This is a genomic window from Glycomyces tritici (assembly GCF_030403505.1).
The window spans coordinates 56,997-168,262 of the sequence record NZ_JAUEMJ010000003.1 but is presented as its reverse complement, the minus strand read 5'-3'; the positions used below and the strand labels follow the sequence as shown (position 1 = coordinate 168,262).

At 70.4% G+C, this 111,266-nt stretch carries 105 protein-coding genes, 1 tRNA gene and 4 pseudogenes (2 of these 110 cut by a window edge); 56 read left to right on the top strand and 54 right to left on the bottom strand.

Annotation, left to right across the window (positions count from 1 at the left end):
* Positions 1-1,700, top strand: the 3' portion of a protein-coding gene (locus QWI33_RS11275; protein WP_289957231.1) for a cellulase family glycosylhydrolase. The gene continues 337 nt to the left of window position 1, outside the view; only the last 1,700 of its 2,037 coding nucleotides appear in the window; its start codon lies off the left edge, out of view; it ends in the stop codon at positions 1,698-1,700.
* 46 nt (positions 1,701-1,746) lie between these two features.
* On the opposite strand, the gene QWI33_RS11270 is transcribed toward QWI33_RS11275, so the two are convergent.
* Complete coding sequence (locus QWI33_RS11270; RefSeq protein ID WP_289957230.1) at positions 1,747-2,517, bottom strand: NAD(P)H-dependent oxidoreductase; 771 nt, start codon at positions 2,515-2,517, stop codon at positions 1,747-1,749.
* Between the two features lie 218 nt (positions 2,518-2,735).
* On the opposite strand from QWI33_RS11270, the gene QWI33_RS11265 reads away from it, so the two are divergent.
* Positions 2,736-4,271, top strand: a complete 1,536-nt coding sequence (locus QWI33_RS11265; RefSeq protein WP_289957228.1) for an Hsp70 family protein — start codon at positions 2,736-2,738, stop codon at positions 4,269-4,271.
* A gap of 48 nt (positions 4,272-4,319) precedes the next feature.
* Here QWI33_RS11265 and QWI33_RS11260 read toward each other — a convergent pair whose 3' ends face one another.
* Positions 4,320-5,162, bottom strand: a complete 843-nt coding sequence (locus QWI33_RS11260) for an alpha/beta fold hydrolase (protein WP_289957227.1) — start codon at positions 5,160-5,162, stop codon at positions 4,320-4,322.
* Positions 5,163-5,253: 91 nt separating this feature from the next.
* Here QWI33_RS11260 and QWI33_RS11255 point away from each other — a divergent pair, with 91 nt between their 5' ends.
* Positions 5,254-5,814 carry a TetR/AcrR family transcriptional regulator gene (locus tag QWI33_RS11255; protein ID WP_289957226.1) on the top strand — a complete coding sequence of 187 codons (561 nt, stop codon included), beginning with the start codon at positions 5,254-5,256 and terminating at the stop codon, positions 5,812-5,814.
* Between the two features lie 41 nt (positions 5,815-5,855).
* Positions 5,856-9,122, top strand: a complete 3,267-nt coding sequence (locus QWI33_RS11250; protein ID WP_289957224.1) for a DUF4132 domain-containing protein — start codon at positions 5,856-5,858, stop codon at positions 9,120-9,122.
* Between the two features lie 84 nt (positions 9,123-9,206).
* Here QWI33_RS11250 and QWI33_RS11245 read toward each other — a convergent pair whose 3' ends face one another.
* Both QWI33_RS11245 and QWI33_RS11240 read right to left on the bottom strand, forming a co-directional pair.
* The gene (locus tag QWI33_RS11245; protein ID WP_289957222.1) at positions 9,207-10,136 is read right to left on the bottom strand and encodes an aldo/keto reductase; all 930 of its coding nucleotides are present in this window, start codon (positions 10,134-10,136) and stop codon (positions 9,207-9,209) included.
* A 2-nt stretch (positions 10,137-10,138) separates the two neighbouring features.
* Complete coding sequence (locus QWI33_RS11240) at positions 10,139-11,386, bottom strand: ROK family transcriptional regulator (protein WP_435367572.1); 1,248 nt, start codon at positions 11,384-11,386, stop codon at positions 10,139-10,141.
* A gap of 70 nt (positions 11,387-11,456) precedes the next feature.
* Here QWI33_RS11240 and QWI33_RS11235 point away from each other — a divergent pair, with 70 nt between their 5' ends.
* From QWI33_RS11235 to QWI33_RS11205, 7 genes are read left to right on the top strand one after another with little or no spacing between them, the layout of a single operon-like run.
* Complete coding sequence (locus tag QWI33_RS11235) at positions 11,457-12,551, top strand: Gfo/Idh/MocA family protein (RefSeq protein ID WP_289957219.1); 1,095 nt, start codon at positions 11,457-11,459, stop codon at positions 12,549-12,551.
* A complete protein-coding gene (locus tag QWI33_RS11230; protein WP_289957217.1) occupies positions 12,548-14,056 on the top strand; it encodes a sugar ABC transporter ATP-binding protein in 1,509 nt (502 codons plus the stop codon). Before QWI33_RS11235 ends, QWI33_RS11230 begins: the two co-directional genes overlap by 4 nt.
* Positions 14,053-15,054, top strand: a complete 1,002-nt coding sequence (locus QWI33_RS11225; RefSeq protein WP_289957216.1) for an ABC transporter permease — start codon at positions 14,053-14,055, stop codon at positions 15,052-15,054. Before QWI33_RS11230 ends, QWI33_RS11225 begins: the two co-directional genes overlap by 4 nt.
* Positions 15,051-16,049: an ABC transporter permease gene (locus QWI33_RS11220; protein ID WP_289957214.1), complete on the top strand. Its 999-nt coding sequence runs from the start codon at positions 15,051-15,053 to the stop codon at positions 16,047-16,049. Before QWI33_RS11225 ends, QWI33_RS11220 begins: the two co-directional genes overlap by 4 nt.
* A 16-nt stretch (positions 16,050-16,065) precedes the next feature.
* On the top strand, positions 16,066-17,268 hold the full coding sequence (locus QWI33_RS11215) for a substrate-binding domain-containing protein (protein WP_289957213.1): 1,203 nt from the start codon (positions 16,066-16,068) through the stop codon (positions 17,266-17,268).
* Positions 17,265-18,110, top strand: a complete 846-nt coding sequence (locus QWI33_RS11210) for a sugar phosphate isomerase/epimerase family protein (RefSeq protein ID WP_289957212.1) — start codon at positions 17,265-17,267, stop codon at positions 18,108-18,110. Before QWI33_RS11215 ends, QWI33_RS11210 begins: the two co-directional genes overlap by 4 nt.
* On the top strand, positions 18,103-19,104 hold the full coding sequence (locus QWI33_RS11205) for a sugar phosphate isomerase/epimerase family protein (protein ID WP_289957211.1): 1,002 nt from the start codon (positions 18,103-18,105) through the stop codon (positions 19,102-19,104). The genes QWI33_RS11210 and QWI33_RS11205 overlap by 8 nt, the downstream gene beginning before the upstream one ends.
* 1,975 nt (positions 19,105-21,079) lie before the next feature.
* On the opposite strand, the gene QWI33_RS11200 is transcribed toward QWI33_RS11205, so the two are convergent.
* The 3 genes from QWI33_RS11200 to QWI33_RS11190 form a co-directional block, all read right to left on the bottom strand.
* Positions 21,080-22,441 (bottom strand): permease prefix domain 1-containing protein, encoded by a 1,362-nt coding sequence (locus tag QWI33_RS11200; protein WP_289955618.1) that lies wholly within the window; start codon positions 22,439-22,441, stop codon positions 21,080-21,082.
* Between the two features lies 1 nt (position 22,442).
* Positions 22,443-22,811, bottom strand: a complete 369-nt coding sequence (locus QWI33_RS11195; RefSeq protein WP_289955616.1) for a PadR family transcriptional regulator — start codon at positions 22,809-22,811, stop codon at positions 22,443-22,445.
* A 180-nt stretch (positions 22,812-22,991) separates the two neighbouring features.
* Positions 22,992-24,032 (bottom strand): NAD(P)-dependent alcohol dehydrogenase, encoded by a 1,041-nt coding sequence (locus QWI33_RS11190; protein ID WP_289955615.1) that lies wholly within the window; start codon positions 24,030-24,032, stop codon positions 22,992-22,994.
* A gap of 160 nt (positions 24,033-24,192) precedes the next feature.
* On the opposite strand from QWI33_RS11190, the gene QWI33_RS11185 reads away from it, so the two are divergent.
* Positions 24,193-24,852 (top strand): nucleoside/nucleotide kinase family protein, encoded by a 660-nt coding sequence (locus QWI33_RS11185; protein WP_289955613.1) that lies wholly within the window; start codon positions 24,193-24,195, stop codon positions 24,850-24,852.
* Positions 24,853-24,866: 14 nt separating this feature from the next.
* On the opposite strand, the gene QWI33_RS11180 is transcribed toward QWI33_RS11185, so the two are convergent.
* Positions 24,867-25,715: an MBL fold metallo-hydrolase gene (locus tag QWI33_RS11180; RefSeq protein ID WP_289955611.1), complete on the bottom strand. Its 849-nt coding sequence runs from the start codon at positions 25,713-25,715 to the stop codon at positions 24,867-24,869.
* A 216-nt stretch (positions 25,716-25,931) separates the two neighbouring features.
* On the opposite strand from QWI33_RS11180, the gene QWI33_RS11175 reads away from it, so the two are divergent.
* On the top strand, positions 25,932-26,786 hold the full coding sequence (locus QWI33_RS11175) for an NAD-dependent epimerase/dehydratase family protein (RefSeq protein WP_289955609.1): 855 nt from the start codon (positions 25,932-25,934) through the stop codon (positions 26,784-26,786).
* 56 nt (positions 26,787-26,842) lie between these two features.
* On the opposite strand, the gene QWI33_RS11170 is transcribed toward QWI33_RS11175, so the two are convergent.
* From QWI33_RS11170 to QWI33_RS11160, 3 genes are all read right to left on the bottom strand, one after another.
* Positions 26,843-28,060 (bottom strand): hypothetical protein, encoded by a 1,218-nt coding sequence (locus QWI33_RS11170; RefSeq protein WP_289955607.1) that lies wholly within the window; start codon positions 28,058-28,060, stop codon positions 26,843-26,845.
* 82 nt (positions 28,061-28,142) lie between these two features.
* Entirely contained in the window at positions 28,143-29,057 is a 915-nt protein-coding gene (locus QWI33_RS11165) for a DUF6891 domain-containing protein (protein ID WP_289955604.1), read from the bottom strand.
* Between the two features lie 30 nt (positions 29,058-29,087).
* Positions 29,088-29,999 (bottom strand): MBL fold metallo-hydrolase, encoded by a 912-nt coding sequence (locus QWI33_RS11160; RefSeq protein WP_289955602.1) that lies wholly within the window; start codon positions 29,997-29,999, stop codon positions 29,088-29,090.
* Positions 30,000-30,275: 276 nt separating this feature from the next.
* On the opposite strand from QWI33_RS11160, the gene QWI33_RS11155 reads away from it, so the two are divergent.
* Together QWI33_RS11155 and QWI33_RS11150 are read left to right on the top strand one after the other, a co-directional pair.
* Complete coding sequence (locus QWI33_RS11155) at positions 30,276-31,409, top strand: hypothetical protein (RefSeq protein ID WP_289955600.1); 1,134 nt, start codon at positions 30,276-30,278, stop codon at positions 31,407-31,409.
* Positions 31,410-31,581: 172 nt separating this feature from the next.
* Complete coding sequence (locus QWI33_RS11150) at positions 31,582-32,706, top strand: hypothetical protein (RefSeq protein WP_289955598.1); 1,125 nt, start codon at positions 31,582-31,584, stop codon at positions 32,704-32,706.
* Positions 32,707-32,893: 187 nt separating this feature from the next.
* On the opposite strand, the gene QWI33_RS11145 is transcribed toward QWI33_RS11150, so the two are convergent.
* The 4 genes from QWI33_RS11145 to QWI33_RS11130 form a co-directional block, all read right to left on the bottom strand.
* Positions 32,894-34,084 carry a chymotrypsin family serine protease gene (locus QWI33_RS11145; protein ID WP_289955594.1) on the bottom strand — a complete coding sequence of 397 codons (1,191 nt, stop codon included), beginning with the start codon at positions 34,082-34,084 and terminating at the stop codon, positions 32,894-32,896.
* 229 nt (positions 34,085-34,313) lie between these two features.
* Entirely contained in the window at positions 34,314-34,772 is a 459-nt protein-coding gene (locus QWI33_RS11140) for a hypothetical protein (RefSeq protein ID WP_289955593.1), read from the bottom strand.
* Positions 34,772-35,551: a hypothetical protein gene (locus QWI33_RS11135; protein ID WP_289955589.1), complete on the bottom strand. Its 780-nt coding sequence runs from the start codon at positions 35,549-35,551 to the stop codon at positions 34,772-34,774. Before QWI33_RS11135 ends, QWI33_RS11140 begins: the two co-directional genes overlap by 1 nt.
* A 189-nt stretch (positions 35,552-35,740) precedes the next feature.
* Positions 35,741-36,043: a hypothetical protein gene (locus QWI33_RS11130; protein ID WP_289955588.1), complete on the bottom strand. Its 303-nt coding sequence runs from the start codon at positions 36,041-36,043 to the stop codon at positions 35,741-35,743.
* A gap of 399 nt (positions 36,044-36,442) precedes the next feature.
* Between QWI33_RS11130 and QWI33_RS11125 the strand changes: the two genes are divergently transcribed.
* Both QWI33_RS11125 and QWI33_RS11120 read left to right on the top strand, forming a co-directional pair.
* Entirely contained in the window at positions 36,443-37,090 is a 648-nt protein-coding gene (locus tag QWI33_RS11125; protein ID WP_289955586.1) for a Scr1 family TA system antitoxin-like transcriptional regulator, read from the top strand.
* Positions 37,083-37,271 carry a DUF397 domain-containing protein gene (locus tag QWI33_RS11120; protein WP_289957210.1) on the top strand — a complete coding sequence of 63 codons (189 nt, stop codon included), beginning with the start codon at positions 37,083-37,085 and terminating at the stop codon, positions 37,269-37,271. Before QWI33_RS11125 ends, QWI33_RS11120 begins: the two co-directional genes overlap by 8 nt.
* A gap of 27 nt (positions 37,272-37,298) precedes the next feature.
* Here QWI33_RS11120 and QWI33_RS11115 read toward each other — a convergent pair whose 3' ends face one another.
* The 3 genes from QWI33_RS11115 to QWI33_RS11105 all read right to left on the bottom strand — a co-directional run bounded on the left by QWI33_RS11115 (position 37,299) and on the right by QWI33_RS11105 (position 40,143).
* Positions 37,299-38,324 (bottom strand): hypothetical protein, encoded by a 1,026-nt coding sequence (locus QWI33_RS11115; RefSeq protein WP_289955582.1) that lies wholly within the window; start codon positions 38,322-38,324, stop codon positions 37,299-37,301.
* A 312-nt stretch (positions 38,325-38,636) separates the two neighbouring features.
* Positions 38,637-39,074 carry a hypothetical protein gene (locus QWI33_RS11110; protein ID WP_289955580.1) on the bottom strand — a complete coding sequence of 146 codons (438 nt, stop codon included), beginning with the start codon at positions 39,072-39,074 and terminating at the stop codon, positions 38,637-38,639.
* A 148-nt stretch (positions 39,075-39,222) separates the two neighbouring features.
* Positions 39,223-40,143, bottom strand: coding sequence for an alpha/beta fold hydrolase (locus tag QWI33_RS11105; RefSeq protein WP_289955577.1), 921 nt, complete (start codon positions 40,141-40,143; stop codon positions 39,223-39,225).
* Between the two features lie 77 nt (positions 40,144-40,220).
* Here QWI33_RS11105 and QWI33_RS11100 point away from each other — a divergent pair.
* Positions 40,221-40,706, top strand: a pseudogene (locus QWI33_RS11100) (P-loop nucleotide/nucleoside kinase family protein); the annotation flags it as partial.
* A gap of 13 nt (positions 40,707-40,719) precedes the next feature.
* On the opposite strand, the gene QWI33_RS11095 reads toward QWI33_RS11100, so the two are convergent.
* The 6 genes from QWI33_RS11095 to QWI33_RS11070 all read right to left on the bottom strand — a co-directional run bounded on the left by QWI33_RS11095 (position 40,720) and on the right by QWI33_RS11070 (position 46,205).
* Positions 40,720-40,950 (bottom strand): DUF4287 domain-containing protein, encoded by a 231-nt coding sequence (locus QWI33_RS11095; RefSeq protein WP_289955574.1) that lies wholly within the window; start codon positions 40,948-40,950, stop codon positions 40,720-40,722.
* Between the two features lie 196 nt (positions 40,951-41,146).
* Entirely contained in the window at positions 41,147-41,932 is a 786-nt protein-coding gene (locus tag QWI33_RS11090; RefSeq protein ID WP_289955572.1) for an ABC transporter permease, read from the bottom strand.
* A 45-nt stretch (positions 41,933-41,977) separates the two neighbouring features.
* Positions 41,978-42,934 (bottom strand): ATP-binding cassette domain-containing protein, encoded by a 957-nt coding sequence (locus QWI33_RS11085; RefSeq protein ID WP_289955569.1) that lies wholly within the window; start codon positions 42,932-42,934, stop codon positions 41,978-41,980.
* A 418-nt stretch (positions 42,935-43,352) separates the two neighbouring features.
* Positions 43,353-43,871: an EXLDI protein gene (locus QWI33_RS11080; RefSeq protein WP_289955567.1), complete on the bottom strand. Its 519-nt coding sequence runs from the start codon at positions 43,869-43,871 to the stop codon at positions 43,353-43,355.
* Positions 43,872-44,033: 162 nt separating this feature from the next.
* Positions 44,034-44,810, bottom strand: a complete 777-nt coding sequence (locus QWI33_RS11075; RefSeq protein ID WP_289955565.1) for a sporulation protein — start codon at positions 44,808-44,810, stop codon at positions 44,034-44,036.
* A 99-nt stretch (positions 44,811-44,909) separates the two neighbouring features.
* A complete protein-coding gene (locus tag QWI33_RS11070) occupies positions 44,910-46,205 on the bottom strand; it encodes a nicotinate phosphoribosyltransferase (RefSeq protein ID WP_289955563.1) in 1,296 nt (431 codons plus the stop codon).
* Between the two features lie 157 nt (positions 46,206-46,362).
* Here QWI33_RS11070 and QWI33_RS11065 point away from each other — a divergent pair, with 157 nt between their 5' ends.
* The 8 genes from QWI33_RS11065 (at position 46,363) to QWI33_RS11030 (ending at position 53,753) form a co-directional block, all read left to right on the top strand.
* On the top strand, positions 46,363-46,845 hold the full coding sequence (locus QWI33_RS11065; protein ID WP_270115170.1) for a M67 family metallopeptidase: 483 nt from the start codon (positions 46,363-46,365) through the stop codon (positions 46,843-46,845).
* Positions 46,846-46,949: 104 nt separating this feature from the next.
* Positions 46,950-47,228 (top strand): MoaD/ThiS family protein, encoded by a 279-nt coding sequence (locus QWI33_RS11060; RefSeq protein ID WP_289955559.1) that lies wholly within the window; start codon positions 46,950-46,952, stop codon positions 47,226-47,228.
* 18 nt (positions 47,229-47,246) lie between these two features.
* Positions 47,247-48,197 carry a PLP-dependent cysteine synthase family protein gene (locus QWI33_RS11055; RefSeq protein WP_289955558.1) on the top strand — a complete coding sequence of 317 codons (951 nt, stop codon included), beginning with the start codon at positions 47,247-47,249 and terminating at the stop codon, positions 48,195-48,197.
* A 240-nt stretch (positions 48,198-48,437) separates the two neighbouring features.
* The gene (locus tag QWI33_RS11050; protein WP_289955556.1) at positions 48,438-48,914 is read left to right on the top strand and encodes a hypothetical protein; all 477 of its coding nucleotides are present in this window, start codon (positions 48,438-48,440) and stop codon (positions 48,912-48,914) included.
* 123 nt (positions 48,915-49,037) lie between these two features.
* Positions 49,038-49,841: a glutamate racemase gene (gene murI, locus QWI33_RS11045; RefSeq protein ID WP_270121045.1), complete on the top strand. Its 804-nt coding sequence runs from the start codon at positions 49,038-49,040 to the stop codon at positions 49,839-49,841.
* 6 nt (positions 49,842-49,847) lie between these two features.
* A complete protein-coding gene (locus QWI33_RS11040; RefSeq protein ID WP_289955552.1) occupies positions 49,848-50,606 on the top strand; it encodes an MBL fold metallo-hydrolase in 759 nt (252 codons plus the stop codon).
* A 69-nt stretch (positions 50,607-50,675) separates the two neighbouring features.
* Entirely contained in the window at positions 50,676-52,472 is a 1,797-nt protein-coding gene (locus QWI33_RS11035) for a hypothetical protein (protein WP_289955551.1), read from the top strand.
* A gap of 39 nt (positions 52,473-52,511) precedes the next feature.
* Positions 52,512-53,753: a deoxyguanosinetriphosphate triphosphohydrolase gene (locus QWI33_RS11030; RefSeq protein WP_289955549.1), complete on the top strand. Its 1,242-nt coding sequence runs from the start codon at positions 52,512-52,514 to the stop codon at positions 53,751-53,753.
* A gap of 132 nt (positions 53,754-53,885) precedes the next feature.
* Here QWI33_RS11030 and trmB read toward each other — a convergent pair whose 3' ends face one another.
* Both trmB and QWI33_RS11020 read right to left on the bottom strand, forming a co-directional pair.
* On the bottom strand, positions 53,886-54,575 hold the full coding sequence (gene trmB / locus QWI33_RS11025) for a tRNA (guanosine(46)-N7)-methyltransferase TrmB (RefSeq protein ID WP_289955548.1): 690 nt from the start codon (positions 54,573-54,575) through the stop codon (positions 53,886-53,888).
* Between the two features lie 56 nt (positions 54,576-54,631).
* Positions 54,632-55,462 (bottom strand): hypothetical protein, encoded by an 831-nt coding sequence (locus QWI33_RS11020; protein ID WP_289955545.1) that lies wholly within the window; start codon positions 55,460-55,462, stop codon positions 54,632-54,634.
* A 379-nt stretch (positions 55,463-55,841) separates the two neighbouring features.
* Here QWI33_RS11020 and QWI33_RS11015 point away from each other — a divergent pair, with 379 nt between their 5' ends.
* Complete coding sequence (locus QWI33_RS11015; RefSeq protein ID WP_289955543.1) at positions 55,842-58,511, top strand: sigma-70 family RNA polymerase sigma factor; 2,670 nt, start codon at positions 55,842-55,844, stop codon at positions 58,509-58,511.
* 59 nt (positions 58,512-58,570) lie between these two features.
* On the top strand, positions 58,571-59,098 hold the full coding sequence (locus QWI33_RS11010; protein ID WP_289955542.1) for a GtrA family protein: 528 nt from the start codon (positions 58,571-58,573) through the stop codon (positions 59,096-59,098).
* 67 nt (positions 59,099-59,165) lie between these two features.
* On the opposite strand, the gene QWI33_RS11005 is transcribed toward QWI33_RS11010, so the two are convergent.
* The 3 genes from QWI33_RS11005 to QWI33_RS10995 form a co-directional block, all read right to left on the bottom strand.
* Positions 59,166-59,690 carry a PH domain-containing protein gene (locus tag QWI33_RS11005; RefSeq protein ID WP_289955540.1) on the bottom strand — a complete coding sequence of 175 codons (525 nt, stop codon included), beginning with the start codon at positions 59,688-59,690 and terminating at the stop codon, positions 59,166-59,168.
* Between the two features lie 194 nt (positions 59,691-59,884).
* Entirely contained in the window at positions 59,885-60,877 is a 993-nt protein-coding gene (locus QWI33_RS11000; protein ID WP_289955538.1) for a hypothetical protein, read from the bottom strand.
* 58 nt (positions 60,878-60,935) lie between these two features.
* Positions 60,936-61,733, bottom strand: a complete 798-nt coding sequence (locus QWI33_RS10995) for a biotin--[acetyl-CoA-carboxylase] ligase (RefSeq protein WP_289955536.1) — start codon at positions 61,731-61,733, stop codon at positions 60,936-60,938.
* Positions 61,734-61,766: 33 nt separating this feature from the next.
* Here QWI33_RS10995 and QWI33_RS10990 point away from each other — a divergent pair, with 33 nt between their 5' ends.
* The 4 genes and pseudogenes from QWI33_RS10990 to QWI33_RS10975 form a co-directional block, all read left to right on the top strand.
* Positions 61,767-63,350, top strand: a complete 1,584-nt coding sequence (locus QWI33_RS10990) for an acyl-CoA carboxylase subunit beta (protein WP_353895399.1) — start codon at positions 61,767-61,769, stop codon at positions 63,348-63,350.
* A gap of 271 nt (positions 63,351-63,621) precedes the next feature.
* On the top strand, positions 63,622-64,635 hold the full coding sequence (locus tag QWI33_RS10985) for an NYN domain-containing protein (protein WP_289955532.1): 1,014 nt from the start codon (positions 63,622-63,624) through the stop codon (positions 64,633-64,635).
* Between the two features lie 6 nt (positions 64,636-64,641).
* Positions 64,642-64,851, top strand: coding sequence for an acyl-CoA carboxylase subunit epsilon (locus tag QWI33_RS10980; RefSeq protein WP_289955529.1), 210 nt, complete (start codon positions 64,642-64,644; stop codon positions 64,849-64,851).
* Positions 64,848-65,495: pseudogene (locus tag QWI33_RS10975) on the top strand (Maf family protein); the annotation flags it as partial. The gene QWI33_RS10980 and the pseudogene QWI33_RS10975, both read left to right, overlap by 4 nt.
* A 90-nt stretch (positions 65,496-65,585) precedes the next feature.
* Here QWI33_RS10975 and QWI33_RS10970 read toward each other — a convergent pair.
* Positions 65,586-66,275 (bottom strand): GntR family transcriptional regulator, encoded by a 690-nt coding sequence (locus tag QWI33_RS10970; RefSeq protein WP_289955528.1) that lies wholly within the window; start codon positions 66,273-66,275, stop codon positions 65,586-65,588.
* 112 nt (positions 66,276-66,387) lie between these two features.
* Between QWI33_RS10970 and QWI33_RS10965 the strand changes: the two genes are divergently transcribed.
* Complete coding sequence (locus QWI33_RS10965; RefSeq protein ID WP_289955526.1) at positions 66,388-67,566, top strand: amidohydrolase; 1,179 nt, start codon at positions 66,388-66,390, stop codon at positions 67,564-67,566.
* A gap of 149 nt (positions 67,567-67,715) precedes the next feature.
* Here QWI33_RS10965 and QWI33_RS10960 read toward each other — a convergent pair whose 3' ends face one another.
* Positions 67,716-68,258 carry a thioredoxin family protein gene (locus QWI33_RS10960; protein WP_289955524.1) on the bottom strand — a complete coding sequence of 181 codons (543 nt, stop codon included), beginning with the start codon at positions 68,256-68,258 and terminating at the stop codon, positions 67,716-67,718.
* 124 nt (positions 68,259-68,382) lie between these two features.
* On the opposite strand from QWI33_RS10960, the gene QWI33_RS10955 reads away from it, so the two are divergent.
* Positions 68,383-69,240: a sulfotransferase domain-containing protein gene (locus QWI33_RS10955; RefSeq protein WP_289955522.1), complete on the top strand. Its 858-nt coding sequence runs from the start codon at positions 68,383-68,385 to the stop codon at positions 69,238-69,240.
* 165 nt (positions 69,241-69,405) lie between these two features.
* Here the strand turns inward: QWI33_RS10955 and QWI33_RS10950 are convergent, their stop codons facing one another.
* Positions 69,406-70,188, bottom strand: a complete 783-nt coding sequence (locus tag QWI33_RS10950) for a MerR family transcriptional regulator (protein ID WP_289955520.1) — start codon at positions 70,186-70,188, stop codon at positions 69,406-69,408.
* Between the two features lie 95 nt (positions 70,189-70,283).
* Between QWI33_RS10950 and QWI33_RS10945 the strand changes: the two genes are divergently transcribed.
* From QWI33_RS10945 to QWI33_RS10935, 3 genes are all read left to right on the top strand, one after another.
* Positions 70,284-70,979 carry a DUF2306 domain-containing protein gene (locus QWI33_RS10945; RefSeq protein ID WP_289955518.1) on the top strand — a complete coding sequence of 232 codons (696 nt, stop codon included), beginning with the start codon at positions 70,284-70,286 and terminating at the stop codon, positions 70,977-70,979.
* 22 nt (positions 70,980-71,001) lie between these two features.
* Positions 71,002-71,427 (top strand): GNAT family N-acetyltransferase, encoded by a 426-nt coding sequence (locus tag QWI33_RS10940; RefSeq protein ID WP_289955516.1) that lies wholly within the window; start codon positions 71,002-71,004, stop codon positions 71,425-71,427.
* A 115-nt stretch (positions 71,428-71,542) separates the two neighbouring features.
* A complete protein-coding gene (locus QWI33_RS10935) occupies positions 71,543-73,684 on the top strand; it encodes a HelD family protein (RefSeq protein WP_289955514.1) in 2,142 nt (713 codons plus the stop codon).
* Positions 73,685-73,687: 3 nt separating this feature from the next.
* Here QWI33_RS10935 and QWI33_RS10930 read toward each other — a convergent pair whose 3' ends face one another.
* From QWI33_RS10930 to QWI33_RS10920, 3 genes are all read right to left on the bottom strand, one after another.
* Positions 73,688-73,930 carry a hypothetical protein gene (locus QWI33_RS10930; RefSeq protein WP_289955511.1) on the bottom strand — a complete coding sequence of 81 codons (243 nt, stop codon included), beginning with the start codon at positions 73,928-73,930 and terminating at the stop codon, positions 73,688-73,690.
* The gene (locus tag QWI33_RS10925; RefSeq protein WP_289955510.1) at positions 73,927-74,229 is read right to left on the bottom strand and encodes a hypothetical protein; all 303 of its coding nucleotides are present in this window, start codon (positions 74,227-74,229) and stop codon (positions 73,927-73,929) included. Before QWI33_RS10925 ends, QWI33_RS10930 begins: the two co-directional genes overlap by 4 nt.
* Positions 74,230-74,541: 312 nt before the next feature.
* Positions 74,542-75,228: a lysoplasmalogenase gene (locus tag QWI33_RS10920; protein ID WP_289955508.1), complete on the bottom strand. Its 687-nt coding sequence runs from the start codon at positions 75,226-75,228 to the stop codon at positions 74,542-74,544.
* Positions 75,229-75,450: 222 nt separating this feature from the next.
* Here QWI33_RS10920 and QWI33_RS10915 point away from each other — a divergent pair, with 222 nt between their 5' ends.
* Positions 75,451-76,290 (top strand): class I SAM-dependent methyltransferase, encoded by an 840-nt coding sequence (locus QWI33_RS10915; RefSeq protein ID WP_289955506.1) that lies wholly within the window; start codon positions 75,451-75,453, stop codon positions 76,288-76,290.
* Between the two features lie 50 nt (positions 76,291-76,340).
* Here QWI33_RS10915 and QWI33_RS10910 read toward each other — a convergent pair whose 3' ends face one another.
* From QWI33_RS10910 to QWI33_RS10900, 3 genes are read right to left on the bottom strand one after another with little or no spacing between them, the layout of a single operon-like run.
* Positions 76,341-76,937 carry a histidine phosphatase family protein gene (locus tag QWI33_RS10910; RefSeq protein WP_289955505.1) on the bottom strand — a complete coding sequence of 199 codons (597 nt, stop codon included), beginning with the start codon at positions 76,935-76,937 and terminating at the stop codon, positions 76,341-76,343.
* 36 nt (positions 76,938-76,973) lie between these two features.
* Positions 76,974-77,954 (bottom strand): L-histidine N(alpha)-methyltransferase, encoded by a 981-nt coding sequence (gene egtD / locus QWI33_RS10905; protein ID WP_289955503.1) that lies wholly within the window; start codon positions 77,952-77,954, stop codon positions 76,974-76,976.
* 53 nt (positions 77,955-78,007) lie between these two features.
* Entirely contained in the window at positions 78,008-78,895 is an 888-nt protein-coding gene (locus QWI33_RS10900) for a carbohydrate kinase family protein (RefSeq protein WP_289955646.1), read from the bottom strand.
* A gap of 234 nt (positions 78,896-79,129) precedes the next feature.
* Between QWI33_RS10900 and QWI33_RS10895 the strand changes: the two genes are divergently transcribed.
* The gene (locus QWI33_RS10895) at positions 79,130-79,819 is read left to right on the top strand and encodes a DUF4245 family protein (RefSeq protein ID WP_289955501.1); all 690 of its coding nucleotides are present in this window, start codon (positions 79,130-79,132) and stop codon (positions 79,817-79,819) included.
* 101 nt (positions 79,820-79,920) lie between these two features.
* Here QWI33_RS10895 and QWI33_RS10890 read toward each other — a convergent pair whose 3' ends face one another.
* The gene (locus QWI33_RS10890; protein ID WP_289955499.1) at positions 79,921-80,142 is read right to left on the bottom strand and encodes an exodeoxyribonuclease VII small subunit; all 222 of its coding nucleotides are present in this window, start codon (positions 80,140-80,142) and stop codon (positions 79,921-79,923) included.
* Complete coding sequence (xseA, locus tag QWI33_RS10885; protein WP_353895398.1) at positions 80,139-81,344, bottom strand: exodeoxyribonuclease VII large subunit; 1,206 nt, start codon at positions 81,342-81,344, stop codon at positions 80,139-80,141. The genes QWI33_RS10890 and xseA overlap by 4 nt, the downstream gene beginning before the upstream one ends.
* Before the next feature lie 188 nt (positions 81,345-81,532).
* Between xseA and QWI33_RS10880 the strand changes: the two genes are divergently transcribed.
* On the top strand, positions 81,533-82,495 hold the full coding sequence (locus tag QWI33_RS10880) for a 4-hydroxy-3-methylbut-2-enyl diphosphate reductase (RefSeq protein ID WP_289955496.1): 963 nt from the start codon (positions 81,533-81,535) through the stop codon (positions 82,493-82,495).
* A gap of 137 nt (positions 82,496-82,632) precedes the next feature.
* Here the strand turns inward: QWI33_RS10880 and QWI33_RS10875 are convergent, their stop codons facing one another.
* Positions 82,633-83,772, bottom strand: coding sequence for a DNA recombination protein RmuC (locus QWI33_RS10875; protein ID WP_289955493.1), 1,140 nt, complete (start codon positions 83,770-83,772; stop codon positions 82,633-82,635).
* A 41-nt stretch (positions 83,773-83,813) separates the two neighbouring features.
* Here QWI33_RS10875 and QWI33_RS10870 point away from each other — a divergent pair, with 41 nt between their 5' ends.
* From QWI33_RS10870 to QWI33_RS10860, 3 genes are all read left to right on the top strand, one after another.
* Positions 83,814-84,581, top strand: a complete 768-nt coding sequence (locus QWI33_RS10870; protein WP_289955492.1) for a hypothetical protein — start codon at positions 83,814-83,816, stop codon at positions 84,579-84,581.
* 265 nt (positions 84,582-84,846) lie between these two features.
* The gene (locus QWI33_RS10865) at positions 84,847-87,561 is read left to right on the top strand and encodes a S8 family serine peptidase (RefSeq protein ID WP_289955490.1); all 2,715 of its coding nucleotides are present in this window, start codon (positions 84,847-84,849) and stop codon (positions 87,559-87,561) included.
* A 199-nt stretch (positions 87,562-87,760) separates the two neighbouring features.
* Positions 87,761-88,303: a hypothetical protein gene (locus tag QWI33_RS10860; RefSeq protein WP_289955488.1), complete on the top strand. Its 543-nt coding sequence runs from the start codon at positions 87,761-87,763 to the stop codon at positions 88,301-88,303.
* A gap of 18 nt (positions 88,304-88,321) precedes the next feature.
* Here QWI33_RS10860 and dgoD read toward each other — a convergent pair whose 3' ends face one another.
* From dgoD to QWI33_RS10845, 3 genes are read right to left on the bottom strand one after another with little or no spacing between them, the layout of a single operon-like run.
* Complete coding sequence (dgoD, locus tag QWI33_RS10855) at positions 88,322-89,467, bottom strand: galactonate dehydratase (protein ID WP_289955486.1); 1,146 nt, start codon at positions 89,465-89,467, stop codon at positions 88,322-88,324.
* Between the two features lie 28 nt (positions 89,468-89,495).
* Positions 89,496-90,233 carry an SDR family NAD(P)-dependent oxidoreductase gene (locus QWI33_RS10850; RefSeq protein WP_289955484.1) on the bottom strand — a complete coding sequence of 246 codons (738 nt, stop codon included), beginning with the start codon at positions 90,231-90,233 and terminating at the stop codon, positions 89,496-89,498.
* 10 nt (positions 90,234-90,243) lie between these two features.
* A complete protein-coding gene (locus QWI33_RS10845) occupies positions 90,244-91,479 on the bottom strand; it encodes an ROK family transcriptional regulator (RefSeq protein ID WP_289955482.1) in 1,236 nt (411 codons plus the stop codon).
* Between the two features lie 116 nt (positions 91,480-91,595).
* On the opposite strand from QWI33_RS10845, the gene QWI33_RS10840 reads away from it, so the two are divergent.
* The 4 genes from QWI33_RS10840 (at position 91,596) to QWI33_RS10825 (ending at position 96,052) form a co-directional block, all read left to right on the top strand.
* Positions 91,596-92,960, top strand: coding sequence for an extracellular solute-binding protein (locus QWI33_RS10840; protein ID WP_289955480.1), 1,365 nt, complete (start codon positions 91,596-91,598; stop codon positions 92,958-92,960).
* Entirely contained in the window at positions 92,957-93,946 is a 990-nt protein-coding gene (locus QWI33_RS10835; protein ID WP_289955479.1) for a carbohydrate ABC transporter permease, read from the top strand. Before QWI33_RS10840 ends, QWI33_RS10835 begins: the two co-directional genes overlap by 4 nt.
* Positions 93,946-94,782, top strand: a complete 837-nt coding sequence (locus QWI33_RS10830) for a carbohydrate ABC transporter permease (RefSeq protein WP_289955477.1) — start codon at positions 93,946-93,948, stop codon at positions 94,780-94,782. The genes QWI33_RS10835 and QWI33_RS10830 overlap by 1 nt, the downstream gene beginning before the upstream one ends.
* A gap of 439 nt (positions 94,783-95,221) precedes the next feature.
* On the top strand, positions 95,222-96,052 hold the full coding sequence (locus QWI33_RS10825; RefSeq protein WP_289955476.1) for an SDR family NAD(P)-dependent oxidoreductase: 831 nt from the start codon (positions 95,222-95,224) through the stop codon (positions 96,050-96,052).
* Positions 96,053-96,062: 10 nt separating this feature from the next.
* Here QWI33_RS10825 and QWI33_RS10820 read toward each other — a convergent pair whose 3' ends face one another.
* Complete coding sequence (locus QWI33_RS10820) at positions 96,063-97,706, bottom strand: N-acyl-D-amino-acid deacylase family protein (protein ID WP_289955644.1); 1,644 nt, start codon at positions 97,704-97,706, stop codon at positions 96,063-96,065.
* 39 nt (positions 97,707-97,745) lie between these two features.
* On the bottom strand, positions 97,746-98,153 hold the full coding sequence (locus QWI33_RS10815) for a RidA family protein (protein ID WP_289955474.1): 408 nt from the start codon (positions 98,151-98,153) through the stop codon (positions 97,746-97,748).
* 35 nt (positions 98,154-98,188) lie between these two features.
* Between QWI33_RS10815 and QWI33_RS10810 the strand changes: the two genes are divergently transcribed.
* The gene (locus QWI33_RS10810) at positions 98,189-99,412 is read left to right on the top strand and encodes a type III PLP-dependent enzyme domain-containing protein (protein ID WP_289955472.1); all 1,224 of its coding nucleotides are present in this window, start codon (positions 98,189-98,191) and stop codon (positions 99,410-99,412) included.
* 20 nt (positions 99,413-99,432) lie between these two features.
* On the opposite strand, the gene QWI33_RS10805 is transcribed toward QWI33_RS10810, so the two are convergent.
* Entirely contained in the window at positions 99,433-99,840 is a 408-nt protein-coding gene (locus QWI33_RS10805) for a (deoxy)nucleoside triphosphate pyrophosphohydrolase (RefSeq protein ID WP_289955471.1), read from the bottom strand.
* A 426-nt stretch (positions 99,841-100,266) separates the two neighbouring features.
* Between QWI33_RS10805 and QWI33_RS10800 the strand changes: the two genes are divergently transcribed.
* Positions 100,267-100,623 (top strand): hypothetical protein, encoded by a 357-nt coding sequence (locus QWI33_RS10800; protein ID WP_289955469.1) that lies wholly within the window; start codon positions 100,267-100,269, stop codon positions 100,621-100,623.
* Positions 100,624-100,743: 120 nt separating this feature from the next.
* On the opposite strand, the gene QWI33_RS10795 is transcribed toward QWI33_RS10800, so the two are convergent.
* From QWI33_RS10795 to QWI33_RS10785, 3 genes are all read right to left on the bottom strand, one after another.
* On the bottom strand, positions 100,744-101,541 hold the full coding sequence (locus QWI33_RS10795; protein ID WP_289955467.1) for an SDR family NAD(P)-dependent oxidoreductase: 798 nt from the start codon (positions 101,539-101,541) through the stop codon (positions 100,744-100,746).
* Positions 101,542-101,704: 163 nt separating this feature from the next.
* Positions 101,705-102,778, bottom strand: a complete 1,074-nt coding sequence (gene ychF / locus QWI33_RS10790) for a redox-regulated ATPase YchF (RefSeq protein ID WP_289955465.1) — start codon at positions 102,776-102,778, stop codon at positions 101,705-101,707.
* 126 nt (positions 102,779-102,904) lie between these two features.
* A complete protein-coding gene (locus tag QWI33_RS10785; protein WP_289955463.1) occupies positions 102,905-103,327 on the bottom strand; it encodes a hypothetical protein in 423 nt (140 codons plus the stop codon).
* Between the two features lie 126 nt (positions 103,328-103,453).
* On the opposite strand from QWI33_RS10785, the gene QWI33_RS10780 reads away from it, so the two are divergent.
* The 3 genes and pseudogenes from QWI33_RS10780 to QWI33_RS10770 form a co-directional block, all read left to right on the top strand.
* On the top strand, positions 103,454-104,035 hold the full coding sequence (locus tag QWI33_RS10780) for a TetR/AcrR family transcriptional regulator (protein WP_289955462.1): 582 nt from the start codon (positions 103,454-103,456) through the stop codon (positions 104,033-104,035).
* A 51-nt stretch (positions 104,036-104,086) separates the two neighbouring features.
* Complete coding sequence (locus QWI33_RS10775; protein WP_289955460.1) at positions 104,087-104,536, top strand: MarR family winged helix-turn-helix transcriptional regulator; 450 nt, start codon at positions 104,087-104,089, stop codon at positions 104,534-104,536.
* Between the two features lie 12 nt (positions 104,537-104,548).
* Positions 104,549-104,842, top strand: a pseudogene (locus tag QWI33_RS10770) (Ohr family peroxiredoxin); the annotation flags it as partial.
* A gap of 72 nt (positions 104,843-104,914) precedes the next feature.
* On the opposite strand, the pseudogene QWI33_RS10765 reads toward QWI33_RS10770, so the two are convergent.
* From QWI33_RS10765 to sdhC, 3 genes and pseudogenes are all read right to left on the bottom strand, one after another.
* Positions 104,915-105,673: pseudogene (locus QWI33_RS10765) on the bottom strand (succinate dehydrogenase/fumarate reductase iron-sulfur subunit); the annotation flags it as partial.
* Positions 105,670-107,571 (bottom strand): fumarate reductase/succinate dehydrogenase flavoprotein subunit, encoded by a 1,902-nt coding sequence (locus tag QWI33_RS10760; RefSeq protein WP_289955456.1) that lies wholly within the window; start codon positions 107,569-107,571, stop codon positions 105,670-105,672. The pseudogene QWI33_RS10765 and the gene QWI33_RS10760, both read right to left, overlap by 4 nt.
* Positions 107,572-107,583: 12 nt before the next feature.
* Positions 107,584-108,387 (bottom strand): succinate dehydrogenase subunit SdhC, encoded by an 804-nt coding sequence (gene sdhC, locus QWI33_RS10755; protein ID WP_289955451.1) that lies wholly within the window; start codon positions 108,385-108,387, stop codon positions 107,584-107,586.
* 167 nt (positions 108,388-108,554) lie between these two features.
* Here sdhC and mshB point away from each other — a divergent pair, with 167 nt between their 5' ends.
* The 3 genes from mshB to QWI33_RS10740 all read left to right on the top strand — a co-directional run bounded on the left by mshB (position 108,555) and on the right by QWI33_RS10740 (position 110,657).
* Complete coding sequence (mshB, locus tag QWI33_RS10750) at positions 108,555-109,475, top strand: N-acetyl-1-D-myo-inositol-2-amino-2-deoxy-alpha-D-glucopyranoside deacetylase (protein WP_289955449.1); 921 nt, start codon at positions 108,555-108,557, stop codon at positions 109,473-109,475.
* Positions 109,476-109,517: 42 nt separating this feature from the next.
* Entirely contained in the window at positions 109,518-110,195 is a 678-nt protein-coding gene (locus tag QWI33_RS10745; protein WP_289955448.1) for an MgtC/SapB family protein, read from the top strand.
* 93 nt (positions 110,196-110,288) lie between these two features.
* Entirely contained in the window at positions 110,289-110,657 is a 369-nt protein-coding gene (locus QWI33_RS10740; RefSeq protein WP_289955446.1) for a hypothetical protein, read from the top strand.
* Positions 110,658-110,755: 98 nt separating this feature from the next.
* Here the strand turns inward: QWI33_RS10740 and QWI33_RS10735 are convergent.
* A tRNA-Arg gene (locus QWI33_RS10735) sits at positions 110,756-110,832 on the bottom strand.
* 413 nt (positions 110,833-111,245) lie between these two features.
* On the opposite strand from QWI33_RS10735, the gene QWI33_RS10730 reads away from it, so the two are divergent.
* On the top strand, positions 111,246-111,266 hold the 5' end (the start) of the coding sequence (locus QWI33_RS10730) for a M48 family metallopeptidase (protein WP_289955445.1). 984 nt of this gene lie beyond the right edge of the window; 21 of the gene's 1,005 nt are visible here — the first part of the coding sequence; it begins with the start codon at positions 111,246-111,248; its stop codon lies off the right edge, out of view.

Genomic DNA, 111,266 nt, shown 5'->3' with positions numbered 1-111,266 from the left:
GCTCGACGTCGTTCGGGTTCTCCGGTTCGTGGTCGGGTGCGAACACCGACCCGACCGAGTTCCGCCTCAACGGCCGTCTCTGCGACGGCTCGGTGAGCGAGCCGCTCACCGCGATGCAGCAGGTCGCGGCCATGCAGCCGGGCTGGAACATCGGCAACACCCTGGACGCGCTGGGCGGTGAGACCGGCTGGGGCAACCCGCTGATCACCGAGGAGCTCATCCAGACCGTCAAGGCCGAGGGCTACAAGTCGATCCGCCTGCCCGTCACCTGGGACGAGAACCTCGGCCCCGCACCGGACTACACGATCGACCCGGTCTGGCTCGACCGCGTCGCGGAGGTCGCCGACATGGCCCTCGCGAACGACATGCAGGTCCTGCTCAACATCCACCACGACTCGTGGATGTGGATGAGCGCCATGCCCACCGACCACGACGGCGTGCTCGCCAAGTACGAGGCGATCTGGACGCAGATCGCCGAGCGGTTCAAGGACTACCCGTCCGAGCTGTCCTTCGAGAGCGTCAACGAGCCGCAGTTCACCGGCACCGACGCACCGGCCGGGGATGTGCTGGTCGACGAGCTCAACGTCGCCTTCCACGAGATCGTCCGCGGCTCCGGCGGGAACAACGGCGACCGGCTCCTGGTGATGCCCACGCTGGTCACCAGTGCGGACCAGCCGCAGCTGGACGCGCTCAAGGCCACCATCGACTCCCTCGACGACCCGATGATCGCCGCGACCGTCCACATGTACGGGCCCTGGCCGTTCAGCGTCAACATCGCCGGGGGCACCACCTACAGCGAGCAGGTCGAGCAGGAGATCACGACGACCTTCGAGCGGGTGCACGACACCTTCGTGGCGGACGGCATCCCGGTCATCATCGGGGAGTGGGGCGTCCTCGGGTACGACTGGACCCGGCCCATCGTCCCCTCCCAGCAGTACGGTGAGCTGCTGAAGTTCTTCGAGGGCATGATGTTCCAGGCCCGGGACAAGCAGATGACCCTGATGCTGTGGGACGCCGGCTCGTACCTCAACCGCGAGACCCTGGAGTGGCGCGACCCGTACGTGCACTCGTACCTGGACTCGGGCCTGACGACGCGTTCGGGCACGGCCTCGTTCGACTCGATCTACGTCGAGAAGGCCGGGGCCATCGCGGACGAGTCGCTCACGCTCAACCGCAACGGCCTCGAGTTCGAGGGCCTGTGGCACGGCGACACCGAGCTGGCAGAGGGCGCCGACTACACCGTCACCGGCGACACGCTGACCTTCACCGCCGCCGCGCTGACCCGTCTCGCGGGCGACCGCGCGTACGGCGTCAACGCGACGGTCGAGGCGCGCTTCTCGGACGGTCTGCCCTGGCGGATCCACGTCATCAGCTACGACACGCCGGAGCTCTCGGACGCGTCCGGGGCCGTGAACGCGTTCGCGATCCCGACCGAGTTCAACGGCGACCGGATCGCCACGATGGAGGCGAAGTACGCCGACGGCACCTACGCCGGGCCCCACGACTGGACCTCCTACAAGGAGTTCTGGGCGACCTACCGGCCCGACTACGGGGGCGGCACGATCACGCTCACCGCTGACTTCTTCAACGCGGTCAGGGACGGCGAGCCCGTCACCCTCACGTTCCACTTCTGGGGCGGCGGGACCGTGGAGTACACGGTCGCCAAGTCCGGCACGACCGTGACCGGCACTGCCTCCTAGACGACGGCCCGGAGAGCGGCGCGGGCACCTGAGTGCCCGCGACGCTTCAGCGCTGGTCGGCGAGGTGGAGGCCGAAGCCGCTGGTGCCGGGGGTTTCGAGGCCGGGGGCGAGTTCTGAGGCGTCGGGGCGGGTGAGGGGGGTGTAGTCGCCGCCGGCTTCGGGTCGGTAGGGGAGGGGTTCGGTGGTGAAGGCGGTGGTGAGGCGCCGTTGGAAGCCCTCCTTGATGTCGTCGTAGCCCTCCTGGGTGAGGTGGACGGCGCTGTGCGCGACGAAGGGCGGGAGGACGTCGAAGCCGGTGAAGTAGAGGAGGCCGTGGTTGAGGGGGAAGAGGAGGTCTTCGATGGGGCCGTTGACGCCTCGGGGGGTGTAGTGGCCGGCGCGGCCGCCGGTGAGGGTGGCGAGCATGGCGCGCTTGCCCGCCAGGGGCCCGTCGCCGTAGCGGGGGATCGAGGCGCCGTAGGCGAAGTTGTAGGTGAAGACCCGGTCGATCCATCCTTTGAGGATCGCCGGGACGGTGAACCACCAGAGCGGGAAGAGCAGGACGACGAGGTCGGCGTCGAGCAGCTTCTGCTGCTCCGCCTGGATGTCGGGGGCGAGCCGGCCGGTCTCGTAGGCGGTGCCGGAGGCGTGCATGAAGTCGGGGCCGGTGATCCCGTCGAAGTCGGTGAAGTCGGCCGCCGACTGCCACTTCATCGCGTACAGGTCGGAGACCGCGACCTCGTGGCCGTTCGCCTCCAGCGTGCTCACGGCGAGGTCTTTCAATGCGGCGGTCAGGGAGTTCGCATCGGGGTGCGCGGAGACGATCAGTGCTTTCATGCCGGTAAGCCTCGCCCGGATCGCGGGGGCGCACCAGAGTCCGCTTTTCCTGGGTCTCCCAGGGCCACCTTGGGCGGACCGCTGCGGGAGCGAGGCGCTGCGGCGCATGGGGGACGAGATCCGGGGATTGAGGAAACCACAGGGACGCAAGAGGATACGAAGCTGTGACCGACCCCACCCGTTGAGTGGGTTCGATTCCACCCAATAGACTCACTCGCATGCAACCCTCACCCCGAGCAGTCGCCGTGGGGGTCGACCTCGGATCCTCGACCACGACCGTGTCGACCCGCCGCACCGATCATGGGGCCGAGTCCGAGGAGCCCGAAGCGGGCACGGCCCGCTTCGGGAGCGTGCGGGCCGACGGCGCGCCGCTGCCCGGTCTTCCCGGCGACGAATCCGCACTCGTCGTGCTCGCCGTCCCCGCCACCTGGACCGCGACCCGCCGCCGGGCGCACGCCGAGGCGGCCGCGAACGCCGGCTTCGAACCGTCCTTCCTCGTCTCCGAGCCCGAGGCCGCCGCCCGGCAGTACGCCGAAGACCAAGGGGGCGAAGCGAAGTCGCAGCCGCCGCTGGTGGTCTGCAACATCGGCGCGGGCTCGTGCCACATCGGCGTCGTGAGCCGCGAGAGCGACCACTACACGGTCGAGGCGGCCAAGAGCGCCGACGACATCGGCGGGCGCGAGTTCGACCGGCTCCTGCTCGAGCACCTGGCGGGCCGCCACCGCCAGGCCGACCCCGAGTTCTGGGCCCGCGTGGGCGACCCGGCCGAGACCGCGCTGCGCGCCGAGGCGCTCGACGAGGTCAGGCGCGCCCGCGAGTACTTGACCGACCATCCGTCCGTGGCGGTCTCCCTGCCGGACCTCGGCCGCGACCTGCGCCTGACCCGCGAGGACGCCGACCAGTGCCTCACTCCTGCGATCCTGCGGACCGTGGGACTCGTCGAGGAGGCGATGCGGGACGCAGGCATCGAGGCCGAGCAGGTCGCGGGCGTGCTGCTGGTCGGCGGGGTGAGCCGGATGCCGCTGGTCGCCATGGTCCTCGGGCACCATCTCGGCGTCGAGCCGGTGCGGCCCGACCTGCCGGACCTGGTGATCGCCGAGGGCGCGGCGCTGGCCGGACTCGCCCGGATACGCAGCGAGAGCGGGGAACCGGTCGATGCGCCCGCAGGGCTGGCCCGGCTGCGCGCGAGCCCTGACGTGCTGGTGACCGTGATGGTCGTCGTCATCGCGGTCGCCTCGTTCGCCGGCGTCGCGCTCCTCAACCGCGGCGGGATCGACGACCGCGAGATCGACGGCGACCTCGGCCTCGCGCCCACGGAAGGGGTGGTCGTCGACGAGACCGCGGTCGGCGAGGCCGAGCCCGCCCCGTCTGACGCCGAGGACTCCGCCGAGCCGGTCGCGACCGCACCGGCCGACTCCACAGAGGATGGCAGTTCGCCGGTGAGCGCGACCTCGCCGACGCCTGCGGCTCCCGCGGCGGCGTCGAGCGCGACCCCGTTCGCCCCGTCCGCCTCGGACCAGGCCGACACCTCCGAAGTGCCCGATGTGGTCGGTTCGACCGTGGCCGAGGCGAAGCGGATGCTCGCCGAGGCGGGGTTCACCGATGTCGCGGCCCAAGGCGAAAAGCGCGGATCACAGGGGCCCGGTTACGACCACTGCGAGGTCACGGCCCAGTCGCCGAACGGCGGCTCGCAGGCCGAGGGCGATACGGCGGTCACCTTGCAGTACGTGTACGTGGGCAACGACTCCTGCTGAACGACGCGGCGGCCCCCTCCCGACCGGGAGGGGGCCGCCGCGTTCGGTCTAGGAGCGGACGAACTTCAGCAGCGCCTCGTTCACCTCTTCGGCGTGCGTCCACAGCAGACCGTGGGGCGCGCCCGCGACCTCGACGTACTCGGCTTCGGGGAACGCGGCGTGGAAGCGGCGGGCCGTGGCGTCGATCGGCAGGATGTTGTCCTTGTCCCCGTGGAGGATCAGCGAGGGCTTGCCGGCGGCGCGGACGGCGGCCACGTCCTCGCGGAAGTCCTCGATCCAGGCGGAGACCACGGCGTAGGCGGCGACGGGCGCCGAGGTCGTGGCGGTGTTCCAGTTGGCGGTGACGACCTCTTGGCTGATGCGGCTGCCGAGGTTCTCGTCCAGGTTGTAGAAGTCCTGGTAGAACTGGGTGAACCAGGCGTAGCGGTCTTCGCGGGCGGCCTTGGCGATGCCGTCGAAGACGTCCTGCGGGACGCCTTCGGGGTTGTCGTCGCGCTGGACCAGGAACGGTTCGAGCGAGGCGAGGAAGGCGAGCTTGGCGACCCGCTCGTGGCCGTGGTTCTTGACGTACCGGGCGAGTTCGCCGGTGCCCATGGAGAAGCCGACGAGGATGACGTCGCGCAGGTCGAGGGTCTCCAGGACCTGGTTCAGGTCCGCGGCGAAGGTGTCGTAGTCGTATCCGGCGCCGACCTTGCTCGACTGGCCGAAGCCGCGGCGGTCGTAGGTGATGACGCGGTACCCGGCGGCGAGGAGCTCGCGGGTCTGGCGCTCCCAGCTGTGGCCGTTGAGCGGGTAGCCGTGGATGAGGACGACCGGCTGGCCGGAGCCCTGGTCCTCGTAGTAGAGCTCGACGGGGGTGCTGTTCTCGGTGCCGACGGTGATGGTGCCCATGACGACGATCCTTTCATATTGGAGAACGATCGTTCTCCGCTGTTGTAGACTACGATAGAGAACGATCGTTCTCATGGCAAGGAGAGTTTCTATGATCGACGACACAGCGGCTCGGGCGCAGGTGGTGGAAGCCGCCGACCAGCTGTTCTACGCGCAAGGCGTCCAAGCGGTCGGCATGGACGCGGTCCGTGCGGCCGCCGGCGTCTCCCTCAAGCGCATCTACGCCCTCTTCCCGTCGAAGGACGCGCTCGTCGCGGCGGTGCTCGAGCACCGCCGCGCCCAGTGGAACGCCGGGATCGCCGCCGGCGCGGCGAGGGCCGACACCGCGCGCGGCAAGATCCTCGCCGTCTTCGACTTCCTCGACGCCTGGTTCCGCGAACCCGACTTCAACGGCTGCGCCTTCATCAACGCCTACGGCGAACTGCACGGCGGCAGCCCCGCCGTGAGCCGCACCGTGCGCGAGCAGAAGGACGCCTTCCAGCGGTACATCGCCGGCCTCGTGCGCGAGGCGGGCGGGAATGCGACGCTCGCCGCGCAGATCGCGATCCTCGCCGAAGGCGCGCAGACGACCGCCGCGATCGCGGGCACCCCCGAAGCCGCCGCGCAGGCCCGCGCCGCCGTTGAAGTGCTCCTGGACGCCGCCCTCGCCTGAGCGGGGAGCCGTTGTCGTACCGGTTTCCTATGCTCTTCAGCGTGACTGAAACTGATCCCTCAATCCCGGCGCCCCTCGACGAGGACCGCGTGGACTTCCCCGACGAGTGGCACGAGTTCACCTTGGACTGGCGCGGGCGCGGCACACCCCGCCCCGTCACCGTCGACCCCGATGCCGCACAACGGGTGAAGGCGATCTTCGCCGAGAACGCCGAACGCCTCGAGCACCTCATCGACGCCCTCGACGTCCCCGCCTACGCGCCGACGATCCGGGCCGGGATCGCCGGCGAGGCCGACCCGCTCGGCGCCGCGCTCGCCCTCGCGATGCTCGCCCAGGTCGCCCCTGGTTCCCACCGGGACATCGAGCACCTCGGCAGGGACGCCTGGATCGGCACGCACGGCCTCGCCTTCGCGTGCCGGGCCGTCGTCGAACTGCTCGGATACGAGGTGTACTACTGGAACCGCAGCGGCGGTGTGTACGGGCGCGTCAGCATCCAGGAGCCCAACGCGCACCGGATCTCGCTCATCAACCAGCACCTGCACCGGATTCCCCAGCTGCGGTCCCTCCTCGCCGCCCTTCCCGACGACGAGTACGCGGCCGTGTGCGACGAAGTCGCGGCGCACCGCACCTCCGACGCGAAGAAGTTCGGCGCGGCGATGCTCATGCCCGACCGGGAGGACTGGGTGCGCGAAGCCCTCGATCTCCACAGCGGTTCACGACGGCGGCGGTACGGCGGCCACGACCTGGTCTGGGCCATCGCCTCGACACTCGAGCACGCCGAGCTGGCGGGCGCCACCTCGCTCGGCGTCTACGGCGACGTACCCGAGCGGATCGCCCTGGTCCTCGACGCGCTCGGGGCCGACGCGCTCCCCCTGCTCGTGAACACCATCGAAGGCGAAGACCGGCCGAGCGTCGAAGTGCGCGAACTCCTCTACGACGCCATCGGCCGCCTGCCCTCCACCGCGGCGCTCACGTACCTGCTCACCGACCTCACGAACCCGCACGCGGTCGCCGCCGCCAAGCAGGCGGCGGCCCGATTCCCGGTCCGCGCCCTGCGGACGGTCCTCGCGATCGCGCCGAGCGCCCACGCCGCCACCAAGATCCGCCTCGCCGGGTTCGCCCGCGCGAACGGCCTGCTCGACGCCGCCGCGGCCCTCGGCGACGCCGAACGGGACCGCCTCGCGGAGCTGGTGAGCCGGCGCCACCCCGTCGCCGAGACCGTTCCGGACGTGTTCACCACGCCCCCGTGGACCCCGTACGCGAAGCCCGCCTCCAAGCGGGCCGCCCTTGCGCTCACGCCCCCTGACGTGGACGAACTCCGCTGGGCCCCAGGCCAGCAGGAGGAGTGGCGCAAGATCTCCGGCTACGCGGCCCAGTACTGGGCCGACCCCGCCCGCTGGGACCGGAGGGACGCCGCGGACCCCGACAACTGGGCGTTCAACCACCTCATCGCCTACGCCCCCGACGAGCGCACCCAGCCCCTGCTCCCGAAATGGGACGGCACTTCGGCGTCCCTCACCATCGAGACGCTCAGGCCGATCCTCGCCCGCTACGGCGACGAGGTCAAAGCGCACATCATGGCGCAGCTCAAGCGCAAGACCTCCTTCCGAGAGGGCTTGGCGCCCTTCGTGAGCCTCGACGCCGCACGCCTGGCCGCCGGCTGGCTCTCCCGCTCCCGCAACGAGCGCGCCGCCGCCCGCTCCTGGTTCGACGCGTACCCGGGCGACGCCGCCGCGTTCCTCATCCCGGACGCCGTGGGCAAGGACGCCAAGCTCCGCAAGGCCGCCATGGACGCACTCCGGTACCTCGATCGGTCTGTTGTGGACGAACGTGCGGCGACGTACGGCGAGGAGGCCGCAGCGGCCGTCGCGGCGCTGCTCGACGCCGACCCGTTCGACCCCCAGCTGCCGCGCATCCCCAAGCCCGGCAAGTGGGCCGACCCCGGAGCCCTCCCGCAGGTGCTGCTCGCGGACCGCGCAGAGGCCCTGCCGGACGCGGCCGTCCGCACGCTGATGACCGCCCTGGCGATGGACGAGTCCGAGCGCCCGTACCCGGGCGTCGACTCGCTGGCCGCCGAGTGCGACCCGGAGTCGCTCGCGGCGTTCTCGTGGGGCCTGTTCGAGCTGTGGCTCTCGGCGGGGTCGCCGTCGAAGGACGCGTGGGCGATGGACCAGCTGCAGCGGTTCGCCGACGACTACGCGGTGCGGCACCTGACCGAGCGCATCCGCGAGTGGCCGGGTCAGAGCCAGAACCGCAAGGCCGTGCGCGGCCTCGAGGTGCTGGGCGGGGTCGGGTCGGAGTCGGCCCTGCGCGCCGTGCACGGCATCGCGCAGAAGGCGAAGTTCAAGGCGCTCAAGAAGACCGCGACCGAGCAGATCCAGGTGATCGCCGAGCGGCTGGAGCTCACCCTCGACCAGCTCGGGGACCGGCTCGTGCCGGACTTCGGGCTGGGCGACGACTCCCTGGTGCTGGACTACGGGCCCCGCTCCTTCACGATCAAGTTCGACGAGGCGCTGAAGCCGTACGTGCTGGACGACCAGGGCAAGCGCAAGGCGAGCGCGCCGAAGCCGAACGCGAAGGACGACCCGGAGCTCGCGCAGCCGGCGTACGAGCGGTTCGCGGCGCTGCGCCGCGACCTCAAGGCCACGGCCGCCGAGCAGGTGAAGCGCCTCGAAGCCGCCATGGGCAGCCGCACGTGGTCGCGGGCGGAGTTCCAGGAGTTCCTGGTCGACCACCCGCTCATGTGGCACCTCTCGAGCCGCCTGGTGTGGCAGGCCGGGGACACGGCGTTCAGGCTCGCCGAGGACCGGACCCTCGCCGACGTCGAGGACGAGCCGTTCGAGCTGCCCGACGACGCGGTGGTGCGCTTGGCGCACCCGCTCACCCTCGGCGACGAGGTCGAGGCGTGGGCCTCGGTGTTCGCCGACTACGAGATCCTGCAGCCGTTCGACCAGTTGGCGCGGCCCGTGTTCGAACTGGCCGAGGAGGACCGCGCGAGCGGGCACGTGGCGCGGTTCGAGGGCGCGACGACCGGCGGCGGGCCGCTCATCGGCCTGCTCAACCGGGGCTGGAAGTTCGGCGGGCCGGCGGCCCGCGGCGGCGGCTACGGCCTGTTCCGCGAGTTCGCCGCGGGCGGTTACGTGTTCCTCGATTCGACGCCGGGCGTGCACCCCGGCTACGGGTTCGACAACAGCACCGAGCAGACCCTCACGAACGTCGAACTGGTGCTGCCCGAGGGGGACGCGGTCAGTCCGGTGGCGATCTCGGAGATCCTGCTCGTGATCGCGCGACTGAGCCGCTCCGCCTAGCGGGCGGTGCGAACGGGCCCGGATCGTACCTCCTAAAGGTACGGTCTGGGCCCTTCGCCCGCCTGGTCCCGGAGCCGCATCGGCTCAGATGCGGGCCTGCGGCGCGAGCGCTTCCAGTTCCTCCCACAGGGATTCGGGGATCTCGACGTCGAGCAGCGCAATGGTCTCGGCGGCGCGCTCGGGCCGCGAGACGCCGACCACTGTGGAGTCGACCAGCGGCGAGCGGGTCGAGAACTGGAGGGCCGCCGCGATGAGCGGCACCCCGGCCCGCTCGCACGCCTCGGCCATCGCGAACGCGGCCGCGCCGATCGCCTCGTCGCGCTCGCCGTAGCAGTACTTCGGCTGCTGCGCAGGGCCCTTGGCGAGCATCCCGCCGCCGTACGGGGCGGCGTTGAGGACGCCGAGGCCCCCGGCGCGGGCCTTCGTGAACAGCTCCTCGGCCTCGCGGTTGAGCAGCGTGTACCGGTTGTGGTTGAGCACGATGTCGAACTCGCCGGTGTCGAGGTACCGCTGGCTCAGCTGCACGTCGCCCGAGGCCACCGCGAGGTGGTCGGCCACGCCGGACTCGCGGATCTCGACGAGCGCCTCGAGCGCGCCGCCGGGGGCGAAGCCGTCCTGCTTCATGAACTCGGGGTCGTGGAGGGCGAGGATCGGCAGGTGGTCGACGCCGAGTCGTTCCAGGCTCTCCTCGAGCGAGCGCCGCACCCGGTCGGCGGAGTAGTCGCCCGTCTCCGGGTCCGCGTCCACTTTGGTCTGCAAGACGAAGCCTTCGGGCAGACCGCCGCGGCGGCGGATGGCCTCGCCGATGCGCCGCTCGGACAGGCCGTCCTTGCCGTAGTTGTTGCCGGTGTCGAGGTAGTTGACCTCGCTGTCGAAGACCGCGAGGATCGTCTGGACCGCCCGCTCGTCGTCCACTTCGTACCCGTACACCGAGTCGAACCCGGCGAGCGTGCTGGTGCCGATGCACAGCGGGGTGACTTCGAGTCCGGTCTGGCCGAGAGTGTTGCGCTGCATGATCATCCGTTCGTCTTGATTTCTGTGATGGCGTCGAGTCGGGCGGGGTCGAGCGCGTGCTCGATCACCATGACCCCCGCGCCGATCGCGCCGCTGCTCTCGCCGGTGCGGGCGGCCGCGATGCGCAGGTGCCTGGTGGCCAGGGGGAGTGAGCGCTGGTAGATGACCTCGCGGACGCCCGCGATGAGGTGGTCGCCTGCCAGCGCGAGGGAGCCGCCGATGACGATGATCGACGGGTTGAAGAAGTTGACGGCCCCGGCGAGGACCTCGCCGATGTCCCGGCCGGCCTGGCGGACGAGGCGCAGGGCCGGGACGGAGCCGGCGCGGGCGAGCTCGACGACGTCGAGCGAGCCGCCCGCCTCGATGCCCTGCGCGGTGAGGTTCCGGGCGATGGCGGCGCCGCTGGCGACGGCTTCGAGGCAGCCGGTGTTGCCGCAGCGGCAGTGCACGTCGTCGGCGCCGGCGACGCGGATGTGCCCCATGTCGCCGGCGGCTCCCTGCGCGCCCCGGTAGACCTGGCCGGCGGCGATGATGCCGCAGCCGATGCCGGTGGCGGCCTTGATGAAGAGCAGGTGCTCGTACTCGGGCCAGGCGGTGAAGTGCTCGCCGAGGGCCATGATGTTCACGTCGTTGTCGACCATGACGGGCACGGGGATGCGCTCGCTCACGTACGCGGGGACGTCGAAGCCGTCCCAGCCGGGCATGATCGGCGGGTTGACGGCGCGGCCGGTGTCGTGCTCGACGGGGCCGGGGAGGCCGATCCCGATGCCGAGGAGGTCCGATGCGGGGCGCTCGACCTCGGCGAGGAGCGCGAGGCCGTGTTCGACGGTCCAGTCGAGCACCGCCTTGGGGCCCAAGGCGATGTCGAGGTCGGCGGTGGTGGCGGCGAGGACGTTCCCGGCGAGGTCGGTGACGGCGAGGCGGGCGTGGGTGGCGCCGAGGTCGGCGCCGAGGACGATGCGCGCGGCGGGGTTGAACGCGAAGGTGGCGGGGGGCCGGCCGCCGGTGGAGGCGGTCTCGCCGGTGGGGGCGATGAGCCCGGCGGCGAGGAGGGCGTCGACGCGGCCGGTGACCGTGGAGCGGGCGAGGCCGGTGAGCGCGGAGAGCTCCGAACGGGTTCGCGGGGTGCCGTCGCGCAGCAGCTGGAGCAGCGCTCCGGCGCCGGCTGCGGCGCTGGGAGCCGGGCGGCGGGGCACGGGTGAACCATCTGTCACTCGACTAGTGAACCACACGGGTTTGTACGGAGACATGACGTAACTGTTTCATAACACCGACAACTTTTGCTTGTGCTCTGTCATAAGTCCGTCCTACGGTCGTCATATGGCTCACGTCACGATCACCCGGCAGGACTACCGCGCGGCCGTCATCGGCACCGGCTTCATGGGGCGCGTCCACGCCCGCGCCATCGCCGTGGCCGGTGGCTCGCTCGCCGGGATCGCCGGGTCCACGCCGGAGCGGGCCCGCGAGGCCGCCGCGGACCTGCGCGCCGAGACCGTGTTCGACGACCTCGACGCGGCGCTCGACGCCGCGAACGTCGTGCACGTCTGCGTCCCCAACCACCTCCACGCCCCGATCGCCTTGGCCGCCATCGCGGCCGGCAAGCACGTCGTCTGCGAGAAGCCCCTCGCCACCGACGCCGAGACCGCCCGCGCGATGACCGAGGCCGCGCAGGCCGCGGGCGTGGTCGCCACCGTGCCGTTCGTCTACCGCTTCCACCCGATGGTCCGCGAGGCCCGCGCCCGCGTCGCGAGTGGACGGATCGGGCGCCTCACCCTCGCGCACGGCTCCTACCTCCAGGACTGGCTCCTGCGCCCCGGCGACGACAACTGGCGGGTGGACGCCGAGAAGGGCGGCGCGCTGCGGGCCTTCGGCGACATCGGCTCCCACTGGTGCGACCTCCTCGAGTTCGTCTCGGGCGACCGCATCGCCGCCGTCAACGCCCAGCTCGCCACCGCCAACCGCCGGCGCTCGGGCCGGGACGTCGCCACTGAGGACATCGTGACGCTCCAGTTCGCGACCGCCGGCGGCATGGTCGGCTCGACCGTGATCAGCCAGGTCTCGGCCGGCCGCAAGAACCGGCTCCTGCTGGAGATCTCCGGCACCGAGGCCACGATCGCCTTCGACCAGGAGCAGCCCGAGACGCTCTGGCTCGGCGGGCGCGACCAGAACGCGATCCTCATGCGCGACCCCGAGCACCTGCACCCCGACGCCGCCCGCCTGGCCCGCGTCCCGGCCGGTCACGCCCAGGGCTACCAGGACTGCTTCGACGCCTTCGTGGCCGACACCCGCGCCGCGATCGACGGCCAGGCCCCCGACGGCCTGCCGACGTTCGCCGACGGCCTGCGCGCCGCGCGCATCGCCGAGGCCGTCTTCGCCTCGGGCCGCACCCGCGACTGGGCGGAGGTGCCGGAATGACCGCACTCCTGGCCATGCGCGGCATCGGCAAAGCGTTCCTCGGCGTCCAAGTGCTCTCCGCAGTGGACCTCACCGTGAGCCGGGGCGAGGTCCACGCCCTGGTGGGGGAGAACGGCGCCGGCAAGTCCACCCTGATGAAGATCCTCGCGGGCGTCCACACCGCCGACGCCGGCACCATCGAGCTGGACGGCCGCGCCGTCTCCTTCACCCACCCGGCCGCCGCCCAGAAGGCCGGGGTCGCCTCGGTCTTCCAGGAGTTCAACCTCCTGCCCGAGCTCACCGTCGCCGAGAACGTCCACCTCGGACACGAACCGCGACGCCGCGGCGGCATCGACCGCAAGGCCATGAACGAGGCCACCGCAGCGGCCCTCGCCGACCTCGGCGTGGAGGACCTCGCCCCGACCGCCAAGGTCGGCACCCTCTCGGTCGCCCACCAGCAGATCACCGAGATCGCGAAGGCCCTCTCCCAGGGCGCGGACCTCATCTGCATGGACGAGCCGACCGCCGCCCTGGCCGACGCGGAGGTCGCGCTGCTGTACCGGCTCGTGGCCCGCCTGCGCGAGCGCGGGGTCGCGGTTCTCTACGTCTCCCACCGGCTCCGCGAGATCTTCGACCTGTGCGACCGGATCACCATCCTCAAGGACGGCCGCCTCGTCGACAGCGTCGCGACCGCCGACATCACCCCCGACGAACTCGTGACCCGCATGGTCGGCCGCCGCATCGAGGCCCAGTTCCCGCCGCGGCTGCCCGGCACTGAGACAGGCGAGGTCCGGCTGCGGATCGACGGCGGCGGCAACGACTATGTGGACGGCATCGACCTCGAAGTGCGCGCGGGCGAGATCGTGGGCCTGGCCGGTCTCCAGGGCTCGGGCCGCACCGAGATCGCCGAGGCGGTCTTCGGCATCACCCCGTTCACCCGTGGTTCGGTCGCAGTCGACGGCCGACCGGTGCGGATCTCCCGCCCCCGCAAGGCCATCGCCGCCGGGATCGCGCTCGTCACCGAGGACCGCAAGGCCCAGGGACTCGCACTGCACCAGTCGGTGAAGGCCAACGCGCGCATGGTGCTCGACGCGAACGCCCGGGTCCACTCCCGGCAGCGCCTGGCCCGCATCGAAGGAATCCTCTCCAGCCTCGACCTCGTCGCCCGCGGCGACGACCAGGAGGTCCAGTTCCTCTCGGGCGGCAACCAGCAGAAAGTGGTGGTCGCCAAGTGGCTCGCGGCCGAGCCGGGCGTGATCGTGCTCGACGAGCCGACGCGCGGGATCGACGTGGGCGCCAAGCACAAGCTGTACTCCGTGATCCGCTCCCTCGCGGCCGAAGGCCTCGCGGTGCTGCTCATCGCCTCCGAACTCATCGAGGTCATCGGCCTCGCCGACCGGATCGCGGTCCTCCACGACGGCCGCATCGCCGGGGAGCTGCCCGGCGGCGCGACCGAGCAGGAGGTCATGGCGTACGCGACCGGCCGCCGCGGCCGGCCCGGTCTTGAAGGGAGCGAACCGGAATGACCGCCCTGACCCCTCGCCGCCTCGGCACCACCGCCCTGATCTACCTCGCGCTCGCGGGCGTCCTCGTGCTCGGCGCCGTCGCCGTCGCGATGGACGGCGGGAACCTCTTCGGGACCGCGAACCTCGTCGACATGCTCACCCGCACCAGCCTCACCGGGTTCCTCGCCATTGGGATGACCCTGGTGATCCTGTGCCGGTCCCTGGACCTCTCGGTCGGGTACGTCGCGGCGCTCTCGAGCCTCGTCGCCGCGACCACGATGGACGGACAAGCCGCGAACATCCCGCTGGCGGTCGCCCTGGTACTGCTGGTCTCGGGCCTCATCGGGGCCGCGAACGGCGCGATCGTGGCCTTCCTCAAGGTGAACCCGTTCATCGCCACCCTCGGCACGGGCCTGATCCTCAAGGGCTACCTGGACACCCAGTACAAGGGCCCGGCCGGGGACGTGCCGGCGGTGTTCCAGCAGTTCGGGTACACGCGGATCGCGTTCATCCCGGTCTCGGCGCTGGTGATGCTCGCGGTGGCCGCCGCGGCGGTCTGGTACCTCCGGTCCACCCGCACCGGCCACCACATGTATGCCGTGGGCGGGGACGTCGAAGTCGCCCGCATGTCGGGCATCCGCACCACCCGCGTGCTGCTCACCGCCCACGTCCTGTGCGCCATGTGCGCGGGGCTCGCCGGGCTGCTGCTCGCGGCCCGGTTCGGCACCGGCTCGGCCGAGGCCTACACGAACCTGTACGAGCTGGACGCGATCGCCGCTGTCGTACTCGGCGGCACGCTCCTCCTCGGCGGCAAGGGCGGCGTGGCGGGAACCGTTGCGGGCGTGGCGATCCTGGCCGTGCTCGACACCGTGTTCAACGTGATGCAGATCGACCCGTTCGCGAAGGACGTGCTGCGCGGCGCCGTGATCATCGCCGCCGTCGCCCTGTACGCCCGACGCCAGCTCGACCGCACCGCCCGCAGACCCCGCTTCGCCCAAGCCCAAGGGAGGCAGTCATGACCCGCGCCCGCAGGCTCGGCGCCGCCCTCATAGGCGGCGGCACCGGCACGGTGTTCCTCCTGCTCGTGCTGATCTTCGCCTGGATCCTCGCACTGAACCCGGGGTTCTTCGAGGGCCCCTCGCTCATGGCGTTCCTGAAGCAGGCCGCGCCGCTGGTGATCCTCGCGGCCGGGCAGTACTTCGTGATCGTCTCGGGGAACTTCGACCTCTCCGTGGGCGCCCTGGTGGGCGCGCAGGTGGTGATCGCCGCGCGGCTCATCGACGGCGAGGAGTCCCGCACGGTCCCCGTCATGCTCGTGATGCTGGCCTTCGGCATCGGTGTGGGCCTGGTGAACGGGCTCATCACCACCGTCCTCAAAGTCCAGTCGTTCATCACGACGCTCGGGATGCTCCTGGTCCTGTACGGCGCGATCCGGCTCTGGACCGGCGGCGCCCCCACCGGCAGCCTCTCGGAGGCGTTCCGCACGCCCGGGCGGCTCGGCATCACCGATGTGCCGCTGGTGGGCCAGATCCCGTGGGCGCTGCTCATCATGCTCGCCCTCGGCGCGGGCGCGATCCTGCTGATGCGCACCAGGTTCGGCCGCATCCTCATGGCCTCGGGCGACAACGAGCTCGCCGCGAACCTCTCCGGCGCCCGCGTCGACGCCGCCCGCACCGCCGCATTCGTCCTCTCCGGCGTCTCGGCGACCGTCGCCGGCATCCTCATCGGAGGGTTCGCCGGGGTGAGCGCCCAGGTCGGCGAGGGCCTGGAGTTCACCGTGATCACCGCCGTGGTCCTCGGCGGCGTCGCGCTCGGCGGCGGCCGCGGCACGGCGCTCGCCGCCATGGCCGGGGCGCTCGCGATCGAAGCCCTGTTCACGCTCTTCAACCAGATGGCGCTGCCCGCGACGCTCCGGCCCGCCGTGCAGGGCGTCATCATCATCGCCGCCGTGGCCTACGCCGCCCTCCGGCGGACCCGACCCGCCTTGCAAACCACTACCGCCAGTCCCTCATGAAAAGAAGGTCCGCATCATGCAGACGACACGCCTAGCCTTCGCCGCAGCGGCCGCCCTCGGGCTGCTCCTCGCGACCGGCTGCACCACCGACACACCGGCCGACGACGCCGCCACCGACGAGTCGGCCCCCGCGGCCGACTCCGGCGAGTGGTTCGTCCAGGCCGAGTACGACGAGCAGCTCGCCCAGCGCGACATCGCGCCCGAAGGCGACCCGAACACGCCTTGGCTGCAGGCGATCGAGCCCGAATGGGTCGACACGACCGAGTTCAAGCGCGAAGGCGGGGACGCCACCGTGTGCTTCTCGAACGCCTCGGTCTCCAACCCGTGGCGTGTGACCGGCTGGATCACCATGCAGGAGCAGGTGAAGGTCCTCCAGGAGGCGGGCGCGATCGGCGAGTTCCGCACCTCGGACGCAGGTGACGACGACGACCAGCAGATCTCCGACATCCAGGCGTTCGTCGACTCCGGCGAGTGCGACGCGCTCATCGTCTCGCCCTCGACGACCGCGACCCTGACGCCCGCCGTCGAGACCGCTTGCGCCTCGGGCATTCCGGTGATCGTGTTCGACCGCGGCGTGAACACCGACTGCGCGACCACGTTCATCCACCCGATCGGCGGCTACGCCTACGGCGCGGACGCCGCCGAGTTCCTGGTCGAGAACCTCGAGCCGGGCTCGACGGTGCTGGCGCTGCGCATTCTCCCGGGTGTGGACGTGCTCGAGCACCGCTGGGCGGCGGCGCAGCAGATCTTCGGCGACTCCGAGCTGGAGGTGCTCGGCAACGAGTTCACCGGCGGCGACGCGGCCGAGATCAAGAACATCGTCAGCCAGTACCTGCAGCGCGGCGACGTGGACGGCATCTGGATGGACGCCGGCGACGGCGCGGTGGCCGCGATCGAGGCGTTCGAGGACGCCGGGAAGCCGTACCCGGTCATGGCCGGCGAGGACGAGCTCTCGTTCATGCGCAAGTGGGAGGAGACCGGGATGACCGCGATCGCCCCGGTGTACTCGAACTTCCAGTGGCGCACCCCGGTGCTCGCTGCGACAATGATCTTGAATGGCGAGCAGGTGCCGGCCGAGTGGGTGCTCCCGCAGGAGCCGATCACCGAAGCCGACCGCGACGAGTACCTGGAACGGAACGCCGACATGCCTTCACTGCACTACGCGAAGTTCGGCGGCGAGGACCTGCCGGGCTTCCCCGACGCCTGGCGCGACCGTTGACCCGAAGGATCGGCGTCAACACCTGGGTCTGGGCCTCGCCGCTCGATGACGAGGCCCTGGCCCGGCTCGCCGTGCGCGTGCGCGACTGGGGGTTCGACGTGATCGAGCTCCCGGTCGAGTCGCCCGGCGACTGGGACCCGCAGCGGGCCGACGCACTCCTCAAAGGACTCGGGCTCGACGCGACGGTGGTCCTCGTGATGGGCCCGGGCCGCGAGCTCGTGGACGCCCCGCGGGCCGTCGTCGCCGAGACCCAGGAGTATCTGCGCCGCGTGGTCGACGCCGCGGTCGCGGTGGGCTCCAAGGTGATCGCGGGCCCCGCGTACGCCTCGGTCGGGCGCACCTGGCGCCTCGCGGACCGGCCCGCCGCCTACCGCGAACTGCGCGAACATCTCAAGCCGGTCGCCGACTACGCGGCCGAGCGCGGGGTCACCGTGGCGGTGGAGCCGCTGAACCGCTACGAGACCAGTCTGGTCAACACCGTCGACCAGGCACTGGAGGCATTGGACGGACTGCCCGGCACCGCACTGGCCCTTGACGTCTACCACATGAACATCGAGGAGACCGACATCCCGGCGGCGATCGTGCGTGCCGGGGACCGCATCGGGCACGTCCAGGTGAGCGGTAACGACCGCGGCTCGCCGGGCAGCGACCACCTCCCATGGGCTGAGATCCTGCACGCGCTCGACCTGGCCGGGTATGCCGGACCACTTGTCATCGAGTCGTTCACCGCGCACAATGCCACTATCGCGACGGCCGCTTCCATTTGGCGGCCGCTCGCGCCGACCCAAGACGCCCTCGCCGTCGACGGACTGAACTATCTGAGGAGTCTCACCGATGCCTAGACCGATCACGCTGTTCACCGGCCAGTGGGCCGACCTGCCCTTCGAGGAGGTGTGCCGCCTCGCCGCGGGCTGGGGCTACGACGGGCTCGAAGTGGCCTGCTGGGGCGACCACCTCGACGTGGTGCGGGCCGCCGAGGACGACGACTACGTGGCCGAGCGCAAGGCCATCCTCGAATCCCACGGCCTGGGGCTGTGGACGATCTCCAACCACCTGGTGGGCCAGGCGGTCTGCGACGACCCGATCGACGAGCGGCACAAGGCGATCCTCCCCTCCCGCGTGTGGGGCGACGGCGAGCCCGAAGGGGTCCGCAAGCGCGCGGCCGAGGAGATGAAGGCGACCGCGAGGGCCGCCGCGAAGCTCGGCGTCGACACGGTCGTGGGCTTCACCGGCTCCGCGATCTGGAAGTACGTGGCGATGTTCCCGCCCGTCTCGGATGCGGTGATCGAGGCCGGCTACGACGACTTCGCGGACCGCTGGAACCCGATCCTGGACGTGTTCGACGAGGCGGGCGTCCGCTTCGCACACGAGGTGCACCCCTCCGAGATCGCCTACGACTACTGGTCGACCCACCGCGCGCTCGAGGCGGTCGGGCACCGGACCGCGTTCGGGCTCAACTGGGACCCGAGCCACATGGTGTGGCAGGACATAGACCCGGCCGCATTCCTGTGGGACTTCCGCGAGCGGATCTACCACGTGGACTGCAAGGACACCAGGAAGCGCCTCGACGGCCGCAACGGCCGCCTCGGCTCGCACCTGGCCTGGGGCGACCCGCGGCGCGGCTGGGACTTCGTGTCCACCGGCCACGGCGACGTGCCCTGGGAGGACTGCTTCCGCGTGCTCAACAGCATCGGCTACGCGGGCCCGATCTCGATCGAGTGGGAGGACGCGGGCATGGACCGCCTCCGCGGCGCCCCCGAAGCCCTCGAGTACGTGCGGAACCTGAACTTCGACAAGCCCGCGGCCTCCTTCGACGCGGCGTTCAGCTCCGAATAGGGCGTTGATGCGGGACGAGGGGGCGCCGGTCCACGGTGACTCGTAGACGATCCTCCAGACCGTCCTCCTCGTCCCACTGCCCGCCGATTCGAGGAACCCATACTGCGAGACCGGCGGTGTGAAAGCTCGTTGCCGGGGCTGACGGTCGCTCCCACTTCCCGACCATCGTGACTGAACTGCAGATCCAAGCGAATAGGCATGACCGGACGGGGTGATTGCTCGGGCTCGTTTTGGCTTGGGCTCCAAGCGATCAGCGACGAGGAGGCAGGTGCTGTCCCGGGGCGCGCTGCCGAAGCGGGGCCGGTGTTCGGCCCGGGTTCAGGCTTGCGGCGACGGGAGCGGCTGGACGGTATCTGCGGTTCCGTTCCCGGGTTAGCGCGGGTGATCCGGTCCAGGTTCGCGCGGGTGACTCGGTCCGGGTTCGTGCGGGTGATCCGGTCCGGGTTCGGGTCGGCGGCGATGAGGTGGTGGGTGGGCTCCCGGGGTCGGGTAGACCGTCCCTATCGTCCGGACGCGCTGAGTACGGCCGGATGCTGTTGCGGTGGTCGGGTGGCGTCGTCGTCGCGGGGCATCGCGATGGCTGCCTGGTGCTGTGGCGAGGTGTGGCGATGACCGGTGGGGTGTGGCTGGCGGTCCTGGAGGCCGGTTCGCTGTCGTAGTCGCGGTGGCGGTCGTTGCGCCGGTTCATGGGCAGGATCGTGTTCGTCATGTCGTGTCACCTCCTCTCGTGCTGCTGCTGTGGTCGATCGGTGTCGGTCGCGTCGCTTCGCTTCGCTTCGACACGAGGGCCTTGACCTGGTCGCGCCGTTCCCACCGGGGAGGGTGCTGTTGCCTTCCTCGACTGTGGGAATGGTCGGGCCGTCCTGCCCTGGTAGAGCCCTGGTGGAGCCCTGGTGGGCGGCGGGTGGTGGTGTCGCCTCCTGGTGTGTGCCTCTTGCCCGGGACCTTGGTCCTGGCGGCCGGGCGTTGCCCGCGCGCTATCGCGCCCGGACAGGATCCGGCTCGCCCGCGCACGGTGGCGCGTTCGGGCGGTGGTGGTGCTCGTCCGCGCACTAGGGCGCGTTCGGGCGAGGGTGGTGCTTTGGTGGTGCTGGTCGCCATGGACGTGGTGCCGGTACTGTGCCGGGTCCGAGTCCTCATTGCTCGGCCTGGAGTGCCGGTCACGCTGGCGGGTCTGGCTGGGGTTGAAGACGCCTCCGTGTGAGGTGTTTCCTTCTGGTGAGGGTGATCCGGACCAGGATCGTCCACCCAGTCACGGCCCTTCGGGGGCGCGGACAGCTGCGGGCGATGGCACGGGGATGAGATCGGTCGCCTCCAGTAGCGGAGGGCCACCCCTGGCTTGCGGGGTCGTCGCCTCGAAACAAGTCGGTTTGTCGGTTCGGCCAGAGGCTTGGCTTAGTCTGCTTACACCAGCCCCGACACCTGTACAAATTTCCTGTCCCTGTACGTACCTCAAGTATCCCTCGAACAGCCCCCGACCGTCATCACCCACACGCGTACAACACCCTCACATTCCGCCTCGGAACCGCAGCGCCGCAAGCGAAGACGCCCGCGTTCGCGAGTCCCCGCCCCGGCCCCACCGCACCGCAAGGAAAGACGCCCCCGTTCGCGAGTCGCCACCCCGGCCCCACCGCGCCGCAAGCCAAGACGCCCCCGTTCGCGAGTGCCGCCCCAGACTCACTGCGCCGCCGCGCCACCGCGCCAAGACGCCCGCGATCAGGAACGCCGCCGCCCCGGCCCCACCACGCCACCGCGCCGCAAGCCAACAGGCCCCCGTTCGCGAGTCGCCGCCCGCCCCGGAACGAACCTGCAACCCCGCCACCCGACCCCACCCCACCACCCACCCTTTCGTCGCTGCCCGGTTTGACCGCAACCCACCCCGACCCGAGCTCCGACACCCACCTGATGCGCCGGTCCAGCTGCATCCGAACCCATCCGAGCCGACGACGCTCGCGCAGCAGCCCGGGGGCTCGCGCTACGCGAAGGCGAAGACCGGCGGGAAGACCAGCACCACGATCCACGCCCAGGCGGCGTACACCGGCACGTAGTCGGTCTGCCAGCGCTCCAGCAGCGCGAACCGCTTGCGGCCCTTCACGATTCCCCAGTACAGCCAGGCCGTCCAGGCAAGGTTCACGAAGAGGATCAGGTTCTCGCCGAGCGCCGCCGTCTTGTTCGGGGTGAACCCGAACTCGGTGATCCGGCCCAGGATCGCGATGAGCACGAGCACGTCGATGAGCAGGGCGCTCACCACGAGCGCGAGCTGCATCCAGTCGAAGATCCTCGGCGGGGCGCCCGGGTCGCGCGCCGAGATCGAGTACAGGACCAGGGCGAGCACGACCACCAGCAGCAGGTCGAACAGGATGAGCATGTCCCGCTCGACGTCGATCGCGTTGGTGGTCACTGCGATCGCGACGAGCACGGCCACGAGCGTCACCGCGAACAGCGGTGTGAACACGCGGGTGAGCACCGGCGCCATGTTCTCGATGACGCTCTGCTTCGCCTCTACGAGCCAGGCGGCGACGATCACGGCGGCGGCGACGCCGCAGGGGATGAGCCATTCGCTGATGAAGGTCTCGGCGTCGATCCCGATGGCGCTGAACGTGCCGATGGTGATGCCGGTGAGCACGCCGCCGCCGAGGGCGATGAGCACCATGTAGATGAACCACTCGCCGCTGAAGCGGATGAAGTCCATGCGCCGCCGGCTCGAGCGCCAGTCGCCTTCGGCGTAGGCGACGCCGACGACGAGCCACAGCGCCAGCGGCAGGTGGATCGCGGAGAGCACTATGGACTGCGAGTCGTCGTCGAGCCGGTACGCGTTGGCGCCGACGGCCCCGAGTGCGAAGAGGCCCAGGAGCGCGATCGCGGTGCCTCGGCCGACCTTGCGGCGCCACGCGAAGTAGACGGTGAGCGGCGCGAGGATGAGCAGGCCGATGTTGCGCCCGTAGAACTCCGCGCTCTCGTCGAACCCGAAGCCGAACAGCGCCGGGAGCTTCACGGCCAGCACGCCGAGGGCCGCGCACACGACCATGACGAGCAGGCCTCGTCGCCGCTCGGCCTCGGCGGGCGCGTCCTCGTCGGTGAGCACGAGCTGCTTCCACAGCCGGTCGGAGTGCTCGCGGGCGAACTCGCGGGAGAGTTCGTCCATGCGGCCCATGCGTTTGACGGCGATGAGGAAGGCCTCGTCGGGGTGCAGGCCCGTCTCGGTGAGGTCGGCGACGCGCTCGCGGAGGTGGTCCTCCAGTTCGTCCACGTCGGCGCTGGCGACGGCGCGGCGGCGCAGCATGTAGGAGCGCCATTCGGCGATCTGCGTTTCGAGTTCAGTCTCGTTCTCTGTCATGTCACCCCTCCAGTACGGGGCCAGGGGCCGGGACGATCGACCGCGTGGCCTTCCAGATGTCTTGCAGCGCTTCGGTGACGGCGTCCCACTGTTTGCGCTGCTCGGCCAGTTCCTTCAGGCCCGAGGGGGTGATGGCGTAGTACTTGCGGCGCCGGCCGCCTTCGGGGGTGCGCCAGTGGGCTTCGACGTGGCCGAGCCGTTCGAGGCGGTGGAGGAGTGGGTAGAGCAGGCCTTCGGTCCATTCGAGGCGGCCGCCGGAGCGTTCGCTGATCGCTTTGAGGATCGCGTAGCCGTAGCTCTCCTCTTCGGCGAGGATGCCGAGGACCAGGGGTGTCGCCGAGGCGGCGACGAGGTCTTTGGCGATGTGCATGAGGGGGTGCCTCCTAACCCTAGTAGTTCTATGCCTTGAGGTTCTATGCATCGTAGCGCTAGGGTTCGGATTCGGCAAGGCCCCAGGTCAGCACGCAACAGCGGGGCCGAGCAGGCGCACCCGCTCGGCCCCGCCGCCGCGAACCCGGTCAGCCGTTCGGCACGATCACCGCGAACCCGGTCAGCCGTTCGGCACGATCACCGCGCGCCCGTCGATCGTCCCCGCGTGCAGCCGCTCGTACGCCTCCGGCGCCTCATCGAGCGAGAACCGCTCCACGTGCACGTCCACCAGACCCGCGCTTGCGAGGTCGAACACCTCGACCAGCTCATCGCGCGAACCCCAGTACGGGGCCTTCACCGACACCTCGAACGGCAGCGCCCCGAACCCCACCGGCAGCGTCCCGCCGCCGATGCCCACGATCACCACGTCGGCCTCCACCGCCGCGCACTCGCCCGCCGTCGCGACGGTCGGCGCCGCGCCCACGAAGTCGAACACCGCCTGCGCCCCGATCCCGCCGGTCAGCTCCTTCACCTTCCCGGCCGCCGCCGCATCCGAGAGCACCGTCTCGTGCGCCCCCACCCGGCGCGCGAGCGCGAGCTTCTCCTCGGAGACGTCGAGCGCGACCACCCGCGCGGTCGTGAGCGCCCGCAGCAGCTGCACCGCCACGTGCCCGAGCCCGCCGGTGCCGATCACCACGGCCGTCGATCCGGGCACCAGCTTCGGCAGCGAACCCTTGATCGCGTGGTACGGCGTGAGCCCGGCGTCGGTGAGCGGCACGGTCTGCACCGGGTCCAGGTCCCCGAGCGGCACGAGGTGCCGCGCGTCGTCCACGATCAGGTACTCGGCGATCGCGCCGGGCGCGCCGAGACCGGGCGGGTTGATCCCCAGCTCGGCGGCGCGCTGACAGTAGTTCTCCTTGCCGGCGGCGCATTTGGCGCAGCGCCCGCAGCCCCACGGGCCGTAGACGGCGACGGACTCGCCGATCTCGATCCCGTGCACGCCGTCGCCGAGGGCGGCCACGGTCCCGGCGCCTTCGTGGCCGAGCGTCAGCGGCAGCGCGTACGGGAACGCGTCGGCGGGCCAGGACATGACGGCGATGTCGGAGTGGCACACCCCGGCGGCCGTGACCTTGAGGAGCACCTCGCCGGGTCTCGGCTCGGGCGTGGGGACCTCGACGACTTCCGGGGCCGCGCCGATCTCGCGGTACTGCAGGGCTCTCATGGACTCCTCCGGTTCTCGGGCGAAACGGCCGAACCACCGGCGAAATCGCTGATGGCGGGCCCTGTCGACCCGGTCACCGTAACCCGGGGCGGGACGCCGGAGGCGCGATTCCGGACCGCCGGGGGCCCGCGCACGCGGGCGGTCGGCTAGGTTCGGGCGCGTGGACATCGCAGACGACCCCCAGGCGCTGTTGGACCGCGCGAAGGCCCTCACCGCGCCGGGCCGCGTGCTCATCGGCATCGCCGGCTGCCCCGGCGCGGGCAAATCGACCGCCGCCGCGTGGCTCGCGCACGCGCTCGACCGGGAGGGCCGCCGGGCCGTGCAGGTCCCGATGGACGGCTTCCATCTGGCGAACGCCGAACTCGTGCGCCTCGGCCGCCGGGGCCGCAAGGGCGCGATCGACACGTTCGACGGCCACGGCTACCGGGCTCTGCTGGAACGCGTTGCGGCCGAACGGGAAGCGACCGTGTACGCGCCCGAGTTCGACCGCCGCGTCGGCGAGCCCGTCGCCGGTTCGATCGCGGTCCCGCCCGAGGCCGAGATCGTGGTCACCGAGGGGAACTACCTGCTCGACGAGGACGGCCCCTGGCCCGCCGTGCGGGCCGCGCTGACCGAGGTCTGGTACTGCGAGACGCCCGAACCGCTGCGCCTGGCCCGGCTCGTGGCCCGGCACGAGCGCTTCGGCAAGTCGCCCGAACACGCCCGCTCCTGGGTCGCCGACGTCGACGAACGAAACGCCGAACGAATCCGCGCCGCCAGGCACCGCGCCGACCTCGTGATCGACTTCGAGGCGCTGGGCATCGGCAGGCCGGACGCGTAAGGCGCCGCCTGAGCTCAGGCCGAGGCGGGCGGCAGGGCGACGAACGGTTCGGTCAGGTGCGAGGACGCCACGTGCAGTGTGCCCGCCCGTCCCGCCAGCAGCCGTTCCCTTGAGCGCCTTGCCTCCTCGGGGTCGATCTCGTACACGTAGGCGAGTTCCGGGTAGAGCGCCTGGATCGCGTGGACGAGGAGGTCGCCGGTGATGAGCACCGATTCGCGGCCGTCGGCGACGACCACGCTCTGGTGCCCGGGGGTGTGCCCCGGGGTCGCCACCACGCGGCCCGCGTCGCGGAGCGGCGCGTCGCCGTCGAGCAGCCGGAGCTGGTCGGACGCCCGGAGCGGGTCGATCAGGGTCTCGCGCAACTGCGGGTTGAGGGTGTCGACGGCGTCGAACTCGGCGCGCTGGATCAGGTACGCGGCGTTGGGGAAGAAGGAGCTGAGGCCGGTGCTCGGACCGTCCCCGCTCGTGGTGACGGCCTCCTCGGCCACGACGGCCCAGCCGATGTGGTCGGTGTGGAGGTGCGTGAGCACCACCGTGTCCACTTCAGACGGGTCGATGCCGGCCGCCGCCAGGGACTCCGGAAGCTTCCCGGGCAGCGGCGCCCAGGTCGCGGGGGCGTCGGCCGGGCCGATGCCGGCGTCCACCACGGTGATGCCCTCGGGGCCGCGGATCGCGAACGCCCGGAAGTTGAGGGACCACCGCCCTTCCGCGTCGACCGCGCCGGGGTCGAACCGGTCGACCGCCGCCCACTGCTCGGCGGTGGCGTCCGGGAAGGCGCCCTCCCGCGACGTGAACGGGAAGGGGCCCACGCCGTCGGCGAGGGCGATGATCTCGGTGGCACCGATGCGAATCGAGGGGGTCACGGCCGCGATTCTGCCACGATCGAGTGACACCGCCGCCGCAGCCGGGCGTTTCTGTCGCACCCCCCTGCCATCGTGGTGACAACGGTCCCCGGGGTGGGTGGGGGTTTGGGATGGTACCCCTGCTTTAGCCCCCCGATGAGCAGGCTGTTTGGGTTGGAGTGCACTCCAGGTCGTAGGCTGCGAGCGGTTGTACTGATCGATACATGGGGGAAGAGCATGGCACGCGTGGCGGTGACCGGCGGCAGCGGCAAACTCGGACGAGCCTGCGTCCGCGACCTGGTGGAGCACGGGTACGAGGTGGTCAACCTCGACCGCGTGCCCTCGCCTGACGGCCTCGCGCCGTTCCTGCAGATCGACCTCGCCGATCACGGGCAGGTCGTCTCGGCCCTCACCGGCGTGGACGACCGCTACGACCGCCTCGACGCCGTCGTGCACCTCGCCGCGATCCCGGCCCCTGGCCTGCGGCCGAACTCGGCGATCTTCCAGAACAACATGCTGAGCACCTACAACGTGTTCGCCGCCGCCAAGACCGCCGGCATCGACAACATCGTCTGGGCCTCGAGCGAGACCGTGCTCGGCCTCCCCTTCGAGACCCCGCCGCCCTACCTCCCGGTCGACGAGGAGTACGAGCCCCGCCCCGAGTCCACGTACTCGCTCGTCAAGACCCTCGAAGAGGCCATGGTCGGCCAGCTCTGCCGCTGGAACCCCGCCCTCAAGGCCACCGGCCTGCGCTTCTCGAACGTCATGTACGTCGAGGACTACGCGGCCTTCCCCGCCTTCGAAGCGGACCCGAAGCTCCGCGACTGGAACCTCTGGTCCTACATCGACGCCCGCGACGGCGCGCTCGCGATCCGCCTCGGCCTCGAACGCGAGGGCACCGGCAAGGAGGTCTTCGTGATCGCCTCCCCCGACACGGTGATGAGCACGACGACGCCGGATCTCGTGGCCGCCCACTACCCCGACCTCGAGCTCAAGCGGCCCGTCGCGGGGCACGAGACGCTCCTGTCGATCGACAAGGCCCGCAGGCTCCTCGGCTTCGACCCGAAGCACACCTGGCGCGACCACGTCTGAGACGCAGTGAAGGGCGGGACCGAGGTCCCGCCCTTCACCTTGTCCCGCATGGGCGCTCAGCCTGCGATCAGCTCCTGCGCCTTCACCGTGTACCCGCGGATCTGCTCCTGCCACGCGTACGTGTCCACCTCGATCGCCGCGTACTGCTCGTTGACCGCGGCGTCGAACGTGGCGAGCGCGGTCTCCCGGTAGCCGGTCGCGTCGCCGCACTCGGCGAACGCCACCGCCATGTCGACCTCGTACGCGCGCTTGCCGTCGAAGTCGTCCGGCACGTCCTCAGGGAGGTCCGGGACGGGCGGGCTCGTGTCGACCGGCGCCTCCTCGCCCGGGATCGTGCCCGGGTCGTACGGCTCCCCGGTGTACAGCATCGCGGAGTAGTCCTGCATGTCGAGCCTCCCGAGGTCGTCGATCTCCCAGCCCGGGTACCCGGCCTCGTCGATGCAGCCCAGGAATCCGGCGTGCTCGTCGGCCATCTGCTCCGCGTACCCGGCCTCCATCGCGTCGTAGTCGGCTTCGGGCTGCACCGGACGCCACTGCCAGACGAGGTAGCCGCCGTCGAAGTCGAGTTCCACCTGCTGCGGCTCGCCGTAGAGCGCCTCGATCATCTCCAGTTGGCAGCCGCCCGGTTTCGGCTCGCCTTGGACCTCGCCGTCGCCGAACTCGAGCGAACCGTCCTCAGAGGACCCATCGGGGACCGGCTCGCCGGTGCCCTCCAGCGCCGCCGTGGCCTCCTCGCCCTGGTACGCGACCCTCCAGGCGCGGCGCTCGTCGTCGGGCAGCGACTCGAACTTGGAGTTGTCGAACACCGGTTCATCAGCGAACGGATCGGGGAACGTCGCCTCGTAGTAGTCCTGCGTCTCTTGGGAGTCGAACATCTCCTCGGTCTGGGACCACCAGCCGAAACCCCACTCCGCGGCGATGTTCGCCTCTGGCAGGAAGCCGTCGGTCGGGTAGTAGTCCACAAGGGACTGCATCTCGTACGGCTCGTGCTGCCCCAGTTCCCGCAGATCGTGCACCTCGAAGCCCTGCGCCTCCAGGCAATCGGCGATCACCCGGTCCTCGGCCGCGTCCAGCTCCTTCGAGAGCCGCACGTTCTCGTTGGCCATCTCGAGCAGTCCGGCCGCGTCCACGGCCTCGCCGTCCGCGCCCGTCTCGGCCGCGTCCGTGGGATCGCCGCCCGACGCCGTGCAGGCCGCGGTCGCGGCCAGCGCGACCGCACCGAGCACTCCCGCCGCCCGCCGCCACCGGAACACCGAGCCCTGCCGTTCGCCCACTTCATGCATAAGGCTGATACGCCGCGATGCGCCGCGCCGGTTGCAAGTTCCGCCGCGCAACGGCGCCGCTACCGCCGGTGCGCTACTCCAGGCGCTTGCGCCATTCCAGGTCGGTGATCCTGATCCGGGTGCGTTCCGAACCGTCCCAAGCGGTCTGGAGCCCGTGCGCCTGCAGGGTCTTGACCACGTCGTGCCCCACGGCGACGGTGTCCTCGACCGCGTCCGACCGGGACCCGTAGGCGAGGTAGAGGACGCCGTCGTGGGCGGACTCGGTGTCCTGCATGTGGAAGAACACGTACCCGCGGTGCTCGGGGCCGGCCTCGTCCCAGATCTCGGTGGTGCCGCAGCGCTGGCAGCACGCGAAGTGCTCGCGCGCGACGATCCCGCTCCGGTCGAGCTCCGCGAACGCCTCGGTCAGCCGGTCGCAGTCCGTGACGCCCCATCCGGCCTGCTCGGCGACCTTCTCGCGCCACATGGGGGCGAGGATCTCGCGGGCCTGGGCCTGCGTGATCGGCGGGTCGGTTTCGGACATCTCCTCGAGGTCCTGCACCATCCGGTCGAACGACAGGTACCCCATCTGGAGGTATTTGGCGGCCAGGACGGTGGTCTCGGCGGCGGCTTCGGGGGAGGGCGCGGGCGCCGGCTCCGCGTTCCACCACTCGGCCGGCTCCCACGGGTGCCCGCCCTCCCAGCCGGGTTCATTGCGCGCCCAGGCCGTGAACACCGCGGACGCCGCCTCGACGGTCAGCGACGCCTCCACCCAGGGCTCGTCGCCGACCCGGTACGACACGTCGACGTGCCCGGAACCGGGCTCGCCCGCGGCCTGGATGGTGTCGTGCGGCAGGTCCGGGACCCGCTGGACGACGATCCACTCTGAGGTCCCGTCGTCGAGCCGGTGCACGCGTTCGCCGAGTTCGCCGGCGGTGAGGTGCGCGAACGTCCGGTTCCGGTCGTCGTAGCCGCGGATCGCCAGCGGCTCGTCAGGGGTCTGGCTCATCCGGCCACCCTACGACGCCGCCTCCAGCGGTCAGACCTCGTACCAGATGTGGAAGTCGTCGTACTTGTGGACGCCCGGCGCGCCGCCGATCTCCCGCACGGCCTCCTGCAGCGCCCGGAGCTGGTCTACCCGCATGGGCAGCGCGGCCTCGTCCGGCTGGTAGGTCGATCCGCGCGGGTAGTCGAGGCCCGGTGCGATCGACATCTCGACGTGGCAGCCCAGCACGTGCGACACGGGGTGCTCCTCGCACCACGCCACAAGTCGGTCCACAGTGGCCTCGAAAGCGTTCCAGTCCTGCACGTACAACCGGCCCGGGTAGAACGTGTCCCCGGTGAGGAGCAGGCCGCTCCACCGGTCGTAGAACACCGTCGCCGACGCGTGGTGCCCCGGCCCCGGCACGACGTCGACCACCCGGCCGCCCAGGTCCAGCTCGCGCGGCGTCAGCGGCCAGTCGTCGAAACCGTAGAACGCCCGCACCGCATCGAGGCCGGGACTGACCACAATGGTGTCCGGCCGGTCCGCGAACTGCGCGTCGGCGGCCTTGTGGTCGCCGTGGCCGTGCGTGTGCGCGACGATCAGCCGGTACTCCTCGCGCCGGTGGCGGCCCAGCCAGTCCTCGATGTGCGCGTCCACGACCTCCCGCAGCGGGAAGTACTCCGGCTCGGGCGTCGCGCCGGTGTCGATGAGCAGCGCCGCGTCGTTGCCGAACAGCAGGAACATGAACGGCGCCTCGTAGTTCACCGACTTGTTCTGCCGCATGATGACCGTGTGCTCGTCGGCGGGGTGCGACTGGATCTCCGGGGCCGGGTCGTGCTTCGCGGACGGCCAGCCCGCGTGCCAGTCCACCTCCAGGTCGGGCGTGCACCCGCCGGGACGGAACCGCACCGGGCGGCCCGACCTCCCCGACTCCTCGGCACCGGCCGGTCGCTGTTCGAAAGCCATGGCACCCACGGTAAGGGTGCCCAGTGCACCGGCGGCCAACAGGCTGCGGCGGCGTGTCGAGGTCATGCGGACTCCTTGCGGTCGAAGGGATTGACACCACCAGTCTCACCACCCCCGGCGGTATGCGCCTCGTGTCCGCGGATGAACTGCGCCCCAAGCACTCCCGACCAAAGATGCAACCGCACGCCCTCCTTCGGTCGTACACCTCTCGAACGATTCGCTACAGTGGCGCGGCAGCCCCGCCGCAGCCTGAAACCCCGGAAGGCGGTCGCCGAAATGCGCCGTGCCGCAATCACCCTGTTCGCCGGAGCCTTCGTGCTCACCGGATGCTCGGAACCGGAAACCGAGGTCACCGCCGAGGACATCACCGCCATCGAGGCGAGCATCGTGAACGGCTCCGCGCTGGCCTGGGAGCTCACGCAGGCCGAGACGCGGGTCGCGAGCATGTGCATGCAGGACGAGGGCTTCACCGTCCACGACACGGTCCGCCTCCACGGCAGCATGACCCCGAACCGCTTCGAGGGCTTCAACGCCCCGTACGCGCGCCTCCCCACGGTCGAGCAGGCCGGGAAGTTCGGTTTCGGCTCCTGGGTCTGGGCGTCCGAATCCGAAGAGGCCCTTGCCATGCGCGAGGATCTGGACTTCCTCGCCTTCACCGCCGTGGACCAGGGTTGGCACGATCCGGCCGAGGACGACGCGTACGCGGAGTGGGACGCGATGGACGAGGAGTACAAGGAGTCGTGGACTGTGGCGTTCGTGGGCGCGGAGCGGGCCGCATATGACAAGGCCATGTCGGACGCCTTCGAAGGGGCCGACACCCCCGAGGAGGTCGAAGCGGTCGACACCGAGGCGCTCGGCCCGCAGCCGCCCTTCGGCGGCTGCGAACTGAAGACCATCGAGATCGTCTACGGGGAGCCGTTCCACCGGGAGGTCGACGGCGAGGACTACTGGAGCCGGCCCGACATGGAGAGCCCGCTCACCTGGATCGGCGACGGCGAGCTGTACGCCGAACTCTCGAACGAGTACGCCGACCAGGAAGAGGACTTCCTGATCTGTGTGAGCGAACGCGGCTACGGCGAATGGGAGTTCGACGACTTCGGCGCATTGCCCGTCGCCTGGTACCTCGAGCAGCTTTACGGCGGCGGCGCCTCCTACGAGGGGATGGAGGAGGAGGTCCCGCCGCTCACTGAAGCAGCCGAGGACGCCGCCGACCCTGTGGCGTACGAGTTCGCGATGGCCCTCGACTTCGCCGAGTGCGCCGAGAGCAGCGGCCTGCGCGAGGGGTCGGACGAGGCCTGGGCCCGAATGAGCGTCCAGAGGGTCATCGACCGCGAGTCCGAGGTCTACGCCTGGGAGCAGCAGATCCAGGAGTACCTGAACAACGCGCAGGACTACATCGCGGGAACGTGACCGGGCGGGAACGGGCGACCCGAGGCGCCGGGGCCTCCGGCCCGCGCGGCGGCCCCGGATAGGGGACTGGCACCCCGATCCGCTTGCCGCACTTAAGAAGGAGACGGGATCACCCGTTCGGTACAGTGACCGAAGACAGCCGCACCCCCGTCTCACGGAAGGCGGTCGTCCCATGCGCCGCATCGCGACCGCACTGTTCGCCGGCACGCTGGTCCTCACCGGATGCTCGGAACCGGAAGCCGAGGTCACCGCGGAGGACATCGCGAGCCTGGAGCAGACCCTCGTCCACGGCTCGGCACTGAGCTGGGAACTCACCCAGGTGGAGACCAGGGTCGCGAGCATGTGCATGGCCGACCTGGGCTTCGACGTGCACGACGCGAACACCCTCCACGGCAAGGTCACCCCCGGCCGGTTCGAAGGGTTCGCCTCGCCGTACGCCGAGATCCCCACGGTCGAGCAGGCCGAGAAGTTCGCCTTCGGCGCCTGGGTCGATTTCGTCGGCTCCGACGAGGCCGAAGCGATGCAGGCGGACCCCGACTTCCTCGCCTTCAACGCGGCCGAGGAGGGCTGGTGGGACACGGCCTGGGACGAGGCCCGCGAGGAGTGGGAGGCCACCGACGAGGAGTACCAGCAGGCTTGGAACGAAGCCTTCGTCGGATCGGAACGGGCCGCCTACGACGCGGCGCGGACCGCCGCGTCCGAGGAGGCCGAGGAGGACGAGGAGATCGACCTCGGCACCGAGCCTCCGTTCGGCGGCTGCGAGTTGGAGACGATCGAGATCGTCTACGGCGGACCGGCGAAGACGGAGGACGTCGACGGCGTCTACTGGAGCAGACCCGACACCGAGAACCCCCTCGCCCAGTTCGGCGACACCGGGTATGAGGAGCTCTCAGCCGCCTATGCGGACGAGGAGCAGGCGTTCCTCGACTGCATCGAGGACCGCGGACACGGCGAGTGGGAGTTCGACGAATTCGGCGGCCTGCCCATGTTCGAGTACGTCCGCCGCGCCTACCCGGCGGAGATGACGTTGTACATTCCCGTCGAGGACACGGTGCCCGAGCTGACCGACGAGCACGAGGATCTGGTCGAAGCCGAAGGCCCCCAGGCGTTCGAGTTCAAGGCGGCCACGGATTTCGCGGGTTGCGCGGAGGATGCGGGCCTGCGTGATGGGGCCGAGGACGCCTGGGCCCGCATCAAAGTCGGGCAGATCATCGACCATGAGGTCGAGGTCTACGCCTGGGAGCAGGAGATCGAGGAATACCTGGGCAACGCCCAGGACTACCTCGCCGGCAATTAGCGGTCGTCCTCGAACCGGGCACCCGGGTCCGCTTGCTTGCCGCGCCCGTTCGCCGCACCGGTCGGTGAGGTGTTCCGAGGGCCACCGAATCCGACGTGCTGAGCGGACGCTGCTGACCGAACGGCTCACGCGGACGATCGCCGAACTGCAAGGTGGAGCAGTTCGGTGATCGTCCGCGCTCCCCGAATCAGGCGGTCCTGACCGAGACTCCGAGTGCGTTGGGGAAGTACGCGACCGGTGTGAAGACACTGTCTCCGGCACAGCGCCCCACATGGCCTCCGTACGCCCGGTTGCCGTGGGACCAGCCGCCACCGGAGTCGCCGCCGGTGGTGACGTGCTTGTTCATCTGGACCAGGCGATCGGTGCTGGTGCCGTTGATCGTGCAGGTGAGGCTGGGCCGCAACAACAGCGCCGAGCAGTCACGCTCATTGGTCGACCGGCCGTAGACGCAGATCGATTCGCCGGTGGTGAGTCCGGCGGCCGGTTCGATGGAGGTCGTGGTGCGACGCGTGCTCGCATTGGCGTAGAACCGGGCTGGAGTGGATTGGCCGGGCACGCTGTGCCATTCGACGTCGCCCCACCGGCCGCGATGCTGCGCCCTGTAGTCCATCGCGTGCCAGCCGCTGCCGTTTTCGAGGATGCGGGTCATGCCGTCGCAGTGGCCGGCGGTGGTCACGCCTTGGGCGCCCCTGGGGGTGATGACGGTCCAACCGCTGGTGCACGATGCTCCGCCGCCGTTGACCCTGGCGCCTCCGAAGGCGTACTCGAGCCCGGCTTCCAGCGAGTCGACGAAGTGCAGTTCGACGCCCTCTTCGAACTCCTCGGACAGAGCGGCTCGAACGGTCGTCCTGCTGGACGAGAACTCCTCGGTGGTCTCGATGGCGGCTTCGACGGTGCCGCTGGTGATGTCGACGGCCGTCATGAGGGTGTCGTATCCCATGCCGATGAGCTCGGCGTGCAGCTTGTCGTTGCGCTCTTGCAGCTCGGCGAACGAATAGGGCTGACCGTCGGCGATGTCGACGGCGACCTCGGCCGAGGCGGCGAGTGCGTTGATCGCAGGGGCGGCGGTGCCTTTGATGTAGAGCGTGGGAGTGCCGCCGGGCGTTGTGGACAATGCGGATCCGACGAAGGCGTCAGGGTATGCCTCCGCGACCTGGACTGCCAGGTCCCCGATCGCTTCGGTCGCCTTGTGCTGGGCGAGCGCTTCGGCGTAGGTCCAACCCTGGGCCGCGGCGATGAGGGTGAGGTCTTGGGCGAGGGCTTCGTCGGCGGTCTGGAGGTAGGGATCTGCTTCGAGTTCTTCGGCATTCGCGGCCGCCGCGGGGGCGAGCAGGAGTGCGGATGATGCGAGCGCGATGAGCGCACGGTTCTTCATCATGTTCCGTCCAGTCTCTCGGAGGGGAGTCGTCTCGGCGGCGACCTGTCCGATGGACGAAGGCCGGAAGCCGTGACTGAGACCGTGGCCGCCGAGTCGGGAACCCGAACGCGACCAGGCCTTGACGCCATTCTTTCGGTGGAGGGAGGGGAAAGCGAGGCGGAACACCGGCGGATGACCGGCAGCTGTCGGACACACCGCGGCGGGTTGAGCCTCCGCGGTCGACGGATGCTCAGTGCGCCTCTGGGAGCTGCGGCAGTTCCGGCGCGCCGCTGATGGGCTCGACCGTGCCGATGACCGTGATCGCGCCGTCGTCGAGCCGGTCGTCGTCGAGCACGACCTTGCCGTGGCTGCCGTCGGCGGCGACGAGGGTCCAGCGGTAGTCCTCCGCGGTCTCCGGTCCGAAGACCGCCCGGTGCTTGAGCCTCGTGGCGAGTTCCACGGCCACATCGAGGAGTTCAGGGTCGCCCGCATGCGAGGCGAACGCGTCGAAGCCGACGAACTCGGCATACGCACCCGGCCCCGAACCGGCGGCGACCTGGGCGATGATCGGCTCGACCACGGGAGCGGCGAACGCGCTGCCGTCCCAGACCTCGATCTGCTCGCGGGGGATCGCGAAGGCCGCGGCGGCTTCGGCTGCAAGCACACCGAGGTCCACCGGCTCTATGAACACGATCGTGTAGTCGCGCATCAGGCCCGCTCCTGTCCCTGATTGAACACATTTCGCGCAGTTTCCCACGTTTTATCCGTCATATGACGGCTGAACCGGGCGATTTGCGGATCGCGTTCGGCCGCAGCCCGGTCCCCCTTGTAGACCTTCAGGCCCTTCAACGCGGTGTACTCGAGCTTGTCCAGCTCCACGAAACCCTTGCCTCGCACGGGATACACGGTCCCCGTGGGCTTGACGCCGTAGGTCCGGTCGTTGACCTTGTAGAGGTTGTCGCGCACGTACTCGGCCCGGCCGCCCCGGATCGAGGCGATGTCGGCATCGGTGTCGACCCCGGGCAGCACGACCGTGTTCCGCTCTTTCGCCTGGCTCTTCATCTGGAGCTTCCCGAGGAAGTGCCGCTTGCTGATGCCTTTCGGGGAGACCGAAGCGGCCGGTCCTTTGAGCGGCCGCGACTCTTGCCCGGCGGCGCTTCCCGCCGCGGAAACCGAGCGCGAAGCGCGGCCCCGCATCGGATTCCCCGCGCCGCTCCGGATGGCGCTTGCAAGTAAACCTTTGAGCGCATCGACTTGCTGCCGAAGGGAATCGAGGGCATCGGCCAATGCATTGGCATGGCCGGCGAGTTCTTCGGCCCGGCTCCCGGCGACTTGGGTCTGTCGTGCCGTGGTCTCCACGCCGATGGCGTCGAGTCGCGCCGCCAATCGGTCCAGGAGGTCTTTCGAGGACGTGATGCTTCCGGCGAGTTCCCGCGCGCTATCGGCGTTCGTGGCGACTGAGCCAGAAGCTTCTTCGATACTCGACACCGGAGCTCCTTCCGGGAGGGGGGTCTCATCAGTATGGAGGCGTGAGAGGGTGATCACAACTACGCGAGTCGTTGCGCGGCATGCCAAGTTTCGAAAATGGGGCCGGCCGACCCCCACCAGGTCAGCCGGCCCCCGCCGGGAGAGTCAAGTCTCTAAAATGCTCGCACTTCGCCTACGCGGGAAGGGCGTTCATCCATCGCAGTACCGGCTGTCCCACGGGCGCGTGGTGACCTTGTAGAAGACCTTGAACGCCGTGTCCTCCAGCCAGACCTTCCACTCGGGGGAGTAGGAGCGCCAGACTTCACCCCAGGTCGCGTGCAGGTGTCCCGTGTTGATCCCCGAGACGATCATGACGATGTCCACGCGTTCGCCGGGGACATAGACCTGGAACGAGTCGGGTGCGTCGACACTCGATGCGCGGACGCAGAACTCATTGCGGCCGTCCGTGAATCGTCCGCGCAGCAGCGGATCGGAAGGTTCAGCGATCTTCATTGCACTCACTCCACTTCGGATGTTGTCGGATATCCGACAGATCCCTGGCGTACTGCCGAGCCGGGACCTCTTCAACCTACGGAGCGCGCAAGCCGCTGAACAGGAGATTCCAATCGTGAGTCGAGGGTGCCTTGCTAAGTACCCCTACAAAACAGGCCTTGTTTTGTAGGGATGGATTGGTAAGGCGTGCTTTCGGAGTGCTGATTGTGACAGGTGTCCACCTTGTCGCAACGCAATGTCATCATTGGAGACCAGCATGAATTCCGCTGAGGCAGGAGGCAACCCACCGTGCCATCATCGAAGCTCGCAAAGTGGCTCCCGGGCAGGGAAATCCGAATCCGAGGCGATCAGACCGTCTCCAAGTGGGAGCACTTCGTGAAGTGCCCTGAGGCGACTCAGATGTACGTGCTCGCCGCCAAGCTCGGCATGGACGACGAGTTGCGCGACTACATGGTCCAGATCGCAGAGAACGAGCACGAGCAGAATCTCCGCTCTGACCGCCGCTTCAACGCGCTGTGCTTGAGCATGGCCGAGCGGTCGAACGGCCAGATCCACAAGTGGGAGCCGATCTTCGTGCCGGGCATCGCCCAAACGCGCGACTACCACTTCAATCTGCTGCCGCGTTCGCAGCCGTACACCGCCGAACAACTCAACCGAGGTTGGTCGTTCAAGAAGTCACGCCAAGCAGCCCTGATCAGCCGCACGGACAACCCGACCATGCGCCTGGTCATCGGTGCGCAGGCCCTTCGAGACCTCGGACTCCTCACGGAGGAGGCGCGAGAGGAGCAGGTCGACCGCCTGCGGGAACTCGACGCTCTCCCGAACTGGGAAATCCGCATCGTCAGAGGGCCGCATCCGGAAGGAGCGAGCGCCTTCGACATCTACAAGCCCGCCGGTGCCGAGTTCGGAAGCCCGCCATTCGTCTATACGGAGCTCTTCGACGAGAGCTGGTGCATCGAGGAGACCGAAAGGATCGCGCGTTACGATGGACTGTGGCAGCTCCTCTGGGGCAAATCAATACCATTGAGGGAGTTTCTGAATGACTGACGTGACTGCCTGGCGCAAGAGCAGCCGCAGCGGCGTTGACAACAACTCTGATTGCGTCGAACTGGCCGCCTGCCCTGAGCGCGACGGCTTCCACGTCCGCGACTCCAAGCTCGGCAACGCTTCCCCGGTCTTCGACCTGTCGGCCGGCGACCTGACGAGCCTCCTGAGCCACACCCGCTAAAAGCGTGCGCCGCCGGAGACGGAGGCGCTAGAGGACCCGCTCGGTGGCGCCCACGGCAACCGTGCCCGGTTGGCCGGCGAATCCGGAACTGGAGCCGGAGGTGGTCCCGATGGGCAGCCACGAACCGTCGGTCCGGCGGACGGAATACCTGATGACCTGGTTGTTACTGGCAGTGGTGTCGATGATCCCGACATGGATTTCGCCGCCGACGTTGGCGGCGCAGAACCTGGAGGGCCTCTTGTCGGTGAAGACGCTCAGTGTCGTGAACTGCCGCCAGGAGCCGTCCGCCCGCCGAATGGCATGGAAGATCCCGCCGCGAGTTTGGCTCAGCGCGAAGACATGAAGCTGCCCGCCGACTCCTGCCAGGGCCACATTGTAGAAGCCCCCGATCTCACCTGCGGCGTTCCCGACGTTGCCCCAGCCGCCCCACGTCCCGTCCGAGGCTTGAAAGGAGAGGTGAAGCTTGTCTTCATCGGTCGTGACGGCGGTGGCGATCGCCGAGTCGACTCGGGTGGTGGCCAGATTCGTGACGCCGGTGAAGGATTTCACGGCTGACCAGCGGGGGGACCAGTTCCCGTCCTTGTCGCGGGTGGTGGAGTACAGGGTGGCTGTTCCGTAAGTAGCAGCGAAGACATGAAGCGTGTTGGAGCGTGCGGTCACCGCGATGTTCGGAGTGCCAGCGGGTGCCGATGTCGACGGGATCGGCGTGAAGTCCGACCAGGTGCCATCGGCCGCCCGGATGACGTGGCTCGGAGCCTCATTGATGTTCGCCGCGACGACGTTGAGGCCGTTGAACATTCCGACGCAGGAGACGTTGTAGGCGTGAGCACCGTCGACCGGATTCCAGCTCGGGGTCCACTTGCCGTCTGCTCCGCTTCGTGTGCGGTGCTGCAGCGGCTGCCCGCCGGCACCTGCCACATATTGCGCATCCCAGTCCGCGGGGGCGGCCGAGGCCGCGGCGGGTGCGAGCGCGCCGAGACTCGCGCCGGCCAGGGCGGCGGCGGGGACGGCGAGGAGCGACCGGGTGAACGTCCGACGGTCGAGTGAGGCCATGTCCGACTCCTAGATAGTCAAATGAAGTTGCGAGTCGACGCGTTCTGGTGCGTTTCGATGCGTTTCGCAGTCCTGAAGCGAACTGGGCGCAGGAGGCCGCGTCGATCAGCCCCAGTCTGATGACGGGCGAGGTCGTTTACAAGGCGGGACACCGGCGGGATAGAGGCGGGAATCGGAGTCGCGAGGCGCGGAGGAACCGTCGCAGCGATCAGCAGGTGGGCAACACCCGGAGCTCTGCTTCGCTTGCCCGCCAGGGCAGGCGGTACAGGAGAGGGCCCGGCCGCGGCATGCCGCGGCCGGGCTGTGGCTTTCTTAGAAGCCGTAGTTCGGGGTGTAGATATCGGGTCGGTGTGCCGCGTTCGCGTAGACCTGCATCGACGCGTAGGGCGTCCCGGTGTCGGGGGTCTTCTCGCGGTAGGTGTAGCGCTGCCAGGAGCTGCTCATGGTGCTGAACACGACCTCGTTGAAGTCGCCCTCCTTGTATCGCACCTTCGCGGAGTAGCCGTCAGCGGGGCGCAGGTCGCGAAGCTCGCCGGTGTAGACCCCGTTGCCGTCGCAGGTGCCGGACACCCGGCGCTCCTGCGCGACGGCGACGCCGTTCTCGTAGTGAGTGATCGTGTGCGCGTTGTCGCCCTGGCACGCGGCCTCGGCGGGGGCGGCGGAGATGAGCATGGTGCCGACGACGGCGACAGCCGAAGCGGAGGCCGTGGCGATCACACGTTTGACGTTGGCGCTCTTGAGTAGTCGCATTGCGATCCCCTCGCGGTTCATCCGTGGGAACGGACCCCACGGCTGCCTCCATCCTGTAGCGATTGAGGAGGGTTTGCGAGGCGGTAGACCGGCGGGACACCGGCGGGACCGGCATCGCGGTAGCGCAATCGAGCGGTTCGTCCTCGCCTCAGGCGGAGAGGAGGTCACCGCAGAAGGAAGCGATCGCGCGGTTGACGATCTCGGGCCGTTCCCATGGCATGAAGTGTCCGGCGCCCTTGACCCAGAAGGGCCCGACCGCGGCGGGGAAGGCGATGGCGCACTGCTCCTCGATGTGCTCGCCGAGGGTCACCTGGTCGGCGCCGACGAGGACCAGGGTCCGGTGCGGGACGGGGCGGTCGGTCATCTCGGGAGCGGAGAGCTTCCTGGCGCCCATGACGACCTCGTAGTCGGCGAAGGACGCGCGCAGCCTGGCCGCGTCGCCGTAGGGCTCGGTCAGGAAGGCCAGGTCATCGGCGTCGAACGCGTCGGGCGGGCACCACATCCGGTGGCCGAAGAACTCGCCGATGTACCGGCGGCGGCGCTCGGGCGTGTCCAGTTCGGCGACCAGTTCCTCGGCGTGGAGCCCTTGGCGGCGTTGGTAGTCGTAGACGGCGGGCTTGGGACGTCCGGCCGGGATGCCTGCGGCGGCGAACGCCTCGTCGAGTTCGGGCATGGAGTCGTCCAGGATGACCAGGCGTTCGACCCGGTCGGGGTGGCGGGTCGCCATGTCGATGGCGATCATCGCGCCGAGGTCGTGCCCGGCGACGACGGCCTTGTCCCACCCGAGGGCGTCGAGCAGCCCGGTCAGGTCGGTGTTGAACGCGTTGAAGTCGTAGTACTCGTCGGGCGCGAAGTCGGAGTCGCCGTAGCCGCGCAGGTCCGCCGCGACCACGTCGAATCCCGCTTCGGCCAAGGGGATCAGATTGTGCGACCAGATCCTGCTGGTGCACGGGAACCCGTGGACGAGCAGCAGCGGCACACCGCCGTCCCCGCGGCGGCGCACCGCCAGACGATGCCCCCGGCCCACTTCGACCATCACGGGCGCGACCACTTCAGCAGGAAGAACCATGCCCAAGGTCTACACCACTCCCGCACCAGGCGACACCACCTCCCTGAACCCTGCGATGATCGCCGGAGGATGCGAGGAGAGCGGTGATCGTGAGCGACCGAAGTCCGAGTCTGGTGCTCATGTGCGGCCTGCCCGGGGCCGGGAAGACCACGCTGGCCAGGCGCTTGGAACGCGAGCTGCCCGCGGTGCGCCTGTGCCCCGATGAGCAGCTTGCGGCGGAGGGCGCCGACCTGTTCGATGAGGCGGCGCGCGCGGATCTTGAACAGCGCCAATGGAACCAAGCTCAGAGGCTGCTGGCCGTCGGGACCAGCGTGATCCTGGAGAACGGCTTCTGGGGGCGTTCGGAGCGGGACGAGAAGCGGCTTCGGGCCCGTGAACTGGGCGCGCGCGTCGAACTGCGCTACCTCGCGGTGCCGATGACCGAACTGGAGCGGCGCATCGCCGTCCGGAACCGGGAACCGGGTGCGCCGGTGCTGACCGCCGCGATGCTCCGGGAGTGGCTGCGCCTGTTCGAGGCCCCGGCACCGGCCGAACTCGACCTGTTCGACCGGCCGTCGTCCTAGGCCGGAGGCGTCCTCACCCGCCGGTGTAGACCGGCCACTTGCCCGGGTTGCGCTGGTAGGTCACGAGGGCGTTCGCGTGGCCGTGCCCCATGCCGTGCTCGGTCTTGAGCCATTCGACGAGCGGCTTGTGGCCGTCGAGATCGCTCGCGGCGATGTCGGCGAGCCAGTCGGCGATCGGGCGGCCGTACTTCTTCTCGATCGAGGGGAAGTACGAGTGCGGGCCATTGGGCTGCGGCGCGGTCATGCGGGTCCTCCAAGTGCGGTTGCTACACCCGTGAAGACGAGGGTCCCGGCGCGGATTCATCGCGACGGGGGGACTCCGTGTCGGCCGTCACGCGGCATTGCGGGCGCGCCTCATCGCCGGGGTGCACGGGCATGGCGACAGCCCGGCCCCGCGAGGTGCGGGGCCGGGCTCGGGTGTTGGAGTCGGCTTGCGGCGCTTAGCGCTTGTTGAACTTCTTCTTCGCGATCACGTAGCCCAGCAGAGCGAACGCCAGCGACCAGGCGATCGTCAGGACCAGGTCCTTGCCGTCCACCGCGTTGGCGAACAGGAGGCTGCGGACGACCTCGATGAACGGGGTGAAGGGCTGGTACTCGGCGAAGTACTGGACCACGGTGGGCATCGAGTCGGTGGGCACGAAGGCCGACCCGAGGAAGGGCAGGAGCATCAGCGGCATCGGCGAGTTCGAGGCTTCTTCGACGCTCTTGGCGGCCATGCCCAGACCCACCGTGAGCCAGGTGAGGCCGAAGGAGATCAGGGCCAGGACTCCGGCGAGCCCGAGGTAGCCGAGGGCGTCCGCCTCGGGGCGGAAGCCGATCGCGATGGCGACGCCCAGCGTCACGGCCATGCACAGGAAGGACTGGATCATCGAGCCGATGACATGTCCGGTGAGGACGGAGACCCGGGCGATCGACATGGTGCGGAAGCGGTCGATGATGCCTTCGGTCATGTCCATCGCGACGCTGATCGCGGTGCCCTGCACGGCGGCGACGATCGCCATCAGCAGCATGCCCGGCGTCAGGTAGGTCAGGTACGCCTCGCGGCCGCCGGTCGGGCCGCCGAGTCCGTCGCCGATCGTCCCGCCGAAGACGTAGACGAACAGGAGGAGGAAGACCACCGGCATGCCGACGAGCATGATCGTCAGGGACGGGTAGCGGAGCATGTGCTTGAGCTGGCGGCGCAGCATCGTGGAGGTGTCGGAAACGGTGTAGGCGAGGGTGCTCATCGGAGTTCTCCTTGTGGGCGTAGCGGAAAGGTTCAGGGGGGCGGGTTACGCGGAGGCCGCGGCTTCGAGGTTCGTGGTGTGGCCGGTGAGGGTCAGGAAGACGTCGTCGAGGTCCGGCGTGTGCACCGTGAGCTCGTCGACCTCGATGCCCTCGCGGTCGATCGTGTCGAGGATCTTGCGCAGCGAGTCGACCGAGCCGTCAGAGGCGACCTGGACGCCGAGCGAGTCGGTGTCCGAGACGGTGGCGGAGAGGATCTGCACGGCCTTCGCGACCTGCTCGCCGCGGTGGAGGCGGAGCTTGACGTGGCCGCCGGGGACGAGCCGCTTGAGCTCCTCGGGCGTGCCCTCGGCGACGATCTTGCCGCCGTCGAGGACCGCGATCCTGTCGGCCAGCTCGTCGGCCTCCTCCAGGTATTGCGTGGTCAGGAAGATCGTGGTGCCGCCCTTGACGAGATCGCGGATGATCGACCAGACGACGCGGCGCCCGGCCGGGTCGAGGCCGGTGGTCGGCTCGTCCAGGAAGATCACCTTCGGGTCGCCCATGAGGCACATCGCGATGTCGAGGCGGCGCTTCATGCCGCCCGAGTAGGTGGCCGGGGCGCGCTTCGCCGCCTCGACGAGGTCGAACCGCTCCAGCAGGTCCTCGGTGCGGCGCTTGGTCTCCGCCTTGCCCAGGTGGTGCAGGCGCCCCATGAGGTGGAGGTTCTCGCGGCCGGTGAGCAGGCCGTCGACGGCCGCGAACTGGCCGGTGACGCCGATGCTGCCGCGCACCGCGTCGGCGTCGCCCACGACGTGGTTGCCGTGGATGAACGCGTCGCCGCCGCTGGCGGGGATCAGGGTCGTGAGGATGTTGACCGTCGTCGTCTTGCCGGCGCCGTTGGGGCCGAGCAGGGAGAAGATGGTGCCTTCGGGGACGGAGATGTCGACGCCGCCGAGGACGGACTTCTCGCCGTAGGACTTGGTGAGGTTGCGGGCTTCGATCGCGATCGGCTTGGTGGTCATGATTCCTGCTTTCGGGGGTCTTCGTGGTCTGCGTCGTTGGGAGGATCGGCCGGTTCGGTTTCCCTCGCCGGGCATGTGAGTACTTTGGCCGGGGCTGCTGACACGGCGCTGACATCGACCTGACATGGCGACAGGTCCGGCGACAGGGGGCGCGGCGGCGGGAAGAGCGTGAGCACCATTCCAAGGTCGAACACGGTTTCACCTCGATGTTCAGGCACGACGACCGTGCAATGTGGACTGTCGGTGGACAGGGCTCCGCCCCGGGTCGGTCAGCGGTCTGCGGGTGCGGGCGGCCACCGGGATGCGCCCGGGGCCGCGGATGTCAGTGGGCTCGGCTCGCTGGAGCGGGTCGGCGCGTTCGGGACGTCCGGTCAACTCGACTTGCTTGGGCGCGAGGCGCTCTAGCGGTCGAGGCGGCTCAGATGTCGAGGTCCTGCACCGGCGGGGCCTCGGCCGTCGCGGCGACCATCTGGTACAGCTCGGCCGGGATCTTCGCCTTGAGGTCCTCGAGGGTCTCGACCACTTCGAGGGTGGCGTCCCCGTAGTTCATGGCGAAGCTCTGCTCGCCGAAGCCGAGGAGCTTGCGCCAGCCCGTCTCGCTCGTCTCGTGCACGAAGTCGGGCGTCTTCTCGGTGTGGATCACGAACTTGCCCGAGCGCGAGCGGTAGACCCGGTAGATCTCGGCCTTGTTGCTGTCCGAGCGGACCCACTCGCCGAGCTTGACGCCGGTGAACCGCTGGCGCTGGCGCTTGCGGCCGGTGCCCGGGCCGACGGGGACGGTGATCTCCTCGTAGCCCTCGAGGCGGCCCTCCTCGGCGTCGACGTAGCGCTTGAGCGCCGTCGAGATCGCCTTGGAGAGGTTGCCTCCCGCGAGTTCCTGCGCTCGGGTGTAGAGCGGCAGGTCCTTGTCGGCGACGTAGATCGTCTTGTTGGGCATGACGGCATCTTAACCTCCTTCCAGGGGCTGTCCTTCGTATACGTAGATACTATACGTATACGTAGAACATGCGCAAGTCCGCTCCCTAAGTTTTCCGCCGGCACGCGAGAAGGCGGCCCCGCGATTGCTCGCGGGACCGCCCCTTGGCTCTTCTAGCTGCGCTTATGCGCCCTTCTGGGCCAGCAGCTGCGTCAGCTGCGCCTTCACGGTCTCCGTCACATCGCCCGGCTCGGCCGTCGGCAGCGAGAACCGGATCGTCGAGTTCAGGTCCGGAGCCAGCAGCTCCGCCGAGTTGTCCGCAGCGAACACCACATCGGTGTTCGCCTCGCCGGCCACGAACACGACCTCCAGCTCGCGCACCCGGCCGTGGAACTCGCCCTCGGTCGCCCAGAACTCGACCTCCTGGTAGAACGGCACCGTCGCGCCCTGGATCGTGCCCAGCTCGAGGTCCGTCTCCTGGAACGCGAAGCCCAAGGCCTCCAGCGCCTCCCAGACCGCCCGGTGCACCGGCAGCGCCTCCACCGTCAGCCAGTCCAGGTCGCCCTTGTCCAGGGCCTGGTCCAGCGACAGGTGCGTCGACACGCCCAGCTTCATGCCGCCCACGAGCGGGCGCTCGGCGACATTGTTGAACGGCGTCTCCCAAGGCACCTGCACCTCGAACGCGATCGGGTGGGCAGTGCCTTTCGCGAGGTCGAACTTGCCCGAGATCTCCGCCCGGAAGTAGTCGTGCACGACGCCGGCCGCGTCCTCGCCCTTGCTGTCGTCCTCGACCAGAGCGGTGAACTCGATCTCGACGCTCTCCACCGCGGCGTCCACCTCGGCACCGGAGATCCGCACCTCGCCCTTGATCACGCCGCCGGGGACGACGTGCTTCTCGTGCAGGAGCGTGTCGACTTGGATGCCACTACCGAGAATGGCCTTGAGCTTGCTGAACACCATTGGGGCGGTTCCTTTCGGGGAGGATCGCAGGTACTACGAAGGCACAGGGGGTGGGAACGCGGACAGGGGCGCGTCGATCGTATCCCGAAAGCGCCGCCGCTATTCGCCCCCATGCAGCTGGACCACCGGAATCGCCGGATCGCCGGGGGAGAGTTTCAGCCCCTCCCAAGGGATCGAGATGAGCCGCTGGCGCAGCAGTTCGCGCGACTCCTCAAGCGACGACTGCTGCACGAGTTCGCCTTGGCGGAACAGCGGCGTCTGCAGCAGCTTGTCGCCCGGCATCGACTCCGGCACTCCCTGGGAGACGATCACTTCCTCCGTCGCCGTGCCCGTCGGCTTGTGCCGGCGCACCGCGACTTTGCGACCTCCATTGGTGCCCTTGTGCTCCGAGCGCTTCGCAACCGGGCGACCCTCCACTTCGACCAGTTTGTAGACCAGCTGTGCCGTGGGCGCGCCCGACCCGACCACGACCGCCGTGCCCGCCCCGTAGATGTCCACAGGGGCCGCCGCCAGCGCCGCGATCGAGAACTCGTCCAAGTCACCGGAGACCACGATCTTCGTGTCATGCGCTCCCAGTTCGTCCAGGAGCTCCCTTGCGCCGGTGGCCATCACATCGAGGTCGCCCGAGTCGATGCGGATCGCGCGCAGGCGCGGCCCCGCCACCGCGATCGCGTTGCGGATGCCCTGCGTGATGTCGTACGTGTCCACCAGCAGCGTCGTGTCAGTGCCGAACGCGTCGATCTGCGCCTGGAACGCCTCGACCTCGGACTTGTGCAGCAGCGTGAACGCGTGCGCGCTGGTACCCGAGGTCGGCACGTCGTACCGCCGCCCGGCCTCCAGGTTCGACGTCGCCACGAACCCGGCCAGGTACGCCGCGCGCGACGCCGCGATCGCCGCCGCCTCATGCGTGCGCCGCGAACCCATCTCCAGGATCGGCCGGCCGCGCGCGGCCGTGACCATGCGGGCGGCGGCGCTGGCGATCGCGCTGTCGTGGTTGAGGATCGAGAGGGTCAGCGTCTCCAGGAGCACGCACTCGGCGAACGTCCCGGTGAGGGTGACGATGGGGGAGCCGGGGAAGTACAGCTCGCCCTCGGCGTAGATGTCGATGTCGCCCTTGAAGCGGTAGTCGGCGAGCCACTCGGCCGTGGACTGCTTGACGACCCCGCGCGAAGTGAGGTCCTCGAGGTCGCTGTCCTCGAAGCGGAAGCGCTCGATGGCCTCGGAGAGGCGGCCGATGCCGGCGACGACGCCGTAGCGGCGGCCGGTGGGCAGGCGGCGGCCGAAGACCTCGAAGACGCACGGCGTCTCGGCGGTGCCGTCGCGGAGGGCCGCTTCGAGCATCGTGTACTCGTAGTGGTCGGTGTACAGGGGCGTGCGCGGCAGCGTGACGGACATAGTGGTGAGCGTAATGCACCTGTGGAACGCGCGGGCCCCGTGAGCGAGCGGTGTTCACACCCGTCCGTTTATTCCCTCCCATTGCAGGTGGAGGGCCTTGTCTCACGCTCTGAGCGAGGGCTTCTGGCCCCGTCGCGCCGCGTGTACGCTTGCTTGCGTGTTGCGGATCGCGCATGAACTGGTCGAGGCGATGGTCGCGCACGCCCGGGCTGACCACCCCGACGAGGCGTGCGGTCTCATCGCGGGCCCCGAGGGCACGGGAGCGCCGAAGAGGCACATCCCGATGATCAACGCTGCCCGCTCCGCCACCTTCTACGAGTTCGACTCGGAAGAGTGGAAGCAGGTCTACGACCAGATGTGGGACAACGACGAGGAAGTCGTCGTGGCCTACCACTCCCACACCCACACCGAGGCCTACCCTTCGCGCTCAGACGCGGGGATCGCCTCGCAGCTGGGCCTGCCGGGCGCGCACTACGTGCTGGTGACGACGAAGGACCCGGACATCGCCGAGGTCCGCTCGTTCCGCATCGCCGACGAGGTGATCACCGAGGAGCCCATCGAGGTCACCGGTGCGCCCGAGGCGGTGCAGAGCTACAAGTTCGCCCACACCCCCGACTCGACGGTCTACGACTGTTCCTGAGTTCCCGCCGGGCTCGACCGGCGTTCGTCATGCAGTACCCGCTGCGCGTCAGACACATCGACGGCCCCTGCCGGGCTGTTCAGAGAATCGAAGGAAAATCCATCATGTCCGTTGAAGTCCGCGTTCCCACCATCCTCCGCACCCACACCGGCGGCCAGAAGCTCGTCTCCGGCGAAGGCGACACCCTGGCGAAGCTGTTCGACAGCCTCGACTCCCAGCACGCCGGCCTCAAGGGCCGCATCGTGACCGACGAGGGCACCCTGCACCGCTTCGTGAACGTCTACATCAACGACGAGGACGTGCGGTTCATCGGCGGCCTCGACGCCCCGCTCGCCGACGGCGACCAGGTCACCATCCTCCCCGCCGTCGCGGGCGGCATGTAGTTCGGGAAAGGAATGGCCGTGGCACGCTTCACGGACATCACCGCGACGGTCGGCGACACGCCGCTCGTCGGACTCCCGCGGCTCTCGCCCTCGCCGGACATCCGGCTGTGGGTGAAGCTCGAGGGCGCGAACCCGACCGGCTCGGTCAAGGACCGGGTGGCCGCCAAGATGATCGAGGCGGCCGAAGACGACGGGCTCTTGCAACCCGGTGCGACGATCCTCGAACCGACCTCGGGGAACACCGGCATCGCCGTGGCGATGCTGGCGCGGCGCAAGGGCTACAAGCTGATCGCCGTCATGCCCGAGAACACCTCGCTGGAGCGGCGGCAGCTGCTGACCGCGTTCGGCGCGGAGATCGTGTTCTCGCCGGCTGCGGGCGGCTCGAACGCGGCCGTCGCGAAAGCCCGTCTCATGGCCGCCGAACGTCCTGACCTGGTGATGCTCAACCAGTACGCGAACCCGGCGAACGCCGCCGCGCACTACGAGGGCACCGGGCCCGAACTGCTGCGCGACCTGCCCGAGATCACGCACTTCGTGGCCGGGCTCGGCACCACGGCCACGCTCATGGGCGTGGGCCGGTACCTGCGCGAGCAGGCGCCGGGCGTGCAGATCGTGGCGGCCGAGCCGCGGTACGGCGAGCTCGTGTACGGGCTGCGGAACCTCGACGAGGGGTTCGTGCCCGAGCTGTACGACGAGAAGGTGCTCGACCGGCGGCTCTCGGTGGGCACCGAGGACGCGCTGCGCCGCACTCGCGAGATCCTGAGCGAGGAGGGCCTGTTCGTGGGGCTCTCCACGGGCGCGGTGCTGCACGCGGGGCTCGCGCTGGCGCGCGAGGCCGCGAAGGCGGGCCGGGCCGCGGACATCGCGCTGCTCGTCGCCGACGGCGGTTGGAAGTACCTCTCGACCGGCGCGTACTCGGACGGGATGGACGACGCGGCGAACGCCCTCGACGGTCAAGTCTGGGCCTAGCGAGGCAGAGTGCTGGAGGGCCGGGCCCGCGCGGATGCGCGGCCCGGCTTTCGTTTGCGCTGGTCCGGACCCCGGGGTCGGGTGTGTCGGGCGCGAACGCCCCGAGTACAAGGGTCCCGCGGGGGTACGACATCGCGCGGGCCCGGCCCGCTTGCCCGGCCTTTCGTTCCGCGAGGTCTGCGCCGCACCGCTGCGGTGCGATCCTGAGTCGTCCTCAGTGGCTTTGCTAGCCTGGGCCGTATGAGTCCCGCCGGCAAGCTCAAGCTGCGTTCCGTCTCGCTCCGCAAGCCGAGCGGTCCGCCAAAGCAGGGCACGGCCCCCGAAGGCGCGGCCGCGGAGAACGCCTGGGGGAGCAGCCCGGTGCCGAAAGTGGAGAAATCCGCGCTCGGCAGCATCCAGGGCGGCATCACGGCTGCGAAGGACCCCGCGCCGCTGCGCCCCGAGAAGCCCGCGGTGCGCCTGCGCCGGCTCGCCGGCGTCGCCAGCTGGGCGCTCGTGCTCGTGCTCGCCGGGGTCGCGACCGCGGTCGTGGGCCTCTTCCGCGTCTTCGGTGAAAGCCCCGCCTGGTTCACGCCCGCGTTCATCACCTGCGGCGTGATCGGCATGCTCCTGACGATGATGGCCTTCGCGACACTGCGCTTCAAAGGCGTGCCGTGGATGTTCATGGCCGCCGCCACGATCACCCTCTTCGCCGCGTTCGTGATGCTGCGCGCCTAGCACGCCGGGCCCCGCCGCTCGTTCGAACACCGATCTTGTGGCGATCGCCACCCTGTCATTTTGGCGACATTCCCGTGACGAGCAGGGGCGCTTCAGGCCCGTTTGGACGTACGCTCGTAGCCCATGAACGACGCGCCCATCGGGATCTTCGACTCCGGTGTCGGAGGCCTGACCGTCGCCCGATCGATCAGCGAACTGCTGCCCGCCGAGCAACTGGTCTACGTCGGCGACACCGCCCACGTCCCGTACGGTCCCAGGCCCATCGCCGAGGTCCGCAAGCTTTCACTCGACGTCTGCGACCACCTGGTCGAACAGGAGGTCAAGGCGCTCGTGATCGCCTGCAACTCCGCTTCGGCCGCGAGCCTGGCCGACATCCGAGACCGCTACGACATTCCCGTCGTCGAGGTCATCCGGCCCGCCGTCCGCCGCGCCGTCGCCACGACGCGCACCGGCCGGGTCGGGGTCATCGGGACGGTTTCGACGATCTCCTCGGGTGCGTACCTGGACGCGTTCAACGCCGTCCCGGACGTCAAGGCGACCGCAGTGGCCTGCCCGGCGTTCGTGGATTTCGTGGAACGCGGTGTGACAACCGGCCGACAGCTCCTGGGCCTCGCCCAGGGGTACCTTGAGCCGCTACAGCAGTCGGACGTCGACACTGTCGTGTTGGGCTGCACCCACTATCCGCTGCTGTCGGGACTCATAGGACTGGTGATGGGAGAGGACGTGACACTGGTGAACTCCGCGAGCGAGAGCGCGCGCGAACTCTACCGCGTGCTCACCGACCACGACCTCCTGGCCGCCCGCACCGACACCCCCGAGCACCGGTTCCTCGCGACCGGCGACCCGGAGGCCTTCACCAGGACCGCGCGGCGGTTCCTGGGGAACCTGTTCCCGAACGCGGCGGCGGCCGTACTGGACAAGGTGTGATCTGCCATGAAACTGACGGTTATCGGCTGCGCCGGCTCGTTCCCGGCACCCGACACCCCCTGCTCGGCCTACCTGGTCGAAGCGGGCGGCTACCGACTGCTCATCGACTTCGGCACCGGATCCCTCGGTGAGCTGCAGAAGCACCTCGACCCGCACCTGATCGACGCGGTCATCGTCACCCACCTGCACGCCGACCACTTCTTCGACGCCTGCGCGTACGCCGTCATGCGCCGCTACGCCTCCGACGCGCCGAAGCACCCGCTGCCGCTCTACGGCCCCACCGGCGTCGCCGACCGCATCGTCGCCGCCTACGGCGGCCAGGGCGAGCTGTGCAGCCCGAACATGCGCGACGTCTACGACTTCCGCGAGCTCCAGTCCGGCACGTTCGACCTCGGCCCGCTCACCGTCACCGTCGACCGCGTCGCGCACCCCGTGGAGACCTACGGCCTCCGCGTCGAGCACGCCGGGTCCTCCCTGGCGTACACCTCCGACTCCGGTCCGTGCCAGGCGCTCGAAGCGCTCGCCACCCATTGCGACGTGCTCCTCGCCGAAGCCTCCTACCTGGAGGGCCGCGAGAACCCGAAGGACGTGCACCTCACCGGGAAGGAAGCGGGGGAGTACGCCACGAAGTCCGGGGCCGCCCGCCTGCTCCTCACCCACCTCGTCGAGCCCTGGAACTCCAAGGACCAGACCCTCGCCGAGGCCCGCGCCGCCTACACCGGACCGGTCGAGGTCGTGCGCCCCGGCCAGGTCTACGAGTTCTGACCGCCCACCGAGCCGCATTTGGCACGTTCCCGGGATTCGGTTGTTGCACAAGGGCCGTAGCGTCGAAGGATGTCGAGCGATGCCAGCCCCCAGCCGTACCCCGGCGACCCCAACCAGCCGCCTCCGGGCGCTTACGGGCCGCCGCCGGGCGCGTACCAGCCCCCGCCCGGGGCCTACCAGCCGCAGCAGCCCCAGCCCTATGTGGAGCAGGGCGTGCCGCAGCAGCCGCCCGGGGCCTACGTCCCGCCCGGCGCGTACGCACCGGTCCCGGTGCAGGGCGGGAACCCGCGCGGGCGCGGCCCCAAGGTCGCCGTCGCCGCGATCCTCTCCGTCGTGCTCCTCGCCGCCGTCGGCGCGGTCGTCCTCTTCAAGTTCGTCCTGAACCAGGGCCCCGACCCGGCCGAGAGCTTCCCCGCCACCGCGACCATGTACGTCGAGCTCAACCTCGACCCCTCCTTCGACCAGACCCCGAAGCTCCTCGAGCACCTCCAGAAGTTCGAGGACCTCGAGGAGTACGACGACACGAACGAGCTCATCGACGGCTTCATCGACGAGTCCGGCATCGAAGGCGTCGACGCCGACGAGGACATCAACTCCTGGCTCGGGCGCCGCCACGGCCTCGCCACCTGGGAGCACGACGACCAGACCTTCGCCGTCCTGAGCCTCGCCAGCACCGACGCCGAGGCCGCCGAAGACGGCATGGCCCAGATCCGCACCGCCGCCGGCACCACCGAGGAGCAGTTCGCCTACACCGTCGAGGACGACCACGTCCTCGTCGTCATCGGCGAGACCGGCGCCGCCGACGCGCTCGCCGCCGCCGAGACCGAGGCCTCCGACCAGCCGCTCGCCGAGTCCGACCAGTACAGCGAGGCCCGCGCCTGGCTCGACGAGGACCAGCTCCTCGTCCACTGGGTCGACATGGAGGCCGTCGGCGACCTCGCCGAGATGACCTACGGCACCGAGAGCGAGGCCGTCAAGGACCTCTACTCCGGGCACCTCATCTACGGCTTCTCCGCCTTCGACCAGGGCTTCCAGCTCACCTACCGGATGTTCGGCGACGCCGACCACCTGTGGACCGGCACCGACGGGCTCGTCGAGTCCACGGGCGACCTGCCCGCCTCCGACATCGCCGTCTCCGCCTACGTCCCCGAGAACATCGACGAGGTCACCAAGACCTGGCTCGGCTTCTTCGAGGACTTCTACGGCGTCGACGCCGCCGCGTCGGAACCGGTCGAAGCCCCGCTCACCGCCGAGGAGTACGCCGAGTACCTGGAGCTCGACGCCCAGTTCTGGGCCGACACGCTCGCCCCCGAGGACGAGGCGCGCTACGCCGAGCTCGAGTCCCGCTTCTGGGCCGCCGGCACCGAGGACGACCCCTACGTCGAGGAGTCCTACGGCCCCGACTTCGGCGAGGTCGAATCCACCGTGAACGACCTCACCGGCCTCCTGGCCGGCGCCACCCTCAGCGGCGGCGGGAACTTCAGCAACGACGACGACATCGACCCCGACTCGCTCCACTTCGCCGCCCACCTCGCCGAGGAGCGCGCCCAGGAACTCCAGGAACTCATCACGACCTGGAGCGAGGGCGAGCCCCTCCCCGAAGGCATCGAAGTGGACGGCTCGGAACTGAGCTACGCCGGTCCGGCCACCGCCGAAGGCACGCTCGCCGAAGACGACCGCTTCAGCGACTTCGCCGCGAACACCCCCGGCAAGTGCTCCGTCGTCGCCTGGGTCGACCTCGGCCGCGCCGCCGAGGAGTACCCCGACGACTTCGCCGGCCTCGAACCGCTCTCGGCCTTCGCGTGGGCCCACGGCGCCGAGGACGGCGACGGCACCGGCGTCATGCGCCTCTACCTGAAGGATTAACGACTGTCGAACGGGATCGGCCGCGCTACGCTCGATGGCGTGACCGATCCCGTTCTCCGTACCCACCAGGCGCGCCGGCCCGCCGAGGAGCGGCTGGTCGCAGAGCCCGACTCGGTCCGCACCCCGTTCCAGCGCGACCGCGCCCGCATCCTCCACTCGGCCGGGTTCCGGCGCCTCGCCGACAAGACCCAGGTCCACACGGCCGGCACCGACGACTTCCTGCGCACCCGCCTCACCCACTCCCTCGAAGTCGCCCAGATCTCCCGCGAGATGGGCCAGGACCTCGGCTGCGACTCCGACGTCGTCGACGTCGCCGGGCTCGCCCACGACCTCGGCCACCCGCCCTTCGGGCACAACGGCGAAGACGCCCTCCACGAGGTCGCCGGTCCCTGCGGCGGCTTCGAGGGCAACGCCCAGACCCTCCGCGTCCTCGCCCGCCTGGAGGCGAAGGTGCTCGACGGCGAGGGCCGCTCCGTGGGCCTGAACCTCACGCGCGCTTCGCTCGACGCGACCTGCAAGTACCCGTGGACCGCCCGCGAGGGCGTGCGGAAGTTCGGCGTCTACGAGGACGACCGGCACGTCTTCGAATGGCTCCGCGACGGCGCCCCCGAAGGCGTCAAATGCCTTGAGGCCCAGGTCATGGACTGGTCCGACGACGTCGCCTACTCCGTGCACGACGTCGAGGACGGCCTCCACGGCGGCTACATCAACCTCGCGAAGCTCATGCGCGACACCGACGAGCAGGCCCGGGTCTGCGACGCCGTCGCGGGCCGCTACTCCGACGAGTCGCCCGCGGCCCTCGGCGAAGCGCTCCGCGACCTGCTGGCGGACCCCGTCCTGGCCGGCATCCACGACTACGACGGCTCGTTCGGCGCCATGGTCGCGGTCAAGAACTTCACCTCGACCATGGTGGGCCGCTTCGTGAACGCCGCCGCCAAGGCCACCAGGGAGCGGTTCGGCGACGGCCGGTTCCGCCGCTACGACGCCGACCTCGTCGTCCCCGAACGCGAACGCGTCCAATGCGCCCTGCTCAAAGGCATCGCCTGGTGCTACGTGATGCAGCCCCGCAGCGACGAGACCTGGTACACCCGCCAGCGCGAGATCCTCCAGGACCTCGTCGCCCTGCTCTGCGACCGCGGCGCGGACGCCATGGAACCGATGTTCGCCGAACTCTGGAACCGGGCCTCGGACGACACCGCACGACTCCGCGTCGCCATCGACCAGGTCGCCTCCCTCACCGATGCCTCAGCAGCGGCCTGGCACCAGCGCCTCACGGCCTGAGGCTCAGCCGAGCAAGCGAGCATCCCGTTCGCGCAGCACTGGCATCACCGATGCCGCGGCGCGGAAGTCCTCGCCGACGCGGAGCACCGTGAGGTCATGGCGGACCGCGGTCACGCAGACGAGGTACCCCTCTCAGCGCTTGGTGAAGATCAGGTCGAAGATCTCGCGGTCGGCCTTCACACCGCGGCGCTCGAACTTCGTGACCGGGCGGTGATCGGGGCGCGGGGCGTAGCCCTCGGCGGTGTTCGCGAAGGCCTCGTCCGCCGTGAGGACCTCGAGCATCTGCTCCGCGTAGTCCGCGATGTCCGTCGCGCAGTGGAGGACCCCGCCGGGGCGCAGGAGCCCTGCCATCGTCTTCACGTGCTCGGCCTGGATGATGCGGCGCTTGTGGTGGCGCTTCTTCGGCCACGGGTCGGGGAAGTACACCCGGATCTCGTCGAGCGACCCGGGCGCGATGCCCTTCCACAGCAGCGGCAGGGCGTCGCCCTGGTAGATCCGCAGGTTCGTGAGGCCGCGCGCTTCGGCGCGGTCCATGAGGTCGGCGATGCCCTGCGGGTAGACCTCGACGGCGAGGAGGTCGCGGTCCCGGTCGGCGTCGCCCATCGCGGCGGCGGCCTCGCCGTTGCCCGAGCCGATCTCGAGGATCACGGGCGCGGTGCGGCCGAACAGCTTCGCGAAGTCGATGCGGCCCTCGTCCGGCTCCCAGTCCAGGCCATAGCGCGGCCACAGGCGCGCGAAGGCCTCGTCGTGGCGGGGCTTGTTGCGTCCTTGACGGAAGTTGAACGTCAGGATGTGGCGGTGCTGCGATTCCTCATCAGGCATAACCGGGCAAGTTTAGCGGCAGGCCCGGTGTGCGCTGCTTCATGAGCGGCGCGGCGTCAGCGCTCGAGCTTCGCCGGCGCCTCGTAGGAGCGCCCGCGCACGCCCGCGGGGCCGTCGGGACGGCGCGGGTCGGGGCGCGGCGGCGGCGGGGCCTCCTCGTCGAGCGAGCCGTTCTCGAACAGGAACGACTCGCGGGGGCCGAGCTCCTCGTCGTCGTCCTCGTCCCCGTCGGGCTGCTCGGGCACGTAGGTGGGCGGGCCGACCTCGTCGTGCTCGGGCTCGGCCGTGATCATGGCCTTGGGCCGGCGGCCCGCCCGGCGCCGGCGCTTGGCGCGCTCGCGCAGGAAGTAGACGTAGCCGCCGAGGGCGACCGTGGAGAGGCCCGCGCCGACCCAGAAGCCGGGGCCGGCGATGGCGACGCCGGCGAGTTCGAGCACGGTCAGTGCGATGAGCACGTAGAGAATGCGGCGGTGGCGCCGCCGCCACCATTCGGCGCGCATCCGCCGGAGCCTGGCCTGCTCGTGCATCTCGGGGTCCTCGCCGGTGTACGACTCGTCGGCCTTCAACCGTACCGAGTCGCCGCGGCGCGTGCCGCGCCGCTCCCACCCGCGTGAGTTCGATTGCGCCGGAAGGTCTTGGCCGTCGAGGAGTTCGTCGAGGGAGTCGTCCTGCCCGGACGGGCTCCCGGCGTGCTGGAGTTCGAGCTCGGCGGTGTCGTGGGAGGCGGGCCGGGTGGGGCGGTGGCCTTCGCGGTCGAGGACGCGGGCGTCGGACGAGGCCCGGTCGGCGATCATGCGCTCATCAGGGTCGTAGCGGCGCACCAGGGCCGGGGTGAGGGCCAGCAGGGCGGTGGCGGCGAGGAGTGCGAGTAGGACGGACGCGGGCATCGTTCACCTCCCTTGCGTCGAAGTCGGCCGGGAATGCGTTAGCAAACTGTACGCAATGGCCTGACGTAATTCCGACAGTTGCCTGGAACCAGGACGGGAAGTCCCAATACGATCACACCTGGTCACAATCACATCACAATCCATGGTTATGACGGGTTTTTGCCCTAAACTCACTGCAATGTCCAGTTCGCCGGAAGCCTGCCCGAACGGCTGAACGGGCGCAACTCGAGACGTACTCGATCGTTAAGTCAAGGAAGGCTCGCAAAGGGGGACGGCGAGTACACCTCCCACTCGGCAGTGAAGTCCCCGCCCGCGAGCAGACACCCGAGCCCCCCGATCGTACGAGCTCGGCGCAACCTGGAAGGAGCACCGGCGAACGATGCCCGAGACCGTCCCCGCCGGCGATCCCCGCCACCTGGACCCGGACCCCGGCGACAACCCCGAGACCCGCTCCGATCCCGAACTCATCGCCGCCACCCGCGGCGGCGACACCACGGCCTACGCCGTGCTCTACGAACGCCACGTCCACTCCGCGCGCCGCCTCGCCCGCGTCCTCTCCCGCGACCCCGCCGGCGCCGACGACCTCGTCTCCGAGGCCTTCGCCAAACTCCTCCACACCTTCCGCGAAGGCGGCGGCCCCGACCTCGCCTTCCGGCCCTACATGCTCCAGACCCTCCGCAACACCTTCTACGACCGGGTGCGCCGCGACAAGAAGGTCGAGTTCACCGACGACCTCACCGCGCACGACTCCGGCGAGATCTACGTCGACCCCGCCGTCGAGGGCCAGGAGCGCCGCTACGCCGCGCTCGCCTTCGGGAAGCTCCCCGAGCGCTGGCGGATGGTGCTGTGGCACACCGAGGTCGAGGAGGACTCCCCGGCCAAGATCGCCACCATGCTCGGCATGACCCCGAACGGGGTCTCCGCGCTCGCCTACCGCGCGCGCGAGAAGCTGCGCCAGAACTACCTGAGCGAGCACGCGGCCGACTCCCCGCGCGAGGAGTGCCGCTGGACCGTCGACCGGATCGGCGCGCGCGTGCGCGGCAAGCTCGGCGAGCGCGACGCCACCAAAGTGGACGACCACCTCGACTCGTGCGTCACCTGCAACCTGCTGTTCGCCGAACTCACCGAGTTGAACTCGGGCCTGCGCGGCGTCATCGCCGTGATCTTCCTGGGCGGCGCGGCCTCGCCGTACCTGGCGGCGGGCGCGGTCTCGGCCGCGGGGATCGCGTTCGGCGGCGTGCTCGCGTACCTGTTCACGCCGTTCAAGGCCGTCGCGAACTGGATCCGCCGGATCGTGCAGCAGCTCGGCACCAAGGGCACCGTCGCCACCAGCACCGCCGCGGCGGTGGTCGCCGTCGTCGCGATCGTCGCGCTCAGCGGCGAGGAGGAGCAGCCGCCGCAGGCCGCCCCCGAGGAGCCGGTGGTCCAAGCGGACGACCCGGAGGCCGAGCCCACGGCGCCCGGGCCCCCGCCGCCCGACGACGTGCCCGAGCCCGACCCGGAGGACCCGGCCGATCCGCAGCCCGAACCCGAGGACGAGTCCGAGGCGCCCGCCGAGCCGGCCGCGTACGCGATCGAGCACGGCCTGGGCTCGAGCGGCCTCGTGGCCGGCGGCGAGGCGATCCTCCCGATCCGCCTCGCACCGCCCGGCGGCACCGGCGGCGGCTACGCGCCGGTGACCGAGCGGGCCGAGAGCGAAGACGGTGCGGGCGACGCCGATGCGAATGAACGACCGGCCGAATCGTCTGGGGCGCAAGCGGATACAGAAGCTGCAGAACGACGCGGCGGCGGCTACGCGGCCCCCGTCGGGCGAAACGACGGCGAAGCGGCCCCGTCCCCGCCCAGCGGTGACGGTCAGGCGGCGCTGCTCGAACGCAGTGGTACCGGCGAAGCGGCCCCGGTCGAACGGCACGGGCAGGCCGCCGCTGATCGCGTCACGCTCGACATCACGATGCCCGCGGGCATCACGCTCGCTTCGGAGACCGCCGATCCCGGCTGGACGTGCGACGAGGACGGCGCGGTCGTCCGCTGCACGATCCCGGCGATGCCCGACCCGGCGGAGGCCAACGTGCGCATCCTCATCGGGGAGGAAGTGAGCGGCTACCAGACGTTCGAGGTCGCGGTGGAGGGCCCGGGCATCAGCGGCACCACGTCGCTGCAGGTGCCGATCGCGCCCGCCGGCAGCGAGGTCGGGTACGCGAGCGTGGACGCCACGGGCGTCACCGCGGCCGGGAACACCTGGCTGACCTGCTCCGTCCCCGGCTGCAGGGAAGTGGTGCGCATCGGCGGCGGCGAGCAGTGGCCGATGAAGGCGTACAAGGCCGCGACCGCGCCCGCGGGGCGCGAAGGCGAGGCCGTCTCGGGGGCGGTGCTCGAGGTGCCGGAGGGGGCCGAGATCCAATGGGCGGGCCTGTACTGGGCCGGTGTCGAGGACGGCCTGCCGACGGCGGTCTCGCTCGCGGGGCCGGGCGGGTCCTGGACCGCGCTCAGCGCCGAGGCGATGCGGGACACGAGCCCCGGGAAGCAGGCGTTCGTCGAGGTCACCGACCTCGTGTCGGACGGCGGCGCGTACTGGGTCGCGACCGACAACCACCAGCTGCCGACCAGCGAATGCGACCACTGGCCGATCGACCTCGGCGCCGAGTGCGCCGAGCGGCGCTGGGCGGGCTGGTCGCTCACGGTGGTGTACGCGGAGCCGGGGGCGCCGGCCACGGAGGTCGCGGTCTACGACGGTCCGCGCGCGGCTGACACCGAGATCGAGGTCGAGGACGGCGGCGAGGTCCAGGTCGCGGCGACGCTCTGGGGCGGCTCGGGGTACCGCCGCGGGGACAGCCTGAGCGCGGGCGGGCAGGGGCTCGGCGAGCCGGCGACCTGCCGCGCGCACGGGGCCGTGGAGAACCCGGACTGGTACGCCTTCGGCGTCGACGTGAACGTGTACCGGGTGGCCACGGGCGAGGACGCGGTGATCCGCTTCGAACGCGGCGACGACCCGTTCACCGTGGGCGTGGTGGCGGTGGCGGCCCCGGTCGGCGACGACACCACGAAGTAGGCCCGGCCGCGCATCTCGGCGGTATCGCTCCCGCGCTGCTCCGGGTAGGCTGTGGCTTGATGTCGACCTCCATTGAGACTCCGTCGCCCCCGGCCCGCCGCGGCCTCACGGGTCTGTTCGTGCGCGCCATTGACCTGCTGAAACGCCACGCGGCCGAGCTGATCCGCTTCGCCGGGGTCGGCGGTGTGGCCTACGTGGTCGACATCGGGCTGTTCAACCTGATGTTTCTCGGCCTCGACTGGTCCGAGTGGTACGCCAAGATCATCTCCGCCGTCATCGCGATGACCGTCGCGTTCTTCGGGAACCGCCACTGGACCTGGCGCGAGCGCCGCGGCAGCGCCGCCGCCCACCGCCAGTACGCCCTCTACTTCTTCTTCAACGGCATCGGCCTGCTCATCGCCCTCGCCTGCCTCTGGGCCAACTCCGGTCTCGCCGCGGTCTGGCCGCAGTACTTCGACAACGACCTCGCGGTGAACATCGCAGGCAACATCGTCGGCGTCGGCCTCGGCTCGGTCTTCCGATTCTTCGCCTACCGCACCTGGGTCTTCCGGCACGACCCCGAACTGGCCCGGTCCTCGGTCGGCTGACGCAGCCCCGGTCGACGCAGAAGGCCCGCGCCGCAACGGCACGGGCCTCTCGTCACGCCTCGGGCGGTCAGGTGCCGTCGGCCGCGCCGGCACGACGCGAGCGGTCGTCCTCGGCCAGCTGGTACAGCAGCGCCTTGGTCTTGTCGACCTTCGGGACGTCGATCAGGTTGATCTCGCCGTCGTCAGAGGCCGAGTCGATGTTCATGTCGCCGAACCCGAAGATCCGCTCCCAGACGTTCTGGGTGTACGACACGGTGTTCACGCGCGCCAGCGGGATGTGGCGGCTCTCGCGGGTCACGAGGCCTTCGCGCCACATGATGCGCTGGTCGGTGATCACGTAGTGGGTGGAGCGCCAGCGGATCCACGGCAGCACCGAGAGCCAGATGAGCAGGGCCAGGAAGAGCACGACTTCGGCGAGGATCAGCCACAGGGACCAGCTCTCGTCGATCCGCGCGGTGAACGTGATCGCGATGGCGCCGATGGCGAGGAAGACGACGAACCACAGGACGGGGCCGACACCTTCCTTCCAGTGCGGGCGGGTGTGCAGCTTGACCACTTCACCGCGGGCGAGTTGATCGTCGGGATATCCCACTGCGGACCTCCAGGAGTGAGAACGGGCGGGGGCAGGACGCATTCACGGCCCGCAGGCTTCACCGAGGCTGCCAGTCCGCGGTTCGCAAGTCGTGCCATGGGTACAAATACCAAAAGCACAGTACAACACCCAGGCATCGCGGTTCGTCCCCCGATTCGGGCGAAATCCCTGAACCCGTCGGCCGCTCGCTTTTGCTATGGCACCCAACCGTTCTTCGCGGCGTGCCAGCCCAGCTGGATGCGGGTGTCCACGTCGGCCAGATCCATGAGCTCGCGCACGCGGCGCTGCACGGTCCGCAGGCCGATGCCGAGCTTCGACGCGATCGACTGGTCCGTGAGCCCGGCGATCAAGAGCCCCAGCAGGACCGCGTCGTCCTCGTCGATCCGCTGGGCGCTGCTGGACGCGGTCGTCGCGGGGATGCCCGCCGACCACAACTGGTCGAACAGCGCGCCCGCGAGCTCCACGATGGAGCGGTTGCTGGTGACGATCGCCTTCGGGCGTCCGCCGCCCTCCTCCATGAGCGCGGTCTTGTCGTCCACGATGAGGAGCTTGAGCGGCAGCCGCTTCGCGAACCGCACCTCGTCGCCCGAGGCGAGCGCGTGGCGCAGGTAGTCCGAGTACGGGTCGATGTCGAGCACGCTGCGGTCGAAGAGGATGCGGTGGCAGACCCCGCGGGCCTGCAGGCCCTCGTGCAGTGCGGTTTCGGGGACGGGCAGGACCATGGGCGGGCGCACGAACGTGCGCAGCCGCTTCTCGGCGCTGGCCTTGAGCTGCCGCAGGCGCGAGCGGATCGCGACGGGGCCGGAGACGACCTCCCAGCTGCCCTGCTCGCGGCCGCCCGGGCCGGGGCCGGCGCGGTGGATCTCGAGGAGTTCGCGCAGGGCCTCGTACTCGCCGAGGACGTCGCCGAGCTGAGAGGCGATGCGCCCGCCGAGGACGGTGTCGGGTCCGACGGCGCGGAAGCTGGAGTCGGCGACCATCGTGGCGAAGCCGTCGTCCACCAGGCGCATGAGGACGTCCCTGGTGCGGCCGGGCGGGAGTCCCGAGTCGGCCGCGAGCTGCGAGACGGAACCGTCCGACTTGGACAGCAGGAGCCGGTAGAGCCCTTCGGCCTCGGGGTCGAGGCCGGTCGGCCCCGGAGGCTGCCGGGCCTCGAAGGGTTCGTCGCCGTGCGCCTGGTCGGCCAATGCGCTGCTCCTTCGCTGCTGTGCTTCACGGCGCCGCGCCGCGCGGGATGTCGGGGCGCTAGCCCTGGGGCCGCAGGTGGACGATGTCGCCGGCGGCGACGGTCTCCACGGTGCCGTCAGGGGCGGCGATCCGCAGGCAGCCGTTCTCGTCGATGCCCGCGGCGCGGCCGGTGAGGTTGCGGCCGTTGGGGAACGATACCGCGACGTGGCGTCCCAGAGTCGCCGAATTGCGGCGCCACCGCTCGATCACGGAGCCCGGTCCGCGCTCGTTCCAGGTCTCGTAGACGGCCGCGACGTGGGCGAGGAAACCGGCGGCGATCTCGGTGCGGTCCAGTGTCGAGGCCCCGGCGATCTGCAGCGAGGTGGCCTCGGGGACCGGCAGCTCCTCCTCGGTGAGCGAGACGTTCAGCCCGGCGCCGACGATCACCGCGTTCCCCTCGACCTGGGCGAGGATGCCGCAGACCTTCCGGCCGTCGATGAGGACGTCGTTGGGCCACTTGAGCTTCGCACTGACGCCGCACACGGCCTTGAGCGACTCCTCGAGGGCGACGGCGGTGAGGAGGCTCAGCGTGCCCCACTGCTCGCGCGGCACGGTGGGCCGCAGGAGGAACGACATGGTGAGTCCGGCGCGGGGCGGGCTCACCCACTGGCGGTCGAGGCGGCCGCGGCCGTGCGACTGCTCCTCGGCGATGAGGACCTTCCCCTGGGGAGCGCCGTGCTTGGCGGCCTCGGCCAGGTCCGCGTTCGTCGAACCGGTGACTTGCACCACATCGAGCTCGGTCCAGAAGCCGGACTTCTCCGACAACAGCGACCAGAGCTCGTGCCGGTCCAGTGGCTTTCTCATCGGTGTGCTCACGCACATAGCGTAGCCACAGGGAAGGCCGATACGATCCGAGTCGTGACCGACATCGACTTCCACACGACCGCCGGGCGGCTCACCGACCTGGCCGAGCGCCTCTCCGAATCGGCCACCGGGAACCCCCGGGCGATCGAGAAGCAGCACGAGAAGGGCAAGCGCACCGCCCGCGAACGCCTCGAGCAGCTGCTCGACGAGGGGTCGTTCGTCGAACTGGACGCCTTGCGCAAGCACCACTCGACCAGCTTCGGCATGGAGGCCAACCGGCCGTACGGCGACGGCGTCGTCACCGGCTACGGCACCATCGAAGGCCGCGAGGTCTGCGTGTTCGCGCAGGACTTCACCGTCCTCGGCGGCTCGCTCGGGCAGGTCTCGGGCGAGAAGATCACCAAGATCCAGGACCTCGCGCTGCGCACCGGCCGCCCGATCATCGGCATCTCCGACTCCGGCGGCGCCCGCATCCAGGAAGGCGTGGCCTCCCTCGGCGGCTACTCCGAGATCTTCTTCCGGAACGTGCGCGCCTCCGGCGTCATCCCGCAGATCTCGCTCATCATGGGCCCCTGCGCCGGCGGCGCCGTCTACTCGCCGGCGATCACCGACTTCACCGTGATGGTCGACCAGACCAGCCACATGTTCATCACCGGACCCGACGTCGTCCGCGCCGTCACCGGCGAGGACGTCGGCATGGAGGAGCTCGGCGGCGCCCGCACCCACAACGCGGTCGCGGGCAACGCCCACTACCTGGCCTCGGACGAGACCGACGCGCTCGAGTACGTCAAGCACCTCCTCTCGTACCTGCCGTCGAACAACCTCGACGAGCCGCCCGCCTACGAGTCCAAGGACGTCGAACTCGACCTCACCGCCACGGACCTCGAACTCGACACCGTCATCCCCGACTCGGCGAACCAGCCGTACGACATGCACAAGGTCCTCGAATCGGTGCTCGACGACGGCGAGTTCCTGGAGACCCAGGCGCTGTTCGCGAAGAACATCATCACCGGGTTCGGCCGCCTCGACGGCAAGCCCGTCGGCGTCGTCGCCAACCAGCCCATGCACTTCGCCGGCTGCCTCGACATCGACGCCTCGGAGAAGGCCGCGCGGTTCATCCGCTTCTGCGACGCCTTCAACATCCCGATCATCTCCTTCGTGGACGTCCCGGGCTTCCTGCCGGGCACCTCGCAGGAGCACGACGGCATCATCCGCCGCGGCGCGAAGCTCATCTACGCGTACGCCGAGGCCACCGTCCCCAAGCTCACCGTCGTCACCCGCAAGGACTACGGCGGCGCGTACTGCGTCATGGGCTCCAAGGGCGTCGGCGCCGACCTTAACCTGGCGTGGCCGACCGCGGAGATCGCGGTCATGGGCTCCCAGGGCGCGGTCAACATCCTCTACCGGCGCGAACTCGCCAAGGCCGACGACGAGCAGGCCAAGCGCGCCGAGCTCATGGCCGAGTACGAGGAGAAGCTGAACAACCCGTACGTCGCGGCCGAGCTCGGCTACATCGACGCGGTCATCCAGCCGCGCGAGACCCGGGCGATGCTCGTGCGCGGCCTGCGCATGAACGCCTCCAAGCGCGACGAGCTGCCCGCCAAGAAGCACGGCAACATCCCGCTGTAGCGGGCACCGAGAGGGCGGCGGGGGCCGTCGCGCAAGCACGGTTCGCACGCTTCACCGCGGCCGGCCCCGCCGCCCTTTGCCGTTTCCTCTCACCCGATCCGGTGAGACCCCCACGCGTCCGCCACGCCGCCCGCGCCCGCTACCGGGCGAAACCGCTTTGCCACCCAAAGCGTCGCGCACCACTCCCATCCCTGGAGCCCGATCCGGGTACCGTCTTATACAGCTGGGGGAAGCGGGACAATTCGTCCCGCCCGACGATTGGGAGTGGGCCATGACACCTTTCGGAGGGATGCTGCCAGGATCGCCGTCCCGGCGGTACGCCATATTGATCGACGTCGGCTACCTCTACGCGGCGGCGGCGGAGCTCCTGCTCGACGCCACCTCCCGCCGCGACTACCGCGTCGACGCCGAGAAGCTCATCAAATCCCTCATCGAACGCGCCGCCCACCACCTCTCCGACGGCGAACTGCTCCGCCTGTACTGGTTCGACGCCGCCCGCGACCGCGTGCCCACCGTCGACCAGCGCGTCATCGCCAACATGGAATTCGTCAAAGTCCGCCTCGGAAACCTCAACTCGCGCGGCCAGCAGAAAGGCGTCGACGCCCAGATCCGCTCCGACCTCGAACTGCTCGCCCGCCACCACGCCGTCCACGAGGCCATCCTCCTCGCCGGCGACGAGGACATGGTCCCCGCCGTCGAGGTCGCCCAGGCCTACGGCGTGCGCGTCCACCTCTGGGGCGTCGAGCCGCCCTACGGCACCAACCAGGCCGAGCGCCTGGTGTGGGAGTCCGACACCGTCGCCACCATCGAAGCCGAAGACCTCCGGGCGTACTTCACCAAGAGCGGCACCGCCGCCGCGGCCACGTACAGCATGGTCGGCGCGCCCATGACGCAGCCCGAACCGCGTGTGCCCAGCCCGGCCGCGGTCTTCGGCCAGCGCCAGTCCGTGGCCGTCACCATGAACGCCGCCGAGGCGCTGGCCCAAGCCGAGTCCGCTCGGCCGAAATTCGTCCGCACCACGCAGACCGGTGAGAAGCTCGACCCCGAGACCGTGCGCCAGATCGGGGAGTACGTGGGCCACAAATGGCTCCTGACCAGGGGCGCGGACAACATAGCGGATCTGCTCCCCGGCCCCCAGCTGCCCACGGTCATCGACAAGGAGCTGCTGGTGGAAGCCGAGAAGGAACTCGGATACTCTCTACGCGACCACCCGGAAGCGCGGATCTGGGTCCGCGACGGCTTCTGGGAGCGGGTGCACCGCGAATTCGATATCGACGAGGAGTAGTTCTCGATGAGTCTGGAACTCAAGGTCGTCCGTGGCAACCCCACAGATGAGGAGCTCGCCGCGCTGGTCGGGCTGATCACGGCCCTGCCGCGCCCGGTCGAGGAGTCCGAGGCGCCGAGCCGCCGGGCCGCCTGGTCGAACCCGGGGCTGCAGCTGCGGGTGCGCCGGTCCTGGCGCGACACCGCGGTCCCGGCCCGCAGGGGCATGGACCGTTGAGCCGACCGTTCGTCCTCGCTTCGCAGTCGCCTGCGCGCCGCGAGCTGCTGAAGGCGGCCGGGATCGAGCCGCAGGTGATCGTCTCCGGCGTCGACGAGAGCCAGGTGATGGGCCACGACCCGGCCGAGCTGGCGGCGACGCTCGCGGAGATGAAGGCGAACGCGGTCCTGAACCTGGTGGGCCCTGATTCGCTGGTGCTGGGGTGCGACTCGGTGCTGCACTTCGGGCACGAGATCCTCGGCAAGCCCGGCGGGCCCGAAGAGGCGACGTCGCGGTGGAAGCGGATGCGCGGGAACTCAGGGACGCTCTACACCGGGCACTGCCTGATCGACGTGGCCGCCGACCGGCAGATCGTGCGCTCGGCGGGGACGGTCGTGCACTTCGCGGAGGTCTCCGACGAGGAGATCGCCGCGTACGTGGCGACGGGGGAGCCGCTGCACGTGGCCGGCTCGTTCACGCTCGACGGCTACGGCTCGGCGTTCATCGACCGCATCGACGGCGACCCGGGCACGGTCATCGGCCTCTCGATGCCGCTGCTGCGCAACATGCTCGGTGAGCTGGAGATCGCGCTGCACAGTCTCTGGCGTTACGCGTTACGCGTTACGCGTTACGCGTTACGCGCCGGGGCGACGGCCGCGGCGCGTAGGGCATGCCCCTTCCCACCCGCATCCGCCTCCGACCAACCGAAAAGGACCACACTCCCACAAGGGTCCGACATTCCGCGTATCCGCAGGTCAAGACGCCTGCGGCTTCGCCGTGCGCGCCGGTCGGCGGCGGGTCTTCGTGGCCTCGTTGGGGTCCACCGCTTCGAGCCGCCAGCGGCGCGTCGCCGCCAGGGTCGGGCCGCGCCCGTCCTCGATGTGCGCCAGGGCGATCGCGGCGGCCCGGTCGGGGTCGGCCGCTTCGAGCGCTTCGAGGAGTTCGGCGTGCTCGAGGCGCTGGCGGTCGGGGTCGCGTTCGGCGGACAGGTGGAAGAGCCAGCGCATGCGCGCTTCGAGGGGCTCCATGATCTGGGCGAGGAGCGGGTTGCCCGCGGCGGCCGTGACCTCGCGGTGGAAGGCCGCGTTGGCCTCGGTGAGCGCTTCAGGGTCGGCCTGGGGGCGGACGCAGTCGCGCAGGCGGGCCAGGGCCTCGGGCCCGGCTCCGGTGGCGGCGAGGCGGGCGGCGAGCGGTTCGAGTCCGGCTCGCACGTCGAGGAGGTCTTCGATGTCCTTCGGGGTGGGCACGGTGACGATGCTGCCCTGGCCGGGGACCGTGGTGACGAGGCCGTCGGCCGCCAGGCGCTGCAGCGCCTCCCGCAGGGGGATGCGGGAGACCTCGAACTCGGCGGCGAGGTCGCGTTCGATGAGCCGCGCGCCGGGCGTGAGGGCGACGGTGACGATGCGCTCGCGCAGGGCCTGGTAGACCTGTTCGGCTCGGGTCATGGCGCTTCTCTCTCCGCGGGCCCGGCCGGTGGCCGGGGGTCGGTGCAACGGTATACCGTCTCCATTAGTGGTATACCGCTATGGGCGGGAACTGAGGCGAGAGGATCTGCACATGACCGACCTGCTGCTGCGCGACGCCCGGCTCTGGGGCCGTGAGGGACGCACCGACCTCCTGGTCCGCGACGGCACCATCCACGCCGTCGCGGACTCGCTCGAGAGCGACGGCGCGATCGTCGAAGACCTCGCCGGCGCCGTCGTCATCCCCGGGCTCGTGGACGCCCACGCCCACGTCGACAAGACCCTGTGGGGCGGCCCCTGGGTGCCCCGCACCGCCGGGCCCGGCCTCGCCGCGGCCATCGCGTACGGCGCCGAGCGCCGCGCCGAGTTCGGCGTCCCCAACCCCGACTTCATCACCGCGCTCCTCACCAACATGGTCGTCTCCGGCACCACCCACGCCCGCTCCCACGTGGACATCGACCCCGGCATCGGCATCGGCGCCGTCCACGCCGTGCGCGAGGCCGCCGAACGCCTCGCCGGGCGCATCGACGTCGAACTCGTCGCCTTCCCGCAGACCGGCATCCTCGCCAGTCCCGGCACCGCCGCCCTCCTGGACGAGGCGCTGCAGGTCGGCGTCAAGTCGATCGGCGGCATCGACCCCGAGGGCTTCGACGGCGACGCCGAACGCCACCTCGACCTCGTCTTCGCCCTCGCCGAGAAGCACGGCGCCGAGATCGACATCCACCTCCACGACGGCGGCGACCTCGGCATCCGCGAGTTCGACATGATCATCGAGCGCACCCGCGCCCTCGGCTACACCGGCAAGGTCGTCATCAGCCACGCCTTCGCGCTCTGCGACGCCGACGACGCCACCCGCGCCCGCCTCATCGCCGACCTCGCCGAACTCAAGATCGGCCTGACCTCCGTGGCGCCCAAGAAGATCCTGCCGCTGCGCGAACTCGACGAAGCCGGCGTCGCCATGGGCATCGGCAACGACGGCGTGCGCGACCTCTGGAGCCCCTACGGCACCGGCGACAACCTGCAGCGCACCCAGTGGTTCGCCCGCAACGCCGGCTACAGCAAGGACGCCGACATCGAACTGGCCCTGGAGGCCGCGACCTTCGGCGGCGCCCGCCTGCTCAAGCTCGACGGCTACGGCCTCGCCGTCGGCGACAACGCCGACCTCGTCGCCGTCGCCGGACGCAACCCGTCCGAAGCCGTGCTCGAGCACCACCGGCGCAAGCTCGTCGTCAAGAACGGCACCGTGGTCGCCCGCGACGGCGCACTCGTCTGAACCGCGGGGCGAACGACGCTCGGGCCGCAGAGCGAACGACGCTCGGACCGCCGGACGGCCGACTCGTCCCAGCCGCCGGGCGGCCACTTCGTAGGGGCCGCCGACGACCACGCCGTCCGGGCCGCCGGGCGGCTACACCTGCTGAACGGCTACGACCGCCACTTGATGCCGCACCCCGTCGACGGGTAGTGCGGCTCGGGCACCGGCTCGCCCCGGCGGACCAGCTCGATCGCGCCGGCCAGGTACTCCCCGGTGACGGGCACGCCGTTGCCGGGGGTCGAGCCGTCGAACGCGCCCCGGTAGGCGAGCGTGCGGTCGGGCCCGTACAGGAAGAAGTCCGGGGTGCAGGCCGCGCTGTAGGCGCGGGCGACCTCCTGCGACTCGTCGACCAGGTACGGGAACGTCCAGTTCGCGCGCGCCACCTGGTCGGCCAGGCCCGCGGGCGCGTCGTCGGGGTAGTTCACGGCGTCGTTGGAGCACACCGCGACCACGTCCAGGTCCACCTGGCCGGCGGCGAAGGACCCGAAGGCCTGCTCGATGTGCCGCACGTAGGGGCAGTGGTTGCACACGAACGCGAGCAGCAGCATCGGCGCGTCGAAGCCCGCGAGCGACCGCACCTCGCCCTCGAGGTCCGGCAGCGAGAAATCGGGGGCGGGCGTGCCGAGCGGCACCATGCTCGAGTTGAGGGCCAAGGGAATCGCACTCCTCACTAGTCGGACCGTCCACCCATCGTAGGCGGCCGCGCAGAAAAAGGCTGCGTCCGTTCCCCTGCTGCCCTAAGCTCTTCCGGTGCTTCCCCACAGATACGTCTCAGACATGGAAGACAGCCACCGCTGGCTCGGCTTCCCCGCCCGCGACGGCGACATCGTCATCAGCACCCGCTCCAAACACGGCACCACCTGGACGCAGATGATCTGCGCCCTCCTGGCCTTCCAGACCCCCGAACTCCCCGCGCCCCTGTCGGAACTCTCGCCCTGGCTCGACTGGACCATCGCGCCCGCGGACGAGGTCTTCGCCCGGCTCGAAGCCCAGCGCCACCGCCGCATCATCAAGACCCACACCCCGCTCGACGGCATCCCGATCCGACCCGAGACCCGCTACATCGTCGTCGCCCGCCACCCCCTCGACGCCGCCGTCTCCCTCTACCACCAGGGCGACAACATCATCCGCGAACGCGTCGCCGAACTCACCGGCGAGCCCGTGCCCGAAGCGAGAAGCGGACCCCGCCCCGAACTCCGCGACTGGCTGGCCGGCTGGACCCGGTCCCACCACGACCCGCGCGAAGCCCCCGACATGCTCCCCGGCGTCATGGCCCACCTCGCCGACGCCTGGGCCCGCCGCGATGCGCCGAACCTCCTCCTCGTCCACTACGCCGACCTCGCCGCCGACCTCGACGGCGAGATGCGCCGCATCGCCGCCTGGCTCGACATCGAAGTGGACGAATCGCGCTGGCCCGAACTCGTCAAAGCCGCGACCTTCGGCGAGATGAAGGCGAAGGCCGCGCACACGGCCCCGGACCCGGCGGGCCTCTTCCGCAGCCGCGACGCCTTCTTCCGGAACGGCACGTCGGGTTCGGGGGCGGCGCTCCTGGGCGACGAGGCGCTGGCGGCCTACACGGCACGGGTCGCGCAGATGGCCCCGAAAGAACTGCTGGACTGGCTCCACCGGCCGTGAGCCGGGAGCCGTGAGAAGTGCGGCGGGGCTCCAGGCCAGGTAGATGGAGCCCCGCCGCCGGCCGTCTCGACTACCCCACTTCGTCGGACGGCCTCCTGGTGATGGCGGCAAAGTCTCTCGTCGAGCAGGCTTGGCCTCTGCCGCCGCGCCATCAGGTGCGTGGAATCAGCGTAGAACCGCCCATTCGACTTGCACAGTCGAAAACCCGACAAGTGCAGACATTGCCATTTTCGCATGGACGGGCTCCGCGACGGGCGCGGACGGTCCGGCATCAGCATCCCTTGTGGATAAGGAACATTCAGGATCGGCCCGATCGTGATCGGGCCCTTTGATGTCGCGGCCGGAGATCTCGACCTGGGCGATGCGCCGGAGGGTCGTCAAGAGCGCGTCGCCGAGCACGGTCCCCACGATCATCGTCTCGAGAATTTCGTCGCGCTCCTCGCGCTGCATGAGGAGGTGGATGTCGGCCTCGGCCACCTGCTCGGCCGCGAGCGCGTACCGGTCCTCGTGTTCGACCATGTCGGCGAGGCCGAGGAGGCGCAGGCGCCCGATGACGTCGGCGAGCGTCCGCAGATGCGGGTGGTCGAGCGGAATCCGGTCCCAGCCGCGCCGCCGCACGATCGCCCGCGCCGTCTCGAGGTCGGCCTCCTCGGGCTCCTCGATCGGCGCGCGGTGGCTGGCGAGGGCCCGGCTGGCGACGCCGAGGGCGCTGTCGAGGTCCCGGCCCGGCTCCTCGACCTCGGCGATGACCTCGCGGACCTTGGCGATCGGGAGCGCGCCGGTCTCGACCATGGCGCGGACCAGCCGCAGCCGCCGCACGTGCTCCTCGCCGTAGCGGACCTGGTTGTGGCCGGTCCGCTCGCCGCCCGAGACGAGGCCTTCGCGCACGTAGTACTTGATCGTGGCCACGGGGACCCCGGTCCTGGCGCTGAGCTCTCCGATTCGCATGCGTCCTTCATACCCGAGCGGCGGTTGTGACCTGTCCGATTTAGTGATAGCTTGACTATCGATAGTTTAGCTCACGACACTAGGAGCACCCCCTCATGAGCGCCACCCTCACCGCCCCGAAGCGGGCCGGCTCGAGACGCGGCCGCATCGCGGTCGTCGTGGTCGCGGTCGCCGGCGTCGCGATCGTCCTCAGCGCCGTACCGCCCTACCTCGCGGGGGTGGAACCGCGCGTGGACCTCCGCGAGAACGTCCCGTTCCACCTCCCGGTCCTCGTCGCCCACGCCGCCGCCGGGGGCATCGCGCTCCTGGTGGGGCCGTTCCAGTTCTTCGGCTCGATCCGCCGCAGGCACCCGAAGGCCCACCGCGTCCTCGGCCGCGTCTACCTGCTCGGCGGGATCCTCCCGGGCGCGCTCACCGGCATCGTCGTCGCCGTGCTGACCACGGCCGGGCCGATCGCGCTCGTGACGTTCGTGTTCCTCGACGTGTTCTGGCTCTACTCGGCCTGGCGCGCCTACCGGGCGGTGCGGGCGCGCGACTTCGCCGCGCACGAGCGGTGGATGCTGCGCTCCATGGCCGCGACCTTCGCCGCCGTGATGCTCAGGGTCTACCTGGGCCTGTTCATCGTCGTGCAGCTGCCGCTGCTCGACGGGTTCTACGGCGGCGACTTCGACGCGCTCTTCAGCGTCGCCTACACGGCCTCGATCGTCGGCTCGGTGGTGCTCAACCTGCTGTTCATCGAGGTCTACCTGCGCCGCAAGGAGAGCCGCCGGATTTCCGTTGGCGCGGCCTGAGCGGCGGGCATAGGTTGGAGCGATGAGCGACGCGTACACGATCTCCTCCGACCCCGACCGGCTCGACCGCGAGTGGATCCACAAGGTCATCTCGACCGACACGTACTGGGCGATGGGCCGCACCCGCGAACGCAGCGACCTCGCCATCGACCACTCGCTCCCATTCGGGCTCTACGACGGCGACGGCCGCCAGCTCGCGTTCGCGCGGCTGGTCACCGACCACGCGTACTTCGCGTGGCTCAGCGACGTGTACGTCGACCGGGAGGCGCGCGGCAAAGGGCTGAGCAAGCGGCTCATCGCGCACATCCTGGAAGAGGCCGAGCGGATGGGCCTTAAACGGGTCCTCCTGGCGACCGGTGACGCGCAGGGCCTCTACCGCCAGTTCGGGTTCGAGGAGATCGACGACGACTACTCCTGGATGTACCGGGTGCGGCCCGCGCAGCCCTGAGGAGGGCGGCGGCGGGTCCCCAGGGTGCGCAAGCACTCCCTCGTCCATGATCGCCGGACGGGTGTCGTCGCGACGCGCTAGGCTGGTGCGTTCCCGAATTCGAGCGAGGAGCGCAGTGTCCCAGGAACCAGGCCCCGCCGACGCCCAGCACGACCAGGACGTCGACACGACGCACGCCGTCCCCGTCCCCGATCCGGCCAGCACCCCCGAGCAGGAGATCGCGATCGAGCAGCGCTTCGTCGACCGCGTGTACGCGCGCGTCGACGTGCTCCGCGGTGAAGCCGAGGGCAACCGCGACTCCGGCTACGCCCATCTCGCCGCCACCGTCCCCGGCGCGCGGTACGAACGCGACGTGTTCGTGTTCCAAGCCGCCCGCCGCATCGCCGACCTCGACTCCCAGCACGAGGGGCTCGTCTTCGGGCGCCTCGACTTCGACGACGGCAAGGTCCGCCACGTCGGCCGCCTCGGCGTGCGCGACGAGGAGTACCGCACCCTCCTGGTCGACTGGCGCGCGCCCGCCGCCGCCCCGTTCTACCGCGCCACCGCCCTCGACCGCCAGGAGGTCTCGCGGCGCCGCGTCATCCGCTCCTTCGGCCGCACGGTCGAAGAGATCAGCGACGACCTGCTCAATGAGGACGCCGGCGAACGCCTCCCCGTGATCGGCGACGGCGCGCTCATGGCCGCCTTGGGCCGCAAGCGGACCGGGCGGATGCGCGACATCGTCGCCACGATCCAGGCCGAGCAGGACGCCGCCATCCGCGCGCCCGGGCGCGGCGCCACCATCATCACCGGCGGGCCCGGCACCGGCAAGACCGTCGTGGCCCTGCACCGCGCCGCGTTCCTGCTCTACCAGGACCGCAGCCGGTACGAGGCCGCCGGCATCCTCGTCGTCGGCCCCTCGGCCGTGTTCATGAAGTACATCGGGCGGGTCCTCCCCAGCCTCGGCGAGGAGACCGCCGCCCTGTACTCGCTCGGCGAGCTGTACGCCGGCGTCGAGGCCACCCGCCAGGACCGGCCCGAGGTCGCGGCCGTCAAGGGCGGCACCGTGATGCTCCCGATCCTGCGCCGCCTCGTGCGCCAGACGCCCCCGGGCGCCCCGAGCGAACTGCGGATCGTCTACCGCGGCGACGTGTTCAAACTCGACGCCGCCGAGCTCGCGGCCGCCCGCGCCCGCGTCTTCGAGAAGGAGCCGCGCCCCAACCTCGCCAAGACCGAGGCCGGACGCGCACTGCTGGTCGCCTTGTGGCGCAAGATCAAACCGGTCATCGAAGAGGCCGAGCCGGCGAAGTTCTCCCGCGACGTGGGCTCGCGCGGGGAGTTCCTCACCTTCCTCGACCACTGGTGGCCCGACCTCGACCCGGCCGACGTGCTCGGCTGGGGCGGCGACGTCCGCCGCCTCGCCTCCGCCGCCGAAGGGCACATGAAGAAGGAGGCGATCGAAGGCGTCGCCGCCTCGCTGCGCGAGACCGACTTCTCGATCCCCGACGTGGCCCTCCTCGACGAGCTGCGCATCCTCCTCGGCGTGAAGCCCCAGCCCCGCGGCCGCGACCGCATCCGCTCGTGGGACGGCATCCAGGAGGTCTCCACGGTCCAGGACCGCTACTACGACCGGCCCGAACGGCAGGCGCGCGACGCGTTCTACGAGGACTACGCGCACGTCATCGTCGACGAGGCCCAGGACCTCTCGCCCATGCAGTGGCGCATGCTCGGACGCCGCGGACGCGGCGCCGGGTGGACCATCGTCGGCGACGAGGCCCAGTCGAGCTGGCCGCGGCCGAGGGAGAGCGCCGACGCCCGCCGCCGCGCCGTCCCCAGCGGGCGCCTCCACGAGTTCCACCTCACCAAGAACTACCGGAACTCCAAAGAGGTCTTCGAATACGCCGCCGACTGGGCGAAACCGCGCCTGCGCAACATCGACCTCCCCGAGGCCGTGCGCGAGACCGGTGTCGCCGTCGTCGAGAAGACCGTCGCCGCCGACGCCCTCCTCCCGGAGGTCGCGGGCGCGGTCGTCCAGGCCCTCGCCGCCGTCGAAGGCACCGTCGGCATCATCGCCCCCTACGGGCGCCACGCCGAACTGGCCGACATCGTCCACGACGGCCGCGTGACCCTCGTGGGCCCCTTGGAGTCCAAGGGCCTCGAATGGGACGCGGTCATCGCCGTGGACCTCGAAGCCGTCGCCAAGGCGCACGGCGCGGGCGTCGCCTATGTGGTCCTCACCCGGGCCACGCAGCGCCTCACCAGGATCGACCTCGCCTAGCCGTCAGCCCTCGGGAGTGTCCTGGCCGCGACGCCGCTCGGACCTCCTGAGGGCGTAGAAGAACAGGACGGCCACCAGGATCCCCGGCCCCATGTGGACCAAGAGGACGCCGATGAGGCTCGGGCCGCCCCAGTCGTTCTCATAGCTCGACGGGTCGCCGAAGTCGATCACGAACGGCTCGATCAGGGCCCGGACGATGAAGAAGCCGCCGATCACGAAGGCCAGCAGCCACAAGACGCGTTTCATGACCCGACTCTAGTGCCGCCCGCCACCCGGCGCTGGTACCGCTTGAGCAGCGCCGCGGACAGCGCGGTCGCAGCGACGAGCGTCGCCGTAGGCAGCCACACCAGGTTCGGGCGGTCCTCAGCGGACACCGGCTGCCAGTGGGAGCCACCGGAGCCGAGGAACGCGAAATCGGTCCATCCGGAGGACGAGTAGCGGGCGACCCGGTCCCCGGGCTCGACGGCATCGCCCGTGACGACCTCGATCGCCTCCGACCACGGCGCGGGGCCCTGTCCCCATGCGGTGTAGCGGTACTCCGTCACCTCGCACGAGCGGACGACACCGAAACCGAGCGGGCCGCGCTCGCACCCGCCGACCCCGACCACCTCCACAGTGGGATAGGCGCGCTCCGAACGGGGCGCCGTACGCGAACCGGACTTCGACCGCCAGCTGTACCAGGGCGATGACGGCCAGCACGCCGACGAGGTCGACGAGCATCCTGCGCCGACTGCGCGACCACTTGGGCCGTTCGGACCGGTGAGGCTCAGCGGGGATCAGGAAGCGCAGCGCCAACGTCACGCCGCCGAAGACCAGGAACGCGAACACGAGGATCGCGGCGATGTCGACCAGCGAGCTCATGCGGCGGCCTCGCGGGGAAGCGCCCTGATGGTGCCGAGGACCAGGAGCAGTTGCGCCGCAGCATACGTCGCCATCACCGCCTGCGACTGCAGCGGGAAGTCCACACCGGCCACGCCCAGACCGAGGACCAGGTCCGAGACCACGAACAGCACCCCGCCGAGCGCGGCCTCGCGGTTGAGCCCGGCCGCTGCCGCCGCCATCGCCACCAGCAGCAGGCTGTACACCGCCACCGGAACCGCGAGGTCCCCGAGTCGCGGCCACAGGACAAGGTTGGCGCCCAACCAGACCGCCAGATAGCAGGCGGGCGCCAGGAAGCGCCGCCGCAGCGGCAGCGCCCCCAAGCGGGCGAAGACCGTGAAGTACGTGATCTGCATGAGGCCGAACAGGCCCATGCCGACCAGGAACGCCGTCTCGCCCTCCACCAGCAGCGCGATGTCCGCTGCGCAGGCCAGCAGCAGGCCGAGCCCGAACAGGCGGGCCGGGCGCATGCCCGGCTGCGTCGAGACGATCAGATGGGCGAGCAGCAGGAGCGCCAGCGCGGGCTTGGACGCCCAGCGGAGCGCACCGAGATCGAGGCTGATCGCGGCGAGGTCCACCGCGATGGCGATCGCGAACGCCCACAGCCAGAAACGCGCAGGGAAGCGCACCAGCAGCGAGCGGGCCACCAGGAGGGGAGGGTTCATGGGTGCCGGAGCCTATCAGAGCCCGCGCCCGCCGCCGACCGGTCGCGGGCCGGTCGTCGGCACGCGTCGGCGCTCGGCGCATCGATCGCGGATCGCCTGGAAGCGCCGGCGCGGTGCTCGCGGAGCCTCGCCTGCCGCGGACCACGCGGATCGCCGGAAAAGCGCTGGCACTCTGCGGGCCGATCGGCGATGCTGCGTCGATGAGCAACGGGAGCCGCTCCGATGACCGCTGACGCCGCCGCATGGGAGTGGGACGAGACCCTCTTCGCCGGCAGCGCCGCCCACTACAGCGTCGGCCGGGTGCCCTACCCGACCGGCCTCGCCGACGCCGTGCGCGTCGCGCTCGGACTCGACGGCACCGGCCGACTCCTCGACGTCGGCTGCGGCCCAGGCTCGCTGACACTGCCGCTCGCCCCGCACTTCGCGTCCACTGTGGGCGTCGACCCGGACGCGGGCATGCTCGCCGAGGCCGCCCGGCGCGCCGAGGAGGCCGGACTCACCGGCATCGAATGGCGGCAACTGCGCGCCGAAGCGCTCCCCGACGACCTGGGCGTCTTCAAGGTCGCGGCGTTCGCGCAATCCTTCCACTGGATGGACCGCCCGCTCGTGGCCCGCCGCGTTCGCGCCATGCTCGAACCCGGCGGGTTCTGGATCCACGTGGGCGCCACCACGCACCGCGGTGCCGAGGTCGGTGCACTGCCCCATCCGGCGCCGCCATGGGACCGCATCGGCGAACTCGTCGCGGGCTACCTCGGGCCGGTCCGCCGCGCCGGGCAGGGCTTCCTGCCGGGCGGCACCGCGGGCGGCGAAGAGGACATCATGCGCGAAGCCGGGTACACCAAGGTCGCCCGCCTCCAGGTCGACGACGGCAGGGTCTTCGAACGCGACGTCGACTCCGTCGTCTCGGCGGTGTTCTCGCTGTCGAGCTCGGCGCCGCACCTGTTCGCGGAACGCCTGCCCGCCTTCGAGACCGAGCTGCGGGCGCTCTTGGCCGACGCGGCGCCGGACGGCCGGTTCTCCGAGCGCGAGGTGTCCACCGGCGTCGTCATCTGGCGGCCTTGACCGACCGTGGGGGAGAAGCGGTTCGAGCGTCCAGCGTCACCCGGGCGGTGTCACCGCTCGCCGGTCGCGGCCGCCGCCGTGAGGTTCCACAGCGTGATCGCGTGGTGCCCGTGCTCGTAGCCGAGGGCGGCGATCGAGGCGGTGTCGATCTTGAACTCGCGGCCGTCGCGGGCCGGCCGGCCGAGCCAGCGGGCCGCCGCGACGCGGAGGCTGTGGCCGTGGGCGATGAACGCGACGTCGCCGCGTTCGAGGAGCGGTTCGGCCTCGGCGAGGGCGCGGTCGAGGCGGGCGGCGACCTCCTCGGCCGTCTCACCGCCGGGGCCCTTGCCGCCGTCGGTCCAGAGCGACCAGTCGGGGTTCTCGGCCTCGATCTCCTCGCTGGTGCGCCCTTCGTAGTCGCCGTAGCCCCATTCGGCCAGGTCGGGGACGACGGCGCTGATCGCGAGGCCGGCCAGGTCGGCGGTGATGAGCGCCCGTTTGCGCGGGCTCGACCAGACCGCGGCGAACTCGCGTCCGGCGAGCAGCGGCGCGAGCGCTTTCGCCTGGGCCACACCGTTCTCGGTGAGCTCGAGGTCGGTGACGGACGTATGCCGGCCCGACGCGGACCAGGTGGTCTCGCCGTGGCGGATGAGCACGATCTCTCCCATGCCGACCACCTTAGTGCGGCCCGGCCCGGAAGGCCCCTAGATCGCGCGGGCGAGGAACACGCCCATGTACCCGTGCTCGTCGGTCCAGCAGCGGGTGGTCTCGAATCCGCTGGCCTGGAGCTGGTTCTGGAGTTCGCCTCGGTGGAACTTGGTGGAGATGCCGGTGTGGATCTCCTCGCCGATGCGGAAGGCGATGTCGATCGCGAGCGCCGCGATGTCCACCTTCATCGGCTTCATGGCGCGCAGGCGCATGTCGATGGTGGCGGTGTCGTTGTCCCACAACGCGATGTGCTCGAAGTTGTCGGGTTCGAAATCGGCGTCGAGGCGGTGGTTGAGGACGTACAGGACGTGCCGGTTGAACTCGGCGGTCACCCCGGCGGCGTCGTTGTAGGCCGCGAGGATCACGTCCGGGTCCTTCACGAGGTCGGCGCCGAGGAGGAACCAGTCGCCGGGGCGCAGGGACTCGCGCAGGTCGCTCAGGAACTGGCTGCGCTCCATGCCGGTGAAGTTCCCGAAGGTGCCGCCGAGGAACGCGACGAGCCGCATGTCGTGGTGGTCGGGCAGGTGCGCGAGGTGGCGGGTGAAGTCGCCGATGATGCCGCCGAGGCGGGCGTCGGGGTAGGCCGTGGCCAGTTCGAGGAGCACGTCCCGGACTTCGCCCTCGGCCACGTCGAAGGGCCAGAACGCGTCGAGCCTCCCGGCCGCCGCGAGGGCGCTGAGGAGCGGCCGGATCTTCTCGGCCCTGCCCGCGCCGAGCTCGATCACGGAGACCGGTTCGGTGCCGAGCGCTTCCGCGATCTCGGCGGCCCGGTCGTGGAGGACCGCCCGCTCGCTGCGCGTCTGGTAGTACTCGGGCTGGCGGGTGAGCTCGGCGAAGAGCGTCGAACCGCGGCCGTCGTAGTGCAGGCGCATGGGCAGGTGCTTGGGGTGCGCGGTCAGGCCCCGCCGGACGTCGCTCTGCAGCGACGCGTCGAGGTCGGACACGTCGAGGCAGATACGCAGTTCAGGAGCAGGCACACCACGATCTTATGTCGACTCGGGGCGTGTTTCGCCTCAGTGGGCGCCTGGTGTCACGGCGCGCCGGGGACGGTGCAGGCCTGGGCGGCGACCTGGGCCGCGTAGCGCAGGGCCGCGGTGACCACGGCCTGGTTGCCCCAGGCGGGGAGCCGGTCGAGGCGCATCCAGCCCGCCGAGGTGAGCCAGCCGATGAGGCCCGAGGTGAACGCGTCGCCCGCGCCGATGGAGTCCACGAGGTCGACCGGCGGGGCCGTCATCTCGGTGGTGTGGTTGCGGTGGAACGCCACCGAGCCGGCGTTGCCGAGGGTGACGACCACGAGTTCGGGGCCCGTTTCGAGCCATCTGCGGGCGATCTGGTCGACGGCGGTGCCCGGGTAGAGCTGGGCGAGGTCGCGTTCGGAGACGCGCACGAGGGTGGCGAGGCCGACCAGGCGCTCGGTGCGTTCGAGGACTTCGGCGTGGTCGCCCATGGCGCTGAGGCGGATGTTCGGGTCGAAGGAGACGGGGACGGCGCGGCGGGCGCGGTTCACCCAGTGCTCGATGGTGCGGGCGGTGGGCTCGAGGTAGGCGGCGAGGGAGCCGAAGTGGATGAGGTCGACCTGGGCGGGGTCGGCTTTGGGGAGGGGGCGGGTGTCCGAGGTGAAGTCGGCGGTGCCGGTCGTCCAGTAGTCGTAGTCGGCGGTGCCGTCCTCGTGCACGATCGCGAGGCCGAGGGTGGAGGGGAGGTCGGTGCGCAGCAGCCAGTTGCGGTGGACGCCCGCGGCGATGTGGCGGCGCCAGACCTGGCGGCCGAAGTGGTCGCCGCCCACGGCGCCGACGAGTGCGGTCGGGATGCCGCGCCGGGCGAGTGCGACGGCGGTGTTCGCGGGCCCGCCGCCGCAGGTGGGGCGCAGTCGGCCGCCGGGGGCCGGTACGAGGTCGATGATGTTCTCGCCTGCCACGAGGATCAAAGGGGGCTCCTTCCGTCGGTTGCGGGTGCCGCTGCGGAGAGGGTATTGCAGGTGCCGGACGGCCCGGAAGTCGGATTCGCGTCACGATGGGCGGGCGCGTCCCGGTTGCAGCGGCTGGAGGGCGTTCGGCCGGTCTCGTGCGCCGGGTTTCGGGTGCGGGCTTCGTGCGCCACGCCGGGGCGGGCCGGTGCGGCGGGCGGCGGGGCGGTCGTTCAGGATGGAGGCATGTCCACCGAAGAGGTCAAGGTCGAAGCCGAGGTCGCTGGAGGCGCGGTCCAAGGCGGCACCGGTGCTGCCGAAGAGAGCGCTGGCGGAGGCGGCGCCGTCGACGGCGCGGCTCCGGGTGGTGCGGAGCGCGGCGCGGCCGCCGATGAGGCCGTCGCGAACGCCGACGCGGCCAAGTCGGCGCGCCCGAAGCAGCGGCGGATGCGCGACATGGCGATGTCGATGGCGGTGCTGCTGGTGCCGATCGGCCTGTTCTACGTCGGCTGGCAGTGGCTGGCCGAGGACCGGCAGGTCAGCGTGGTCGACACGAGCGCGAACTACTCCACCGCGGCGAGCCTGGGCCTGGCGGTGATCGAACCGGAGCTCAGCGGCGAGTGGAAGGCGATCTCGAGCGACCTCGCGGTCGAGGGCGAGACCGTCACGCTCCGGACCGGCTACTACTCGCCGGAGGGCAACGGCCTCCAGCTCTCGGAGACCAACGGCACGGCCGCCGACGTGAACGAGGACCTCCAGGGCGCCGGCACCCCGGTCGAAGCGGCCGGGATCGCATGGGCCTCCTACACGTCGGACATCGGCGAGACCTGGGTGGCCGAGATCGGCGGCGAGACCATCGTGCTGAGCGCCGAAACCGACGGTGCCGGCGACCTCCCTGAACTCGCGGCAGGCGTGGCCGAAGCCGCGGGCGCTTAGCGAAGCGTTACGCCCGCGGCCGAGCCACACCCCCATGCCGGCATGGAACCGGGGAACCCAAGGGGTGGCCCGATGTGCAGGCTGATGCCGAAAACGCGGCGTTAGTCCTCGTCGTTTGCTTCCGGTTCCGTGCGGGCCTTCAGGCGCTCCCTCGCGCCCTCCAGGTGCGACTGGCACAGGTCGGCCAGCTTCTCGCCCCGCTCCCACAGCGCCAGCGACTCCTCCAGCGTGGCACCGCCCGCCTCCAGCCGCTCGACCGTGGCCACCAGCTCCGCCCGGGCCTCTTCGTAACTCAACACCGTCTTCGACTGCTCAGTGCTCACTGCTCGTCCTCCCTCGTGTGCACGACTGCGGCCCGCAGCGATCCCGCCGCCAGCCGCACTTCGATCGCTTCGCCCGCATCGGCCGCCTCCCGCAGCACCGCACCGGTCTCGGTGTCCGTGACGATCGCGTAGCCCCGGTCGAGCGTCGACTGCGGCGACAGCGACCGCAGCCGCGCCCGCAGGTGCTCCAACTCGTCCGTCGACCGCTCGAGCCGCGAGTCCACGCGGGCGCGCATGCGGTGCTGGAGATTCGCGACCACCTCGCCGCGCGCTTCCAGCATCGTCTCGGGCCGCGCCAGGACCGGGCGGGCGCGCATCGCCGCGAGGCCGTCCGCCTCGCGGGTCAGCATCGCGCCCAGCGCCTGGCGCAGCCGGGTGCGGCTGATGTTCAGGCCGCGCTGCTCCTCCGCGAGGTCAGGGACCACTTTCTTCCCGGCCTCGGTGGGGGTCGAGGCCCGCCAGTCGGCCACGTAGTCGAGGATCGGCGTGTCCGGTTCGTGCCCGATCGCCGAGACCACGGGCGTCACCGCTTCGGCGACCGCGCGGCACAGCGTCTCGTCGGAGAACGGCAGCAGATCCTCCATCGAGCCGCCGCCGCGGGCGATCACGATGACCTCCACGTCAGGGTCCCGGTCGAGTTCGGCCAGCGCCGCGCACACCTCCGTGACCGCGCGAGGCCCCTGGACGGCGACCTCGCGGACCTCGAAATCGGCGGACGGCAGGCGGGCCTTGGCGTTCTTCAGCACGTCGCGCATCGCGTCCGACGCGCGGCCGGTGATGAGGCCGATCCGATACGGCAGGAAGGGAAGCGGCTTCTTGCGCTCGGCCGCGAACAGGCCCTCGGCGGCGAGCAGCTTCTTGAGGCGTTCGAGGCGGGCGAGGAGCTCGCCGAGGCCGACCTGGCGGATCTCGCGCACATGCAGCGAGAGCGAGCCGTTCTTGTCCCACCACTGGGCCTGGGCGCGGATGACGACCTGCGCGCCGTCCCGCAGCGGCGGCTCGCAGGCGGCGACGGCGCCGGTGAAGTCGACGACCCGCATCGAGACCTCGGCGGAGGGGTCGCGCAAGGTCAGGTAGACGGTGCGGCCCCGGTGGCTGATCTCGGTGATCTGGCCCTCGGTCCACACCTCGCCGAGGCGGGCGAGCCAGTCGCCGATCTTCTTCGAGACGACCCGCAGCGGCCACGGGTTCTCAGCGCTCATCGGCACGCCCGGGCCCGTCGCGGCCGGTTTCGCCGCGCCCGGACCGGCGGACCTGGCCGCGGCTCCCGGCTGCTCCGGGGTGCCGGGTCGTTCCGAGGTGCTGTCGGTGGCGCTGCTCGCTGCGTCGGTCACGTGGCCAGACTAACTGCAGGGTGTGACGAAACCGGGCGGCCGGATACCATCGAGGCGTGGCAGACCCGAAGCGAGTGTTGTTGGCCAAGCCGCGCGGGTACTGCGCGGGCGTGGACCGGGCCGTGGTGACCGTCGAGAAGGCGCTGGAGCTCTACGGCGCTCCCGTCTACGTGCGCAAGGAGATCGTGCACAACCGGCATGTGGTGGAGACCCTCGCCGGCAAGGGCGCGGTGTTCGTGGAGGAGAACGAGGAGGTGCCGCCGGGCTCGGTGGTGGTCTTCTCGGCGCACGGCGTGGCGCCCGAGGTCCACGACCAGGCGGCCGAGCGCGGCCTGAAGGCGATCGACGCGACCTGCCCGCTGGTGACGAAGGTGCACAAGGAGGCCGTGCGGTACGCCGAGGAGGACTTCGACATCCTGCTCATCGGCCACGAGGGCCATGAAGAGGTCATCGGGACCTCCGGCGAGGCGCCCGACCACATCCAGCTCGTGGACGGCCCCGACTCGGTCGACCAGGTCACCGTGCGCGACCCCGCGAAGGTCGTGTGGCTCTCGCAGACGACGCTCTCGGTCGACGAGACCATGGAGACGGTCGACCGCCTCAAGAAGCGCCTGCCGATGCTCCAGAGCCCGCCGAGCGACGACATCTGCTACGCGACCCAGAACCGCCAGCAGGTCGTCAAGGACATCGCGGACGAATGCGACGTGATGCTCGTGGTCGGCTCGAAGAACTCCTCGAACTCGGTGCGGCTGGTCGAGGTCGCGGTGCAGCACGGCGCGACGACCGGGCACCTGATCGACTTCGCGCACGAGATCGACGAGGCCTGGCTCGAAGGAGCGTCCACTGTGGGCCTCTCCTCGGGGGCCTCGGTGCCGGACAACCTGGTGCAGGACGTACTCGCGCACCTGGCCGAACGCGGCTTCACGAATGTGGAGGAGTTCGAGCCGGTGACCGAGAAGATCGCCTTCTCCCTCCCGCGCGAACTCGCCAAGGACCTCAAGGCCGCCGGCCGCCTCTGAACGCCGACGACCCCTTTCGGGTGACACATTCGTTAACGACGGTAAGAACGGCGGGTTCTTGTCGGACCCGCGCGGCAGACTTGAACCGGGGTCGCCCCCCTGGGAGGGCGGGGGACTGCCCGCCTCCGTGAACGGCACTAAGGGCGCACGTCCTCAGCCGCATCCCAAGTCGGCTTGCGCGTCGGCGTGATCACCGGCGCCGGCGACTCCGGCGCCTCGCCCGCGACCTCCAGCTCGGTGAACCGCCGCGCCGTCACCAGCAGCCGCGACTCCACACTCGCCACCGCCGCGTTGTACGACCCCACCGCCGCCTCCAGCGACGACCCCAGCCGCGAGAAATGCCCCGCCACCGCACCGAGCCGCTCATGCAACTCCCGCCCCAGCTTGTGCACCTCCTTGGCGTGCAACGCCAGCGCCTCCTGCCGCCACGTGTGCGCCACCGTCCGCAGCAGCGCCATCAGCGTCGTCGGCGACGCGATCACCACACCCCGCGCGAACGAGTCCTCCAGCAGCGCCGGATCGCCCCGCAGCGCCGCGTCCAAGAACGCATCCGCCGGCACGAACAGCACCACCATCTCCGGCGTGTCCTCGAACGCCCGCCAGTACTCCTTGCCCGCCAACGACTCCACATGCCGCCGCAGATGCTTCGCGTGCATCCGCAGCAACTGGTCCCGCCCCGCCTCGTCCTCCGACTCCAGCGCCTGCAGATACGACTGGAGCGGCGCCTTCGCATCCACCACCAGGGTCCGCCCGCCCGACAACCGCACCACCAGGTCAGGCCGCACCCCGCGCCCGTCCACCACACCCGAAAGCTGCTCGGAGAAGTCGCAGTGCTCGACCATCCCCGCCGCCTCCACGATCCGCCGCAATTGCACTTCGCCCCACTGGCCGCGCACCTGCGGCGACCGCAGCGCCCCCAGCAGCCGCCCCGTCTGCTCCCGCAGATCCTCCGAGGTCTCCGCGACCCCCGAGAGCTGAATCCGCAACTGCGCGTACGCGTCCACCCGAGCCCGCTCCACATCGCCGAGCCGCGTCTCGTACCGCGCCAACGTCTCCGCGATCGGCGCCAGCACCTGCCCCACCGCCTGCCGCGAGTGGTCCGTCGCCTCGTACGCGACCGCCTTCAACGTCGACTCGAGCCGCTGCTCGTTGTCCGCCGCCGCCTCCAGCCGCGCCGTCGCCGCCGCCAACTCCGCGCTCTGGCGCGACCGCCCCGCGAACCAGCCGCCGAAACCGCCCGCCGCCAGGCACACCACCGCCAATAGGACCCACGTCATACGGGCCAGTCTAGGGTGGTGACCACGGGTACAGTCGGTACATGGAGCTGTGGTTGACCCTGCTGGTAGTTGCGGTACTCGTCATCTTCTTCGTGGTGCAATCCAACAAGAAGCGAGCGCAAGCCGAACTCGCGGACGCCGAGGCCGAGGCCCGGCGCCTCTACGAGCGCCTCGGCGGCCAGACCATGAACCTCGTCGCCCCAGGCGACAACCTCCCCGCGGGCCAGGCCCTCGCCGACGCCGGCGAGCGCTACACCGCCGCGGGCTCCCAGCTCGAATCGGCGCGCACCATCAACCAGTACCGGCTCGTCGCCGAGACCTCAATCGAAGGCCTGCTCTACGTGCGGGCCGCCCGCACCGCGATGGACATGGACCCCGGCCCCGAAGTCCCCACCCTCGTCGGCAAACGCCGCACCGGCGCACTCACCGAACCGGTCAGCGCCGAGGTCGAGGGCCGCACCTACTCCGGCTCGCCCGACCCCAGCGACGAGAACCGCCACTACTACCCGGGCGGCCGCGTCGAAGGCCGCCCCGTGCCCGCGGGCTGGTACAACACCCCGTGGTGGCAGCCGGCGCTGGCGGGCGCGGCGGGCGTGTTCGTCGGCATGATGGTCTTCGACGCGATGATCGCCCCCGCTTACGCGATGGGCGCGGTCGAAGGCGCCGACAGCGGCGATTCGGGTGGCGACGGCGGTGACGCCGGTTCTGACGGCGGGGACGCGGGCGGCGATGCCGGTGGCGACGCCGGCGGCGGTGGCGACTTCGGTGGCGGTGACTTCGGCGGCGGAGGCGACTTCGGCGGGTTCTAGTACGCGCTGACCTGGCTTCACCGGCCCCGGACCGCACGATGGTCCGGGGCTTTTCCTTGCCCTGAAACCAGAGTCGCCAAGAATTTCCAGTGCCTAAAACGTGACGCATGCAACCGTCCCGGTCCTTCAGGGCGTACCGAATTTGGGGTCGCCAATGTGGAGCTACCCCAGCGAACCTGTCCATAGTCACCAAATTCCTGCCTCTCGGAGACCACCCCCGGTCTCGCGGCCGGCACCGCGAGGCCACCCCCAGCAAGGAGAGTTCGTGACAGTTGCACAGCGGCGTTCACGCCGCATTCTCGCCGCCGCCTTCGCCGGCGCGCTCGTCCCGGCCGCGGTCGCCACCGGCGCCGCCGCCCAGGAATCGGAGACCGAGATCCTCATCGAGGAGAAGGTCGCCCCCGAACTGCTCGAGGAGATCGACGACCAGGGCGACGCGGAGCTGTGGCTCCTCTTCGCCGGATCGCCCGACTACAGCACCGCGCTCGCCGCGGACACCAAGGAGGCCAAGGGCGCCGCGGCGGTCGAGGCCGCCAAGGAGTACGCCGAGACTTCGCAGGCGGGCGTGATCGCCGCGCTCGACGAGGCCGGCGCCGACTACGAATCCTATTGGGGCGCTTCCACGGTGAAGGTCGTCGGCGACGCCGGCCTGCTCGCCGACCTGGTCGCGTTCGACGAGGTCGAGGCGGTCGTGGCCGCGCCCGACTACTCGATGATCGAGCCGATCGCCCCCGACGACAAGCCCGAGAACGACTTCCAGACCTGGGACGCGGTCAAGGAGGCCGCCGTCGAATGGGGCGTCGAGGACGTGGGCGCGCCCGACGTGTGGGAGCAGGGCTTCACCGGCGAGGGCATCGTCGTGGCCAGCATCGACTCCGGCGTCCAGTACGACCACCCGGCGCTCGTGGACCAGTACCGCGGCAACAACGGCGACGGGACTTTCACGCACGACTACAACTTCTACGACATCCAGGACGTCTGCGAGGGCGACGCGCCCTGCGACGACGACGGCCACGGCACCCACACGATGGGCACCATGGTCGGGTCCGAGGGCATCGGCGTCGCCCCCGGTGCGGAGTGGATCGCCGTCAACGGCTGCTGCCCCGACATCGAGACGCTGATCCTGGCCGGGCAGTGGCTCGCCGCGCCCACCGACTCGGAGGGCCGCAACCCCGACCCGCTGAAGGCCCCGCACGTGGTCAACAACTCGTGGGGCTCGACCATCCCGGGCTACGACCCGATCTACGCCGAGGTCGTGGACCTGTGGCACGCCTCGGGCATCATCCCGGTGTTCGCGGCGGGCAACAACGGCCCGGCGTGCCTGACGATGAGCACCCCCGGCGTGTACGAGAACGTGATCGCCGTGGGCGCTTACGACGAGAACCACGAGATCGCCGAGTTCTCCTCGCGCGGCCACGGGTTGAACGGCGTGCTGAAGCCCGACCTCTCGGCCCCGGGCGTGGGCATCCGCTCCTCGCTCCCGGGCGACGAGTACGGGCTCGGCGACGGGACCTCGATGGCCACACCGCATGTGGTGGGCACGATCGCGCTGCTCATGTCGGCCTCGCCGTCGCTGGAAGGCGATTACGAGGCGGTCTACGAGACGCTCACGGGCACCGCCGTCGACACCGCGGACGACCAGTGCACGGGCGACAAGGAGGCCAACAACGTCTACGGGCACGGCCGTGTGAACGTCGAGGACGCCGTGGACGAGGCCCCCGCGGGCAAGTTCGGGTCGCTCTCGGGCCAGGTCACCGACCAGGACGGCGAGCCCGTCGCGGGCGTCCGCCTCGTGTTCGAGGGCGCGGTGGTCCGCGAGGCCGCCACGAACGCCGACGGCGTCTACGACTTCGCGCGCATCCCGGCCGGGCGCTACCACGTGACGGTCTCGAAGTTCCTGTACGGCACCGTCACCGGCTCCGTGCGCATCAAGAACAACGGCGAGGCCGTCTTCGACGCCGAACTGCAGAAGGAGGCGACGCAGGTCGTCGAGGGCACCGTGGTCGACGGCGGCGGGCACGGGTGGGCGCTCGACGCCACCGTGTCGACCGCGGGCGACGAGGTGGTCGCCCAGACCGACCCGTTCACCGGCGCGTTCAGCATGGAGGTCCCGGCCGAGGGCGACTGGCCGCTCACCGTCGAGACCGCCTACCCCGGTTACGAAGTGGTCCAAGTGGATCCGGCGGACGCGGGCCTGGTCGAGGTGCCGGTCCTGCCCGGGTGCCTCGCCCCCGGCTACGGGTCCGACGTGCTCGACGAGGGCTTCGAGTCGCGGGCGCTGCCTGCGGGCTGGGAGGTCGTGGACCGCGGCGAGACCGCCGGCTGGGTCTTCGACGACCCGTTCGGGTACGGCAACCGGACGCCGGGCTCGGGCGGCTTCGCGGAGGCGAACTCCGATGCGGCCGACCCGGACCACCAGGTCGACACCGACCTCATCACCCCGGCGTTCGACCTGAGCGCCGCCGAGGACCCGACCCTGTCGTTCGCGAGCTTCTTCGTGGACGGCCTGATCGGCTCCGAAGCGGAAGTGCTGCTCTCCGTGGACGGCGGCGCGACCTGGGAGCAGATCTGGTACTCCAATGAGGACCTGGAGGCCACGGTCGAGTCCGTCGACCTCGCCGCCTGGGCCGACCAGACCGCCGTGCAGCTGAAGTTCCACTTCAACGACAACGACACGTGGGCCTACTGGTGGATGGTCGACAACGTCCGCATCGGCTGCGGCGAACTCGAAGGCGGCCTCGTGCGCGGCACCGTCACCGACGCGGCCACGGGCGACCCGATCGAGGGCGCGGTCGTCACCGACCCCGCCACCGGCCGGGCCGCCACCACCGAAGCGGACGGCTCCTACGTCCTCTTCACCGACGCCGGCCCGGCGAGTCTCGAAGCGGGCCTTGAAGGCTGGACCACCGGCACCGCCGAGGCCGAAGTGGAGGCCGACGCCGTAGTCGCCGCCGACTTCGCACTGGAGGCCGACGCCTGACCTGGCTGAAAGCCGAGGGGCTCGCGCCGCACGGCGGCGCGAGCCCCTTCGTGTGCGGTGGGGTGCCTGCCCTCGACGATGCACGCCGCGGTCCCGGCGAGCGCCGCACCGTTTCGACTGGCCGGATCCGGCTATCGTGGGCCGCGCGAAACCCCTTGCCCCCGAGCGCAAGGGACGGCCGAGCCAGTGAGGAGCCCAGATGCGGTACCGGGATTTCATCGTCGGACGGGACCTGGTCCCCCTGCTCACCGCGACGTACGACGGCGAGCGGTTCGTCGTCTACGGCGCGGCGGACCAGCCTCGCAGCGCCGCCTTCGCGGTGCCCGGCCGCCCCGGCGTGCCGAAGCGGACGGGGGAGGAGGGCGGCAAGCCGCGGGTCGGCATGGTCGTCGCCAGCGCCGACCCGGCCGGCACGGCGGTCCGGATCGCCGACTTCCTGGCCGGTGAGGCCGGCGGGTACCTCCTCACCGACCGCCGCTTCACCGCTTTCCGGCTCGTCCCGGCGGATCCGAGCCTGAAGAAGCCCACGTTCGGGGACGGCCTGGTCGATCTGGGCCGCTTCCTGACGAAGAAGGAGGAGCTGCCGGTCTACCCGATGGCCTGCGAGCCGGTCGTGGAGTTCCCCGCGCAGCACGCCTCCTATCAAGGCGTGCAACGGGAGCAGCCGCACAACTGCCGCAAGGCCGACTACCACCGGATCGCCTTCGCCGACGGTTCGGTGCTCGGCCTGCTGGCGAGCTGACCGGTACCGCTCAGCCGATCACCACTCTGCGAAGGAGCCGTCCTTCAGGCGCCAGATCTCGTTGCGCCAGCGGTGGGGGTCCTCGGCGGCCTTGCGGACCGCCGCCTCGTCGACGTCGATGCCCAGGCCGGGGCCGGTCGGGCGCGCGACGTGCCCGTCGGTGAACGCGAAGACCGCCGGGTCGACCAGGTAGTCGAGCAGGTCGTTGCCCGCGTTGTAGTGGATGCCGAGGCTCTGCTCCTGGATCAGGAAGTTCGGGGACGCGAAGTCGACCTGGAGGCTCGCGGCGAGCGCGATCGGCCCCAGCGGGCAGTGCGGGGCCAAGGCCACGTCGTACGCCTCGGCCATGGCGGCGATGCGGCGCACCTCGGAGATGCCGCCCGCGTGCGAGAGGTCCGGCTGCGCGACCGCGATGCCCGTGCTGAGCACGTCGCGGTAGTCCCAGCGCGAGTACAGGCGCTCGCCGGTGGCGATCGGGATCGAGGTGCTCGCGGTGATCCGGGCGAGGTCGCGCGAGAACTCCGGCAGCACCGTCTCCTCGACGAACAGCGGGAACAGCGGTTCGAGGAGGGGCAGGACGCGGCGGGCCATCGCGGTGGAGAAGCGGCCGTGGAAGTCGATCGCGAAGTCCATCTCGTCGCCGACGGCGGCGCGCAGCTCGGTGAACTGGTCGACGATCCGGTGGACCTGCGCGGCGGTCTCGATGCGGCCGAGCTGGGCCGCGGCGTTGCACTTGACGGCGTCGAAGCCGTTCGCCTTGGCGCGCAGGGCGTCGTCGGCGAGGGCTTCGGCGGAGTCGCCGCCGATCCACGTGTAGACGCGGGCCTTGTCGCGCACCGCGCCGCCGAGCAGCTCGTACACCGGGACGCCCAGGGACTTGCCCTTGAGGTCCCACAGGGCCTGGTCGATCCCGGCGACGGCGCTGGAGAGCACGGGCCCGCCCCGGTAGAAGCCGCCCTTGGTCATGACCTGCCAGTGGTCCTCGATGCGGGAGGCGTCGGCGCCGATCAGCCGGTCGGCGAGCGCTTCGACGACGCTCGCGACCGCTTCGGCGCGGCCCTCGACGATCGGCTCGCCCCAGCCGACCAGGCCGTCGTCGGTCTCGACGCGCACGAAGAGCCACCGGGGCCGGACGAAGAAGGTCTCGATTCTGGCGATGTTCAAGGGAGCCTCTATCTCTTGTGGAGGTGGGTCAGCGGTGCCGGATGAGCCAGCCGCCGTCGACGGGCAGTTCGGCGCCGGTGATGAAGCCGGCCTCGTCGGAGGCGAGGAAGGCGATGGCGGCGGCGACTTCTTCGGCGCCGCCCATGCGCCCCAGGAGGGTCCGTCCGGTCTCGTCGGCGATGCCTTCGGCCGGGACGGGGTCCCACTGGGGCGTGAGGATGGGGCCGGGCACGACGGTGTTGACGCGCACGGCGGGGGCGTACTCGATGGCGAGCTGCCGCGCGAGCGCGCTGACGCCGCCTTTCGCGGCGGCGTAGGCGGCGAATCCGGGGAAGGACGCGTGGGCGTGCACGGAGGAGACGGCGACGACCGCGCCGCCGGCCTCGGGCAGGAGCGGTGCGAGGGCTTTGACGCCGAGGTACAGGGCTTTGAGGGTCACGTCGAGGACCCGGTCCCAGTCGTCCTCGCCGAGTTCGTGCGCCGCACCGAAGCGGATCGCGTACGCGTTGGAGACGAGCACGTCGACGTTCCCCTGGGCGCCTTCGATCTGGGCGGCGAGCGCCGCCCAGTCGGCGGCCCGCGCCACGTCGCATTGGACGAAGTGGACGTTCGGGCCGAGGTCGGCGGCGGTCTGCTCGCCCTGCTCGCGGTCGATGTCGGCGAGGTACACGACCGCGCCCTCGCTCGCGAGGCGCTGCGCGGTGGCCGCCCCGATGCCTTTGGCGCCGCCGGTGACGACGGCGGTCTTGCCCTCGAATCGATGCATGCGGCCGACCCTATCGCCCGCCGGCGGTCGTATCGCCCGGCTGCGCGCCGGGTTCGGTGAGGTCGACCAGGGCCGAGGCGAGGCCGGGGCGCTCGCGGAGGATGAGGGCCGCGCCGCCGACGGCGCCGGCGCGGGCGCCGAGGTCGAGGGCGGCGGGGACGACGTCGACGTCGCGCACGAGGGTGAGCGCGTACCTGCGGATCGCGGTGCGCAGGGGGTCGAGGAGCACTTCGCCGGCGCGGGCGAGCTCGCCGCCGACGACGATGCGCTCGGGGTTGAGCAGGTTGCAGAGGCTGGCCAGGACGCGGCCGGTCATCTGTCCGACGTCGGCGAGCACGCCTTCGCACGCGCGGTCGCCCGCCGCCGCGGCGGCGAGCACGTCCTCCACGGTCGCCTTGGCGCCCAAGTGGGGCCGCAGCGCGGTGAGGACGGCGGGGATGCCGGCGTGGAGGACGAGGCAGCCGCGGTTGCCGCACGGGCACGCCGGTCCGTCCACATTGATCGAGGTGTGGCCGAGTTCCCCGGCGGCGCCGACCGCGCCGCGGAAGACCCGGCCGTCGAGGATGAGCCCGGCCGCGATGCCGCTGGACAGGCCCACGTACATGAGGTCGCGCACGCCCCGGCCCGCGCCGCTGTAGGCCTCGGCCACGGCCTCGAGCCGGGTGTTGTTCTCGATGGCCACGGGCAGGCGGAGGCGTCGCTTGAACTCGTCCGCGGCGTGCACATGGGACCACGGCTGGTCGGGCAGCGAGGTGGAGACGATGCCGGTGGCCTGCTCGATGGGGCCGGGCAGGCCGACGCCCGCACCCACGATCCGGCCCCGGTCGAGCGCGTGCTCGCCGATGAGCCGGTCGAGGAGGTCGGCGGCGACGTCGATGCGCTCGGCCCAGCCCAGGTCGGGGTCCACGGCCCGCCCGGCGCCCGCGATCTCGTTGTGCGCCAGGTCGGAGAGGTGCACCCAGACGTGGTCGAAGGTGAAGTCGAGGCCGAGCGCGACGGCCGCGCCGGGATTGACCGCGAGGGTCTCCTTGGCGCGGCCGTCCCCGTGGGGGTCGCCGTCCCGTTCGATTACGAGACCGCGCGCCATCAGGTCGGTGACGATCGTCGACACGGTCGTGCGCGAGAGGTCGGCGCGGCGGGCCAGCTCGGCGCGGTGCGTGGGTCCCTTGCGCAGCAAGAGGGTCAGCAGCCGTTCCTGGTTCGCGCGGCGCAGTGACTGGAGTGATCCGCTCTTCGTCCGGGGCATGAGCCGATCATACAGGCGGTCCAACAATCTGTGTCAAGACTATTGACGTACTTATGTGACGAGGGCTAGCCTTCGTCCACAGACTTTCGTACCCCTTCCCTGAAAGGCGAAAACCCATGCGTGGATCCCTCGGGACGCCGGTGTCCCAGGCACCCTTGACCCGCCGCAACCTCATGCGCGGCACGGCCCTCGGCGCGGCGGCCGCCGCCGGAGCCGGAACCCTCACCGCCTGCGCCCCCTCCGCAGGCGGCGGCGCCGGCGGCAAGACGACGCTGACGATCATGGCGCCGGAGAACGAGTTCAGCCCCGAATTCCTCAAGACCGCGGAAGCGCAGCTCGACCTCACGATCAAGCGCGTCGAAGTCGACAACACCAAACTCACCGCCATGCTCGCCAGCGGCACCGCGCCCGACCTGGTCCGCGGCCTCGGCGCCGTCGAGACCCCCTACTTCGTCGCCCGCGACCTCGCCCTCGACCTCGACGACTACTTCGCCTCCAGCGAACTGCTCAAAGCGGACGACCTCGACCCGGTCAACGACGTCTGGCGCTACGACGGCACCGTCCAAGGCCAAGGCCCCCGCTACGGCATGGCCAAGGACTACTCCCAGGACGCCATGTTCTGGTACAACACCGCCCTCTTCGACGCCGCCGGCCTCGCCTACCCCTCCGAGACCGAACCCGTCACCTACGACGCATGGCTCGACATGGGCAGAGAACTCACCCAGAAGGACGGCGGCACCACCACCGTCTACGGCCTCTCCGCCGGCGGCCTCGGCCTGTTCATCAGCCTCGCCAACATGACCGCCTCCGCCGGCGGCAGCCTCCTCTCCGAAGACCTCGGCACCGTCGACTTCTCCTCGCCCGAAGCGCAGCAGACGCTCACCTGGTACCTCGAATACGCCCGCGCCAAAGTCGGATTCTCACCCGTGGAACCCAACCCCGACGGCTGGGACTGGCCCCCCTACCAGACCGGACGCCTCGCCCAGACCTGGTCCGGCTACTGGTTCGGCGGCGCGATCGCCGCCGAACCCGAACTCGCCGCGACGTCCCGCCTCGCCCCCGCCCCCACCATGGGCGGCGAGCGCATCAGCCCCTGCTTCGGCGCCACCGGCTACTGGATCCCCAAGGCCTCCAAGCACCACGACGACGCCTGGCGGCTCTTCGAATGGTTCATGGGCGGCGACCCGGCCAAAGAACGCGCCGCCGGAGGATGGGGCCTGCCGAGCCTCCTCTCCCTCCGCGCCGACCTCCCCACCGGCACCCCCGCCCAGGAGCAGGCCCTCGCCGCCGCCGAAGCCGAAGCCGACTACTTCAAGGTCCTGTCCTTCTCCCCGTACGTCAAGGTCGAGGCGCTCGACGCGGTCCTCAACCAGTACCTGCCCGACGCGATCAACGAAGGAGTCTCGGCCGGCGCGCTGGCCGACACGCTCAACACCGACATGCAGGCGCTCCTGGACGAAGGCAAGGAGCTGGTGAAGTGACCGCGACGCTGCCGGCGTCGCGAGCGACGCCCCCCGCGGCACCGGCCCGGCCCCGCCGCACCCGGGGCCGGGCCGGGCAGCGGACGCGGACGTTCTACCTGTTCGTCGGCCCATGGATCGCCGGGTTCGTGCTCCTGACGCTGTTCCCGCTGGGCTACGCGTTCTGGATGAGCCTCACCAACACCGACGGGCTCTCACCGAACTGGTCCTATGTGGGACTCGACAACTACGTGCGGGTCTTCCAGGACCAGCAGACCCTCGCGTCCCTCGGGCGCACCGGGATCTTCATGCTCGCCACCGTGCCCACCGGCGTCGCCGCCGGCCTGGTCATGGCGGTCATGCTCAACCGCGACTTCAAGGGCCGGACGCTCTTCCGCGCCCTGTTCTACCTGCCGGCCGTGGTGCCCGGCGTGGCCGCCGCACTGACCTTCAAGATCATCTTCGACAAGAACGCCGGTGCGGCCAACGCCGTCGTCGGCGCCGCCGGCGGCGAACCGGTCTCGTGGCTGGCCGACCCGTACACCCGCTTCGTGCTCATCCTGATGATCCTGTGGGGCGTCGGCGGCTCGATGATCATCTCCCTCGCCGCCCTGCAGGACGTGCCGAGGGAACTCCTCGAAGCAGCCAAAGTAGACGGCGCGAGTCCGGCCTACTCGTTCTTCAAGATCACCCTGCCCCTGCTCAGCCCCATCATCTTCTTCCAGGTCGTCACCGGCGTCATCGGATCGCTCCAGGTCTTCGTGCCCTCGCTGCTGCTCGCACCGGTCAACGGCCCCGCCGCGGTCACGGCCGTGCCGGAGGGCAACTACCTGTTCATGGTGCACGTCTACGCCGAGTACTTCGCCAAGAGCCACTTCGGGTACGCCTCGGCCCTGCTGTGGGTGCTGTTCCTGTTCGTCCTGCTCATCACCGGCATCGTGTTCAAGATCGGGAACCGCGCCGTCTTCTACGGCGGCGTCGACCCCACCGAGCGGAAGGAGGGCTGATGAACGTCGACATCGCGCGCCGAGCCCGCCTCACGGCCCTGTACCTCACGCTGATCACGCTCGCCGTGATCTTCTCCGGGCCACTCGGCTGGCTCGTCCTCACCTCGCTGAAGGCCCCGGACGAGCTCTCGGTCTTCCCGATCCAGCTGTTCCCCGCGACCCCGCAGTGGCACAACTACATCGACGCCCTGACCTTCATCGACTACCTCGGCTACGCCCGCAACTCGCTGATCCTCGCCACGATCACGTCGGTGCTGACCACCGTCTCGTCGGCGTGGATGGCGTACGGGTTCGCGCGGCTCTCGGCCCCCGGCAAGAAGTTCTGGTTCGGCCTCTTGATCTCCACGATGATGATGCCCGGCATCATCACGCTCATCCCCACCTACCTGATGTTCGCCAAGGCCGGGCTGGTCGACACCTACGTGCCGTGGATCCTGTGGGGCCTGTGCGGCGCCGCGTTCATGGTCTTCCTGTTCCGCCAGTTCTTCGCGGGCATCCCGAAGGAGCTGGAAGAGGCGGCGATCCTCGACGGGTGCGGCCATGTGCGGATCTTCTGGCAGGTCTTCATCCCGCAGTCCGGACCGATCCTGGCCGCCTGCATGGTCCTGACCTTCACCGCCAGCTGGGGCGACTTCATCGCCCCGAGCCTGCTGCTCAGCGATGAGACCACGACCCTGGCGGTGAAGATGACCGCCGGATACGTCAACGAGAAGGGCTTCCCGATCCAGAACCTGCTCGCGGCCGGCAGCACCATGTTCATCCTGCCCGTACTGCTGATGTTCCTGTTCTTCCAGCGGTTCTTCGTGCAGGGCTTCTCGACCTCCGGCCTGAAGTAGGCGGCTCGACGCGATCGGCTTGCAGTGAAAGGCGTCCGGCGCGCCGCTCGCCGAAGCCCGCTTCGCGAGCATCGGCGCAGTCGTCTCGGCGGGGCGCCGGTGCCGTGCCGAAGTGGCGGGGCGCCGGTGCGAGACCGGGGCGGCGGAACGGAAGAGGGGGCAAGCCTCCGTTCCGCCGCCCCTCAGCCTGCCGGGGGCCAGCGGCGCGACCCGGCTGCCGCCCTCGGAAAGACGACGCTCCCGCCGAGTCCGGGGAGCGGCACCGCACTCGAACGAGCCGCCGTTCAGATGCCACCCCTCCCGGGGCGGCCGCACCTCGTCGCGACGCCGTCGAACGGTGTGTGTCGTGCTTCATAGCGGCCTTCTGTCAGGGATTCGGCGCCCGTCCGGTTCAAGTACCGAACGCACGTCATCCACTGATGCAGAAGGAGACACCACCATGAGCAAGGTCTGGTTCGTCACCGGTTCGTCCCGCGGCCTCGGCCGCCAGTTCGTCGAAGCCGCCCTCTCGCGCGGCGACAAGGTCGCCGCCACCGCCCGGGGCGTCGAGGGCTTCGGCGGCCTCGTCGAGACGTACGGCGACGCGGTCCTGCCCCTCGCGATGGACGTCACCGACCGGGCCGCGGTCTTCTCGGCCGTCGAGCGCGCCGTCGGGCACTTCGGGCGCATCGACGTGGTCGTGAACAACGCCGGGTACGCGCAGATCGGCGCCGTCGAAGAGCTCTCCGAGGCCGAGCTGCGGGACCAGATGGAGACCAACGTGTTCGGCGCCGCCTGGGTCGTCCAGGCCGTGCTGCCGCACCTGCGCGAGCAGGGCAGCGGGCGGATCTTCCAGCTCTCCTCGGCCGCGGGCCTCATCACCGTCCCGCTCGGCGCGGCCTACAGCGCCTCCAAGTGGGCCCTCGAAGGCTTCAACGAGGCGCTCGCCAAGGAGGTAGCCGAGTTCGGCATCAAGGTGACCATCATCGAGCCCGGCGGGTTCGCCACCCGGCAGGGTGAGAACCCCGACCCGATGAACAACGGCCACATGGCCGAGAAGCTCCCCGCGTACGACGCCCTGCGCGAACGCCTCGCCGGGTTCGCGGGCAAGCAGCCCGCGGGCGACCCGGCCGCCGCCGCGCAGGCGCTCCTCACCCTCGCCGACCACGACGACCCGCCCGTGCGGATCCTGTTCGGCACCGGCTTCTACCCGATGGTCCAGCAGGCCTACGCCGACCGGCTCAAGACCTGGGCCGACTGGGAGGACCTCGCCGTCGCGGCGCAGGGGTGACCCGGCCTCCTCAGCGAGTGAGCGAGGGGCGGCGGATCGAACGGCCCGACAGGGCGTCGGTCCGCCGCCCGTCCTCGATCGCCAAGGCGCCGTTGACGAACACGTAGGGGATGCCGGCGGCCTGCTGCCTGGGTTCGGCGAACGTAGCGCGGGCGTCCACGGTCTGCGGGTCGAACAGGACCAGGTCCGCCGCGAAGCCCTCCCTCACGAGGCCCCGGTCGTTCAGCCCGAGTACCGCTGCGGGCCTTCCGGTCAGGTGGGCCACGCACTCCTCGATCCCCATGAGGCCGAGTTCGCGGGTGTAGTGGCCGAGGTAGCGGGCGAACGAGCCCCAGGCGCGCGGGTGGATCTTGTCGCCCGCGAGCACGCCGTCGGTCGATCCGGTGTGGACGCCGTGGCGCATGATCGCGCGGACGTTCTCCTCATTGCCCACGTGCATGAGGCAGGCGGTCCCGAACTCGTCGCGCTCGACGAGGTCGAGGAAGAACGCCGAAGCGGGCCGCTCCCCGGCGGCCTCGCTCACGCGGAGGCCGACCAGGTCGCGCAGCTCCGGTTTCGCGACCCCGGCGATCTCGATCTTCGACCAGTCGACCGGGACGCCGTTCGCGCCGTCGGTGCCCTCGACGTCGAGTTCGCGGATGATCCGCGCCCGCAGCTCGGTGCTGCGGAGCCGCTCGGTCAGGGCCCCGTAGCCTCCGGCGACCGACCAGCTCGGCAGCAGCGCCGCGAGCATCGTCATGCCCGGCAGGTACGGGTACGTGTCGAGGCTGATCGGCAGCCCTTCGTCGAGCCCTTCGTCGACGAGCTTGAGGAGTTCGGCGGCGCGGCCCTCGTTGACGCCGTAGTTCAGGGTGGCGTGGGCGAGGTGCAGGGCGCAGCTCGCCCCGCGGCCGATTTCGATCATCTCCGCGTAGCCCTCCATCGCGCCCGCGCCGTAACTGCGCTGGTGGGGGCCGAAGTAGCCGCCGTAGCTCGCGACCACCTTGCACAATTCGACCAGCTCGCCGGTCTTGCCGTACATGCCCGGCGCGTAGCTCAGCCCGGCCGAGAGGCCGAACGCGCCGTCTTCCATGCCTTGGGCGACCTGGGCTTTCATGGCCTCGAGTTCGGCGGGGGTCGGTTCGCGGTCGTCCCAGCCCATGGCGAGCATCCGCACCGTCCCGTGGGGGACGAGGTAGGCGGCGTTGGTGGGGATGCCGCGGTTGTCGATGCCTCGGTCGAGGCGGTCGAGGTACTCGCCGACGGTGCGCCAGTCGTAGTCGACGTCGAGGCGGCCGTTCCATGCGGCGATGGCCTCCCACATCTGCGGGGCGGTGGTCTCGTCGACCGGCGCGTAGGAGAGGCCGTCCTGGCCGAGCACTTCGAGGGTGCAGCCCTGGCCGAGCTTCGCGAGGTGGTCGTGGTCGGCGAGGACGGCGAGCTCGGAGTGGGCGTGCATGTCGATGAACCCGGGGGCGAGGACGAGTCCTTCGGCGTCGATGACGCGGGCGCCGTCGAGCTGGGCGCTGTCGTGTTGGGCACGGTCGAGCCGAGCACTGTCGTGACGGTCGGCGCGGATGGCCGCGATGCGGCCGTCCTTGACGCCGACGTCGGCGCGGAACCGGGGCGAGCCGGTGCCGTCGGCGACCTCGGCTCCCCGGATCACGATGTCCATTGCGGCCACTCGGCGCCCTCCCTCGTTCGGCACGGAGCGTCAGTCTATGCAGGCCAGGGCGTCGATCTCCACCAGCATCTCGGCCCTCGGGAGGGTGCAGATCACGGTGGTGCGGGTCGGGAACGGCACGCCCGCGGGGGTCTTCTCGGTCAGGAACGCCTCGTAGACCTCGTTCATCGCGGCGAAGTCGGCGCGGTCGGCGAGGTACACCCGGAGGGTCATCACGTCGCCGATGCCGGCGCCGCCGGCTTCGAGGATCGCGGCGACGTTCTCCAGGGTGCGGCGGGTCTGGGCCCGCACGTCACCGGGGTGGAGGTACGCGCCGGTGGCCGGATCGACGGGTCCCTGGCCGGAGACGGCGAGCAGCGGTCCCTTGCGGACGCCCTGGGGGAAGGCGTGGGCGGGGGCCGGGGCGGCCGTGGTGTGGATCGCGATCTTCTCGGTCATATAGTAAAGATACATTCCAATTAAGGAGGTGGGCCATGGACGAGACCCGGCTGCGCGCCCTCCACGACGAGGTCCTCGACTGGCGCCACAAGGGCGTTCCGGCCTCGGCTCACGGCCTGACGATCGCCGAGTGGATCGCTTCGGGGCCCCCCACCCCCACCCTCCCCACCCCCGTCGTGACGCTCTCGGCGCAGGCCCTTGAGCACAACCTCCTTTCCATGGCCTCCTGGTGCGCCGAGCGGCGCCTTTCGCTCGCCCCTCACGGCAAGGCCACGATGGCCCCCCAGCTCTGGCGGCGCCAGCTCGATGCCGGCGCCGCCGCGATCACCGTCGCCAACCTCTTCCAAGCCGGTGTGGCCCACCGGTTCGGCGTGCCCCGGATCCTCATCGCCAACGAGATCGCCGACCCTGCCGCGGCCGTCCGACTAAGCCTATGGGCCGGTGAAGGGGCCCGCATGTGTCTTTTTTCCGATTCCGAGGTGCCGAAAGTCAGGGTTTCGGAGGCGGCGGCTACGTCGATCGACGTACTCGTCGAGCTCGGCGCGACGGGCGGCCGGGCCGGGGCGCGGGGGATCGAGGCCGCGCTCAAGGTCGCCGCCGGTGTCGAAGCCGCCCCGAACCTGCGGCTCGCGGGCGTCGCTGGATACGAGGGCGCGGTGGCCTCCGGGACCGGCGCGGCCGACCTGGCGGCCGTCGACGACTACCTCGGCGACCTCGCGACCCTGTTCGCGGCCTTGGACTTCGAGACCGACAGGCCGGTCGTCAGCGCCGGCGGCAGCGCCTACTTCGACCGGGTCGCCGCCGTGCTCGGCCCGCTCGCCCCCCGCGCCGAAGTGCTCCTGCGCTCGGGCTCCTACCTCGTCCACGACCACGGCTGCTACGCCCGCACCACCCCCGTGGCCCGCGGCGGCGACGGACCGGTCCTGCTGCCCGCACTGCGCGCGCGGGCGACCGTCCTCTCCCGACCGGAGCCCGGCCTGGCGATCCTCGACGCCGGCCGCCGCGACCTCCCGTTCGACCAGGACCTTCCGATCCCGCTGCGACATAACGGAAGCGGGGCATGGGACGCGACCGCCGCGCGGTGCCCGCAGATCAGCGACCAGCACCTGCACCTCACCGGCGCCGAAGGACTGGCCGTCGGCGACGTGGTCGAACTCGGCCTCTCCCACCCCTGCACCGCCTTCGACAAGTGGCGCCTCATCCCCGTCGTCGACGACGAGACCGGCCTGGTGGTCGACGCGGTGCACACCTTCTTCTAGGGGCGGCTTCTAGAGGCGGTTCAGGAGAGCAGCTCCCGGAGCGTGTCGACGGCCGGGCGGTTGCCCGGGAGCCACGGCACGGAGTCGAGTTCGCCGGGGGCGAGCCACCGCAGCTCCGCGTGCTCCTTGGCGTGCGGTTCGCCCTCGGTGAGGTCCGCGAAGTAGACCCGCAGCAGGTACCTCCCGTTGCCGGTCGCGAGATCGCCGCCCACGCGCTCGCCGACCGCGATCTCGACGCCGAGCTCTTCGCGGCACTCGCGCGCCAGCGCCTCGGCCTCGGTCTCGTCCGGCTCGACCTTGCCGCCGGGGAACTCCCAGAGCCCGGCGAGTTCGGGCGGGTAGGCGCGGGCGGCGGCGAGGATGCGGTGCCCGGCGCGGATCGCGGCGCCGACGACGACCCTCGGCGGCTCAGGACGCGGTTCGTTCACCGCAAGAGCTTATCGGCGCCGCGGTGTCGTCCAGGCTTCGCGGCCGTTGCCGGTTTGAGGGCGTTTCGTTATCTTTCGCGCGTCAGATTACGAACAGTGATCACTAGTGAGCAACGTGTTGTTCATACGTTCGGATGATGTTGCGTCGCCCCTACGGTCAGGAATCGTGTCCACCAGCACAAAACCAGACAAGAACTGTCCCGCGGAAGCCGGTATTACCGATTAATCCCATTTGCCGGTCTGGACAGAAACTGGGAGACGCGCAAGACTCGGTTCAGAAACGATAAAGATCCGGCGACAATTCAGACACGAAGCCCCCGTGTCCGTCGGAGCCGAATCAGACCACCTTACTGATCGGCCGCCGCCCTGCCTAGGCAGGGCACCGCTTTGCCGGTCGCGGCCAGGACGAAATGGCGACGGTGCCATATGGGGAGAACGGAGCAAGACGACAACGTGCTGCTGGATGCACTGAGGGAGCTCAATGGTTGGGTAGCGGATGATGCCGGCCGCCTGTCGCGGTCGCTGCCGCTCGACGATTCCCAGCACGCGGAGCTCGCCGAACACATCAAGATCTTCGCCGACACGCTCGGCGTCAGGCCGGACGTCTCGCGCACCGATGAAGCCACGCTCATCGTGCTCGCCAGCGAAGGCGGGTTCAGTCTCACCGACGTGACCTTCGCGGGCCGCGTCGAGACCGCCTACATCACCATCGCAGGAGAGCTCGCGGCACAGCAGGACCCGAGCTCCAAGGGCCGCTTCCGCTGGCTCAGACGGGGCGAATGACCCGAACCGCACGGCGGATCGCCGGGGACCCCACCTCCCCGCCGGTCCGCCTTCTTCATGCCCGGGCACGCCTGCACTGACGCGAATGGCGCGGCACGCTCACGGCATGGCCGCGCCCTCTCAGGAGGGCACCACGGCCTCCGGGTCGTGGCCCTGCGCCGAGCGGGCGCCGTCGACCGGCAGCACGGCGCCGCTGATGAACGACGACTGCTCCGAGAGCAGGAACGCCACCGTGTCGGCCACCTCGCCCGCCTCGCCCGCCCTGCCGAGCGGATGCAGCTCCTGCATGGCCGCCTCGACCTGCGCGTACACGGCCGTACCGGAGTCCTCCAGCGCCCGCAGCCGCTCGGTCGCCACCGACCCGAGCGCGAGCGCGTTCACCCGCACGTTCCAAGGGCCGTAATCGACCGCCAGCGCCCGCGTGAGGCCCTCGATCGCGGCCTTGGCGGTCGCGTAGGGCAGCGCTCCGCGCACGGCCCGCTGCGCCTGATGGGACGAGATGTTGACGATGCTCCCGGGGACACCCTGGACGCGGAACGCGGCCACTGCGGCGGCCGACCCGGCCAGGCACGGCTGGAGGTTGCGCCGGACCAGCTCCGCGACGGCCGCACCGCCCGCCTCGTGGAGCCAGGCGTCGCGGAACACCGCGGCGTTGTTGACCCAGCCGGTGAGCGCGCCGAGGGATTCGGCGGCGGCGACGGCCCGCGCGGCGACGGCGTCGTCGCCCGCGTCGCCCACGACCACCCAGGCCCGGCTCTCGCTGATGGCCTCGTCGAGCCATTCGAGCTGCTCGTCGTGCAGCTCGATGACGACGACCGCGCGGTCGTCGCCGAGGAGCCGTTCGGTGATCGCCCTGCCGATGCCCTGCCCGCCGCCGGTCACGACCGCGACTTCCCGCTGTCTCGGCTCACGCTGCATGGCCCACCTCCGAATCGAAGACGCCGCGACCGAACGTCGCGGCGTCAGATTCCTTAGTGCTCAAGGAAAGGCGTGTTTAAACCTGGGCACGGCGGGATTGCCGTGCCTCGGAGCCCGAAGGCGCTGCCGCGCACGGGGTCTGCGTTCCCGGAAGTGGCGAGGTCTACACGTTGAAGCGGAACTCGACCACGTCGCCGTCGGCCATGACGTAGTCCTTGCCCTCCATGCGGACCTTGCCGGCGGCTTTGGCGGCCTGCATGGTGCCGGCCTCCATGAGGTCGTCGTAGGAGACGATCTCGGCCTTGATGAAGCCGCGCTGGAAGTCGGTGTGGATCTCGCCGGCGGCCTCGGGGGCGGTCGCGCCGCGCGGGATGGTCCACGCCCGGGTCTCCTTCGGGCCCGCGGTCAGGTAGGTCTGGAGGCCCAGCGTGTGGAAGCCGACGCTCGCGAGGCGGTCCAGGCCCGGCTCGCTCTGGCCGGTGGACTCCAGCATCTCGCGGGCCTCGTCGGGTTCCAGGTCGACCAGTTCGGACTCGAACTTGGCGTCCAGGAGCACCGCGTCGGCGGGCGCGACGAGGGCGCGCAGCTTGGCGGCCAGCGCTTCGTCGCCGACCTGGTCCTCGTCGACGTTGAACACGTAGATGAACGGCTTGGCCGTCAAGAGGTGCAGGTCGTAGAGGTGCTCGGTGTCGAGGCCGGCGGCGAACACGGTCTTGCCGCCGTCGAGGACCTCCTGGGCCTGCTTGACCGCGGCCACCTTCGGGGCCTTGGTCTTGTCCATGCGCGCTTCCTTCTCGAGGCGCGGCAGGACGTTCTCGATGGTCTGGAGGTCCGCGAGGATCAGCTCGGTGTTGATGGTCTCGATGTCGTCGATCGGGGAGACGCGGCCGTCGACGTGGGTGACGTTGCCGTCCTCGAAGACCCGCACGACCTGTGCGATGGCGGAGCATTCGCGGATGTTGGACAGGAACTTGTTGCCCTTGCCCGCGCCTTCGGAGGCGCCCTTGACCAGGCCCGCGATGTCGACGAAGGTCACGGTCGCGGGGAGGATCTTCTCCGAGTCGTAGACCTCGGCCAGCTTCGGGAGCCGGGCGTCCGGGACGGCGACGACGCCGACGTTCGGCTCGATGGTCGCGAACGGGTAGTTCGCCGCGAGGATCTCCGAGCGGGTCAGCGCGTTGAACAGCGTGCTCTTGCCGACGTTGGGCAGGCCGACGATACCGATGCTGAGTTTCACGAGGGTCAAGTCTAGGCGGGCCCGTGGCGCCGTTGCACGGCGCGCGCGAGGATGGAGTGGGGGCCCACGCCCCGGCGGGGGCCGGGCGGCTGGTTCGGCGTGGCCGGGGCGCGGGACCCGGCTCTGTCAGGCGAGCAGCAGGCCGATGCCGAGGGTCACGACGCCGAGGGCGAGGCTCGCGGCGCCGACGAGGACGATCGCGATGAACCTGTTCGGCGCGGTGCGGCCCGCACCCGCCATGGCGGCGAAGAACCCGCCGGACATGAGGACGGCGGCGGTGGGGATCGCGATGCGGGCGGTCCAGCCCCAGAAGCCGTCGAGGCCGGTCGCGTCGGCGAGGATCAGGCTGACGAGGCTGAGGATGACGAGGACGCCGGCGTGGGCGTGCCCGGCGCGGGAGAAGGACTTCTGGAAGTCGGTGAGCGGGACCTTGCCTGCGGCGATCCTGAGCAGGAACATGCCGCCGAACTCGATGGTGACGATGGTGAGCAGGCCGATCCCGGCGATGATGCGGGAGGCGTCGCTCAGGGCGAGAGTGGACTCGAACATCAGGGGCTTCCAATCGTGTGTGGTGTGGAACCCAACGTACGCCCCGGTCTTGACAGTGTCAAGTTAGTTGCCTCGGTGGCCGCAGTGGTGTTTGACACTGTCAAGATCCGCGCTACAGTGGCTCTCGTGACCGATCGCTACCACCACGGCGACCTGCGCCGGGCCCTCATCGACGCCGCCGTGGCGTCCATCGCCGAGACCGGGCCGAGCGCGCTGAGCCTGCGCGCCGTCGCCAAGCTGGCGGGCGTCTCGCACGCCGCGCCGGCCCACCACTTCGGCGACAAGGCCGGGCTCCTGACCGCCGTCGCCGCCGAGGGCTACGACCGCTTCGCCGACGCGCTCGACACCGCCTGGGCGGCCACGGGCGACTTCGTCGAGGTCGGGATCGCCTACGTGCGCTTCGCCATCGACAACAAGGCGTATTTCGAGACGATGTTCCGACCTGAACTGCTCCATGAGGACGATCCCGACCTCGCCCGCGCCGAGGCCCGCTCGCGCGCCGCGCTCGTGCGCGGCGCGGGGGATGCGAAGCCCGGGCCGGACGGGGCGCCGCCGGACTTCAACGCGAGCGCGCTGGGCGCGTGGTCGCTCGTCCACGGCTTCGCCGGACTGCTCATGACCGGCAACTTCCCGCCCGCGGTGGTCGCCGATCCCGAAGGCGCCCTGCGGGAGATCGGGCGGCACGTCCGCTTCGGCCCGATTGACTAGTGGCTCACAACTAGATTGCGCACAACTTAGTTGTGCGCTATGTTCGTGTGCATGGACAAGACACCCCGGCTCCGGGAGCAGGCCTGCTTCGCGCTGTACACCGCCTCCCGCGCGGTCATCGGCCTGTACCGGCCGATGCTCGACCAGCTCGGGCTGACCTACCCGCAGTTCCTGGTCCTCATGGCGCTGTGGGAGACCGACGGCCTCACCGTGACCGCCCTCGGCGACGCGCTCCAGCTCGACTCCGGCACCGTCTCCCCGCTGCTCAAGCGGCTCGAGGCCGCCGGGTTCGTCGAGCGCCGCCGCGGTGCGGACGCCGGCGACGAGCGCCGCGTGACCGTGCACCTCACCGAGGCCGGGGCCGCGCTCGAGAGCCGCGGCTGCGAGGTCACGCAAGTGGTCGGCGGCGCCTCCGGGATGTCCTATGAGGAGCTGGTCGCCTTGCGCGACAAGCTCAACGAGTTCACCGAGTCCATCCGCACCCGCGAGACCACCGAGTGAGAAGGAGACACCATGAAGGCGCTTTACACTGCCCATGCCGTTTCGACCGGCGAAGGCCGCAACGGCCACGTCACCGGCGGCGACGGCCTCATCGACTTCGACGTCCGCATGCCGCCCGAGCTCGGCGGCCCCGGCGGCGCCCCCAACCCCGAGCTGCTGTTCGCCGCCGGCTACGCGGCCTGCTTCCACAGCGCGCTCCAGAGCATCGCCCGCTCGGCGAAGGTCGACCTCGGCGCCTCCGAGGTCCAGGCCAGCGTCGGCATCGGCAAACTGGACGGCGGCGACGGCTTCGGCCTGAACGCCATCCTCGAGGTCTCCATCCCCGGCCAGCCCCGCAGCATCGCCGAAGGCCTCGTCGCGCAGTGCCGGTCAGCCCGGCTGCCCGCTCTTCCCCTTGCGGAAGATCTTGCGGCCCAGCCACACCAGCGGGTCGTAGCGGTCCCCGGCGACGCGCTCCTTCATCGGGATGATCGCGTTGTCGGTGATCCTGATGTGCTCGGGGCACACCTCGGTGCAGCACTTCGTGATGTTGCACAGGCCCAGGCCCTGGTCGTCCTGCGCCTGCTCGCGGCGGTCACCGCGCGCGTCCAGCGGGTGCATGTCGAGCTCGGCGGCCCGGATGAACAGGCGCGGGCCCGAGAACGGCGGCTTGTTCTCCTCGTGGTCGCGCACCACGTGGCAGGTGTTCTGGCACAGGAAGCACTCGATGCACTTGCGGAACTCCTGGCTGCGCTCCACATCGACCTGCTGCATCCGGTACTCGCCCGGCTCCAGGCCCTCCGGCGGCGCGAACGCCGGCATCTGCCGGGCCTTCTCGTAGTTGAACGACACGTCCGTGACGAGGTCGCGCACCACCGGGAACGTCCGCAGGGGAGTGATGGTCACGGCCTCGCCCTCCTCGAAGAGGTTCATGCGGGTCATGCACATTAGCCGCGGCATCCCGTTCACCTCCGCCGAGCACGAGCCGCACTTGCCGGCCTTGCAGTTCCACCGCACCGCGAGGTCGGGCGCCTGCTCGGCCTGGATGCGGTGCACCACGTCGAGGATCACCTCGCCCTCGTTGACCTCGACGTCGAACTCGGCGAAGCCGCCGCCCTCGGCGTCGCCCCGCCACACCCGGAAGGTCCTCTCGCTCATCGGCTCTCCTCCTCTGTCGACGAGGACTGGTACTCCTCGGGGGTCATGTACTTCGCGAGCTCCGTCTGCTCGAACAGGCCGAGCAGCTCCGGCGTCATCGCCGGCACCGCCTGGCGCTCCAGCCGCACCCGGCCGTCCTCGAGCGAGGCCACCAGGTTCACCTTGCGCCACTGCGGGTCCATGCCCGGCGCGTCCTCGCGGGTGTGCCCGCCGCGCGACTCGTCCCGCTCCAGCGCGGCCATCGCGGTCGCGACCGAGCAGACGTACATGTTCCGCAGGTCCAGCGCCAGGTGCCAGCCGGGGTTGTAGGCCCGGCCGCCGATCGCGGTGACGTTCGCGATGCGCTCCTCCAGCGCCGCCAGTTCGGTCAGCGCCTCCTCGAGCTCGCCCGCGCGGCGGATGATCCCCACGAGGCGGCCGTTGATCTGCTGCATCGCGTCCTGCAGCGCGTACGGGTTCTCGCCGTCGTTCCCGAAGGGCCGCAAAGCGTCCTCCACGGCCGCCGCGATCGCCGCCTCAGCGAGCTCTGGAGGTTCCGTCGCCGAGGCGTGCGCGGCGGCGTACTCGCCCGCGCGCTTGCCGAACACCAGCAGGTCCGAGAGCGAGTTCCCGCCGAGCCGGTTCGAGCCGTGCATGCCGCCCGAGACCTCCCCGGCCGCGAACAGGCCCGACACCGCCGACGCGGTCGTGTCGGCGTCGACCTCGATGCCGCCCATGATGTAGTGGCAGGTCGGGCCCACCTCCATCGGCGCCGCCGTGATGTCCACATCGGCCAGCTCCTTGAACTGGTGGAACATCGACGGCAGGCGCTCGCGGATGTACTCGGCACTGCGCCGGGACGCGATGTCGAGGTACACGCCGCCGTGCTCGGTCCCCCTGCCCGCCTTCACCTCCGAGTTGATCGCCCGCGCGACCTCGTCGCGCGGCAGCAGCTCGGGGGGCCTGCGGTTGTGGTCGGGGTCGGTGTACCAGCGGTCGGCCTCCTCGGGGTTGTCGGCGTACTGCGCCTTGAACACCTCGGGGATGTAGTCGAACATGAACCGCACGCCGTCGGCGTTCTTCAGCACCCCGCCGTCGCCGCGCACCGACTCGGTGACGAGGATGCCGCGAACCGAAGGGGGCCAGACCATCCCGGTCGGGTGGAACTGGATGAACTCCATGTTGACCAGCTTCGCCCCGGCTCGCAGGGCCAGCGCGTGGCCGTCCCCGGTGTACTCCCACGAGTTCGACGTGACCTTGAAGGACCGCCCGATCCCGCCCGTGGCGAGCACGATCGCGGGGGCCGCGATCGCGATGAACCGGCCCGTGCCGCGCCGGTACCCGAAGGCGCCCTTGACCGCGCCGCCCTCGGTGAACAGCTCGGTGATCGTCGTCTCGTCGATGACCTGGAGCCGGTCGGGGCTCTCGCCCACCGCCTCGTCGTCCTGCTGGAGCGAGACGAGCTTCTGCTGGAGCGTGCGGATCAGCTCGAGCCCGGTGCGGTCGCCCACGTGCGCCAGGCGCGGGTACTCGTGGCCGCCGAAGTTGCGCTGGCTGATCTTGCCGTCGGCGGTCCGGTCGAACAGGGCCCCGTACGTCTCGAGCTCCCAGATCCGGTCCGGCGCCTCCTTGGCGTGCAGCTCGGCCATCCGGTAATTGTTGAGGAACTTGCCCCCGCGCATGGTGTCGCGGAAGTGGACCTGCCAGTTGTCGTTCGCGTTGACGTTCCCCATGGCGGCTGCGGCGCCGCCTTCGGCCATGACGGTGTGCGCCTTGCCGAACAGGGACTTGGAGATCACGATGACGCTCTTGCCCGCCAGCCGCGCCTCGACCGCGGCCCGCAGGCCCGCCCCGCCCGCGCCGATCACGAGGACGTCGCAGGCCAGGTGCTCGACCTCGGTGATGTCGTTGTCGCTCATGCCCATGCCCCTTTAACCGATGAACCGGAGGTCGGTGATCCAGCCGGCGGCGACGGCCATGACGTAGCAGTCCGTGAGCGCCAGCGACGCCAGGGTGATCCAGGCCCACATCATGTGGCGGCTGTTGAGAGCGCTGGAGAACGTCCACAGCCGGTACCGGACCGGGTGCTTCGAGAAGTGCTTGAGCCGCCCGCCCATCACGTGGCGGCAGGAGTGGCAGCCGAGGGTGTAGCACCACAGCAGCACCACGTTGGCCCACAGGATGACGTTCCCCAGGCCCAGGCCGAAGCCGTCGGGGGAGTGGAACGCCAGCACCGCGTCCCAGGTGTTCACCAGGGAGATTGCGACGGCCAGGTAGAAGAAGTAGCGGTGGAAGTTCTGCAGCAGCAGCGGGAACCGGGTCTCGCCGGTGTAGCGCGGGTGCCCGTCGGGGACGGCGCACGCGGGCGGGGAGAGCCAGAACGACCGGTAGTAGGCCTTGCGGTAGTAGTAGCAGGTGAGCCGGAACGCCAGCAGGAACGGCAGGCTCAGCGCCGCGTAGGGGATCAGCGGGTGGTCGGGGAGGAACCGTCCGAAGTGGGCGGATTCGGGGACGCAGCCCTCGGAGACGCAGGGGGAGTAGAACGGCGTCAGGTAGTGGTAGTCCGCGACCCAGTAGTCGCCTTGGTAGAAGACCCGGAACGTCGCGTACGCGACCCAGGCGGTAATGCCGAGCACCGTCAGGATCGGGCCCCGCCGCCAGTTGTCGGTCCGGAGGTTCCGCGCGGCTATGGCGGCCCGGGGCGACGAGACGGCACTGTCTTCGGTCGTGGTCATCAGCGCAGGATATCCCTGAACCTGTGACGTAAGTCCATGGGGTACATCACAATCGCGAGCATTATTCCGACTGGGGCTGTAGATTGCAAAGTTTCATTTGAAGCCTTGTCATGTCTCCTGCGGCGCAAGTGAACCGGGACGGCCCCGCGCTGGCTAGGCTTGCACCCATGAGCGCACGCGGCATCCGCCCACCCGTCACCCCCCACCGCCCTGACCGGAGCAGGCGCTCGATCCTTTTCGTCCACGCCCACCCCGACGACGAGACCGTCGGCACCGGCGCGACCGTCGCCCACTACGCCGCCCGCCCCGACGCGCACGTCACCATCGTCACCTGCACCCTCGGCGAAGAGGGCGAAGTCCGCGTCCCCCACCTCGCCGGCCTCGCCGCAGACCAAGCCGACCAGCTCGGCGGCTACCGCTACTGGGAGTACCGGCAGGCCACCGCCGCACTCGGCGTCCAGGACACCCACTTCCTCGGCGGCGTCGCCCGCTACCGCGACTCCGGCATGATGGGCCTGCCCTCCAACCGGCACCCGCGCGCGTTCTGGGGCGCCGACGTCGACGAGGCCGCCGCCGACCTCGTGGCGCTCATCCGCGACCGCACCCCCGAAGTCCTCGTCACCTACGACCCCGACGGCTTCTACGGCCACCCCGACCACATCCAGGCCCACCGCGTCGCCATGCGCGCCGCCGAACTCGCCGCCGACCCCGCCTGGCGCCCCGCGCTCGGCGCACCCCACGACATCCGCAAGATCTACTGGACCACCATGCCCCGCAGCATCATCGAAGCCCAGTTCGAGGCCTTCGCCAGCGCCACCGACAACCCCTTCGCCGACGCCGCCTCCGTCGACGACCTCCCCTTCGGCGTCCCCGACGACCAGATCCACGCCTGCGTCACCGGCGACCCCGCCCGCAAACGCGAGGCCATGGCCGCCTACGCCACCCAGATCGCCCCCGGCGACTGGCTCGACGTCCTCGGCGACAAACTCGGCGACGACGCGCTCGCCGCCGAGCACTACCGCCTCGTCAAAGGCGAGCCGGGCCCCGGTGACGGCGAACACGGCTGGGAGACCGACCTTCTGGCCTGACCTGGGATTCCGCGAGGCCCGAAAGGGGTACCCCGGGGAGTTATGGACCCTTGGACTTATCTCGGCCCCCTCGGACTCGCACTGCTGCTCGGCCTCGTCGTCGGCGCCGAACGCGAATGGCAGGGCAAGCCCGCCGGCATGCGCACGCACGCCCTCATCGCCGTCGGCACCTGCCTGTTCGTCCTCGCCGGCCGCTTCGGCTTCCCCGAGACCGTGCCCGGCACCGCCGGCGTCGACCCCGCCCGCATCGCCGCGCAGGTCGTCACCGGCATCGGCTTCCTCGGCGCGGGCGTCATCTTCTTCAACAAGAACATCGTCCACGGCATGACCACCGCCGCCTCCATCTGGTCCACCACCGCCATCGCCCTCGCCTGCGGCGCCGGCCTCTACTGGGCGGCCGTCGCCGTCGCCGTCGCGCAGCTCGCCATCGTCGCCGGACTCGCCCCCGTCGAGAACGCCCTCGCCCACCACGCGAGGCACGCCGGACGCCTCCAGGTCCGCTACACCAGCTCCGGCGCGCTGGCCGCGGTGATCGCCAAATGCACCGAAGAGGGGTACAAGGTCACCGAGATGCAGGGCGAGGACGGCGACGGCTACGAGCGGACCACCGACTTCGTCCTCTCCGGCCGCGGCCAGGTCGGCGAACTCACGGTGAAGCTCAGGACCATCGACGGCATCGAAAGCGTCAAGTACCACGAAGAGCAGTCGGACATCGTCTGAGGCGGGCACGGCCCGGCTAACGTCCAGCGATGAGCCCCGCGACCGCACGGGAACGGGGCCACCTCGGCTGGACATCGGACAAGGGGCACGACGTTGCGACCACACCACCTCGCCGCACCCGCCCTGGCGGCGATCGCGGCCGCCCTGCTCGCGGCATGCGGTGACGAACCCGCGCCCGCGATGACGACCACTGGCGAGCAGGTCGCCGAGAGCGTCGTCCGAACGCTGGAGGTGCAGACCGGCGTGGTGTTCGAGGCCGACTGCGGCGACGAGGAGGGCCTCGTCGTCGCCGACGACCTGGAAGTTCCCTGCACCGTGGTCGATCCCGCCACCGGCGTCGAGCAGGACGCCACCGCCGTCTTGGAGATCATCGGCCGCAACGAGGGATGGCGGACCAGGGTCGAGATTGCGGAAGGGCCGAGCGCCGCCAGTCCGACCGGCCCCGAGGGCGGATCCGACTAGGCGGCGTTCGAAGTCTGCTACGGGCGTTGCCACGAAGGCCCCAGAGGCGGGGATTGAGGCGGTGCAGGCTTGGTCGATAGGAGCGCTACCTGCGAGTCTGGCGCGCCCGGCAGGATTCGAACCTGCGACCATTGGATTAGAAGTCCAGTGCTCTATCCAGCTGAGCTACGGGCGCCGGGCGGGGCCGCACAGGGCGCCGCGCCAGCGCAAGAATACCTGGGCACCGGCCCGTGAGGGTACCGGGGAGTCCAGAAGAGGGCATGGATACGGGGCGTCGCAAGAACACCCCAAACGATTCTCCACGACGCCCCGGAATTGCTGACCCACATCAATGAGTAGTCCTTGCGAGCCTGAGTGTCAAGCGCCGCAGGGCGTGTTGACGCCGATTCGTTATCTCGCCCCCTTGTGGGCGGCAATGCCCGCTATGCGTCCGGACCGCTTGGGGCCCTTGCGGACTTCCAGGGTGAAATCCGGCACCGGCCTGCCGCCGCGGCGCGGATCGGCCTGGGGCCGTGCCGTTCGCGCGCAGCCGCCGCCGCTGGCGCGGCCGTGCCACACTTGCACCAGAGCCAACCGTGAGGAGCGGGCATGAGCGAGGACCAGTCACCG

What these genes read in the sequence shown, in the direction of transcription:
- QWI33_RS11060 (WP_289955559.1), top strand. Translation starts at nt 46,950, where the DNA reads ATGTCCGTTGAAGTCCGCGTTCCCACCATCCTCCGCACCCACACCGGC.
- QWI33_RS11015 (WP_289955543.1), top strand. Translation starts at nt 55,842, where the DNA reads ATGCCCGAGACCGTCCCCGCCGGCGATCCCCGCCACCTGGACCCGGAC.
- QWI33_RS11020 (WP_289955545.1), bottom strand. Translation starts at nt 55,462, where the DNA reads ATGCCCGCGTCCGTCCTACTCGCACTCCTCGCCGCCACCGCCCTGCTG.
- QWI33_RS10945 (WP_289955518.1), top strand. Translation starts at nt 70,284, where the DNA reads ATGAGCGCCACCCTCACCGCCCCGAAGCGGGCCGGCTCGAGACGCGGC.
- QWI33_RS11200 (WP_289955618.1), bottom strand. Translation starts at nt 22,441, where the DNA reads ATGACAGAGAACGAGACTGAACTCGAAACGCAGATCGCCGAATGGCGC.
- QWI33_RS10810 (WP_289955472.1), top strand. Translation starts at nt 98,189, where the DNA reads ATGGACGAGACCCGGCTGCGCGCCCTCCACGACGAGGTCCTCGACTGG.
- QWI33_RS10930 (WP_289955511.1), bottom strand. Translation starts at nt 73,930, where the DNA reads ATGAAACGCGTCTTGTGGCTGCTGGCCTTCGTGATCGGCGGCTTCTTC.
- QWI33_RS10745 (WP_289955448.1), top strand. Translation starts at nt 109,518, where the DNA reads ATGGACCCTTGGACTTATCTCGGCCCCCTCGGACTCGCACTGCTGCTC.
- QWI33_RS10825 (WP_289955476.1), top strand. Translation starts at nt 95,222, where the DNA reads ATGAGCAAGGTCTGGTTCGTCACCGGTTCGTCCCGCGGCCTCGGCCGC.
- QWI33_RS10875 (WP_289955493.1), bottom strand. Translation starts at nt 83,772, where the DNA reads ATGACGTGGGTCCTATTGGCGGTGGTGTGCCTGGCGGCGGGCGGTTTC.
- QWI33_RS11110 (WP_289955580.1), bottom strand. Translation starts at nt 39,074, where the DNA reads ATGCGACTACTCAAGAGCGCCAACGTCAAACGTGTGATCGCCACGGCC.
- QWI33_RS11115 (WP_289955582.1), bottom strand. Translation starts at nt 38,324, where the DNA reads ATGGCCTCACTCGACCGTCGGACGTTCACCCGGTCGCTCCTCGCCGTC.
- QWI33_RS11215 (WP_289957213.1), top strand. Translation starts at nt 16,066, where the DNA reads ATGCAGACGACACGCCTAGCCTTCGCCGCAGCGGCCGCCCTCGGGCTG.
- QWI33_RS11010 (WP_289955542.1), top strand. Translation starts at nt 58,571, where the DNA reads ATGTCGACCTCCATTGAGACTCCGTCGCCCCCGGCCCGCCGCGGCCTC.
- QWI33_RS11085 (WP_289955569.1), bottom strand. Translation starts at nt 42,934, where the DNA reads ATGACCACCAAGCCGATCGCGATCGAAGCCCGCAACCTCACCAAGTCC.
- QWI33_RS10860 (WP_289955488.1), top strand. Translation starts at nt 87,761, where the DNA reads ATGCGGTACCGGGATTTCATCGTCGGACGGGACCTGGTCCCCCTGCTC.
- QWI33_RS10950 (WP_289955520.1), bottom strand. Translation starts at nt 70,188, where the DNA reads ATGCGAATCGGAGAGCTCAGCGCCAGGACCGGGGTCCCCGTGGCCACG.
- QWI33_RS10955 (WP_289955522.1), top strand. Translation starts at nt 68,383, where the DNA reads ATGGAAGACAGCCACCGCTGGCTCGGCTTCCCCGCCCGCGACGGCGAC.
- QWI33_RS11070 (WP_289955563.1), bottom strand. Translation starts at nt 46,205, where the DNA reads ATGTCCGTCACGCTGCCGCGCACGCCCCTGTACACCGACCACTACGAG.
- QWI33_RS10915 (WP_289955506.1), top strand. Translation starts at nt 75,451, where the DNA reads ATGACCGCTGACGCCGCCGCATGGGAGTGGGACGAGACCCTCTTCGCC.
- QWI33_RS11160 (WP_289955602.1), bottom strand. Translation starts at nt 29,999, where the DNA reads ATGGCTTTCGAACAGCGACCGGCCGGTGCCGAGGAGTCGGGGAGGTCG.
- QWI33_RS11240 (WP_435367572.1), bottom strand. Translation starts at nt 11,386, where the DNA reads ATGTCTCCGTACAAACCCGTGTGGTTCACTAGTCGAGTGACAGATGGT.
- QWI33_RS11165 (WP_289955604.1), bottom strand. Translation starts at nt 29,057, where the DNA reads ATGAGCCAGACCCCTGACGAGCCGCTGGCGATCCGCGGCTACGACGAC.
- QWI33_RS10820 (WP_289955644.1), bottom strand. Translation starts at nt 97,706, where the DNA reads ATGGACATCGTGATCCGGGGAGCCGAGGTCGCCGACGGCACCGGCTCG.
- QWI33_RS10795 (WP_289955467.1), bottom strand. Translation starts at nt 101,541, where the DNA reads ATGCAGCGTGAGCCGAGACAGCGGGAAGTCGCGGTCGTGACCGGCGGC.
- QWI33_RS11080 (WP_289955567.1), bottom strand. Translation starts at nt 43,871, where the DNA reads ATGCCCAACAAGACGATCTACGTCGCCGACAAGGACCTGCCGCTCTAC.
- QWI33_RS11150 (WP_289955598.1), top strand. Translation starts at nt 31,582, where the DNA reads ATGCGCCGCATCGCGACCGCACTGTTCGCCGGCACGCTGGTCCTCACC.
- QWI33_RS11245 (WP_289957222.1), bottom strand. Translation starts at nt 10,136, where the DNA reads ATGCAGCGCAACACTCTCGGCCAGACCGGACTCGAAGTCACCCCGCTG.
- xseA (WP_353895398.1), bottom strand. Translation starts at nt 81,344, where the DNA reads ATGAGCGCTGAGAACCCGTGGCCGCTGCGGGTCGTCTCGAAGAAGATC.
- QWI33_RS11145 (WP_289955594.1), bottom strand. Translation starts at nt 34,084, where the DNA reads ATGATGAAGAACCGTGCGCTCATCGCGCTCGCATCATCCGCACTCCTG.
- QWI33_RS10800 (WP_289955469.1), top strand. Translation starts at nt 100,267, where the DNA reads ATGGGGAGAACGGAGCAAGACGACAACGTGCTGCTGGATGCACTGAGG.
- QWI33_RS11040 (WP_289955552.1), top strand. Translation starts at nt 49,848, where the DNA reads ATGAAACTGACGGTTATCGGCTGCGCCGGCTCGTTCCCGGCACCCGAC.
- QWI33_RS10965 (WP_289955526.1), top strand. Translation starts at nt 66,388, where the DNA reads ATGACCGACCTGCTGCTGCGCGACGCCCGGCTCTGGGGCCGTGAGGGA.
- QWI33_RS11195 (WP_289955616.1), bottom strand. Translation starts at nt 22,811, where the DNA reads ATGCACATCGCCAAAGACCTCGTCGCCGCCTCGGCGACACCCCTGGTC.
- QWI33_RS11175 (WP_289955609.1), top strand. Translation starts at nt 25,932, where the DNA reads ATGGCACGCGTGGCGGTGACCGGCGGCAGCGGCAAACTCGGACGAGCC.
- QWI33_RS10845 (WP_289955482.1), bottom strand. Translation starts at nt 91,479, where the DNA reads ATGCCCCGGACGAAGAGCGGATCACTCCAGTCACTGCGCCGCGCGAAC.
- QWI33_RS11075 (WP_289955565.1), bottom strand. Translation starts at nt 44,810, where the DNA reads ATGGTGTTCAGCAAGCTCAAGGCCATTCTCGGTAGTGGCATCCAAGTC.
- QWI33_RS10830 (WP_289955477.1), top strand. Translation starts at nt 93,946, where the DNA reads ATGAACGTCGACATCGCGCGCCGAGCCCGCCTCACGGCCCTGTACCTC.
- QWI33_RS11090 (WP_289955572.1), bottom strand. Translation starts at nt 41,932, where the DNA reads ATGAGCACCCTCGCCTACACCGTTTCCGACACCTCCACGATGCTGCGC.
- QWI33_RS10870 (WP_289955492.1), top strand. Translation starts at nt 83,814, where the DNA reads ATGGAGCTGTGGTTGACCCTGCTGGTAGTTGCGGTACTCGTCATCTTC.
- QWI33_RS10850 (WP_289955484.1), bottom strand. Translation starts at nt 90,233, where the DNA reads ATGCATCGATTCGAGGGCAAGACCGCCGTCGTCACCGGCGGCGCCAAA.
- QWI33_RS11155 (WP_289955600.1), top strand. Translation starts at nt 30,276, where the DNA reads ATGCGCCGTGCCGCAATCACCCTGTTCGCCGGAGCCTTCGTGCTCACC.
- QWI33_RS11130 (WP_289955588.1), bottom strand. Translation starts at nt 36,043, where the DNA reads ATGAAGATCGCTGAACCTTCCGATCCGCTGCTGCGCGGACGATTCACG.
- QWI33_RS10985 (WP_289955532.1), top strand. Translation starts at nt 63,622, where the DNA reads ATGACACCTTTCGGAGGGATGCTGCCAGGATCGCCGTCCCGGCGGTAC.
- QWI33_RS10970 (WP_289955528.1), bottom strand. Translation starts at nt 66,275, where the DNA reads ATGACCCGAGCCGAACAGGTCTACCAGGCCCTGCGCGAGCGCATCGTC.
- QWI33_RS11260 (WP_289957227.1), bottom strand. Translation starts at nt 5,162, where the DNA reads ATGGGCACCATCACCGTCGGCACCGAGAACAGCACCCCCGTCGAGCTC.
- QWI33_RS10910 (WP_289955505.1), bottom strand. Translation starts at nt 76,937, where the DNA reads ATGGGAGAGATCGTGCTCATCCGCCACGGCGAGACCACCTGGTCCGCG.
- QWI33_RS11105 (WP_289955577.1), bottom strand. Translation starts at nt 40,143, where the DNA reads ATGGTTCTTCCTGCTGAAGTGGTCGCGCCCGTGATGGTCGAAGTGGGC.
- murI (WP_270121045.1), top strand. Translation starts at nt 49,038, where the DNA reads ATGAACGACGCGCCCATCGGGATCTTCGACTCCGGTGTCGGAGGCCTG.
- QWI33_RS10815 (WP_289955474.1), bottom strand. Translation starts at nt 98,153, where the DNA reads ATGACCGAGAAGATCGCGATCCACACCACGGCCGCCCCGGCCCCCGCC.
- QWI33_RS11220 (WP_289957214.1), top strand. Translation starts at nt 15,051, where the DNA reads ATGACCCGCGCCCGCAGGCTCGGCGCCGCCCTCATAGGCGGCGGCACC.
- mshB (WP_289955449.1), top strand. Translation starts at nt 108,555, where the DNA reads ATGAGCGCACGCGGCATCCGCCCACCCGTCACCCCCCACCGCCCTGAC.
- QWI33_RS11035 (WP_289955551.1), top strand. Translation starts at nt 50,676, where the DNA reads ATGTCGAGCGATGCCAGCCCCCAGCCGTACCCCGGCGACCCCAACCAG.
- QWI33_RS11255 (WP_289957226.1), top strand. Translation starts at nt 5,254, where the DNA reads ATGATCGACGACACAGCGGCTCGGGCGCAGGTGGTGGAAGCCGCCGAC.
- QWI33_RS11120 (WP_289957210.1), top strand. Translation starts at nt 37,083, where the DNA reads ATGACTGACGTGACTGCCTGGCGCAAGAGCAGCCGCAGCGGCGTTGAC.
- QWI33_RS11230 (WP_289957217.1), top strand. Translation starts at nt 12,548, where the DNA reads ATGACCGCACTCCTGGCCATGCGCGGCATCGGCAAAGCGTTCCTCGGC.
- QWI33_RS10920 (WP_289955508.1), bottom strand. Translation starts at nt 75,228, where the DNA reads ATGAACCCTCCCCTCCTGGTGGCCCGCTCGCTGCTGGTGCGCTTCCCT.
- QWI33_RS10775 (WP_289955460.1), top strand. Translation starts at nt 104,087, where the DNA reads ATGGACAAGACACCCCGGCTCCGGGAGCAGGCCTGCTTCGCGCTGTAC.
- QWI33_RS10980 (WP_289955529.1), top strand. Translation starts at nt 64,642, where the DNA reads ATGAGTCTGGAACTCAAGGTCGTCCGTGGCAACCCCACAGATGAGGAG.
- QWI33_RS11095 (WP_289955574.1), bottom strand. Translation starts at nt 40,950, where the DNA reads ATGACCGCGCCGCAGCCCAATGGCCCGCACTCGTACTTCCCCTCGATC.
- QWI33_RS10895 (WP_289955501.1), top strand. Translation starts at nt 79,130, where the DNA reads ATGTCCACCGAAGAGGTCAAGGTCGAAGCCGAGGTCGCTGGAGGCGCG.
- trmB (WP_289955548.1), bottom strand. Translation starts at nt 54,575, where the DNA reads ATGCCTGATGAGGAATCGCAGCACCGCCACATCCTGACGTTCAACTTC.
- QWI33_RS11270 (WP_289957230.1), bottom strand. Translation starts at nt 2,517, where the DNA reads ATGAAAGCACTGATCGTCTCCGCGCACCCCGATGCGAACTCCCTGACC.
- QWI33_RS11235 (WP_289957219.1), top strand. Translation starts at nt 11,457, where the DNA reads ATGGCTCACGTCACGATCACCCGGCAGGACTACCGCGCGGCCGTCATC.
- QWI33_RS10785 (WP_289955463.1), bottom strand. Translation starts at nt 103,327, where the DNA reads ATGTTCGAGTCCACTCTCGCCCTGAGCGACGCCTCCCGCATCATCGCC.
- QWI33_RS10760 (WP_289955456.1), bottom strand. Translation starts at nt 107,571, where the DNA reads ATGAGCGACAACGACATCACCGAGGTCGAGCACCTGGCCTGCGACGTC.
- QWI33_RS11050 (WP_289955556.1), top strand. Translation starts at nt 48,438, where the DNA reads ATGAGTCCCGCCGGCAAGCTCAAGCTGCGTTCCGTCTCGCTCCGCAAG.
- QWI33_RS11265 (WP_289957228.1), top strand. Translation starts at nt 2,736, where the DNA reads ATGCAACCCTCACCCCGAGCAGTCGCCGTGGGGGTCGACCTCGGATCC.
- sdhC (WP_289955451.1), bottom strand. Translation starts at nt 108,387, where the DNA reads ATGACCACGACCGAAGACAGTGCCGTCTCGTCGCCCCGGGCCGCCATA.
- QWI33_RS11225 (WP_289957216.1), top strand. Translation starts at nt 14,053, where the DNA reads ATGACCGCCCTGACCCCTCGCCGCCTCGGCACCACCGCCCTGATCTAC.
- QWI33_RS11125 (WP_289955586.1), top strand. Translation starts at nt 36,443, where the DNA reads ATGTACGTGCTCGCCGCCAAGCTCGGCATGGACGACGAGTTGCGCGAC.
- QWI33_RS10940 (WP_289955516.1), top strand. Translation starts at nt 71,002, where the DNA reads ATGAGCGACGCGTACACGATCTCCTCCGACCCCGACCGGCTCGACCGC.
- QWI33_RS11205 (WP_289957211.1), top strand. Translation starts at nt 18,103, where the DNA reads ATGCCTAGACCGATCACGCTGTTCACCGGCCAGTGGGCCGACCTGCCC.
- QWI33_RS11140 (WP_289955593.1), bottom strand. Translation starts at nt 34,772, where the DNA reads ATGCGCGACTACACGATCGTGTTCATAGAGCCGGTGGACCTCGGTGTG.
- QWI33_RS10840 (WP_289955480.1), top strand. Translation starts at nt 91,596, where the DNA reads ATGCGTGGATCCCTCGGGACGCCGGTGTCCCAGGCACCCTTGACCCGC.
- QWI33_RS11190 (WP_289955615.1), bottom strand. Translation starts at nt 24,032, where the DNA reads ATGAGAGCCCTGCAGTACCGCGAGATCGGCGCGGCCCCGGAAGTCGTC.